The following is a 115,343-nucleotide window of genomic DNA, read 5'->3' as shown; positions in this document are numbered from 1 at the left end:
CAAACGCTTGAAGATAATTTGACAGGTCAAATCTTAATAGATTTAAAGCAAGCGTTAAATAACTTTGTAACAACTAGTAAAGCTTTAAAAGAATCTTCTGTAAAAGAATTTTCTGATTTACCAATTGAAGGTGTTGGAAATAGCTCGTGGAAATTGCTTTGGGAAAGTGCCCGTAAATTCTATAATAAAAGTACGGAAACGGAGAACTTTCCAGAAATAAATAAAGATAGTAATTGTCCTCTTTGTCTTCAAAGTTTAGATGAAGATGCAAAAAATAGATTTACTTCTTTTGAAGAATTTATAAAAAATGATATTCAAAAAACTTATGATGAAGCATATAATAAATTTGACTTAGCTTTTAAAGATTTGAATAAGCTAGATTTCTCTTTTGAAGAACAAAAACCAACAACAATAGAATTAAATGAATTGATTGATGATTATTCTAAAAATCAAGAACAATATTTAGATTTACTTTCTAAACAAAAAGAGAATTTGATAACTCTTTTTAATACTAAAAAAATTATTCACGATTTTAATGAAATTGAAATTGAGAACACACCAAAAACACAAATACAAGAACTCATTAAAACCTTAATGGAAACAAATGAGAAATTAAAAGTCCAATCAATAGAAGAGGATTTAAAACCACTTAATAAAGAATTAAATCAATTAAAAGGAGAAAAAAAGATTTACAATTATAAACCAAAATTAGCTCGTGAAATTTATAGACAAAAAAAAATAAAATTACTTCATCAATGTATTCGTAATTGTAATACTCGAACCATAACAACACATAGTAACGAGTTAACTACAAAATATATATGTCAAAACCTTAAACAGAATTTCAAAAAAGAACTAACCAAACTAGGTTTTAAAAATATCAAAATAGAAACCGAGACAAAAGGAAAAAGCGGAAAACAATATCACTATTTAAAGCTTGATGAACAAAACGCAAATAAAATTATTTTAAAAGATATTTTAAGTGAAGGAGAGCATAGATGTATTTCTCTAGCAACATTTTTATCTGAATTGTCTATTTCAGAACATAAAAGTGCAATAGTATTTGACGACCCAGTTTCATCATTAGATCATAAATGGAGAAATAAAATATCAAAAAGAATTACAGAGGAAGCGTTAGAACGTCAAGTTATAGTTTTCACACATGACATCACCTTTCTAATGATGATTCAAGAACAATCAAACAAACTAAATTGTAATTTAGATATAAAAAGTCTTACTAGAAAGGCAAAAGAAACAGGTATTATTGCAATTAATCCACCTTGGGATGCATTGAAAGTTAGCACTAGAATTGGAATTTTAAAAAATGCACATCAAGAATTGAGAAAAATTGAAAATACGGAAACTGAAGAAATATATAAGGAAAGAGCAAAAACCTTATATGGTAAACTTCGAGAAACATGGGAACGTTTTATTGAGGAAGTATTTTTGAATGGTGTTGTTCAAAGATTTGGAAGAGCAATTCAAACTAAGGCTTTATCAAAAATTGTAGATTTAACAGCTGAAGATTATAATATAGTCGATGTAAATATGAGTAAATGTTCCACTTGTTTTACTGGCCATGATGCTGCAGGAGCATTAATTGAAGAAACACCTGACTCCGATGAATTTCTTACTGACTTAATAATATTAGAAGACTTTATAAAAACAATCAGAAAGCGTAGAAAATAATCACCAAATTCATTCTTAAAAATAGAGAATTTCACAAGTTAAAAACCGAAATTTGTTATCAAGTTTCAACAGAAAAAAAACAATAAAAAATGAGTACAGTTATAGAAAATCCTTTGGTAAAATTAATTGGTGTTTGGAAAGGTGCAGAAGGTGTAGATCTTGCTCCGAAACCAGACGAAGATGAAAATAACCCGTATTACGAAGTTTTAACCATAGAACCTGTAGATTTAGAAATAGAGAATGCAGAAGAACAAGAATTGGTTTCGGTTAGATACCATCAAATTGTAAGAGAAAAAGCAAATAACAAAGTATCTCACAGTGAAACTGGTTATTGGATTTGGGATAAAAACGAACATACCATTATGAATTCTTTTTCTATTACAAGAGGTGTTTCTGTGCTTGCAGGAGGAGAAGCTACAGAAGTAAACAACGAGTTAAAATTAAGTGTTGCTGTCTTAGAAAATGATACCAAATGGGGAATTGTACAATCTCCTTTTATGCTAAAAAAAGCAAAAACTTTATCTTTTAAACGAGAGTTTACAGTTATAGATAACAAATTAAGCTACACACAAGAAACGCTTTTAGACATTTATGGTAAAACGTTTTCACATACAGATGTAAATACCTTATACCGAGTTTAATCGCTGGTCGATAGCCATGAGTATAATTCACAAAGACTAACCTAGAAATATAAAATATTTATTTCGGAAGCATACCTCCTATTATTGGTTCAAGATTTTTGATTCAAAAAAAATCTCCGAGATACATTCTCGGAGATTTTTTCAATCTGAATTTATTTCAGATTTTTACTTTAGTATCTTTTAGAAAACCACTTTTAGCTTCTAGAAAACTTTATTTCTTCAACAACTCCGGAAACTTCTTTTTAAACTTATTCAATCTTGGCACAGAAACTGCTTTTACGTACCCTTGATTTGGGTTTCTACGTTCAAAATCTTGGTGATACTCTTCGGCTTCATAAAACTTATTAAGTTTGGTAACTTCGGTTGCTATTTTACCATGATACACTTCTGTATTTAATTTTGCAATCATTTTTTCTATAATAGCCTTTTCTGCTGCAGTTTTATAAAAAGCAATAGATCTGTATTGTGTTCCGTAATCTGGATGTTGTCCATTTTTTGTTGTTGGATCTTGAGAACCAAAAAATACGGTTACTAGGGTTTCAAATGAAACTATTTTTGGATTGTAATACACAGCAACTGTTTCTGCATGCCCTGTTTTTCCGGTTCCAATACTTTTATAAGTTGGGTTTAAAGTATGTCCGCCAGCATATCCAGAAACCGCTTCTTCTACTCCACTTACACTTTCAAAAACAGCTTCTACACACCAAAAACAGCCACTTGCAAAATAAGCCACTTTGGTATTTTCATTGGCAACATAGGTTGCTTTTGTTTCCGATTGCGTTTGTTTTTTATCAGTAAAACCAAAACAAGAGATTAATAATAGAGAAAAACTTACAACGGTAATAGACTTTAATATATTCATTTTACATTAAGTATTAGGGTTAAAAAGAAAATTGCACTAAAACAGTTGGTCTATTTTAAGTACAATTTTCCGAACTTTTAATTAAAAAAATTCCAAGGGGTTATATCTTTAGGATTTCCTTGGAAACATTCAATCCCATTTGAGGGGAATCAAAATTATTTTTAAATTACTTAAGTAGTCGATTTAAAGGTACAAAATTTACACGTTGTTTACAACTTTAGCTTTTTATTAAGAAAATATCTTGTAAAAAATACCTGATACCCCTATTTTTGTTCAATAATTAGTCACAAATTAAACCCGTCTTGTTAAGTGAAGCAAAAAATTTGCTGCTTTTAATAAAATTCTATGTAGATTTTAGAAACACTTAAAAAGACTTTAACTTTATACAACCTAATATACATGGAGCATTTTATAGTTTCTGCGCGTAAATATCGTCCACAAGTTTTTGCGGATGTTGTTGGGCAACAAGCCATTACAAACACGTTAGAAAAGGCTATAAAAAATAACCATTTGGCCCAAGCCTTGTTGTTTACAGGTCCTCGTGGAGTTGGTAAAACTTCTTGTGCTAGAATATTGGCTAAAAACATCAATCAACAAGATGCGGAAGTTTCTGCAGACGAAGATTTTGCTTTCAATATTTTTGAATTAGATGCTGCTTCTAACAATTCTGTAGATGATATTAGAAGTTTAACAGACCAAGTTCGTATTCCGCCACAAACCGGAAAATACAAAGTATATATTATAGATGAGGTACACATGTTATCTCAGGCAGCTTTTAATGCTTTTTTAAAGACGTTAGAAGAACCGCCAGCACATGCTATCTTTATTTTAGCAACTACAGAAAAACATAAAATTATTCCGACGATTTTATCTCGTTGTCAAATTTTCGATTTCAAAAGAATTGGTGTTTTAGACGCTAAAAATTACCTAAAAGTAATTTGCGAAAAAGAAAATATTACCGCAGAAGATGATGCTTTGCATATTATCGCTCAAAAAGCGGATGGCGCAATGCGTGATGCTTTGTCTATTTTTGATAGAGTTGTTAGTTTTTCTGGAACCAATTTAACGCGTGAAGCGGTTACCGAAAACTTAAATGTATTAGACTACGAAACGTATTTTAATATGACAGATTTAATGCTAGCAAATAAAATACCGCAAGTATTAAATGCATTTAATGTAATCTTAGGTAAAGGTTTTGAAGGACATCATTTTATAAACGGATTGGCAAGTCATTTTAGAGATTTATTAGTTGCCAAAGACAAAGCTACTTTAGAATTGTTAGAAGTTGGTGATGCAGCAAAAAAGAAATATTTAGAGCAAGCCACCAAAGCAAGTATTCCGTTTTTAATGCAATCTATAGAGAAAGCAAATCAGTGTGATTTGAATTATAGAGCCAGTAAAAATCAGCGACTGCTGGTAGAATTAACCATTATGCAAATTGCCTCTATCACTTTTGATGGAGAAAAAAAAAAGTCAGCTAACTACATAATTCCTGCTACCTTTTTCCAGGCACTTTCGCCAGCTGTAAAAGAAATTGCAAAACCGGTTGAAAAAAAACCTGTTATTGCGCAACCCGTAAAAGTTGAAACACCAAAACCTAGGATAAAACCTATTTTAAAATCTGTTGGTAGGCGTGCTTCTTCTTTATCTTTAAAAAGTATTCATGAGAAAAAGGTTGTAAAAAAAGCGGCTGAAGAAGAAAACTTTGACAATCACCCGAAAGACTTTTTTACCCAAGAAGCATTGCAAAATCTTTGGAAAGAATATGTTGCCTTATTGATAAAAAAAGGAGAACGAAGCATGGCTTCTATTGTGGGTACAGACACTCCTCAATTAGGTAAAAACTATAAAATTTCTTTTTCTGTGCCTAATAAATTAATGGAAGATCAATTTAGAAAAGGAAGACCTAATTTATTAAACTTTTTAAGAGAAAGATTAAACAATTACGGAATTGATATTCTTGTGAATCTTAATGAAGCTGTAGAAAAAAAGTTTGCTTACACACCTCAAGAAAAGTATAAGAAAATGAGAGAAATAAACCCTCTTATAGATAAATTACGTCAAACTTTTGAGTTAGACATGTAACATTAGTGCAATAATAGCTACTTATAAATGTAATAATTTCTATAAACCATGAATTATTTTTTATGTATTGCTGTTATTTTTATTCTCTGGTTTCTAGTTAGCAACTTCAATAAAAAAAAGCGTTTAAAAAAACGGAGCGCATTACTTTATAAAAATTGGGGAAATCTAAAAAAGGACGAATACTTTAACTTTTTTGTCATTGGAAAATATTTTGAGAACAATGCTCATAAAGAAAAAGCATATCATATTTTATCAGAAAAAAGTAAAATAGATTTTGATATAGATGACATTTTTAAGTTTGTAGACCGAACTTCTTCTAAAATTGGTCAGCAATATTTATATTTTAAATTAAGAACCATTGGTACTCTTAAAGACCTATTAAAATTTGATGCATTAACTACTTTGTTTCAAAAAGACAAAGATTTAAGTGTTTCTTGTCAGTTAGAATTGTCTAAATTAAACAATAATGATTCTTATTATTTAGAAGAATTGATCAATGACAAACCCTTAGAAAAACCAAAATACTTATGGATTGTTAGAGGTTTAACAATTACTGCAATTTTATCAATTATACTCTTATTTTTCTATCCAATATTTAGTCTTTTATTGGTGCCAGTTTTTTCTGCAAACCTATTTTTTCATTATAAAAATAAGTACAGCGTTGCCTATTATTTAAATGGTGTAACACAATTATCTAGCGCATTAAAAGTGAGCAAGAAATTGGCAAAAAACCCTAAAATAGTGGCTCATTTTAAAGACATTTCTTTTATTGAAAGCATAAAATCTATTCAACTAAAAACCGAATTTATTGCTTTTGAAAAGAATGTTACAGATGAATATTTATTCTTTTTTTGGTTTTTAGCAGAAATGATAAAAATACTATTTAATGTAGAATACTTGATTTTTTATAGTTTCTTAGACGCTATTAGCAAGGAAAGAAAAAGCATAGAAAGCTTATTTATTTTTATCGGCGAAATTGATGCTGCTATTTCTACCGCTTCTTTAAAATCTGGAGGTTTAAAAATATGTACGCCTACTTTTAATAATGATAATGAATTAAAGGTTACCAACCTTAAACATCCTTTAATTGAAAATTGTATTCCCAATGATGTGTTTTTATCACAAAAAAGCATGCTTTTAACCGGTTCTAATATGTCTGGTAAAACTACTTTTATAAGAACTGTTACTGTGAATAGTATTTTAGCACAAACACTAAATATTTGTTTTGCGGATACCTACGCTGCTCCTTTTTACAAAATATATTCTTCTATTAGAATTACCGATGATTTGTTAGACAACACCAGTTATTATTTACAAGAAGTACTTACCGTTAAGGAATTAATAGACGCCTCTAACGACAGTAATCCTTGTTTATTTGTGCTGGATGAAATTTTTAAAGGAACCAATACCATCGAAAGAATTTCTGGTGGAAAAGCTATTTTATCTTATTTAAATAAAAAGCAACATACCGTTTTAGTTTCTACACACGATATTGAATTAACAGATTTATTAGTAAAAGAAAATTACGATTTATATCACTTTAGTGAACAAATTGAAGACAATAATTTGTTTTTTGACCATCAATTAAAACCCGGAAAACTAAAGACCAGAAATGCAATTAAAATTCTAGAGTTATATAAGTATCCTGCTGCTATTATTAAGAATGCGAAAGAAATTGAGTCTACTTATTTTGACTAAACTTTACTTATGCATGCCTGCATGATTTTAAGGTAAATATTCTCGATACAGTTTTTATTCCTTATTAATAAAACCACCTTTTTATAGGTGGTTTTATCAATTAAAATAGAGGTTAACAAAGTTTGCTCAAAATATAAAATTTTTGAATTTACTAAACTTAAAAACCATAATTGCTATTTTAAAAAGATTATTATTTAATTAATATCTCTTACTAATCTTACATAATTATAGTATCTTTCTGCATCTTCACCGGCTGGACCATCTACATCTTTGGTGTCAAAACGAACACCACCCGCACCGTGAAAATCTTCACCTTCATCATTTACAGCTCTACCAAATGCAACATACCAAGCATAGTAATAAGGTTGACCACTTGTAAAGTTTGCTGATGTTCCTGTCCAGTAATATCCGTAATCATCATACCCTGCTTCGCTTATCATTTCTGTACAATCAAATATAGGGTCAATTGCAGGTCCTACATTTGCAGCATCTGTTGCCGTAGGAGAATGTGAATAATCTACAATACCTTGTAATTCTTTTACGTTAGGTAAACGCCAATCTGTATAACCTGCTAATTCAGAATTTTCAGCATAAGCTAATGCATCAGCCCAATCTAATGTTACACCATCATCTCCTTGTGCCCACATTAAACCAGTATTACTATCTGAAACGGTGTCATCTCCATTGGCTGTAAAACTATTTGTACCATATACATCTCCTCTAACAGCTCGTACATATTTGGCTAAAGGATTTCCAGTTGGAGCTCCGTTTCCATCTCCTGGAGGAGGAGTGTTACCGTCTGGAGGAGTTCCTCCGTCGGTTCCTCCATCTTCAGGCATTGAAGCTGCATAAGCTTTAATATGACCAGTTACTATGTTTACTCCAAAAGCAGCGTTTGCCCCACCTTCAACAGTAACTCCAACATATAAATTACTAGACCAAAATTGTTCGTCTTTAGAAACTTCACCACTTGCCAAAGCAAAATAATTAGTATCTATGTATGGCCAACCTTTTCCAAAGTCTGCAACAGAATATAATTCTTTTAAGTTAGGCATTCTCCAATCGTCATAACCACCTAATTCTAGATTTTCGCAATATTCCTTGGCTTCTTCCCAAGTAAATTCGTCAGTTGTTGGAATTTGTTCCCACATTAAACCTGTGTTATTATCTGTTGTTATACCTTCATCATCTTCATTAAAAGACATTGTTACTCCTTTTAAATAATTGGCATCTTGCCCATAAAAAGTGTCACCTGAACTTAGACTATTAATTACCGCACCATCTTTGTCGTAAAGGGTAACTTGACCTGTGGCAATTTGTACATAATCGTTTATTGTTAATTCTGAACTACCTTCGTCTGTAGCAACATTATCATCATCACTACTACAAGCATTAAATGCGAAAAGTGCAATAATCATTATTACAATAAAGGATGTTTCTTTTTTTAATTTGACAATCTGTTTCATCTTTTTAAATTTTATTATTATATTCTATTTTTTAATTTCTACCTCCTTTACGTTCTGGTTTCGGTGCATTTTTAAATTCTTTTTCTGATATAAAACCGTCTTCATCAGTATCTACCTTAGAAAAATTATCTTTTAATAGACCTTTCAATTCATCTTTAGCCAACTTACCATCTTCATTAGCATCCATCTCTTTTAAAAGCTTAGCAAATGTTGGTGGTTTTTTTCTTTCTTTTCTGTCTTGAGATTGACCAAATGACACATTCGACATAAATAATGTTAGTCCAAAGACTAACACTACTGATTTTAAATTATTAAACTTCATGTTTACTTTTTTTTAAATTATACACATTTAGATGTACTTCTTGTTTTAAACTTGTGTGTTAAAGTGTTAAATAAAACAAAAAAAAAGACCTTCAATATATTGAAAGTCTTTTTTAATTTAGTTAATTTTTTTTGAGTAAAATATCTGTTTCGGTGGTCTATTTACATCATCTACTTACCCGTTTTGAATTATGAAATTAAAATACACAACAGCTTATACTTTTATAATTATACAGCAGAAATTTAAAAGAAGCTAAAAAAATTGAGTCTACTTATTTGGCTTAATAACTTCTACATTTTTTCCTAAATAGATTAATGTACAATTGTCTTTTGCCAACTGTTCTTTTTCAAATTCTGACATTAGGTATAATTTATCATCTTTCTTTACAAATAAAAGCACCGATTTTAATTCATTAAACAATTTGGTTGTCATTGTATTGTAATCTGCTTCTGTTTCTATTTCAACTTCATAAATTTTAGGATTGTCTCTAAACGCTTCACTTAAATTTATATAATCGTCTTTAGGAGTAAAGAAACCTCGTTGTTCATCTATGCTTATATTTTTTCTTAAAATCTCTTCTGAAGTTGCTAGCCTATACGCCCCTTTTTCTCCAAAATTTTCAGAAAAACTGTCTACTGCAAACTTATTAACGGCTTCACTTCCGGTCATTGCTATTAAATAACCTACGTCATTTAATTCAATATTATCGGTTAAGTCTTGGTTATAAATATCTATTTCAAAAGCTTCTAAACCTGCTTTTAACGATTTTTGAATAAAGTTTTTGTTAGAATCTATCAAAATAACTCTTTTTTCATTGTCGGTTAAATATTTAGCAATTAATCTAGCCGGACTCGAAGCACCCACTATTAAAATAGCATCAGAACTTTTTAGAAAAACACCTACCATTTTCGCAAATAATCTTGCCGTGGTTGCATTAAATAAAACGGTTCCTAAAACAATCATAAAAACCAAAGGCGTAATATACTCCGCTCCTTCTACTCCTTGTTTAATTAACTTGCTTCCAAATAATGAAGCTATACCTGCGGCAACAATTCCACGAGGTCCAACCCAACTTATAAATAGCTTTTCATTGAATTTTAATTTAGATTTTCTGGTACTTGTAAAAACAGCTAAAGGTCTAATCACAAAAACTACAATAGCAAAAAGCGTTGCTGTTTTCCAGGTATATAATAAGAGTAAATCTTCTATATTTATATTTGCAGATAATAAAATAAATAAGATTGAAATTAATAAAATACTTAAAGATTCTTTAAAATAAAGGAGTTCTTTTAAATTGGCCAACTTTCCATTTCCTAAAACCATTCCCATTACTACCACTGCTAATAAACCAGATTCATGAGCAAACAATTCTGATAAAACGAAGACCAACAAAACGGCCGATAAAGAAACTACGTTTAGTAAATAATGAGGAATCATTTTTTTATTAATAGAAAAAGCTAATGCGTGTGCAAACGTAAAACCAAAAGTGGTTCCAAAAAGTAATATTTTACCAAACTCCATTAAGGCCGTTTTTGTAAAACCACTTCCACCATCTACACTAATAAACTCGAAAACCAATACGGCAACCAACGCACCAATTGGGTCTATTAATATCCCTTCCCATTTTAAAACCGTAGAAATGTCTTTTTTTAGAGGTATGTTTCTTAAAATAGGCGTAATTACAGTAGGACCAGTAACGATGATTAAACCAGAAAATAGAAAAGAAAGTTCCCATCCTAAATTAAAAACATAATGTGCCACAATACCTGCTCCAAAAAAAGTAATTGCAGACCCCAACGTAATTAGTTTGGTAATAACAGGACCTACATTTTTTATTTCACTCCTTTTTAAAGTTAAACCACCTTCAAAAAGAATAATACTAATAGCTAAAGACACAAAGTAATACAAACTTTCTCCTGGGAAAAGTCCTTTTTCGCCGTTCCAAATTGGCTCTATCCATTTTGTACCGTCGCTACTTAAAAATTCAGCTGCAATTGGCCCTACTAGCAAACCAATTAAAATTAAAGGTAAAATTGCAGGGATTTTAAATTTCCATGCTACCCATTGTGATAATATTCCTAAAATAATTATACCTGCTAATTCTATCATTTATTAAAAATTCATTTAAATGTAAATTTAAGAATGTTTAGGCATGATAAAAATAAAAAATATAGTTTTTTTCTTTCTTTTAAAGTTTACTATATTGTGCCAAAAAGTTAACTTTTAAACCTATTTTTTGCAAAATATTCACAAAATCTTAATTGGTATTGCATTTTCTCCAAATTTAAAAGCAAATATATTTGAAGCCGTAAGACTGGCTAATCTATTTGATGCTGAATTAGTTGGCGTGCATGTTGGACCAAAATCTCGTCAAAAAAAAGTAGATCTAACCGCTCTTTTAGCAGCAGCCGATCCTTTAAAGAACTCGTTTAAAGCTATTTGGAAAGAAGGGAATCCTGTAGATGTAATTCTTGAAACTTGTGCTACAGAAAACATTAACTTACTTATTTTAGGAGCACTTCAAAAAGAAAATTTATTAAAATATTATGTAGGATCTATTGCCAGAAAAATTACTAGAAAGGCACCTTGTTCTGTTTTATTACTTATTAAACCTTCTTTAATTAGAGTTCCCTGCAAACATATTGTAGTAAATGGGCTAAAAGATGAAAGAACAGAAGAAACTATTAAAACCGCTTTTGTAGTTGCCAAGCGACTAAAATGTACTAAAATTACCATTGTAGAAGAAGTTAGTCAGAATGAATTACACGTAAAAGTGAGTGATGATAAAACTTTAAGAAAAGCAACGATAACTAAAGAACGATTAAAAACAAGAGAAGAACAACGCGTAAAAACCATTTTAAAAGATATAAATTGTACTGATATCAACATAAAAACTCAGAGTATTTTTGGAAAAAGAGGCTATTCCATTGGGCATTACGCTAAAGTAAAAAGAGCCGATTTGTTAATTATGAATGCACCCAATAAAGTTGGGTTTTTCGATAGAATATTCCCTCATGATCTTGAGTATATTTTATCTCAATTACCAACCGATGTTTTAATTGTTAAATAGATGCCGAAAAAAAATACTTTTAAAACGTTTATAAATGATGTACCTCAAAACCTTTTTTCTGGTTTTGTAGTTTCCTTAATTGCACTTCCATTAGGTTTAGGTTTAGCTTTAGCTTCTGGAGCGCCACCTATTTCCGGTGTTATTGCTGCCGTAATAGGTGGTATTGTTGTATCTATAATTGGAGGATCTAACGTAACCATTACAGGACCTGGAAATGGTTTAGTGGTTGTTATTTTGGGTGCAATTACCACTTTGGGTGAAGGAGACATGCACCAAGGTTTTTTATATACATTAGCCGCCGTAGTTCTCTCTGGAGTTATTATGATTATTCTTGGTTTTCTAAGAATGGGATCTTTAGGAGATTTCTTTCCTGCCTCTGCCATACAGGGTATGTTGGCTGCTATTGGTATCGGAATATTTGCAAAGCAAATTCATGTAATGTTTGGTAATTTAGACGCCAAAGGAAGCATTGTACAACTCTTATATCAAATTCCGGAAGGCCTCTTAAATTTAATAAAAACAGATAATTCTAGCATGTTTTATGCAGGAATGGTAGGAATAGGAAGTTTATTGATTATGATATTTTATGGAAAAATAAGAAATCGATATTTAAAATTGATTCCTGCACCTATGTGGATTGTAGTATTAAGTGTAGGTATGTATTATTATTATGATTTGGTTTCTGCGTCTGATTATCCCATTCATAAAAGCCTATTAATTGCATTGCCTAATGACATTTTATCAAATTTTGCTTTTCCCGATTTTGGTAAAATTTATCATGCCAACTTTATAAGTGCTGTAATAGCAATTACATTAATTGCAAGTATAGAAAGTTTACTAAGTATTAAAGCTGTTGATAAATTAGATCCTTTAAAAAGACGTTCTAATGTAAATAAAGACATTCGTGCTTTGGGATTAGCCACCGTTATTAGCGGTTTTTTAGGCGGATTAAATGTAGTAACTGTAATTGCAAGAAGTTCTGTAAACGTTAATAATAAAGGAACCAATAGATCTGCAAACTTTTTTCATGCGGCTTTTTTGGTTGCTTTTATTTTGTTATTTGCCACAGAATTGCGTAAAATTCCATTACCAGCTTTGGCTGCTATTTTAGTCTATACAGGATATAAATTAGCATCACCAGAAAACATTAAGAAAGTTTTTAGTATCGGTTCCGAACAATTAATTATTTTTCTAGTTACCTTATTTACAACTATTTTAACCAGTTTAATTACAGGTATTATTGTAGGTATTTTAATTACATTTATCATTCATGTTGTTATAAATAAAAATATCTTATTATTTATAAAAAACGTTTTAAAACCAAATGTTTTAATGTTTGAAGAAGAGGATAAATACTATGTAAGTGTTAAGAATTTTTCTAGTTTTTTAAACTATACAAAGCTAAAAACCAAGTTAGACCAAATACCAGAAACCGAAGAAGCCATTATAGATTTTTCTTTATGTGAGTTTGTAGATCATTCTGTAATGGAAAACATGAGTAATTATGCTGCGTCTTTTCATAGAAAAGGTGGGCATTTTGAGGTAATAGGTTTAGACGATTCTAAATCTGGAAGTGAACATCCATTTGCATTACGTAAATCTTTACCTACAAAAGCACTTCCTAAAAAACGTGTTTTAACTAAAAGACAAAAATCGATTCAGAATATTAGTGAAGAAATGCATTGGAAATATTATGCAAATTCTGCCCTAGAAATGGAAGAACTACCCACTTTTGGCTATTTTAAGACTCGTAATATAGATAAAGTCTCTAACGTACTTTCTAATGAAGATTGTACTATTTTTGACGTCCATTTTACCGAAGGAGCTATGTTTGCAAAGCAAATGATAAAAGCAACCATGTTACATATTCATCCATTACATCCGGTTCCTCATTTTACACTAGATAAAGAAGGTATTTTTGAATATCTCTTAGAATTTGCAGGTTACAAAGATATTGATGTAAAAAATCATCCAGATTTTAGCAAACGTTTTTATTTAGCAGGAAAAAATGAAGAAAAAATTAGAGCATTTTTTACAGATGAATTAATTTTGTTTTTTGAAAGCAATAAACAATATCATATTTCTGCTACCGAAAACGGAATTTTAATATTTGGAAACGAACGTTTGGCAAGTGTTAAAGAAATTAAAGCTTTGGCTTATTTTGGTATGGGATTACAAAAAACAATATAAATAATTATGTTAGGATTACAATTCGAAACCGAAACTTCTTGGGCAGAAATTGCTAAAGATAATTTACAACAAATACTTACAGATCATGCCTTTTTAGAGCAAAAAGCGGCTTCTAACGCTGTATCTATTATCATTAATTATTCTGAAGAAACAGAGTTGGTAAAAGAAATGAGCAATATTGCTATTGAAGAAATGCAGCACTTTAAAATGGTGCATTTGTTAATGGTAAAACGCGGAATGGTTTTAGGGCGTGAGCAAAAGAATGATTATGCGATCCGATTACAAAAATTCTTTAAAAAGACAGGAGACAGAACAGATGCTTTAATTCAGCGTTTGTTAGTTGCTGCCTTAATTGAAGCAAGAAGTTGCGAGCGTTTTAAAGTGTTTTCTGAAAATATGGAAGATGAAGAATTGTCTAAGTTCTACAATAATTTAATGATTTCTGAAGCAGGACATTATACTACTTTTTTACAATTTGCACGTCAGTACCAAGACAAAGAGATTGTTAATGAAAAATGGAATGCCTTATTAGCTTTTGAAGCCGAATTGATGAAAGAACGCGGTAATACCGCCAAAATACACGGATAAACTCTAAAAATGGATATAGATAATATTTCTAAAATTGAACACTTTTCTACTTTTGTAGATTTAAGTTTAAAAGAATTTTGTGAGCAATTAAGTTCGGTTTTATCATTACCTCAAATGACATTTATTACTGAGGATGAAAGAGCATCTGCAGAACTAAATTTTAACGGAATTGATTACAATGTTAGTAAGCCATTTAAAATAGGCACCTTAAATGAATGGGATGACAGCGTACCAAAAGACCATAATTTTGGTTTAGTTTTAAGTATTGATAAAACTAATACTGATTTTAACAATACTAAATTAGAAGAAATAGGCAATCTACTTTCTACCAATTTTAATACAGATCTTTTACATTATAGAACCTGGTTTTCTACTGGTTTTAGCACAGAAAAGGTTCACATATTTACACCGAATAAAAAATAACGAATGTTCTCTAAAGAAGAAGCAGCGCTTTTACGAAAAGATTTTTGGACTAGTTTTGGGAAATCTTTTCCTAGAAAATGGTTATTGTACAATACTAAAATTAAGGGTTTCTCTTTTAAATTTGTTGCCGAAAGAAAACAAGCAATGGTTTGTATAGATATTGAAAACCCAGATGAGTTGGTAAATTTACTCTATTACGACCAAATGTTGTCTTTAAAAACATTGCTAGAAACTGAGTTACCTGAAGTAATTTTTAATGATGCATATGAACTAGAAAGTGGTAAAATAATTCATAGAATCTATGTTCCTTTCGAAGGTAAATTTAGTGTATATAATAAAAATTCTTGGAGAGATTGTTTTGAATTTTACATGGAAACCATGCCTAAATTTGAACTCTTCTTTTACGAATATGAAGACATTATAAAGAACATATAATCTTCTCATATTATAAAAATTTAAATAAAACAGGAGCTTCTTTTTTGGTGATTAAATCCTTATTTAGATGGGTTTAATTGTACTTAAAAATGAAATTAACATTTTAAAACACTACAATTAACCTAAAAAAATAAATTAAACTAAAGGTTTATATAAAATACATAACTAATTGAATTACAAATCAATAAAAATAAAAACGCTTCTCTAAAAATAAACTATCAATTTTTCTTATAGTCTATATTTTTATGCGTTAAGGATTGCAACGACATCCTTTTTGTTTTTCTCAAAAAGATATAGTGGAAAGCCTGACCTTTTTAGGGAACGCCCAACTTACTTACACTTATATTACAAAAAAAAATCGCCCTAAAAAAAGACGATTTTAACACACTACTTTCTTCTTTTTCTATTTTATAAAAATGATACTAAACGGGTAATTAATTGGTTCGTTATTACTTGCTTTTATGGCGTTTATAATTGGGAAAATTAAATAGAAAATTCCGATTACAATGAACCCTAAAATTCCTAATCCAAAAAGAAAAATTAAAGGGATACAAATTAAAATATAGATAAACATAGAAATTCTAAAATTTAGAATTGCTTTTCCGTGTGCGTCCATTCCAAAAATTTCATCCTTTTTTGTCAACCATAAAATTAACGGAACGACAAAGCCGCCTATGACGGTTACAAAATCTAATAATTGACTTAAATGTGTTAGAACTAATAATTGTTTGTCTTCTTTCATTTTTATAATTAAAGTTTTAGTTGGTATTTATTAGACGATAATTAACCAATTATGTTACCGCTTTTTAATTATTAATTTTTTGTTAAATAAGTATTTGAGTTAAGATATACTCCATTTGAGCAAAGACTAATTGAGCATTGCTTGTAGTTTTGTATGGAACTTAAAAACATATAAAATTATGAATTACTTAAATATTGACAAAGACCGAGTATTACCAGTTGTAACAGAATTAAATGTGCTTTTGGCAGATTACCAAGTGTATTATCAGAAATTAAGAAATTTTCATTGGAATGTTTTAGGTAAAAACTTTTTCGAATTACACAATCAGTTTGAAGACATGTATAATGATACCAAAATTAAAATTGATGATATTGCAGAAAGAATTGTAACCTTAAAATACCACCCAATTAGTAAATTATCTGATTATATAGAGGTTTCTAACATTAAAGAATCGAGTCCGTTATTAACAGACATAGAAATGGTAGACATTTTAAAAAACGACCAGGATATTATTTTAAATCAGCTTTCTAGAGTTATAGAAAAAGCAAATATAGCTGAAGACGAAGGTACTGTAGATTTAATAGGAGCTTATATTAGAGAGTTAGAAAAATCTTCTTGGATGTTAAATGCATGGTCTAAAAACACCAGCGATGTGTTAGATAGTAGTTTTGTGAAATAGTGATTATTTTTAATAAACAGATAAAATAATCAATATTAAACTTTAAAACAAAACATGGATAAAATAACAAACAAACTAGAAATCTGGAAAGACATTTTTATAAAAAACATACCCAATATTGCCATTGCTTTGGTGGTAATATTTATAGCTTATTTTACATCGAGAGCTATCAATACTTTTATTACTAAGAATTTAGGTAAAAAAATTAAACAAGAATCGGTAAGAAACTTAGTTTCTAGAGTTGCCTCTGCCTTTATATTCTTAACCGGTTTATATTTGGCAATGACAATTTTAAAGTTTGATGATACTTTAAAGGCTATTATTTCTGCAGCTGGTGTATCTGGTATTGTAATTGGTTTGGCCTTGCAAGGTACTTTGTCTAACACCATTTCTGGAGTTGTTTTATCTTTTAGAGAAAACCTAAATATTGGTAATTGGATAGAAACTAACGGTTTTTCTGGCCAAGTAATAGATATTAATTTAAATTACTTTGTAATTAGAGAGGCTGATAATAATATGGTGGTCATACCCAATAAAACCATTTTAGAAAACCCTTTTAAAAATTATTCTTTAACTACTAAAATGAGAATATCTATTACATGTGGTGTAGAATATGGTGCCGATTTAGAAAAGGTAGAATCTTTAACAAAAGAGGTTATTTCTACTAATTTTAATCAAAATGAATTAAATAAAAATGTGGAGTTCTATTATACCGAGTTTGGAGACAGTTCTATTAATTTTTTATGCAGATTTTGGGTAGATTCTAAAAATGCACTAGAAAAATTAAAAGCTAAGAGTGATGCTATTATAAAAATTAAACAAGCGTTTGATAAAGAAAACATTAGTATACCATTCCCTATGAGAACTTTGGAGATTTTACCAAACCAAAGCTTAGATATTCATAAAGTTGCGGACAAAGAAGTATCTTAAGAACTGTTTATATACTCCTTCCCTATTGCTTAAAAAGCTGAATACATTTTGTGTTCAGCTTTTATTTTTCTGTAAAAATCTTTACGTATTTTTGCAACATGATTAATAACGATACTATTATTGCTTTGGCAACTCCTGCTGGTGTTGGCGCTATTTCTGTAATTAGACTTTCTGGTGAAAATGCTATAACTATAGTTGATGCTTTTTTTAAATCGATTAAAAAAGGAAAAACTTTAAAAAATCAGAAAACGCACACCATTCATTTAGGGCATATTGTACAAAATGATATCCTTATTGATGAAGTTTTAGTATCTATTTTTAAGAATCCGAATTCGTATACTGGAGAAAATGTAGTTGAAATTTCTTGTCATGGTTCTAGCTTTATTCAGCAAGAAATTATTCAGTTATTTTTACAAAATGGTTGCAGAATGGCTGATAATGGTGAGTTTACCATGCGTGCTTTTTTAAATGGCAAGATGGATTTAAGTCAAGCCGAAGCTGTTGCCGATGTTATTGCTTCTAATTCTGCGGCAAGTCACCAAATGGCGATTCAGCAAATGCGTGGTGGAATTACCAATGAATTGAAAGATTTACGTGTGCAATTACTAGATTTTGCTGCTTTAATTGAGTTAGAACTCGATTTTTCTGGTGAAGACGTAGAGTTTGCAGACAGAACGAAGTTTAAAGAACTGGTTGCAAAAATTACTTTTGTTCTAAAGCGTTTAATTGATAGCTTTTCTTTTGGAAATGCGATGAAAAACGGAATTCCGGTTGCTATTATCGGAGAACCAAATGTGGGGAAATCTACTTTATTAAACACACTTTTAAACGAAGAAAAAGCCATTGTTTCTGATATTGCTGGTACAACTCGTGATGCTATTGAAGACGAAATGATTATTGATGGTGTTGCTTTCCGTTTTATTGATACTGCCGGAATTAGAGAAACGGAAGACATTGTAGAGAGTATCGGGATTAAAAAAGCGTACGAAAAAGCAGAGAATGCTCAGTTGATCATTTTCTTAATCGATTCTAATAAGTACTCCTACTCTAGTGAAGAATTTTTAGATGAAATAGAAACTATAAAAACTCGCTTCCCTAACAAGCGCTTATTAGTGATTGCCAACAAAGTTGATACCTTATCTTGTTCTGATTCGTCTATTTTACAATCTGAAATCGAGAATTTAATTCTACTTTCTGCTAAAAACAAAACCGGAATTGAAGAACTCAAAAACGAATTGACTTCTTTGGTTAATATTGGTGCTTTGAGTAACAACGAAACGATTGTAACCAATTCGCGTCATTTTGAAGCGCTAAACAACGCTTTAATCGCTATTTCTTCTGTACAGGAAGGTATTGATCTAGAAATTGGAACTGATTTGTTTTCTATCGATATTAGAGAGTGTTTGCGTCATTTAGGTAATATTACTGGTGAGTATGATGTAGACAAGGATATTCTTGGGCATATATTTGGGAATTTTTGTATTGGAAAGTAAGTAAGTCAAACAAAGGAAAGTAAACGAAAACAAAGTTCTTAAAATCAGTATTTTACAAAAATTATCTTTGTTTTTATTTTCTTTTAATTTACTTTTACAGGAGATTAATGGACTCATTAATCCACCTCAAAATAGAATTTTTATTAGAGGTGTAATTAAATCCACCTTCTATGAAAATTACTTTAAAAAAGAAAAAACTAAACACAGGCAAGTACAGCCTTTTTATAGAGTACTATAAAGGTACAATTATAGACAAAAATGGAAAGTCTAAACACAACCGAGAGTTTGAGTATTTAAAAAAATATTTAATCATTGATCCTAAATCAAAAAATGAAAAAGTCAGCAACAAAGAAACTCTGGAGTTAGCTAAAAAAATACTTTCAATAAGGCAAGCAGATTATTACCAAGGGAAGTTCAAAATTCAGAATGGTAATAAAAGCAAACATAGTTTTCTTCAATTTTATGATTTAAAAAAAGAAGAACGTTATCAGTCTGAAAAAAACTATGATAATTGGACAGCTGCACAAAAACATATTGAAAGATTTTGTTCCCCAACAACTACCTTTAATGATATAAATATTGATTTTGTAAAAGACTTTCAAAAATATCTACACACAGAAGCAAAAGCAAAATCGGGCGCTCTACTTGCTCAAAATACCAAGCACACTTATTACAATAAATTTAAAGCCTGTTTAAATGCAGCCTTTGAAGAAGGTTATATTAATGAAAATATTGTAAGTAAAGTAAAAAGTATTCCTATGGGAGAAACTCATAGAGAATATCTTTCTATTGATGAACTTCAGGCGCTATCAAAAACTGAATGTAAAATTCCTGTACTAAAAACTGCCTTTATTTTCAGCTGCTTATCAGGAATTCGATGGTCAGATATCAATAAAATGAAATGGAGTGAAATACGAGACGAAGGGAAAGATGAAGATGGAAATGACATTCATAAATTAGTTTTTTCTCAAAAGAAAACAAACGGCGTTGAATATTTATATCTATCCAAACAAGCTAGAGAATTATTAGGAGAAAGAAAGGATGAAAACGACAGAGTTTTCGTCAATTTGCATTACAGCGCACAAATGAATTTGATTCTTTTACGTTGGTGCATGTTTGCAGGAATTACAAAGCACATAACTTTTCACAGCGCCAGACATACGAATGCGGTACTTTTACTCGAAAATGGGGCTGATATTTATACGGTTTCTAAACGTTTAGGACACAAAGAGATTCGTACAACAGAGATATACGCAAAGATCATTGATAAAAAAATGAAAGAAGCAGCAACCTTAATACCTGAATTAAAAATTTTATAAACATGTTTTGCCTTAATTTATTTAATTTATCATTAGTAATAATTGGATTTATATATTTCTCATTTCCAATACTTAAAAAGTATCTGGTTATCCTTTTTCAAGATGTATTGGGTATAAAATATCAGTGGAATAAAAGTGTTGACAAACCTAGAATATTCTTTCTAATAATGTTAACCCCAATATTTTATTTTAGCGGAATAAGTTTAAATAAAATTTCATTCCCTACAGACTTTTTTAATTTAAAAGATTCATTAGGATATCTACAACTATTCACTTACATACTTTATTTAGGAACATTTATTGTTATCCTTTTTCTATCAAATTATATCTGGTCAGAAAAATTTGAAAATAGTTTTTTGCCTTTAATTAAAAAAAAGGTTATAAATATTTCTATAAATAAACATGAAATACATATAGATGACACAAAACTAAAAAAAATTTACACTGAACTTAAACAGTATGATTTTATAAACTCAGATATTTTATTTGAAAATTTTAAATCAGCCATTAACTTTATAGAAAATAAAGATATAAAAGTAGTCTTCAATATGAGTGGTCCTGATTTCAGATGTCTTTTTGAACTCTTTAAAAAACATAATACAAATAAAAAACTTGAGTTTAAATCGTTTCTATTAAATAATAAAATGATTGTCAAATCTGATGAAAAACCTTACAATTATTCCACACTAAAAGATTCTAAATATAATACTTCAAAGAATAATCAAACTCTCAAAAAAATCTTCACATTTAAAAGTACTGATTACTAATTTTTTTTACTGCCTAGTCAGTAACACATCAATAAAACCCATATAAATTAACGATTTTTGTTTCGAATTCATAGTAAAAGAAAACAAAGGCCTTTGTTCATTATTAATTTTTAAAAGAATAAAAATGAACATTATTGAACTAAATCAACGATTTGATAAATTAGAAAGACTTCTATTATCAAATAAAATAGCACTTACATTTGAAGAGGGTTGTGAATACACTTCCTTAAAACCTAGTTACATGTATAAGTTAACTAGCTCTAAATCTATACCACATAGTAAACCTAATGGTAAAGTAATTTTCTTTGACAGAGAAAAACTAGAATCTTGGATGCTTCAAAACGAAGTAAAAACTAAACAAGATATAGAATCTGAAGCACTCTCCTATACTCTTAAAAATAAAAAAGCATAGTAGCTCCAACTACTATGCAATCAAATATTTTTTTCTACAAAACACATTATTAACTAACGTGCAGTCAAAGGTACGTTATAAAATTTATTCTCAAAAATGGGAGAACCAAAAATATACTCGTTAGATAACATTGATCTAGAAAATGATTTTTTTCAATTAACAAACAAATACAGCAATCTTTTTCCTATTAGCGTTTATCCAAAAATAATTCAAGAAGTTGCATATGAAGCTTACAATAAATTTAAATTCCCTTTAGACTATTTAGGAGCTGGAATTTTAGCAGCTATCTCTTCAGCAATTGGAAATTCTTTAAAAGTTGAAGTGAAAAATGGTTGGAATGAAAAAGGAAATCTGTTTATAGTAATTGTGGGTAGACCTGGAGATTCAAAATCACATGCCTTAAATTTTTGCTTTAAACCAATTCATATTAAAGAAAATTTATTGTTTTCTGAATATTCAAAATTACTAATTGAATATGAAGACGAATTAAAAACAGATGTTAAAACTAAATTAAAAAAACCTTTATTAAGTAAATACTTAATAAGCGATTTTACACCTGAGGCTTTGATTTTACATCACTCAAACAATAAGCGTGGACTTTATATTTATGTAGATGAGCTAAATGGATGGATTAAGAATTTCAATCGATATAACAGCTCTGGAGAAGCAGAAACTTATTTAAGTTTATGGAGTGGAACTACAATTTCAATAGACAGAGCTTCGGGAAAAAGTTTAAGAATAGAAGATCCTTTTATTGGAGTTATTGGAAGTACTCAAATATCAGTACTAAAATCATTTGCCAAAGACGGAAGAAGCTCTAATGGCTTTATGGATCGTTTACTTTTTGTTTATCCTGATACACAAAAAACCCTAAAATGGAACATTAATAAAGTTGATGAGAGAATACTTGAAAATTATTTCTCTATTATCTCAAACTTAATTGAAACATCAATAAAACAAGAAGAACCTCTTTTAGTTCCAATTGAAGAAAGCGCTAAAAAGTACTTGTTTGACTGGCAGAATAATAGACCAGAAGACTATCTATTTGAATATGAAAGAAGCATCGAAATTAAATTGCAACAGTATGTAATTCGATTTGCATTGATCTTACAGTCAATTCATGATACAGCTAACGAAAGCCCTATTAATAAGATCGAAATGTTTGCAATTAAGGGAGCTATTAAGCTTTTCCAATATTTCTATAGTAACGCCATAAAAGTTAGACAAGAGACTATTAAAAAAGCCTACTTTGACACATTAACTGTTTTACAGAAAACTATTCTTAAAGATTTACCAAAGACTTTTAAAACATCAGAAGGTTTAAAAATTGCCTGTAAAAAAGTAAATGATAAACCAAGAATTAGTCAAAGGCAGTTTAAAACTTATTTAACAGACAGAAAACTCTTTAAAAAAATAGCTCATGGGGAGTATGAGAAATTAAATCTATAGAAAAAACTGCACTTTCTTCACTTTGACACACCAAACACTATTAATCAACATGTTAAGCGTTAAAATTAGTGCAAAATTAGTGCAATGGCTGTGCACTTTGTGCACAGTCAAAATATCTAAAGTGCAATCAAAATGAAGTAAAATGCACCGAAAATGAAGTCAAAAAAGCCTTAAAAGTCAACTATAGGTTGAAAGTGCAGAAAATGAAGTAAAACCATACACTATGTATAAATATTCACTACATAAAAAATCAATAAAACATAAATGTCCTCAATGTAAAAAGAACAGGTTCGTTCTTTATGTTGATAATGAAACTGGTGATTATTTATCTCCAGAGGTTGGCAGATGCGATAGAGAAATTAATTGTGGTTATCACCTAACACCAAAAACATATTTTAAAAATGAAAACAAACCTTTTAACCCTTACACTAATTACAATACACAAGAAAAATCGAGAGTAACAAATTACCATTCAGAAAGTGAACTTAATAGTTCTCTAAACAATTATGATAAAAATAATTTTGTTCAATTCTTATATTCAAAATTTGATTCAATTAAAGTAACTAATCTATTAAATGAATATAAAATTGGAACTTCTGAATCATGGTATGATGGAACCATATTCTGGCAAATTGATACCCAACAAAAAATTAGATCAGGAAAAATTATTCTATATGATAAAATTGGAAAGAGAACCAAATATATAAACTGGATACACTCACTAAACATCAAAAGCAATCGTATTGATTCTTTTAACTTAAATCAATGCCTTTTTGGAGAACATTTGATCCCTAAATATGACAAACCGATTGCTATTGTAGAATCTGAAAAAACAGCTTGTATTATGAATATAATGTTTGAAAAATATTTATGGTTAGCTACAGGCTCTCTTCAAGGCTTGAATACTAAAAAAATAAAAGTATTGAAAAATAGGACAATAATACTTTATCCTGATTTAGGTATTGAAGGTAAAAATGGTTCTCCGTTTACAAAATGGAAAACTATTTCAGAAGAACTTAGGTCAAATGGATATGATATTAAAACTTCTGATTTACTAGAAAAAAAGGGAACTAAAAATGAACGTGAAAAAGGATTTGATATTGCTGATTATTTTATAAAAAATCTTACTAAAAAACCTTCTAAAATTATTTCAACTACTAATCAAAAAATTCTAAAAATGTACATGAAAAACAAAAATATTAAAACTTTAATTGAGGTTTTTGACTTAACAAACTTAAATGGTAAAGCTATTATTTTTTAAGGACAGAGTGGTGCGTGCTAACATGTGTTCTTATAAAGAAGCAAGTTGAACAGGGGCTTTGTTGCACTTCTCCCCTATTTTCAACTTGCCCTACGGGGTTTAAAGCATTGATTTTATTGACTTTAAGTCAATAACCAAGAATATAATATTTTATAACAAGATTATAAACAAACAACCAACTCATTGATTATCAATAACAAAAACTATAAACATGGCAAAAAAAAGCATTTTAATTAAAGAATTCCATCATAAAGAATTGGTTAAAATATCTAAAACTTTTGGTTCTCAGTATGGAGATTTAATAGAGTCTATGATTATTTATTTTAAGAAAACAGGCATCAATCCAATAGAGGCAATCAACGAAAACCCTGCTGCAATGGTCAAAGTTTTAGACAAGAGAATTATATCTTTTTTAAAAGTACAAGAACGAGATATTTTAAAGCCGCTAAGAAGCGAAGTATATCAACAATCTAAAGAACAAAAAGAAGAATTTTCTACTTTATCAAAATGGGTAAAAGATGCTATCTTAAGGATAAATCAATTTGATAGCACTAGGACAAAAGATCTAACTAAAGAACTTGATAAAATTAATGGTGAACTAGATAAACTCAAAAATAAAATACATAAACAACAAGATGCTTTTATCGAAATAGCTGAATTAATTGATGCTAAAAATAAATCCGGAATTAAAGGAACTCTTAAATCAATTTTTGAATAATATGCCTATAAGTAAACCTCATAGCACACTAGGTGCTACAAATACTTCTAGCTGTATTGATTTGGCAATGTATCTAGAAAAAGAAAATAATGAGCTAGATAAACTTTTAAAAAAAACAAAATCTATTGATGAAGCTAGACAAATTGAAAATAGGAAACAATTCTTTTTCTCCCATTCTAAAAACAACATTAGCACCAATGAAGTAATCTCTAGTATTGATAAGAATATTAAGAAATTAGGAAAAAAAGATGCTAAATATTTTGCTCCAACAATCAATTTTAGCAAACAAGAACTAAATCACATTATACAATCTGTTACTGATAAAAAAGAAGTTAAAAGTGTATGGGAACTAAATATTAAAGAATATGAATTGTTCAATGATAAAATTAAAGAATACACAAAATTAATAATGAATAATTATGCGAAGAATTTTAATAGAGAAAACAAAGGACTAAAGTCTGGTGATGATTTGGTTTATTTTGCCAAGATAGAACATTTCAGAAAATTTAAAGGAACAGATGATGAAGTTAAAAATGGGATTTATAAAGCAGGAGATTTAAAGCCAGGAATAAATTCTCATGTGCATTTGATCGTCAGCAGGAAAGACAAAACCCAAAGGTTAAAATTAACACCAACAACCAAAGAACGCTCTACAACCAGAACCATTGGAGGAAACACCTATCATGTTGGTTTTGACAGGATGAAATGGATAAGCATGAATGAAAAAAGTTTTGATGATTTTTTTCAATACAAACGAAGAGAACGAGAGAAGTTTATCAACCAATATATACTGAAAAATGGTTCTCCTAAAGAAAAGGAAGCACTACTAAAAAGGATAGAAACTAAAGAACAAACAATTGAAAACACTATAAATTATGACAAAAATCGTACTCGTAACACATCAAAAGGGAGGAGTTGGTAAGTCAACCCTAACTTTTAATCTTGCTCAAAATATTTCTAAAAATGCCAATGTTGCTGTTTTAGATTTTGATTTACAAGGAAGTTTATCACAGTTAAAAGAATTGGTAACAGATTTTGAGATTATCCCTTTTAGAGATGAAATAGATGATATTTTAAAACTAGACTATGATTTTATCTTTATTGACACACCTCCTTACCTATCCAATCACTTACCTAAATTGATTGCAATAGCAGATTTAGTAATTGTACCCACTAAAGCAGGAATATTAGATCTATTAGCCATCAAAGGCACTTTAGAACTGATAGAAGATTCAAATAAAACATCAGAGACATTGGTTGTGTTTAATATGATAAAGGTCAATACTACATTAACTATAGATATACTTATTGGTTTAGAAGAATACAATGTGAAAATAGCCAATACACATATAAGTGATTTAGTTGCTTTTACGAGATCTGTTTTAGTAAAAGGAGTCAAAAATGATAAAAATGCTCAAAAACAACTAGACAATCTGACTAAAGAAGTATTAACAAAATTGATATAAATAAAGATTTCTATAAATCTATAAATCTATAAAAATACAAATCTATCATTATGGAAAAACAGAACATGAACGAGCTTATTAATAAAGCTAAATCTAGCAATCAGAATAAAACAATTCAAAAGATTGTTCCGATAACAACAAAAGAAACAGAAGAAATTCAGTTTTCATTTTATATCGAAAAATCACTTTTAAAAAAATTAAAACTAAAAGCAATACAAGAAGATACTAGTATGAAACAGTTAGTAAATAATGCTATTAAAAACGCTCTAAAATAAATTTAAATAAGCTTTTTTGAATCATTTTAAACATAAGTAATCTGCTTTTTAAAAAGTTTGCTTAAATTTGAAATAAATACAATTATATAAGAAAAAATACAATTATAAAATATACATATAAAGCGTTTAGCTTTTGATTTGGTTTTAGAAACTCGCCAGTTAATAATCCACCACTTTCAAAAGATAAGACGCCCAACGTTTTGCGTTGGGCTGTTCTTATTATGGTGGATTGGGTTTCTGGCGAGACCTCTAAAACTAATAAGATTCAGTCCCAACGTTTTTTTTGTGCCTAAAAAACACCTAATATTAATTAACAATAAGCTTATGAAAATCAAAACATCAACCCTAATAATCATATTTTTAATATTACTAACATCTTGTAGTTCAGACAAACTAACTACCAGCAAAGCTGAATCGTTATTTATTGCTTGTCAAGCAGGAGAAAACCTTATAAAAACTAATACATCTTCTTTTGGTATTTTAGAAAGGTCTGATAGTTTTAAAAAAAAGAATGGAAACTTTATAGCATCATATAAAAAGTTAGAAAAAGAAGGACTTTACACCGTAGGAGAATTACAACGTATAAAAAGAAATTATACAATGAGAGATAGGTATAAAGTAGACTTAACCCCAAAAGCTAAAGAGTTCTTAATTAGTGCTAGAGAAAAATATAATGGTGAGATTTTAGGAAAGTTTAGAATCTGTGAATACACTTTTGGCAGTATAGAAGAAATCCATGAAATACCAGAAAAAAATATTGCAGATGTAAGAGTAAAATTAATCCGAATTAAAGAAACTCCTTTTTTTAGAGAAGCACATGAAAAGTTGAATCCTAAAGAAATATTCAAACAAGTTAAATATAAAAAAACTAATGATGGATGGAAACTATGTAATTAATAATCAATCAAAAAAAAGCGTAAAATATGTATTTAAAAGATAGTAATATTATTGTTGGACTACTAAAACAAATGATTAGAAAAAACACTCCTTATCCTTCAGAGGAACTTAAGGAATTTGATAATTTTTTCTTTGAAGTAGAATTAGATGTTTCAGGGGTTAAAGAAGATTTAATTGAAAAAGAAATTGAAGATTTATGCTCTAATTCTAAATGGCATACAATTAATGAAGCAGTTGTTTACTCCGCAGATATTACAGCCGTAAGCCTTAATTGTACAGATGAAAAATTAAAATTTCATATACTAAAGCAAAAGTTAATAGAATTTAGAGACTTAGTCTTGGGTGAAAAATAATTTTATCTTTTATATTTTTACACACTTATACCTTTATATAAAAAGACAAACTGTACGAGAGCCTGCCGCTCGGGCTCATTTTAAAAATCAGTTAATAATTTCTAGTTAAATGATAAAAAATAATCAACTGATTTTGAAAACGGAAAAACTACATGGGTCTATTTTCCCCTTAAAACACAAACGAAGGTAAATATTATAATAATTTACCTTCGTTTTTTTTTAATAAATATAAATGTACACTTATATAAAAATACCTTTATACAAATGTGTTTTTTATACAATTGTCCTTTTGTAAAAAAGTATATTTATACTTTTATATAATTATATCAAATTAAAGACTTCTTCAAAGCCTCTAACTCCACTCCTAACCCATTAAACATCTGAATAACACTAAAATTCGTTTTGGTTTTTGCTCTATGAATGTTATTCAGTCTAAAAAAATGAGTATTGCAGGTGACCCGAGGTCGTAACAATATAACAATCAATTAGTAAAACATAATAAACATTAAAAATAAAAATCATTTATTTTTTTTTTACTACATTTAATAGATGAAAAAGATACTCCACAATAACAGTAAAAAAAATATTTTTTTTTATTGTTGTCTTTTATGTTTCATTAATATTTCACAAAGTCAAAATAATCTTGATTATGGAGTTGCAATAAAAGGCACAATAGATATTAATAGTTTTATAGATAATTTTAGATATTCTAATTATAATATTTCTTTAGTGGGTGGGGTAGGTATACATCCGTTTGACTTAAAAGAAATATATCCAACAATTCACGCTGGTATTTTACTATACAACAGAGGTGATTTAATAAGTTCTTATAATAAATCATTCTTATTACCTAATCTAGATTTTCATCTTGATTTTAGTTTAACGGCAGGTGTTTATAAAAGCTCTGCAAATACATTAAACCGATTCGTTCCATTATATCATTTTGCAGATTTCACAACAAATCCATTAGAAAATCCTTATTCAGATTTTTCATTTACAATAGGAACTAACATTATATGGCTTACAGGTACATATAAGAAAAAAGAAGAACTACCTCAAAGAATTGGTTTTACAGGAATAATGATTGCTAGAAGATTTCAATTGAGTACGTATAATGATGGCTCAATTTGGGCTAAAACAAAACTTGGTGATGGATTAGATCGATTCTATACAGGTGGTGGTTTGATAGCTTATCATTTAAATTCTAATAACGACATCAATAACATAGAACTTAGCTTCCATAAGTTTACAGGACACGAAAAATATGCATTTGATGCTGCAAATCAATTACAATTAGATTTTATACCTTTTAAAAAAGAGGAAACGTATTATTATAATAAAAGTAGGTGGAGATTAGCCGCTACCAGTAGTAAAAATAATTTTGGCATTCATATAACTCTTCATAATCCAGATAATGACCCACAAGATTGGATTCACTTCATAGGCCAAGACACGTATCATCCAGACATTTTCCTAAATAAAGCTAGTTCATCAAATGAATGGAGAAGGATGGGAATTGGCGGTTTTTGGTTTAATCAAAAACAAAAAATTTAAGAAAATGAAAAAATTAACCTATTTACTAACACTATTTTTAGTTTTAAGCTCTTGTAGTTCAACTAAAATAAATGATGCTGTAATTCGTAATTCGGAAATAAAATATTTAAGTGATTATTATACTTATGTTTTTCTACTAAGAAGCACTAATAAAACGACTGAAGAAACCCCTGTGCCACTTAATTTTTCCAATGGAGTTGATACCGAAAAAGGTTTAATTTATGAAATGCTTTATTTATTGAGGAATAAAACAACTAATGAAGTACTATATCTTACTACAAAATCTCATAAATTTATCTTTGAAGGAGGGATTTTTAATGATAAGTTAAACCTTTATAATAGATTTAATATCCTTAACGATATTGATAATATATCTATAGGGAAAGAGATCGACAATAAATTCATTTTCTTAGACCTCAATGGCAGAAAAAACAGCAAAAGAGTTGTATTCAATTTTACTGAAAAAGGAGACATTATAAAATTTGATAGCATAACTAATAATTATCCGAAAGAACAGGGTAACATAAAAAAATCACTTATTATTTTAGATAGTGTTTTTGCTACTTCTATAAAATTTAAGAAAAACCTTAAACGTTGGGTTTTTGCATGGGAAGATCAAAAATATAATCGAGGAGGTGAAAGTTTTGATAACAAGGAAGCTTATGAATACGCAAACGAAATTTTTATAAATTATCCGTTTTTTTTTATTCGTACTACCAATAAACAAGGCCATTTTGACTATAAATTTTCTAAACTATATTACCATTCAAAGAATAGAAAAATAAGAAAAGTCAATTTTTAATCCTTAACAACTAAAACTAAACACTATGAAAAATTTACTAATTATCTTTATTACATTATTTCTTTTTTATTCATGTAAAATTTATCAAAAAGTAAATTTACCTGCTCAAGAAGGTATATCTGGGTATACAGGGTATTTTGATAGTACAACGAAAGAAATTGCTCAATTAAACAAAAGTAAATTAATAGTGTATGATGGAGAAACTCAGTTTTATCCTCGTTCTAAAGAATTAAAATGGGGGTTAGCAATGTCTGGTGGAGGGATACGATCTGCAGCTGTTAATATAGGGGCTATCAAAGCTCTCTATGATTTAAAAATCCTTGATTCTATTCAAATTATGTCAAGTGTTTCAGGAGGAGGTTATGCCCTAGGTTGGTTTTTTTCAAATGAGTTTCAAAATAAAAATAATCGTTTAGGATCCACTTTTTTAGATGATGAAATATTTATAAATGAACTTTGTCAATTAAGAGAAAAAGGAAATATGATGAAAGTACCTACAATGCTTAGAGTTTTCTTTAACAGCCCAAATCGAGCTTTTCAAAGTTACCAGAATGGTATACAGCGAACTTTTATAAATAAAAAATCATGGAACCTAAAGTTGAATGATTATAAATCGACAACAGGAATAAAAAAACCATATTTTATAATCAATTCGACTATTCAAAGTAAAAAAAATAATGATTGGCTATCTAGTTTATACGAAAGCACACCATATCATCAAGGAAACCCTGAAATTGGATTTTTAATAAATGACAATAATACCCCAGTAACATTAGAAAAAGCAATTACTAGCTCTGGTGCTGCTTTAAAGTTTAAATTGGTGCAAAACTATCCCAATCATTCAGATTCAATAAAATCAAATTACATTCCTTTAAGTGATGGAGGTCATTCAGAAAATTTAGGTGCAATAGCTTTAATTAGAAGAGGGGTTAAAAACATTATAATTATAGATGCTGAACATAACAAAAAATTAAGTTTTGATGGGTATAAAATTTTAAAAGAACAATTAAAAAAAGAGCTATCATTAAATTTTTCAATTCCTGAAATCGATAATTTTATAGCCAACAATAAAACTCAGTTAGAGAAATCTATATATAAAGGAACTGTTAAATCGATTTTCCTTGAACCTGATTATTTAAAGGAACCTCTAATCATTAATATTTTTTATATGAAAATGTCATTACCAGAATCGATTGAAGCAGTTTTTAGTAATAATACAGTTATAAATAGAGGTAATATTCTAAAAGAAAGTGTACACTGTAATATTGAAAATAACCTTGAAAGAGATTCAGATTTTTATGCGCTTTCTGCAGCTTGGACTAAGAGTTATTCTAACTGGCTAAATAATAAGTCTAAATGGCGTTTTGTGAACTATAAGTTTCCACATACTACTACTGCTGATCAAAGTTTTTATACTGACCAATTTTCAGCATTTGTTGGTCTTGGATATATTCAAACAACAGAGTTAAAGGATTTTATTAAATAATAATAAACACGTTGCATTTATCTAATCTTTTTATTAAATTATCTAAATAATCAGGTAGGTTTGAAAGAACTGGGCATAAAGTAAGATCGGTATTTTATACAAATACTATTTTTTAGATACGATAATGGATTGTGAATTGCATAAAAAATAATTTATTACAAATAAAATGATGTTTTTACCCAATATTATAACAAATCAATACTTTTTATAAAGAAGTTGTAATACGTTTCAGTTGTGTTTTAAAAGCTCATAATATATGTACCTGTTTTGCCCCCTATAAAACAAGATTAGAAATTTATGTTTTGTTCTTTGAATACTATTCAGTCTAAAAAAATGAGTATTGTAGGTGATCCTAGAAATTCTTAAACTTTAGTATTCTATATTCCGTATCGGAATATGGAATAAATAGTTTTCTGCTTAAAATAATATATCCATAGAATACCAGTTTGTATTTCAGACTCTTATATATTTCTATAATTCTAGTTTTATAGAATTATGGAAATCCGTAATTATATATCAGTTCGTTTTATTACTTTAGAGCTTCAAAAAATATTTTATTAAAAACCTCTTAAACCCCTTTATATTAAAGAATTGAATACAATAAAAAGTCTTAAATAAAAGAGTGAAAAATCAATAGAAAAATAAAATACAATAAATTTGCAATTCGAAGTATACTAACCTTCGAATTATTGGAAGAATAGCAATTAATGACGAGTTTAATGATGATGAATAAATATGATGCAAATTTTACAGCAGGTGGAATCTTCTTTAATGAATTTTCTAACTTGAAGGATTATTTGTTAGATGAAAATTTTGAAGAAATTGTAAGAAATGATATTGAAGAAAATAAGATACTTGCCATTAAAACTTTATCAGCAAGAAAGCGAATAGTTTCAGAAATTACAAGAAGACACAAAGTAATGTCTCCAAATTTTTGGGACTTTTTTCAAGGGTTGAATGAAGCAGAATCAAAATTAGCATTATTATATGTTTGTTTAAAAACCTACCCAATTATCTTTGACCTACATTTTCAAGTTACAGTCCAAAAACAGAAGTTAGGATTAGAATTAACTGAATACGATATCCAGATGCGTTTAGATGAATTATCTTCTACTTCTGAAGATGTAGAAAGTTGGTCTGAAACAACTGTTAAGAAGATAAATACACAATATAGAAAAGCATTAAAAGACGCTAATCTGTATAACGGAAAAGTATTACAAAAACCTCGAAATACAAATCAACTTTTTTGGAATTATTTTAAAGAAAATGACGATAAATGGTTTGTAGAAGCTTGTTTTATATAAAAAATAGTAAATGACGATAGCAGAATTATATACGCATTTAGCAAATGATGACTTTAAAGATTATGAAACAGGAAATTTGTTTTTCCCTGCATATATGTACATGTATGAAGCGGAAAAAGAATATGAAATAAATGCGGAAATTTTAGATATTAAAAATCGTTTGCATCGTCCTACAAATTATCTCGATGTTATTGTTTTAGATATTTATGAGGAATTTATCACCTATTTAAAACAAGAAAAAATGGCAAAAACCACCAAATTCGAGTTTTATATGGAGCGAGAAGAAAGTAAGCAGGAAGCCGTTGAAAAATCCTTATTTAGAGATGCTTATGATACTCGTTTTTTAGAATTTCTAAATCAAAAAATACAAACACATTTAAAGATAGAAGATTCTTTTCAAAGATCTTATGTGTTTCTTAAAGGATTTGGTAGCGCTTTTCCATACATACGTGCAAGTCGCTTTTTTAACAATTTCGAAAAGTATGTAAAACATTATAAACTAATTATGTTTTATCCTGGAGAAGCCAAAGAGTATTACTCACTTTTTGGATTGTTAAAAGATGAAAATTTATACAGAGCTATTAAATTAATAAATGAATAAGAAAAAGATGTTATTAAAAGAAATTTACGCTAGAAAAATTGATAGAGATATCAATCCTGCAGTAGTTGTTAGCAACAAAAATGAAGACACCATTGATGCTGAGATTAAAGAATACGTTTTTACAAAAGAGCTAATTGAAAAATTATACTTAATTGTAGATACGATCTTAAATAAAAAGTCAGGAAAATCTGGTATTTGGATCAATGGTTATTACGGTTCTGGAAAATCGCATTTTATTAAATACGTTCATTATTTATTAGACGTACAAACTTCTGAACTTGCTTTTGAAGCTTTTGAAAAAGCAATAAAAGATGAAAAATATGATGCCATGAGTGCTGGTAATAATCCAGAGATTACTGTGAGTAATTTAAGATTGTTAAAGAAAAAAGTACAGAGTTCTAATTGCGATAACATCATGTTTAACGTAGAAGACGAAACTGATGATGGAAGTCAAGAACGTCTAACTCGTATTTTCTTAAACATGCTAAATAAGTTTAGAGGTTATAATTCTAATGATATTCCTTTAGCTGTTTTATTAGAAAAACAATTAGATAAAAAAGGTGTTTTTGAAGCTTTTAAAGTTAAAGTAGAAGAAGAAACTGGTTTTAATTGGGAAACTGATGCTGCAGATGCAGCAGCATTTCAATTAGAGGATGTTTTAGAAATTGCAAAACAATTTATTCCTGAATTAGATAAGGTTTCTTTGCATGCAAAAATAGCAGATCCAGAGAATTATAAAGTGGGCATAAAAGCGACTTTGATTCCTGAATTGCAAGAATTTTTAAAAGGAAAAGATAAAAATTATCGATTATTATTTTTAGTAGATGAAGTTTCTCAATATGTAGGAACAAATAAAGAAATTCTATTAAATTTTCAAAATATTATAGAAAGAGTTAGTAACGATTGTAACAACCAAGTTTGGATTGCTTGTACCGCACAGCAAACCTTAGATGAAGTTTCTGGAGGTGCAGATGGTGTTGCAGATGTACAAGATGAATTCGGTAAAATTTTAGGTCGTTTTGATACGCGTATTTCTTTACAAAGTAACGATGCTTCTTACATTACACAGCGTAGGGTTTTAGATAAAAATAGTAATGGTATAGCTTATTTAACAGACTTGTATGATGACAATAAAGATTATATAGACAATCAGTTTAAAATAAACCACGATTTATACAAAGGTTACAAATCTATAGGCGAGTTTATTATTGGGTATCCATTCGTACCGTATCAATTCAAATTAATAGCCCATGTTTTCGAGGCATTTCAGCAATTACAGTTTGTAATTAAGCAAGTAAAAGACAACGAGCGTTCTATTTTAGGTATTACGCATTATACAGCCAAAGAACATGCAGATGATGAAGTGGGTGGATTTATGCCTTTTGATGCTTTCTACAATAAATCATTAGAAACTAATTTAACACAAAGAGGTTACAAAGCCATTCAAAATGCTTTAGAGCTTCCGTATGTACAAAACAATCCGTTTGCCCAACGTGTGGTAAAAGTATTGTTTATGATTTCTAATTTGTTAGAAAATCAACGACAAACATTTCCTTCTAATGTAGAAAATTTAGGCGTTTTGTTAATGGACGCTTTAGATCAGAATAAAAAAGAACTTCAAAAGGAAATTGCTAAAGTACTAACCCGTTTGTCTGAAGAAAGTATTATTAGAGAAGAAAAAGGAAGTTACTTCTTCTTTAATGAAGATGAAATGGATGTGCAAAAACTTATAAGTGGTCGCGTTATTGGTATGGATATTCGCTACACTACTTTTGACAGTCTAATAAGGCCAATAATAAATGTTACACCAAAATTTTCTTTTGGTCAAAACGATTTTAAAGTGGGCTATGGAATAGAAGGTAAAGAGATTTTTAGAAATGGAGATTTTAATATTACAGTATTACTTAGAGACAATACACCTTTAGAACAGAAAGCATTAGATATCAATAAAAAAGAAATTGTTGTTGCTGTAAACGAGTGGTTTACTGCAGACGAAACACTTAAAAAGGAATTTGATTGGTATTGTAAAACCAATGATTATTTTTTAAATACGCCTTCAGGAGGGGCGGGTAGCAGATCTAGAACTAATGAAAATTTCAGAGTTCGTAATAACCAATTAAAAGATAAATTAGTAAATACGCTTAAATCTAATTTTACATATACACGTTTTGTGTCTCAAAATAACATTTTAGAACCAAGTGATGTAAATGGAACCACACCAGCAGATCGTTTTAAAAATGTTATAGAAGCCCATTTAAAAGGCATTTATAAATATCATGACTTATCTAATAATTACGCTCGCAACCAACAAGAGTTGAAAAAATCTGTTATGGACAATCAAGTTTTAATGGAAACATTAGAACCTGCAGAGCAAATGGTGAATGATTTTATTTCACTAAATAACAACCAAATTACGGTATATGACTTAATTAAACATTTTGAAAAAGAACCTTTTGGTTGGCGTTTCGAAGCAGTTTTAGATATTGTAGTCCGTTTAGAAAAGAAGAAAAAAAGAGAGTTTAAGTATAAAAATATAGAACGTTATAACCGAGTAGATTTCATTAATAAAGCAGTATCTACAGCAGAAAGAACTTCTTGCGAGGTAGTTGCTAGTGAAGAAATAGACCAAGATACGTTAGACAATGTATTGGCCGCTTATAAAAATATTTTTAATGAAGTATTGACTGGAGAGCACATTCAAACAGATCAAAATAAATTATTTGATGCTTTAAAAGATAGCTTATCTAAAAAAGAACGTTCGTTTTCAGAACTAGAATCTCATTATAAAAAGGAGGCTTTTGGCAACTGTTTTTCAGATGCTAAAAAAGCCATGAACCAGATCGTATTAATTGCAGATCTAAAAAAACAATTTCGTGCTATTACAGAAGATCAAGAGCAATTAAAAGAGTTGTTAGATACCGTAAAAGCAATTGAAGATTTTGCTGCAAGTTCTTTGTCTAAATACACAGAAATTAAATCTTTTGTAAGTATTAATAACGATAACTTTAAACTGTTAGCAAAAGACGATTTAGAAAAAGTTAAAAAGGTAAATCACTTTTTTACATTAGAAGATCCTCGAAAAGAATTCAGACATATTGTAAAAGCCTATGACGAATTAGAACAAGCAATTACTGCTAAAATTAAAGAGCTAAAAGACAAAGCGATAAAAGCGTATGATGCTGTTTTTACAGAATTAGAAGCAGAGGCAACAAAACGTAAAGTAGCAAAAAGTGTTTTTAGCGATAAAGAATATACCTTAAATGGCATTAAAAACTTAACATCACTTTCTGGTTTAAAAAGCAAGATTTTAGAAGTTTCAAATTTTAAAGCCAAAGAATTAGAAAAAATAATAAAGGCAACACCAGTGGCTGCAGGAAGTAAAGCAGCAGAATCTTCTATTTACTATGTAGCCAAAGGTGTCTCTACCATTACTACAGAAAAAGAATTAGAAGAATACTTGTTAAAGTTGCGTAGAGAAATGTTACAATTGCTAAAAGACAAAAAAAACATCATCATAAAATAAGCTATGAATACAAAAACATTTGCACAAGAGTCTCGTAAAATACTAATGCAAGGCGTTGCTAAGAAATTATTGTATTGGGGTTTTGATGAAAAAGGAGCAATTTTAGAACAACCAGAAAAAGTATCTGGTGGTTATAGTTTTAGAGGAGACGTTTTTGATGATCCTTCTGTACCTAATTTATGGCACTCTTTACAGGTTGCTATTAAAAATAAAGGTGTAGAAGTAGTTATAGAAGAAGCTGCTTATACGTGGTTTAATAGAATTATGGCGTTGCGTATTTTAGTGAAAAACGGCTACGAAGAACCACAATTAGAAGACACAACAGGTTTAGAACATACACCAGTAATTTTACAAAAAGCAAGACAAGGTAAAAGTGATTTTTTAAATGCAGATGAAAAGAAACGATTACAAAACATATTAACCGATTACAGCAAAGACCAAGAAGCTTTCGCAATATTAATAAAAGGCTATTGCCATAGTCACAAAACCTTACAGCGTGTTTTTGGTAAAATAGACGATTATACAGAATTGCTATTGCCAGACAATATGTTGCAAACCGATGGTTTTCTACATTTATTAAATACCACAGATGCTATTTCTGATGAAGATTACCAAAAAGTAGAATTGATTGGTTGGTTATACCAATTTTATATTTCTGAAAAGAAAGACGAAGTATTTGCGTCTTTTAAAAAGAAGAAAAAAGCAGAAGCCAAAGACATACCTGCAGCAACCCAAATTTTTACGCCCAATTGGATTGTAAAATACATGGTAGAAAACACCGCAGGTAAAACATGGTTAGACAAACACCCAAACTCTGCTTTAAAATCTTCAATGAAGTATTTGGTAACGAATGACAATAATGAAGACGAATGTCTCCCTGAGCTTGTCGAAGGGCATATCAAAGAAGCTCTCATTAACAACGTAGAAGACCTAACCCTAATAGACCCTGCAGCAGGATCTGGACACATTTTAGTAGAAGGTTTCGACCTGATTTACAAAATGTATTTAGAAGAATACTACACACCAGAAGAAGCGGTAGAATCTATTCTAAAAAATAACTTATTTGGTTTAGATATAGATGATAGAGCAGCACAATTAGCCACATTTGCTATTTTATTAAAAGCAGCAAAAGTGTATCCTTCAATTTGGAAAAAAGATTGGTTGCCGAATGTATATGCCATGCCAGAAGACCAATTGCAAAATTGGTTTACAACAAAAGATTATGATTTTTCTGGAGATTGGTTAGATCTGCAAGGCATGCAATTAGCAGCACCAATAACTGTTGAATGGAGTGAAATCAAAAAAAATAAAGATGTAAAGAAAAAAGTAACCTTTAAAGAAGGTAATGTTTTAAATGAAAAAGTAGTTGATATATTAAGAGATCATAACAAATTACCTATTACTGTAGATTTTTCTAAAGAATTAGAATTGTTTTGGGGAGATTTCGAAAAACCCTACAATTATGCCGATTTTTTCTATGCAATGCAATTATTACGACAAGGAAAAAATTTAGGTTCTGTAATTAAATGCAATATTAATATAGGTACTAGAACCCATATTGAAACAACCTATAACAATTGGTTAGAAAGAGAAAAAGTTGCAGCATTGGATATTGAAGAAATAGCCATTTTAAATACACTTAAAAATTACATACCCGTTTTAATACTACTCACTAAAAAATATACTTCTGTAGTGGCAAACCCACCATATATGGGACAGAAGAATATGAATGCAGCATTAAAAAATTATGTGAATGCAAATTATCCATTGTCTAAATCTGATTTATTTGCTGTGTTTATGGAATCTACATTAGCAATGAATGTACCTAATGGTTTTATGGGAATGATTAATCAGCATTCTTGGATGTTTAAAACAACATATAAGAAATTAAGAAGTCATATTCTTAATAACTATCAAATATTAAACATGTTACATTTGGGGCCGAGAACTTTTGAAGAATTAAGTGGTGAAGTTGTACAATCTACTGCATTCGTTTTAAAAAACGAAAAATATTTAGAAAAAGCAACTTATTATAGGTTGGTAGATTATAAAAATATTAATCTAAAAGAGGAACAGTTTTTTAATAAGGAAAATAAATATTCAAATATACCACAATCAAATTTCTTTAATATTCCTAGTAATCCGATAGCATATTGGGCTACCGAGAATGTTTTGAATATTTATAATTCATATGAAAGTCTCACATCTATTTGTGACGTAAAAACAGGTATGCAAACTGGTAATAATGATCAATTTTTAAGGTGTTGGTATGAAATAGATAGTTTGAAATCATCATTAAAAGATGGGGATAAATGGTTTCCATATAATAAAGGTGGAGGGTCAAGAAGATGGTATGGTCAGAATGAGCTTTTGGTAAATTGGGAAAATGATGGTAAATTAATAAGAAAACATAAAAGTAGTGTAATTAGAAATAGTCAATACTATTTTAAGGATGGTTTAACTTGGTCGACATTATCATCAAGTGATATCGCTTTTAGAAGTTTTGGTGAAGGTTATTTATTTGATACAAAGGGGTCTTGTATTTTTTTAATTGAAGATTATAATATATTACCTTACTTAAACTCAAAAGTATTTAACTTTTTTCTATCTATTCAAAGTCCAACTTTAGATTTCAGCGTAGGAGATGTTGCAAATGTTCCGTTTAAACAGGAAGATGTAAATATATTTAATGATGATTTTTTGCAACCTTCAAAAAAAGATTGGGATTCCAGAGAAACCTCATGGGATTTTGAACAATCGCCATTATTAAATAAAGCAAATACTTTAGAAAGTGCGTATGCAACTTGGGAAGAAGATGTACGTAAAAGTTTCTTTCAATTACATAAAAACGAAGAAGAACTCAACCGTATTTTTATTGATATTTATGGTTTACAAGACGAGTTAACACCAGAAGTAACTTTAAAAGATATTACCATATTACAAGAAGAACTGGCTAAAAAAGATTTAGAAAAGCTAGAAGTAGACTTTAGAGAAAATGGCAATGAAGCAATTGCTTTACCAATTAACCAAGCAGAAGTAATTAGTCAGTTTATCAGTTACGCTATTGGTTTGTTTATGGGGCGTTACCGATTAGATAAAAAAGGTTTAAACATTGCACACCCAAACCCAACCGCAGAAGAGTTACAAAGTTACACATACAACAATGGCAACATTACCATAGATGAAGATGCTATTTTACCAATCATGGGAACTGCCTGTAATTTCCCAGATGATGCCTTACAGCAAATATATAGTTTACTAGATGCTATTTGGGGAGCAGGAACACGTACAGAGAATATTAACTTTATACAAGAATGTTTAAATAAAGAGTTAGAGAAATTCCTAGTTGCAGATTTTTACAAATACCATTGTAAAAAAGGGATGTACAATAAGAAACCAATTTACTGGTTGTTTTCTTCTAAAAAAGGAGCTTTTCAAGTATTGGTCTATATGCATCGAATGAATGCCTTTACTGTAGAAAAAATACGTGATAATTATTTATTAGAACATATAAAAAACATCGTTTCAGAAATTACTTTATTAGAAAATAATGAAGCAAATTTAAATACACAAGAAGCCAAAAAGTTAGAGCAATTGCGTAAAAACAGAGACGAGTGTTATGAGTATGAAGCAGAATTAAAAACAGTAGCAGACAACCAAATCACATTTGATTTAGATGATGGTGTTACTGTAAATTACAAAAAGTTTGAAACTGTTTTAGCAAAGATTAAGTAAATATGATAGTAAATAAAACCAAACAATACTTTGCTAATTTTCCTGCGTTAAAAATCTTGTTTCTATTTGATGAAGCACAAGAATTTTTAGAAGAAGTGCAGCAAATAGAATCACAAGAATTTAAGGTAGTGTATTGGGAGAACAATCCTTTTGTGTTAAAATATCAATTAACTCAAGAGCTACAAGATGAAAAGGTATTGTTGTACCTACCACTGCCCCAACCTACTTCTCAGGAAATGTATCAAAACTTTCCGTTAATGGGGTTGTTGTTGGCAAATAAAGAATTACAGTTAGACAATGTAGGTGCTTTTATGGAAGAGTTTGGTTTGCAGCGTCATCAAAAAAGTATGGTTTCTAAATACATGAGCGAATTAAAATATGCGAGTGTAAAAGAAGTGGTTACTCCTATTTTAACATCAGGTAATTTTGAAGAAACTACCTTGCAACAAGGTTTATTATCGGCTTTTTTAAAATTTAAGAATGTAGAAAATTGGGTGGTTATCATTACCAAGTTGTGCATTTTATCACAAGAAAAAAATGAAGCAGCTTTTAAAAGAGTTCAGCAAAAAATAAAAACCACGTATTTACAAGAGATTATTACAGATAAAGTAAAACAACATATTGGTTATACGTTAAAAGAAATAACTACCGAAGAATTTTTACAAGCTGCAAGAAGTGTTTTGTATAATTATACTATGCAAAATACACGTTTGGTAAAAAATGATGCGTATGCAACATTAAAAATTACAGATACGAGTCAGATTACGGCAATCAATCAATTTTGGCAAGTAGTAGAAAGCCATCCATTAGTAAACAATGGATTTCAAGAATTGTTGGGTTCCATTCAAAAAGACATTCAAGGAAAACAATTAGTCGCTACTTATGGTTTAGAAGCTGATTATGCTTTTTATCCTAATAACTTAACGTGGGCAATTTTAGAACAATTGCAAAACAAGATCATTACAAATGATGAAATTGGTTTAAAAATACTAGAAAAATTAGCCTTACAGCAAGAATTACAAGGTGCTGCTAAAGAAACAGTTCGTTTTTTAATTCAGGTATTAAAAACAACCTTGGCAATTAATAAAATAACTACCTACAATTTAAATACGCCAGAAGAATACATTGCTAATTATACCAACAAAGATTATAAAATAGATACCAATTACAGAAGAGCTATTTTATATTTAAATGAAATTGATAGTGTAGAAGTTCCTGAAATCATCAATTTAGAAGTGCTTAAAAACCATTTGAATGATACCTATAATAAACATGTAGATCAATTAAACAGACAATGGTTGCAATGTTTGTCTAGCATAGATTTTAACTACAAAAACATTCAAACTCCAAAACAATACGATTTCTATAACACAGAAGTTGCAGATGTAAATCAAAAATTAGTAGTCATAATTTCTGATGCTTTGCGTTATGAAGTAGGTGCAGAATTGTTGTCTAAAATGCATGGAGACACAAAAAACACCGCAGAAATAAGACATGTATTGGCTTCTATTCCTTCTAAAACAAATGTAGGAATGGCACAATTATTACCAGGAGAAAAAGAATTTAATGAAGGTGCTATTTTAAGTGATGGAATTTCTACAGAGAGCACTAATAGAACAAAGTTATTGCAAAACTATAAAGAAAATGCAGAAGCAGTAAAATTTGAAACCGTAAAAAATGCGAAGCAAGCAGAGAATAGAGCCTTGTTTAAAAATGACTTGGTGTATATTTATCATGACGTAATAGATGCTCTTGGAGATAAACGAGTTTCTGAACAAAGAACTTTTGAAGCTGTAAGAACTGCGGTTGCAGAATTAGCACGTTTTATAAAATTATTACACAGTTCTTATAACGTTACAAATGTATTGGTAACAGCAGATCATGGTTTTTTATATACCGATAAAAAAATTGAAGATAAAGAGTTAGAATCTTTACCAAAAGACACCTTAATTTCTCACAATCGTTTTTTTATCACCAAAGAACAACACGAAAATGAATTGGGTTACAGCTTTCCTTTAAAACAAACTACCGCTTTTAAAGACGATGTGTTTGTAAACATTCCTTTTTCTGTAAATAGATACCGTAAATCTGGCGTAGGACATCAATTTGTACATTGTGGAGGAAGTTTACAAGAATTAATAACACCCTTAATTATAAGTTCTAGAAAACGAGAAGAATTTGCTAAAAAAGTAAATCCACTATTATTAAACAATAAAAAATTACGTGTTACGTCTAACATTTTAAAATTTAATATTTTACAAGAAAATGAAGTCTCTCGATTAGAAAAAGAAAGAACAATTAGTGTTGCATTGTATAAAGAAACGAAGTTGGTAAGTAATGCTGTTGAAATTGTTTTAAACAGTACTTCAGAAGCACCAAGTGATCGTTTAACAAATATAGAATTGGTATTAATGGCAGAATTTTCTACCGAAAGTATTTTCAAATTAAAAGTGTTTGATACAGAAGATTTATTAAACCCATTAATTGAAGAGTTAGTAACCAACAATACCTTATTAGGACAAGATTTTTAGCTATGAGTTTAAAAGAAAAAATATTAGAAAATTTTGAAGGAAAAGTAGTTCGTAAAGATTTGGCTACATTGGTAAAAGGAAGTAATCCTGTACCTGTTTACGTGCTAGAATATTTATTAGGACAATATTGTGCCATTGATGATGAAGAGCTGATAAAAGCAGGTGTAGAAAAGGTGAAAAACGTAATTAAAGATAATTATGTGCACAGATCTGATGCTGAAATTGTAAAACATAAAATAAGAGAATTAGGAAGTTTTAAAATTATAGATAAAATAAGTGTTTCCTTAAATGATAGAGCAAATATCTATCAAGCAGAATTTGCTAATTTAGGATTAAAAGGAGTGCCAATTCCAGATGCTATGGTGAGCGAAAACAGCAAACTATTAAGTGGTGGTGGTGTTTGGTGTATTTTAACAATGGGCTATTCCCATGCAGAAGATGTGGATGTACGTTGGTTAATTATAGATTTAAAGCCAATACAAGTTGCAAACGTAGATTTGCAAGAATACGTAGAACTAAGAAAAGCATTTACCACAGAGGAATGGTTAGATTTATTAATGCACAGTATTGGGTTAAAGCCAGAATATTTTAGCAGACGAGATAAATTTATTCAGCTTTCAAGGTTAATTCCACATGCGGAGAATAATTTTAATTTTATAGAATTAGGCCCTAAAGGAACAGGAAAATCTCATGTTTTTTCAGAATTGTCACCTCATGGAGTTTTAGTTTCTGGAGGAGATGTTTCTAAAGCACGTTTATTTGTAAACAATACAGGAAACAAAATTGGTTTAGTTGGTTATTGGGATGTAGTTGCTTTAGATGAATTTGAGCAAGAAAAAGGCGGAAAACGTACCGATGGAGATTTGGTAAAGATCATGCAGAATTACATGGCAAACCAAAGTTTTAATCGTGGTAAAGAAACCTACCAAGCAACGGCATCAATGGCTTTTGTTGGTAACACAAAACACAACGTACCCTACATGTTAAAAAACACTCATTTATTTGAGTCGATTCCTGAAGGGTATATAAAAGGTGCTTTTTTAGACAGAATGCACATGTACATTCCTGGTTGGGAAGTTCGTATTTTAAAAAGTGCCGTTTTTTCTGATGAATATGGTTTTATTGTAGATTATATAGCAGAGTTGTTGAGAGAATTAAGAAAGTCTGACTACTCTTCTTTATTAGACGATACCATTAAATTAGATGGTTCTTTAACTACTAGAGACAAGACTGCAATTCGTAAATCTTTTTCTGGTTTAACAAAATTACTATATCCGCATAAAGAGGCAACCGAAGAAGAAATTTTAGAGATTTTAGATTTTGCTGTTGAAGGCAGAAAACGTGTGAAAGATCAATTATACATTATTGATGAAACCTTCAGTAAAGAACCTGTTGATTTTATTTATACTGTTTTATCTACAGGAAAAGAAGTTGCACCAGAAACGTTAGAAAATTTAAACTACAAAGCTGCAATTAAAGTAAAACAGCAAGAAGAAATTGAAGAAGACACATCTGTAGTAAAAAAAGAAAAAATTGTCTTAAAAACGAAACAAGAGATTTTAAAAGACAATCAAACAGGAGTTTCTTATAAAAATTTATTTGGAGCCTATTTAAAAGGCGGAAATAATATTACAATTCAAGATCCTTATATACGATTGCCATATCAATTTAAAAATTTACTAGAGTTTTGTTTAATGCTTTCTCAAATAAAAGATCCAGAAGAAGAAATTAATTTGGAAGTGGTTACTTGGAATAATGAAGATTTCATAAGTGATTCCATTGCTAACTTTGAAGAAATGCAAGAAAATGTTGCTACCATAGGCATCAACTTAACCTATCGTATAGAAGAACACCATGATCGTTTTATTGCTGCCGATAATGGTTGGAAAATTACCTTAGGAAGAGGCTTGGATATTTTTGAAAAGATAGAAGGTAGATTTAATGTAGCAGACATAGATCAGACCAAAAGAAAATGTAAGTCTTGCGAGTTGACTTATTTGAAAATGTAGAATTATTAGAACGGATTAGGCTTCTTTAACTATAAAGAGGAATATTTTATTAAAATACGAGTATGAGATTAGTTGCTATTTATATTCCAAAACTTGCCTTAACACATCTATTTGGAGAAAATCACGACGGAATTACTATTAATTTAGGAGGTAATTATACCTATAAGTTTAGTGAATTAGGGAACTCTATTAAACTAATAGAAAAATTAGAAAATAAACATTTTATAAAATCATTTTGGAGTAAAGATATTTCCTTAATATCTACTATAGTTGGAGCAAATGGAACAGGTAAAACCTCTATTCTAAGAACATTAATTCAAGAATTAAATTCTAATCCACCGTTGAGAAATTGTGTTTTAATTTATGAAAAAGAAGATACTATACAAATACTTAATGAAACCACTTTAGTTTTAGAACAAAGTGAGATTGAATATGAGTCAATTAAGAAATCAGAAATAAATGAATCCATCTTATATTATTCTCCGAATTTAGATTATGATTTACAAGAAATAAACTCATCAATAAATCTTGCAAATTATCATAGAGATGATTTTCAAAATTATTATTTGGGAAATATCAGGAGACATCTATTCTTTCTTAAAAATGAAGGTTTAACAAAGGTTTTGAAAAAAAACTATCCAGACTTTCCTAGTTATGATAAAATCAGGATTAAAGCCAAATCTTTATATAAAAGTGATTTTGAAAAAATTTATATTCAATCTACTTTAGGAAATAAACTCTATAAAATAAGGAACTTACTTTTGGATAAAACTAAAAATAATCTAGAAAAATCAATAACATTAAATGAAGATAAAATAGAAGAAATATTTAGTAAAAATGGAACTATTCAAGATGAGTTAAAAGCTTTATGGGATAGCTATGTATTTAAAGACGATAAGAAAAGTCAATATCTACATGATGATAAAGATTTTTTTAAAAATATTGAGATAAATATTTTAACATATTTGATATTAAAAGATTCATTTGCTTTAGATGGTGATTATGGATATTATCCTTTAGATAAAATACTAAATGATAATTCCTTTAAAGAAAAATTAACGCATTTTCTTCATAAATTCATAATTCAAACAAGTGAATTAGCATATAATTATTTGAAAAGAAAAGATATAAAAATAGATCTTGATAATTTAATATCTATAAAGCTCGAGCTTAAAAATTTTTCTAATATAAATATGTCTTTTGGTGGTATTAGTAATGAAAAAAAAGCACATAATGTTCTTAAACAAATTGAATTAATACAATCCGCATATAATTTTTACTATTCATTAACAATCCTTGCTAAGAATAAGTATTGTTCAATAATAGATGGCGGTTTTGAATTTGATATAAAAAATGGAGATTATAAATTATTTAATAAGCTATTAGATCATTATGAAGAATTGATTTCAAATGTTAAAATAGATCGTTTAAATAGTATACTGGAAATAAAACCTAATAAAAAACTTTCAACAGGAGAGAAATCTCTTATTGATTTGTATTCTTCAATTTATGATTATCTAATACGCTATAATAAAACTCCATATTTATATTCAGAAAATTGTATTTTACTTTTAGACGAGCCAGAACAAGGTTATCATCCTCTTTGGAAAAAAAAATTTACGAATGCTATAATAAGCACCTTACCCGAAGTGTTTAAGGTAAATTCGATTATTACAGGGATTCAAATTATTTTTACAACACATGACCCTTTAACATTGTCTGATATTCCTAAAGAAAATATTGTGTATTTAAATAAAGATGTCAATAATCAAACGGTAATCTCAGATAGTAGTATTAAAAAATCATTTGGGGCAAATATTACAGATTTATTGGCTGATTCATTTTTTGTAGAAGATGGCTTAATTGGTGAGTTTTCGAAAATGAAAATTGAAAATACCATAAAATGGCTGAATGAGAATAAAGATCCAGTCAAAAGGAGTATTGATTTTTCTAAAGAAATTGAATTCCATAAAAAAGTTATTGCTATAATTGATGAACCAATTATGAGGATAAAGTTGTCTGAAATGCTTGACGAATTAGTAGACGTCAAAGAATTTCAAAAAGCAATGTTGCAAAAAGAAATAAATTTTTTAATTGAAAGAAAAAAAACACTTTGATTTATCTAGATCCAAATAAAAAGAATATTAAAGAGGCCTGTGATGAACACCTTAAGAACCTTTTTTCAAAGGTTAAAAGAAAAGCAAACAATAGTACCAATATTATAATAAGGAATTTTTTAACGGATGTTAATCTTCAATCTATACTAATAGGTTTACCCAAAGAACTGGAAAAAATTAATATCAAATTTTATAATTCAATTCCTAAACATACATTTATAGGCTACATTAATTATAAAAATAATTGCGCCCTAAAATCTAATGGAAAAACGCTAACTACGAGTCAAAAAACGAATATAAAAAAATATGGACTACTTATAAAATCACTTGATTTAGAGTTAAATAGAATATTCAATTACACTAATTCTTTTTCTAAAAAAGATACAAAATATTCTACATATGATTTAGCAAACAAGCTTAATATTAACACATGTGTTTATTGTAATCGAACTTATACAAAAACGGTAATCAAACCAAATAAAATAACACGTCCTGAATTTGACCATTGGTTTCCAAAGAGTAAATTTCCTTTATTGGCACTTTCCTTTTATAACCTTATCCCAAGTTGTCATATTTGTAATAGTGCTGTAAAAGGAACTGAAGAATTTAATTTAAGAGATCATTTACACCCTTATGTTGATAAGATTATTGATTTCCAGTTTAGCTATGATCATAAAGACTATAATAATTTCACATTTAAAATTTTAAGTACTCCAGAGAGTAAAGAAGAAAAAACTACGGAAGCTTTTAAATTAAAGGAAATATATGAAACTCATGAAGATGAGATTGAAGATTTAAGAAAAATTAGGGATGTATATTCGGATAGATATTTACAAAATCTTACCACACAATTTAAGGGGTTAACAATTTCTGAGGATGAAGTGTATCGTTTAGCATTTGGCGTTCATAAGGACGAAACACTCTTTGAAAGAAGACCTTTAAGTAAAATGAAAAAAGATATTTTAATTGAATTAGGTATTATAAAAAAGTCATAATAGATTAATAAATATGGAAAGTCAGAACTTAAAAAACAATTTATTAACGTTAAGAAGTAAAGTACTATCTAATTATAAAGACCCACAATTAATGTTTAGTGCTTTTAAAACTGAAAGTGACACAAACAAAGGGTATAATGGAAGACAAATACTTGAGTTATTTCAAAATTGTGATGATGAAAATTCACCTGAAGTTTTAATTAAAATAGATAAAGAACGTAAAGTTTTTAGTATATCTAACATAGGTACACCTTTTTCAGAAAAAGGATATAATTCATTATTTTATGCTAGTTTGTCTTCTAAGGTTTCAGGTAAATTCATTGGAAATAAAGGCCTTGGGTTTCGTTCCATAATAAACTGGGCTAATGAAATTAATATATATAGTAATGGTATTTGTTTAAAATATGCACCTCATTTTATTGAAAATGCCTTTAAAAGCTTATACCCTTCTAAAGAAGAACGGATGGCTTTACTAAAAGAAAGAGGTTTAGTAGAAAACGTAACGCCATTACCTTTACTTTCTTATCCTGATATAACCGAAAAAGAAATAAGGAATGGTTATACTACTACTATAGAGATATTTTATAAAGAAGGTTTTTATAAAAATATTGTAGAGCAAGTAGAAAGCATTACAGAAGAAACTTTACTGTTTTTAAACAAGGTAAAAAAAATAAAATTTGAAGGTTTTGATAATCAAGAGGATATTATAATTACTAAGAAAGAAATATTAAGTATTTCTCCAAATGTAATAGCTCCAACATCTGTTATTACCATAAATAATAAAACTTGGAATATAGTAGAAGTAATAAAACAGTTAGATGAAAAATATCAAGATAAGAAATCTACAAATAAAGAATTCTATCAGCTTAAGTTAGCTTTTCAAAATGATTTTTCTGATAACGTTAATAGGTTATATTCTTATTTCTTAACAGAAGAGCCTTTGTCATTTCCCTTTTTAATACATGGAACTTTTGAATTAGACCAGAATAGAAAAAGAATTTCAAATGATAAAAATGAGAATGGAATAAGTAAAAATGAATTTATTCTAAAAAGATTAGCAACATTAATTATCAATACTGCTAAGTTTTTTTCTAAAGAAACAGTTAAGGCAAGTTGGAAACCTTTGTTATTTTTAAAACATAATAAAACCAATACTTCTTTAAATAGTTTTTTTGAAACTTTAGAAGAGCAAATTTTAAAAGAAAAACTATTTCCTTGTGTAGATAATAACTATTATAAAAAAAGTGATGTTGTATATATTAGTTATTCATTTAGTAAAATGATCCAAAAACTTTTTTTAGAAAGTTCCTTTCCTAATCACCTAATTCCCATTGAAGAAGAAGATCTCAATTTATTAAACTATCAAATTAAAAGTTCTGTAGACGACATAGTTTCAATTGTTAATAAAATTTCAAAAACAGAATTAAGTATAGATTATAGAGCTCTTTTTATTTATGAAATTGTAAAAGCTTTTCCATTAAAACAATTCGATTTTTTAGTAGATGAAAATGAAGTTACTATTAAAGCTGATGAATACATTTTTACACCCAAAACAACAGACAAAAATTTAATAAGACCTATTGGAACTAAAATTCATTTCTTAAATGAAGTTTTATATGATAAACTCTCAAAATTATTTGATTTTAATAAAGAAGAAAAAATAGGGAGAAGTCGTTTTGTAATGCAAAAGTTAAGTAATAATTGTAATATCCATGAATATGAACCTAATCGCCTAGCTCTTAAAATCATATCTGAAACCAACCGTAAATTAAAGCTTACAGAGATAGATAAAGAGTCAATAATTCAAGAAATGAATAGATGTTTGTATAACAATTTTTTGATAACAGATGAAGTTTATAATTTCAGTAAGGAAACTTCAGTTCCTACAATAAATAAAAATGGAGAGGTCTCAATTTGTAAAGACTTGTATTTATCTACATATTATCCAAAAGGGAAATTAACCGAAGAGATTTTTGACGAAATCTATGTTCAAAGCGAATATATTGCTTCACCAAAAATGTTAGGATTTGATATTCTAGCCGATAATTTTGATATAAAAAAGATTGAAGAATATTTAGTTTGGTTGCAAACTAATATCTATGTTAAATATAATACACAGCTTTCAAAATCAGCTGGTTTAGATAATTATGTACAATATGTAAAAAATTATAATATTTCTCAAGTAGATTATAGGTCTTACACGGTTACCTATAAGGAAATTGCTGATTTTGATACAATTTTAAATAAAATTACAATTGAGAAGTTATTACTTTGGTTAAGTTTTGATAAAGAATTAGAAAAGCAGCTTTCAGATGAAGAAAATGAAGATATTTATAAAGTTAGAGAAATTAAACATCACTATTTCTATCCACTAGCAAATAAACCCCCGTCATACATTAAATTTAAAATACTTTCGAATAGAAAGTTTCAATTTCATAACCATTTAATTGAAGATAAAACAAGTTGGTTGAACAGTATAAAAATCAAGTATGATAATCGGTTGTTTTTAGTTAATGATATTAGTAGAACTAAAATAAATAATAGTTTGCTATTGTTAAACGCTAAAGAAGATTTTAATGATTTATCTATTAGCTATATTTCAAGTTTGTTTGAGAAACTAAATAATCACGCAAAAGAAATAGAGGGTAAAGGAAGTCAGGATTTTTATAAAAAAGTATATAAGCATTATAGAAAAAAGAAACTTGAACTAACAATTCCTGTTAGCTTATTTGCCAAAAGTAATGGTAAATATAGTTTGTTTAAACAAGAGGAAATATATTTTAGCGACAATATTAAGTTGCCTGAAAATCTTACTGATAAATATCCGATTTTAAATTACCCATCTAGATCTGGTGGTGCTACCGCAATAAAGTTATTTAAAGTAAATGATATTAAAGATTTAAACTCCAAACTCGAAAACTCGTTAAAAAATGAAAAGCTAAGTACTGCCTTTAATGATATTTTTAAAAAACTAAAACCGTTTATACTTTCGTTTAGGTTAGAAAATTTAACCACTCAAAAAAGTAAAGAAAACGATGCGTCTAAATTAAAAAATATTATTATTGAACTTTGTGATAAAATAGAGTGCTCAATAGAAAACAACTTATTTATAATTGATGATTTTGAGTATTATTATAAAGGCAATAATCACTATTTAATAGCAATAACCAATACAAGTATTGAAGATGTTTTACTAGAGCCTAAATTTGCTGATATATTTGCTGAAATTTTAGCAAATACCTTTGATACTAATAATGAAAAAGATGATTTTAGATATTTAGTAAGAAATACAGAAAGTTATAATTCACATTTAATTGAACAAAAATTTGGTTCAGGTGTAATTGATGAAGCTAATATTTTATTAGGGAAGGCTAATGAAAAGGTTAGTTTTTGGAAAAGTATTTATAATATAAGGGGATGGAACTCTTTAGAATTATTGGAGGAAGATTATTCTAAGATTTTAGAATTTTTAGACTATGAATCTTTACCAAATATTGGTTATTCAAATATAAATACTACGGAGAATCAAAAGATAATTAAAAACCTATTCAACAAACTAGACATAGATGTATTAACCTTTAATAAGAATGCATTTTACAAAATAGATTTGTATAACTTAAACTATAAAATTATTGAGCAAGCAATTGAAAAAAAATCTAGTATAATTAAATCTTCTTTGTGGAAATCTTTAGAAATTTCTAGTTTTGATCAACAGTCTGAATATTTAAACTTAATTGGTAAGTATAAAAACAAAAATGAATTCACTTCAAAAAAAGCTAATCAATTGAAATTTCAATTTGATTTTAATTTAGATAAAATTGTTAAGGACTACATTGAAGAAAAGTATACAGGTTTAAAATTAGTTGAAATTATAAATTTAGACCAAAAAATAATTTCAAATTTAAAGCATTTTAATTCTGAAGAAGTTCATTTAATTGAAACTAATTTAAAGCTAAGGAGTTTAATCTTTTTTGAATCAGCGATTGAAAGTATCAAAGTCGAACTAAAAGACAACTCACCAACTCAGAATAGTAAAAAAAATAAAATGCCTGAATCAAATTCTTTAGAAGAAAAAAATCAACCAACAATTCTAAATAGTGATTCTTTAAAATCAAGAAAGGTTTCGGTGTCCAAAAATAAAGGTAATAGAGGTGTTTACATGCCTTCTTTTGATGATGATAAAAAGAAAAAAAAGAAAGGTGACATGGCAGAAAAGGTTGTGTTAGACTATTTATACTATAATAATTACAAGGATGTTGACCCTGTAGCTCTATTTGATCCATTTTTTCATTATGATATTCAGTATACAAATGAAGATGGAGCTGTAAAGTATGTTGAAGTAAAATCCTTTGAATCAGGTAGTTTTTATTTATCAAAATCAGAATACGATTTTGGCTTAAGAAAAAAAGAAAATTATGAAATATGGTTATTCATACAAGATAAAAACAAAATAATAATTATTAAGGACTTCTTTTCAAATCCAAAATATAAAACTACCATAAACGAATATTTAGTTCATTTAGAAATTGTTTAAATATTCTATTCATAAAAACAGTTTGTATTATTATATCTATGTGTAAGTAAATTAAACATTTTATTAATTTACTTACACATAATAAACTCAATATATGGTAAAGCAGAAAAAAAACTATCTTCCTTGTTATTACTCTCTCAAAACAAGTTTAACTTTTTATAAAATAGAAGTGTTTTAAACTTACTATAAAATAAGGTTTATTAATTTTAAAAGAGATTTATTAAAACTTACCTTATTCAACTGCGCAAAATTCTCACTAAGTCGCTGTATTTCCTTATCTCAAATCTTTGCTTGTTTCATTTCGTTAAGTTGGTAAAAAACAAACATAAATAGTGCACTAAAAGACACTTTAACCAATAAATAGAGTACAAAAATATTAAAAACTCAAGATAAGTGCCATATATGACACCTATCACATTATTTGATATCTGTAATCAACTCATATTTTTAAAACATATTGAACCCATTAATTAATTTAAACGGCTCAAAAAATTCTTTAATAATTTTATTATTTATAAAGTTATTACGGATGAATTACTTCTCATCAAATCAATTTTAAAAAGGGAGTAAACAATAAGACCTATTATCTTACCTCATTATCTTCTATTCTTTCTTCTCTAATAGGCATTAATGTATGACCAAACATACTTAAAACTTGATTTACTTTATCTAGGTTTAGATTGGTTTTCCCCTGCTCTATTTTACGTACAACAGTTAGCGCTACTCCTGCTATATCTGCAAATTCCACTTGGGTTAAATTAGCCACTTTTCTGCGCTCTTTAACAAATTCAGATAAACTCTTCATTATATATAATTAAATATAAATTTAATCAAAAATAAACTTTTATATCTTAATGCATATAAAAAGACGTATTTAACTTAAATTATATGTAAAAAGATATAAAATTAAAACTTCACGAATTATTGGTATTCTCAATTCAAAAAACTCAAAAATAATTTATAGAGAATAAAAATTATTAAATTGGGAATAATTAATTTAAAAATTAATGCTAAACCCTATGGAAAACAAAACATTAACAAGAATAGAGTTATATAATTTAGTTTGGACAAAACCAGTTACTCATATTGCAAAAGAATATGGCTTTTCGGACACAGCTATTCGAAAAATTTGTATAAAACATAAAATACCATTGCCTGAATTAGGCTATTGGTCCAAACTAAAATTTAATAAAAAAGTAAAGAAAACAAAACTTCCTACACAAAACGAAAACCCTACGATATCATTAGTTAAAAAGAGCTATACTCCTTCTACCGAATTAACACTCATAAAAGAGAAAATTCAAAATAGTTTTGGAAATAAACTTGAAGTACCTAAAAAATTAAATAAGCCTCACAAATACATAACTGCTACAAAAGTTTATCACGATAAGCTTAGAATAAGAAATAAAAAAAATAATTGGAGTATGAAAATAGATACTTTAGATGTAATAAGTATTGATGTAACTGATAAACTTTTTGCTAGAGCCTTAAAATTCATGAATACTTTAATCTTTCTACTTGAAAAAAATGATTATCAGATTACAGCAAATCTTGAAACAAAAATTACAATTAGAGAACAACATTACAATATTAGGCTAATTGAAAAACATAAACGAGTAAAAAAAGAAACAACATATAGTTGGGATTCATTTGACCTAGAGCCTACAGGTAATTTATGCCTTAAATTAGATCATTCATATCCGATTAAAGAATGGTCTGATAGTAAAACAAAACCAATTGAGGAAAAACTAATCGATATTATTTCTTGGTTAGAATTAAAAGTTAAAAATGATGAACAACAAGCTATTGAAAGAGCTGTTTGGAATAAACAACAAGAAGAAAAACGCAAGAAAGAAGAAGAATTACAAAGGTTAAAAGATGAAGAACTATCTAAATTTGAATCTCTTTTCCTTACAGCAACTAGATGGCATAAATCTCAATATATTAGGAATTATATTCAAGAATTTGAAGATTTTACTATCAAATCAAACAATTTAAATATTAAGGAAAAAGAATGGATAGATTGGGCTAAAGAAAAAGCTGATTGGTACGATCCTTTTATTGAAAAAGAAATAGGTCTTTTAGAAGATATTAATAGAGATACTTTAAAAGAAAAAAGTCGCTATAGATACTAAATCACAGCTAAAAATTATATTAATTTTTCTGACTTGTATTTTAATACCTAATAATTCAAAATAAAATTTGGGCGATAAAAACTAAAAATATAGCCCAAATTTTCATTATATTTGAGCTATAAAAATCATATTTATAGCTCATGGTATATAAAAATTGGAATTGGCTACACAAAGAATGGCCTAATTTTACTTATAACAAAGAGACTCTTGAACAATTAGAAATGCAATTTTCTAAAAACTCAGGACTTGTATTAGGCGCCATAAAACATATAGAAGGGGTTTCTAAAGATGACTTATTAGTAGAAATACTTAGTGAAGAAGCTATAAAAACTTCAGAAATTGAAGGAGAAATTTTGAATAGAGAAAGTGTGCAATCTTCCATTAAAAAAAATCTCGGTTTTGCTACGGACAAAAGAAAAATAGCACCTGCAGAACTTGGCATTTCTGAAATGATGGTTGATTTGTATCATCACTTCAATCAACCATTAAGTCATAATCTACTGTTTGATTGGCACAAAATGTTAACCAATGGAAGAAGAGATTTAACAAATATTGGAAGCTATAGAACACATACAGATCCAATGCAAGTTGTTTCTGGAAGGCTTGATAGACCCAATGTTCATTTTGAAGCCCCTCCATCGGACAAAGTACCTATTGAAATGGAACAATTTATTTTATGGTTCAATAAAGTGCATCATCCAAATAATACAAATATATTACCACTTGCAAAAGCTAGTATTACGCATTTATATTTTGTATGTATTCACCCTTTTGAAGATGGAAATGGAAGAATTGCAAGAGCATTAGCTGAAAAATCTATTGCCATCAGTTCTAAACAGCCAACATTAAGTTCATTATCACACACCATAGAAGGTAATAGAAAAATGTATTACACATCACTTGAAACCAACAATACAACTTTAGAAATTACCAACTGGTTAGAATACTTTAGCGAAACTATTTTAAATGCTCAACAAAACACTTTAAAACGTGTAGATTTTATTGTAGAAAAAGCAAAGTTTTTTGAACGATATAAAAATCAATTAAACGAACGACAATATAAAGTATCGTTAAGAATCTTTGAAGCTGGACATACTGGTTTTATAGGTGGATTAAGTGCCGAAAAATATACTAAAATTGCTAAAACATCTGCTTCCACCGCTACGAGAGATTTAAAAGATATGGTGGATAAAGGTGTTTTAACAAAAACAGGAACTTTAAAAAGCAGTCGTTATGAATTGAATATAAAAACCATTTAATTTTATATTTGTCTTCTTTTACTTGACTAAATCAATCAAAAGAAGACAAAACACTACACCACTACTCTACCTTAAACACCTAAAAACCCTTTAAACAAAAGGAATATTACATATTGTATTATGAAAGCAAAAGCAGGTTTCTACATAGCACAGAATACACATAATATAAATCTAATTTAATCATATAAATTCATACCAACAAAAGTAGCCCCTTAAATTCTTTTAAATAAAAAGGACAATATATTATGTTTTCTTACTTTAGATCCTTAAAAGAAATAGAAGGTTGTTTTTAATACAGAACAAAAGAAAATGCAAATATTTAAAGTTAACTTATTAAGAATATAAATTAATTTTTTAAGAGAACAATCCCTCTATAATGATAAAAAAAATACTGTGAAAAAAGCAATTTACCTACCAACAAATAAAAACACTGTAATAATTAATGAATTAGATGAATACGTTGAAATATTAATAGATGGTGAATATAAAACGGTCGCTAAATCAGATATAAAAGAAGTAACGCAAGAAATTCAATTATCTTCATTAGAAACATTTAAAGAAAATATTTATTTGAACTGTATCAATAACCCTTTGAATGATATTTTTTATTCATACAATTCAAATAGATTAATACCAGAACCTCACCAATACAAACCATTAATTAAATTTTTGAATTCTGATAATAATCGTGTATTAATTGCAGATGAAGTTGGTTTAGGTAAAACAATCGAAGCAGGAATGATTTTTAAAGAAATTGATAGTAGGGAAGAATTAAAAATCTCTTTAATTGTCGTTCCATCATCTTTAACTCTTAAATGGCAAGAAGAATTCAACATTAGATTTGAGGAATACTTTGAAATTAAAAAAACCAACCAGTTTATAAAACTAATAGATGATTTTGAAAACTTCAATACTTCAAAATCATTCAGTGAAAAAATAATTATTTCATACCATACCTTAAGAGATGAACGTGTGTTAAAAAAACTTAAGAATAGTTTATTTGAAGTTGATTTTTTAATTATGGATGAAGCTCATACAATGAGAAACAATGATACTTCTACGTTTGAAAGTGGCGAGGTAATAACTTCGATTGCTGAGCATATAATCTTTTTAACAGCGACTCCTGTTCAAAATAGTCTTCGAGATTTGTTTAACATATTATATCTTTTGGATGATGATTATTTTAGAGATTATGAATATTTCCAGAAAATGGTTTTTCCTAATGCTGTAATTCATAAAACAATTGCTTTATTAAGAAATAGCAACTCTTTAGAAAGTATAAAACAATACATCTCAGCGAATAGTAATGAAAATTACCCCAAACTTCTAATAGATACATTTAAAATAATAGCTGAACTAGATGAGCTTAAAAGTAAAAATAGAGTTGAATTAATTGATAAATTAACAAAGTCTGATCATTTAAGTTTTATAATTAATAGATCTAAAAAGAAAGATGTTGGAAGATTAATACCTAGAAATGCTATTTCTGCAATTGTGGAAATTTCTACGGAAGAGCAAAATTATTATGATGCTGTAATCAATTTCGTAAAATTCTTAAACCCTAGTACACCACAAGGATTTATAACAATTATGCCTGAAAGAATGGCAAGTTCATCAATGATAGCCTCACTAGAAAACTTTAAAGAAGTTCGAAAAAGTGGAAAGTTATTCCTAAAAAACAACGATGACTTCGATGATATTCAAGAAGATATTGATATGAAATTGGAAGCATTAAATTATCTAGATGATGTTATTTCTAAAGGTAATTTAATTGGAGATAAAGATGCTAAATTTATAAAATTCTTAGAAATTATTGAAGAATTACATACAGGAGGTCTAAAACAAATAATTGTATTCTCATTCTTTAAATTCACATTGAATTATTTGGAGAAAAAAATGATAAACTTAGGATATCAAGTGGGGAAAATACATGGTGATTTTAGTGTTGAAGAACGTTTTTCAAAAATAAAAGATTTTAAAAATGGCCATTTTGATATTTTATTATCCAGTGAAGTTGGTAGTGAAGGGTTAGATATGCAATTTGCGAATGTAATTGTAAACTATGATTTACCTTGGAATCCTATGCGAGTTGAACAACGAATAGGAAGAATAGATAGGATCGGTCAGAAATTTGACAAACTACATATTTTCAATCTTTGTATTGCAGGTTCAATTGAGGATAGAATTTACCTTAAGTTATATCAAAAACTAAATATTTTTGAAGACTCAATCGGTGAATTAGAACCAATTCTAGGAGATTTAGAAAAGCAATTAAACATCACTAAATTAATTGCGCTTTCTCAAGAAGAAATCGATGAAGTTATAAACCTAAAGGAGTTATCTTTAAAAAGACAAGAAGTTGAAATTAAGTCTCAAAATATTGAAGTTGAAAGATTAATTAATGACGATTATCAATCTAAAGAAAAGCAAGAAATCCTTTTAAATTCTAATAAAATTGAACTTTTGCAAAGCCAAACTAAAAGTATTTTTAGTAGATATCTTGTAGATAATAATATAGGGTTTCTAGAACTAAAAGACGAAACACTTAAACTATCAAATGAAAATAGAAAAAAATTAATAACGGAATTAAAAAGAAATCTAAGTGATAAAAGAACCAACCCTATAAAATACAAAGAAGAAAGGTTTTTATTACAAAAGGTACATAAGTATAAAGAGTTAAGAGTAAGTTTTTCTACAAATAACAACGATGATTATCAGACATTATATCTATTCTTGAACAATCCTATAATTCATATGATTACAAGTTCTAAAAATTATAGCACTACCTACTCAAAAGCTTTCAATCCAAATTACACAAATAAGATAGCCGTTATTTATAGAGTTAATATTAAACTGCAAAAACCAAAATCTACCCTAAAAACGCTTATTCTTAATAAAGATTTATCTTTTACAGAAGAACTAGATTATTTCAATTTTATTTCCAATTGCAGTAAAGTTGAACTAAAAAGTAGCATTGATTTCGAAAGATTAAAAACGGATGTTACACCTCAAATTGTAGACCAACTAGAATCCTATAAAATTACTGAATTAGAAGATCAAACAAGAATTATTAATATTAAAATACAATCAGTAAATAGTTATTTTGAGAAACAAATAAACCGAGCAAAAAGAATGGAACAAAAAGTTGCTCATGAAGATGTGAAACGGATGAAAATTGGTGAAATCGACAATTTAAAAACCCAAAGAGAGCACAAAATAAAAGATCTAGAAAATCAAAAAAATAGTACCAGTAGTTTTGAAATATTAGGAATAATTGAATTGCAATAAGAAATGGAGAATATACAATTAAAAGAACTGCATAACAAAAGAAATGCTTGGGTTCAAAGTACCAGAGAAAATAATTTTGATGGTGGTATTTATAAATTACTTACAGAATTATATCCTGATAATGCACATTTTATTTACGAGCTTTTACAAAATGCAGAAGATACTAATGCTACTGAAGTAGCTTTTGAACTTTCAACAGAAGAATTGAAATTTATTCATAATGGTAGACCTTTTGATTGGAAAGATATTGAGGGAATTACAAGTATTGGTAAAGGAACTAAAGCAGATGATGTAAATCAAATAGGTAAATTTGGTGTAGGTTTTAAAGCGGTATTCTCATATACATCATCTCCAAAAATACTTTCTGGGGATTATAAATTTGAAATTAATGATTTAGTAGTTCCATTGGAAATCAAATCTAAAGAAAATTTAAAGGAAAAAACATGGATGATATTTCCATTTAACAATTCCGACAAACAAAAAGAAAAAGCATATAATGAGATAAAATTGGGTTTATCAAAATTGCATGACAATACTCTTCTTTTCTTAAATTCAATAAAAAAAATTAAATATAATTATGACAATGTATCAAACATTATTGAAAGAGAAAATACTGATAATGTAAGAGTTATCATCTCTAATAAAAATGAGAAAAGCATAGAAAGTTGGTTAAGGTTTAAAAAGTATTTACCAAACAGTGAAAAGCTTTTTGTATCTATTGCTTACAAATTAACTAAAGACATCAAAACAAAACAAGAAGTTATTTCACCTATAAATGGTGCAGTATCTATTTTTTTTCCTGCAGAAAAAGAAATAAGTAATTTAAAATTTCACATACACGCTCCTTTCGCTTCTACCGTAGCTAGGGATAGTATTAAAAATTTAACAGAAAACAATCAACTTAGAGATTTAATAGCAGACCTTTCGAGTGAATCTCTTCAATATATTAAAAATAAAAAATTATTAAACTTCAATTTTTTAAAATGCTTACCTATTCCTGAAGACAATATTCCTGATTTTTACAAACCTATTCAAAATTGTTTAGTTAATGCCTTTAATAATCAAAATTATATAGTATCAGAGGAAGGACTCTTTGTTCCTGCAAATAAATGCTATAGAAGTTCAAAAAACATAAAAAAAGTAATCGACACAGAAGTATTGAAAGTACTTGAAGATCTCCCTAAGGATTCAACGATCTATTATATAAAAAATCCATCTCAAAGAAATAATAGAGAAGATAAATTTTTACAAAATTTAAACATAAAACTACTTAGTCCTGATAATCTTGTTAATGGGTTTTCAGAACTTAGAGATTCTATCTTTTATTCATACGGCTCATATACTAAAAATAATTATTCTGAAATAGAACTTAAACTTATATTGAACAATAAAAGTAATGAATGGGTTAAAGAGTTATACGAACTTCTTTTTGATCTTTACAATAAAAATGATGTTGACATTTCAGAGTTGGACTATTTAATAAAACTTGAATACGACATATTTAATTATAATTCAAACAAATGCTATTTTTCAAATGAGACAGATGATGTAAATAGTAATACTAATTATGTACACAATGAAGTGTATGAGAATGATCCAAAAGCAAAGAATCAAAAATCAAAACTGTTTTTAATTGAATTAGGAGTTAAAGAAATAGACCTTAAGGAAAGAGTTGAATTAATCTTAGAGGAATTCTATGCGACTACCAAACAAATTTCTAAAACAAAACATTTAAAACATTGGAGTTTATTTTTACGGTATTTTAAAGAAACAAGAGATCATAGCTTATTTGGAAGTAAAAAGATTCTTTACAATAATAAGGAAGAACGTGTTTCACCTAATAAAATTCTTTTAGATTTCCCGTTTTTAGATACAAACCTGCATTTAATAGATGGTGTGATTGAAGGGTATCACTTGTTAAGTGATTTATATAATAAGATAAATTATAAAGATGATTTTACTTCAATTTTACAAAGTTTAAATGTAAATATAAGAATTCCAATATCTAAAAAAGAAGCTACTCATCATCGAAATTTCTCCAAACGTCTATATGATAGAGGAACTACATCATATTATACAATAAGCGAAGATTACGAAATAATTGATCTAGATCAGCTTTTAATTGAGGATTCACTTCCCATAAACCAATTAATTTGGAGTACTATGGTTAAAGCTAATTCCCGAGTGTTAACAGCTCGTTATAGAAGAATTAAAACTTCGAAAACCAATATTGATTCCTCTACATTAGTATATGATTTAATTGAGAATGCTTGGATTCCTGATAAGAATGGTAAGTTTTATAAACCCTGTGATATTTCAAAGGAAATGTTACCTGATAACTTTAAATATGATAATGAAAATGGCTGGCTTACAGAAATTAAATTTGGAGAGGCAATAACCAAGAATAATGCTGAATACAAGGAAAAAGAAAAAGCTGCAAAAGAGCTTTCGGGCCTGCCTCCTGAGACGTTAATGAATATGAAACAATGTGGAATTACTACTGATGATATTCAAAAATTAATAGATGAAAAAGTAAATGATCAATATAAAAAATTAGCAAAACCTAATTTAATAGTTGCCATATCGAAACACTCACGTAAAATAGACAAGACAGAAGCTCATATAGATCCTGATGTTATAACTAATGAAAAAAAATACAAAGAAAAATCTCAAGAACAATTAGAAAGGAACATTAAAAAATCTTCTAAATATAACAAAAGATATGATTCATCATACAAAGTAAAAATAGGTAAAAACGAAACAAGAGAATTTTTAAAAACCCAATACAAAGGTCATTGTCAAATTTGTGGTTTTACCTTTGATTTAAAAGATAACAAAGGTAAATATTTTGAAATGTTTGATTGGATTAGTGAAAAAGTAACCAAACAGGAAACAAATTTAATTGAAGCAGGAAGTTCCTTATGCCTTTGTCCAACTTGTCACTCTATGGTAAAGTATGGTGATTTTTCTCCTTATTTCATAGACGAATTACAGGAAATAGGAGACTTGTCCTGTTTATCCTTTGAAGATTTTACAGATTTAGTACAATCTAAAACAAGTGTAGAAGAGGCTCCAGAAGCCTTCGATTTTATTGAAATAGATATGCATAAAGCATCCATTAGACTTCTAAATATCAACCAAAATATTTTTTATACAGAAGAGCATTTTTTTCAGTTTTTCAATATGATGACAATGAAAAATGATTAAATTTATTTAATAGAAATCAATTTTTAGAAAATGTAATTAACCTATAAAGTTTAGATTTATTTTCTTTTACTTGATTATATCAATAAAAAGAAGATAAAAACCTACACCTTAACTCCACCCCAACACACTAAAACCCCTTTAAATAAAGGGATTATTACATATTGTATTTGGAAATAAATTATATTTATAAAAATACTTTATGAAATTTAAATTCATCCATTTAATGTTATCTGTGTTTTGTTTAATTACATCTTGCTCATCAGATGATGAATATGATTTTAATACAGATTTTTATTCAAATGCCAACAAATCTATAACTACTCCTGATGTAATAGGAACTTGGGCAATATTTAATTTAGAATTTGAAAGGCAAACCTTTCAAGTACCAATTAAATACCAGGAGTGTGGAAGGGATTTTATTGTTTTTAAAGAAAATGGTGTTTATGAAGAAACTGTATACACAGATTATAACTGTAAAAAAACAGTAAATACTTTAAACTGGAGTTTAGTTGATGGTATAATTACGATATCAAATAATTTTAATCAAACAGAAGAAATTGTTGTTACCAAATTAACCAAAACAGCCTTTAACTTTAAAACTAAATTAGATGTTGATGAAGATGGAGAATTAGATATTGTTACTGCTTCTCTAAAACCTTATGTACCAAAAGAAATAGACAATATTTCTGATACTTTTTTAAGAAACACCTCAGCTACTGCGAACAATTATATAAGCTATACTTGGAATGCTTACACAGGTTCAGAGCCATTTGTTGCTTATGAAATTTATAGAAGTGCTAGTTCTGGAGATTTTTGTTCTAAAAATAATGCTGTTTTAGTTGAAACTTTTACAGATGCAAACACAACTATTTTTAGAGATATCTCTCCACCAAATGAAGAACATTTGTGTTATTTTCTAAGAGTAAAAACACAATCTGATGTGTTAGGTGAAAGTGATGTACAAACTTTAAATACTTATAATCTTATTGCAACACCTGTTAATTTAGAAGAACCAATAGTACTAAATAATACGATAAGTTTACATTGGCAAAAAAGTGAAATGCCTTATTTTTCTCATTATGAAATTTCTTATTCAAACTATGCACCTAATAGCAGTGGTTTTGGAGAACAAAATATAATAGTTGCTAAAATTACAGATATAAATAAGACTAGTTTTGTTGATGAAAATCCACCTTATTTAGAAAACCCATATTATTCAATTCACGTGTATGATATTTTTGGAAACAAAACAGATGACACAACTGATGGCTATAAAACATCTTGGGAAGTTGATTTTAAAAGAGATGAAATTTTAGATTTAACGCATATATTTTCTTACGAAATAAACCCAAAGACACCCAATATCTATTTTTACGGCTACAATTCTAACACAACAGAACCTTCTAAAATTTATAACTATAACTATGAAACAAACCAACTTGATGCAGTTTCTAGCAGAAAAATAAATTACTCAAATTACGTACCAATAAAGTTTTTTGCTACTACTTAATTTTCTATTGACGATTATGTATATACAACTTCTGGATTTTTAGTTTTTGTAGAAGATAAAAACATTTTTAGCTATGCAAGAAATAATGATGTTTTAACTTTGGTTGATAAAAAAACACATTTCACTGATTATAAAGGTGATTATGACTATAAAATTTTAGAAATTAAAAACAATCAAGTAATCGTTGGGCATCAAAACGAAGTAAATAGTATTATTTTTTCTATTGACAATAATGGACTTTTAACAAATGAAAAAACGGTTGCTGTAAACATAAAACAAAATATAAAAAGAAATACAAATTATAATTTTTCTGATAATTATATCATCAACTTTAAGGAGAAACAATTATATACTGGCACTGATTTTTCTACAATTAGTTATTTTAATCAGCCAAATTTCGCTTCAACGGTCAGCTTAAATGGAAAACTTATTTATGGTACAAATAATGATCCTAGCTGGCCTTATGATGCCGATAGCAAACATCAAAAAATGGCAACTATTTATAATAGAGATTCACAATCTTCAAATAACATTTTTACAAAAGGCTATCCACTAATTATATTTGAAAACTACAAAAATGAAATAATTTCTATTTCCAGTGGAATGAAAAAAGAAGGTTTATACTCTAATATAAATGACAAAAGAGATTTTTTTATAGAAATTATAAAATAAATAACAACTGTTTGGTTTTTTATTTAAACACATCCATTATTAGATTACGTAACATGGAAAGAAACGGTAAATAATACCATTGATTTTTATTGTTTTTTTTTATACTACAAAACAAGCCTTATTTTTATACGATTATATAGAAGACACCTTAGCAAAAATTATACCAGAAGAAATTAGTTATCTGCAAAAGTATGATGAATTAAAAAAATACTTAGATAATCATTTTGAAATACCTGATAAAACAGTTTTACTCGTTAGATTTTTAGAACAGCATCAAGGTATTCTATAAAAACGCGCACTGAAAAAAGAGTTTTCAGTATTAAAAGAGATTGAAATTAATAATATATAAATTACAATACTATTTTTTTTATAAAACGGAACAACTCTAAATAAAAAAGTCATCATATTTTACTTAACTAAATCAACAAAAAAAAACCCACCTACAACATAAATCTTGCTAAAAACCCTTTTAAAAAAAAGGTGTTCCATATATTGTATCAGTAATAATAAAAACATGAAATGTCCTTGTAATCCTTCTAAATTATATGCAGACTGTTGCAAAAAAGCACATCAAAATATAACCATTGAGTATCTAAAAATGAACTATAAATACACAACTATTGTACATATCAACAATACATATATTGTATAAAAATCATATTTATAGCTCATAGCATATAAAAACAAGATCTTTAAAAAGTAGTCTTTATATACTGGATATAAAAAAGAACTAATTTTAGCTTTTCCTTCTATTACTTAACTTTTATATCAGAAAATAACTTATTCCAACCTGTAGAACTATTCCATATAGATTTTGAGTTTAATTTACCCGCCAAACGAATTGCATATTCTGGTCGGTTATAAATTGTAGGTTCAGGATCTGGTAAGTTTATATATAAATTATAATTTCCTTTAGGCAACGTTTCTTCCCATTTAAAATTAAGATTTAAAGTCTGCATTTCACCAGTAAACCAATAACGTGGATCAGTTTCTATTTTCTTTTTATATATTTTTTGTGTTACAGTGTTTTGTAAAACGAATTCAACCAACCTTTTATTATATGTTGATGCATACCCCTCATTAAAAATATCTAACTGAATATTAATTTTTTTACCATTTACTATTTCTGTTGGAAATAAACCTCGTTTTAAAGCAAATCGGTAACCTAAATTTCGCTTAATTTCATCTATACATTTATTTGCCCAATCTCCATTTACAGCTCCAGACCAAGATGTATTTAAAAAAGAAGCATGAAAACGTTTTAAATAGGTCTGTGCTCCTCCACCTTCAGAATTACAATCGTTATACGGACTATAAACATCTTCTCCGTTATCCCCTCCAGGACAAGTTTCCCCTCCAAAAACAAGGTACTTTGTTTCTGATGCAATGTATTTTTTTAAATTTAAAGTATCACTAACCGCAGGAAATTTATGAAAAGAATTATAGGTCCAATAATCATCATAATTTGCCAAAATACAATCATTATGATGTGCTAATCTTGCAATTGGCGTTCCATTAAAAGCATTCTCCTCTGTTAATGGTTTTGCATTTTCTGGAAGTGCGTCTTTACCATCAAGATATCTTAATTTGTAGTAAGGTGCGCGCACTTGTACCATTCTAGATTCTGGTACAACTTCTAATAACATATCAATAACTTCTGATCTATCCAACCAATGTTGATTGGTAACCGGACCGTGCTCTAAATCTCCAAAATAATCTGAATAATATTGCTCTCCCCAAGGCCCAATTAACCCCATTTGAACAACCGCAATTACATCTACATTTTTTTCTAAAATAGGTTTTAGTTGATTTAAATGTTTTAATATAATCGCTTTTGGAGCATCATTAAAAGGAGCATCGCAACAGCTATTGCTATAAGAAAACCTAAGAACTATTTTATTACCCACCTTACGTATAATATCCATATCTCCTTGAATAGCATTTAATACCTCTTCAGATATTGCTTTATCTTTAAAAATATCTAATTGATAAGATCTATAAGTAAGCGAACTAGCAACATTAAAGCCACCTGCAGCAAGATTTGGGTTTCGTAAATTTAGTAATGTTTTAGCATTTAAAGGAACAAAATCACTTACCATTGTACCAAATGGCCTATAAAAACCACGTTCTGGGTTTATAAATTCATCTAGATCTGTTTCATAAAATACTTCAGCAGATTGCTGTTTGTAATCTGAACAAGACATAAATATTAAAAGGAAAGTGTAAAGATATAAAAGATTTTTTTTCATGATTACTACTTAATTTATGTGTTTTTTATAAATGTTATTGTTTATTATTTTAATATATACGCACTATTTTATCAACTAAAACAACTAGTATTATTTTATAGGTTTCTTAAATCTTTATGTATGTTTTATTCTTATTCATATACCATAGTATAAGATAAATAATTGCAAAACCACCAACAGTAGCAAATGAATTATAATAAACACCTAGGTATTGTTCTGTACCAAACAAAATATATTTAGCAACCTCTGGGAAGTCTATAACATGAGAAAGAACATAAGCTGTAATTGCATTAATTCCGATAACTTTTAAAGGAAAAGACCATTTGGTTTTTCCTTTAACATCAATAATCCAGTAAAACAAGGCCATTAATAAAGTACAAACCCCTGATGACAATAAAACAAAGGTAGAATTCCATATTTTTTTTACACTTGGATGCCAAATATTTAAAATTAAACCTACAATTAGTAAACCTACTCCAACTAAAATAAGATTGATTGCTATTTTATTTCGAGGAATTTTAGAACGCAAAATTTCTCCTACAAAGACACCCGAAAGTGTTGTAGCTATAAACCCTAAACCAGATAACAACCATGTGTATTGATAACCATCATCAAAACGGCCAAAAACATAATGATCTATATATAAGGCAATATTTTTATCAGGCAATAATTCACTTTTCCCAATTCCAGGAATATTTGCAAATTCTAATAGCAAACCATAAACCAGCAAACAAAGCGCAAATAAGATATATCTAGATTTTTTATTTAGATGAATAAATGCTAAACAAGAAAAGAAATAACCAACTGCAATTGCTTGTAAAGTATTACTGAAAATTTGAAATTTATTAATATCTAACGAAAGTAAATTTCCTTGAACAATCCACCCTAATATAAATAAAACACAAAAACGCTTAATAATGTGCGGGTATAATTTTAATTTATTATCTATTTCTGTAACACGTCTTTCCATTGAAAATGGAATTACAACTCCAACTAAAAATAGAAATAGAGGCATAATAATATCATAAAAATGAAACCCAAACCAATCTGGATGTTCAAATTGAATAGCAAAAAAATGTGTAACTTCTGTCTGAGAAGCTTGATGAAGATGTGCAAAAAAGCGATCAGCAAAAATAATCATCAACATATCAAAACCTCTTATTACATCGATAGATAATAACCTGTTATTATTTATTGTATTACTCATATTTTTAATGTGTTGAATTATAATTCAAATCACTACTATTTATAATAAAAGATAGAAATGCCTTCTACTTATTTCTTAAAAACTACTTTTCTTTTAAAGTACTATTATCATGTAGATTTTTATAGAATTATAATCGATTTATTTATGATAAAAAGACATTCAACTAAAGTGTTTTTAGTTGAATGTGACTTTAAAATTATTGACAAACCCCTAGTGCTTCTATTGGAAATGTATAAGAAACAAAACTACCTGTTGCAGATACTTTAGGAAAATCTCCTATTGCAGCCCAACCACTTGTTTTTTCAGAAAAAGCAAAACTAATTGTTTCACCCAATGTACCTAACTGTGTTTTAGGAATACTAAATTCTATAGCATTTGTTGATTCACCGATACTAACAGCACCAGAAGAAAGTAAATTTACACCTGAACCAGCTAATGCTGCCCAAGCCCAACCACCATTTGGATCGGTCTGTTGATAAAATGATCCCCAAGAGGCACTTAATAAAGGTCCTTCAAATAAGTAATCTGCACCTGAGCCCTCTGGCCATTGCCAGCTTACAAAACCTGTAGATGAATCTCCATCAGAATCGATAAACATATCTACAAGATCCATTTTCATTAACTCGTTTCCTTCTAAGTAAACATTTACATTATCTCCTTTACCATATATTTTTATTTTCTGAACAGATATTCCATCAGCTTCCTCATATAAAAAATCGATATCTTGCCATTCATCAAAATTTCCATCAATTTTAATATCAACATCAATTACTTTTGGTGCTTGAATGGTTTTTGTAATACTAGCTTCTTGTCCAGATCCATTAATCGCAGTAAGTGTTACATCAATATCTCCCCCAACAGTTACATATCTGTATGTTGGATTTTCTTTTTCACAATAGAAACTTAAATCTCCCAAATCCCATCTGTAAGTTGTAGCTCCTTGAGATAAATTTGTAAACTCAAAAAAGTTATCATCACTTGTAAATGAAAAATCTGCTATTAAGTTTTCGTCTAAACTCGTTTCTTCAGAATTTGACGACCCGCAACTAATTATCAATAAAGCGGTTATGATAAAATAAAAAATGTTTAATTTTTTCATGATTTATATATTTATTTTTTTTAATTGATTGATAGTAAATGTGATAAACTATTTAACCCAGTACTAGAGTCCCAAGTATTTGTATTTGCTAATTGTATTGAATATTCTACTCTACCTGCTAAATCTTCAGACTGATCTTCAATTTTTAGAAATAACTCGTAATTACCAACAGGAATCCCTTCTAAACTAACTATTTCATCTAGTTCATAATTATTATTAGGAATTACTTTTCGAATATCTAAACTTAAACTTTTCTTATATAATACTCCTGTACTAACAGATTTCAATACTAAAAAGGTGTTTTTAATTTTATAAACAGGTGCAAAACCATCATTTCTTAGAATGGTATTTAATTGAAAGCTACCATCAACTATAGCTTCTTCTTTTAACGCTGCAGATTTTAATAACAATCTATATCCTAATTTTTTTTGAAAATCGGTAAAGCAAGAATTATTTCTCCAGACATTTAATACTGGTCCATAATAATCTAAATTTAAATAGGTCCATTTTAATAAAGCCATTTCTGTTTCAGCAGTATTACAACTAGCTGTTGGTACGCCACTCGGAGGACAAGTTTCTCCACCAGTTGGAACAAAAAAAGCTTCATTACTTATATAAGATTTTTCAATTGTTACATTTTGATAAGTACCATAATCATCTGTACTCGCTAAAAAACAATCGTTATGAAAACCTACACGTGCAATATCTGTAGTTCCATACCCTACACTAGAATTGATAGCTGTAGAATAATCAAAAATTTCTTGCTTATAAAGTGGAGTTCTTAATTGAATCTTTATCTCTTTTGGTAAAACCTCTAATAATTTGGTAACAACTGCTTTTTTATTAGCCAATGTTGTTAGGTTATTGGTTGTATAATACCATTCTCCCCAAGAGCCAATAAATCCTGCTTGCACAAATGCAATAACATCTGCATTGTCTGTGAAAATTGGTTTTAATTGATCTAAATGCCCATTAATAATACTTAAAGGAGCATCAGAATCATTCTGATTTTCATTATAAGCAAAACGCAATACACATTTTAGACCTGCAGCTCTAAGTCTTTCAAAGTCAGTTTTAATTAAATCTAATTGTGCAGTACTTAAATCTGAATTTTTAAAAGACGCTAAATTATACAACCGTAATATTAAGGTTACATTTTCACTTTTTAAGCTTTCTAACGTTACAGAATTTAAAGGAGCACCTTCTGATGAAACACTCCAAGAATGCATAAAACCACGTTCTGGATTAGAGATTACTTCAGAAGAAGCCGTATATGAAATTTTATTTATTTTTTCATCAACAACCTCTTCTTCTGGATTTGTTGTTGATGAGCTACAACTGCTATAGACTAAACATGTTAGGGTTAATAAAAGTATCCGAATATTTATATTCATAATTTTATATTTTAGGTTATTAATAGGTATTCTTAATCCAATTATAAGGTTTTCTTTTTACCCAATTACCTCTTGTAAAATCTGGAAAATCTTGAGGTTCTCCATTATTTTCAATTGATGCCTCCGATAATGGAGTTACAGCGCTCCAGGCTGCTGCATCATATGCATCCATTGGTGGAGCTACCTTTAATTTTGCAGATTCTACAAAAGCATGTATTACAAAAAAGTCCATACCTCCATGGCCAGCACCATTTGCTAATTCGCCATATTTTTGCCATAATGGATGATCATATTTTTTTAACCAATTATCTGCATCATCCCATTTATGTGGTTCTGTTTTACCATCAATATGAATTCTATTCCCATCTACTTCCCATAAACCATTTGCACCTTGAACTCTAAAACCTAAAGAATAAGGTCTTGGAGAGTTGGTATCATGCGTTACAATTATAGATTCTCCATTAGTAGTTTCTATAGTAGAAGTAATAATATCACCTAACTTAAATTTTACATTTGCATTTGGATGATTTTCACCCCCATTTTTAACAACGAACTTATGCAATCCAACGGCTTTAGTCGCTGTAGAGGTTAGCGACATAAATCTATTTCCTCTATTAATATCTAACATTGCTGCAACCGGACCTATACCATGCGTAGGATATATATCTGCATTTCTTAAAACAGAATGTTGAGTTCTCCATACAGATTCTGAAATTCCTTTTTCACCAAACTCGACACCTTTACCATAAGGCGTTATTCCGTCATTAAACTTTACGTGCCTAAGATCATGTTGATAACCACATCTAAAATGAAGTAGCTCTCCAAAAACATTTTGTTTTACCATATTTAACACAGCCATAATGTCTCTTCGATAATTAACATTCTCAAGAATCATTAAATGACTCCCAGTTTCTTCGTGTGTATTTACCAAATCCCAACATTCTTCCATTGTATTTGCTGCAGATACTTCTAAACCCGTATATTTCCCAGCCTTCATTGTATCTTTTGCCATACGTGTATGCCACAACCAAGGTGTAGAAATTATAACAGCATCTACATTATCTAAACCAAGCAGGTTTTTATAGTCTGTTTCATTCTTACCAAAAACCAATGGTTTTTTATATCCCTTTTCTGTAATTAACTCTACTGCTAACTTTGTTCTTTTAGGGTCTATATCACAAATTGCATTTATTTCTATATCTTTTCTTAACAAAAGATTATTAAGATGATTTGTACCTCTTAAACCAACACCTATTAATCCAATTTTTAATTTCTCTTTACTATTACTTTCGTTCATACCAAAAGTAAAACTTGGCATTAAAGACATACCAGCACCAATTATACCTGCTTTTTTTATAAAATTTCTTCTAGAATCCATTCTTTTAAATTTTTAATCTTGATTATAAAAGGTTTAATCTGATTTGTTCAATAAACAAATCATCCCCTTTAATCAATTAATTATATCCTGCATTTTGAATAAAAGCTCCTTTACCTTCTGCTATTCTTTCTAAAGAAAAAGGAAATAAAGCTTTATAAGGTTCACTTTCACTAGAAATACCATTTAATTCATTTGCATATTCGGTATATTTTCCATGTCTAATTAAATCAGAACGATATTGTCCGTTTTCACACCAATATTCATGAGAACGCTCTAATAAAATCATTTTATTAAAGGTGTCTATATCGGCAAAATCGGCAAGAAGTATTGGATTTAAATTGGCTCTTTCTCTAATAATATTTACTAAATCTATTGATTCTTGAGTAGGTACTCCTGTTTTATTTCCAAGTGCCTCTGCCTTAGATAAAATTACATCTGCATAACGATACACAATAATATCTACCGTTGTTAAACCTGTATTTCTATCTGCATCTTCAGCTATTTTTAAAGGCAATGGACCTAATTGCATGTATGTACCTGGGTTAGATCTATTATAAGTAACACCATCTGTACCTTCAAATTCTGCTATTAAATTTGTTTTTCTAACATCTGCAGCTTCAAAAGAATCATAAAATTTCCAAGAACTCTGTATAGTACCAAACCCACCACGATTAGGATAATTTGCTGGTAATACCATTAACTGCCATTGATTTTCACTAGTCCCTGCATAATCTGCGGGTACAGAAAAAATGATTTCTTTACTATCTACAGGCGCTATTTCATCCCACAAACCAACATAATCATCTTCTAAATCATAATAATTCATTGCCATAATTGCATTCGCTTGTGTTTCTACATCTGCCCATCTTTTTTCATGCAAATACAATCTAATTAATAACATTCTAGCAAGTCCTTTACTAAATCTCCCATAATCTGCATCTTCTGGAGTAGGTAAATATTCAATAGCATCTAACAAGTCTTTCTCTATGAAATTAACCATTTCATCATTACTAAGTCTTGCCAATGGTGCTTCTATTAAAGGGTTTTCTAAAACTTCTAATGGAGCAACTACTAATGGTCCATATAAATCAAATAATTCATAAGCTAAAAAACCTCTTGCACACTTAATTTCTGCAATACCTATTTCTTTATAGTTTTCATTTACTTCAGAGTTTTCTATCGCATCAATATTTAAAGTCATAGTACTAATTTCATTATAGAAATCATCATAAAATCTTGTAACACTAGCTGATGTTGAATTATAACTGTGCAATGTTTGTATTTGCTGAACCCCATAAGGACCTTGAAGTATTTCTGTAGTAGCATCTAACATAAACATTAAACCTCGTTCTGAAGTTGAATGAATACCATCAAACCAAGAACCTCTTAATGGATAATAAGCAGCTAATGTTAATGATTCTACATCTGCTTCTGATGCAGGAAATATCGATGGATTTACTTCATTAAAGTAAATAGATTCTAATTCTGGATTACACGATACAGCTAAAAACGTTAGCATACCTAATAAACAAATTTTTATATTTTTCATTTTATTTATTTTTAAAATTTTAAATCAATACCTAAGGTAAATGTTTTCACGTTTGGATATGCTGCAGAATATGAATCTGTTTCTGGATCTACACCATCGTATGGAGTAATCACAAAAAGATTTTGAGCATCTAATCTAAGCGTAGCATCTTTTACATATTTACCAATAATACCTTTAGGTAAACTATATGCAAGTGATACACTTTGAAGTCTAATAAACCAAGCATCTTGTAAGAAGAAGTCTCCAGGACCATACTCTGGATATCCGTAATATGAAGAAGGTCTAGTCGTAGAAGGATTATCTGGTGTCCATCTATCTAAAACATTACTTAACACATTTTGTCCGTTAGTTGCTACTGCTTCCGCACTTAAACCCAATGCTAAATCTGTAGGATCTACCATTTGTCTACCAAACATACCATTAAAATGGAAGTTTAAACTAAAATTCTTATATGTAATTGAATTACTTAAACCGGCAATAAAATCTGGATCTGATGAACCTAGTAATACTGTATCTGCAGCATCTATAATACCATCTGCTTCACCAGTTCTTAAAAAGATACCGTTTTCATCAGTTAAAGGATTTCCTAAATTATCTCTTTGAAAACCATTAACATCTTTTATTTTTATTTGACCAGGAATTAAATCTGGTTGTGCATCTACAACATCTCCTATTTGCATTATACCATCTGAAACATAAGAATATTGTGCACGTATAGGATCATCTACATTTTCATATACAGAAGGTTTCCAATCTGGAGCACGCTCTTTCCAACTATCATTATATTTAGAAAATGTAAATGTACTTCTCCATTTAAAATCTTCTTTATCTATGTTTAACGTATTTAAAGTTAACTCTACACCATTACTTTGTGTGCTTCCAACATTTGCAAAAACAGATGTTAAGGGATTGTATGAGTTTATAGGTTTTAATTGAATTAAATCATCTATTACTTTACTATAAACCTCCAAAGAACCAGATATTCTATTATCTAAAAAACCAAAATCTAAACCTAAATTGATTTCTCTAGTTGTTTCCCATTTTAAATCAGGATTTTCTAACCTTGTTTGAAATGCTCCTACTAATACAGATTCATCTGGACCTAAATACGCTGGAAAATACTCATAAGCTGCAAAAGAATTTTCATCAAAAGTAGAATTACCTGTTTCTCCATAACCTACTCTAAATTTTAATTGAGAAACACTTTCAATATTTTTCATAAATGACTCGCCTGCCATATCCCATCCAACAGCAATGGAAGGAAATACAGCAAATTGATTATTTTTAGCAAATTTACTAGAACCATCTCTACGTATAGAAGATGTTAAAATATACTTACCTTTATAAGTATAATTTAATCTACCAAAATAAGAAACCCAATTTTCTTCATTTTTAAAAGTTCCTATTAACCTTGTTCCTTCACCTGCTAATAAGTTATTCCATAAAAAAGCATCTGTTTTAAAACCACTATTTCCAGAAGAAGCTCCTTCGTTTCTAAATTTTTGTCTAGAATAACCAACTAAGAAATTAAAATTATGGTCTTCTTTATATATTTTAGAATAATTCATTGTAAAATCAAAAAGTTGATCATTCTTCTTTTGATTATATATAGATGCTTTACCCCCTTCTAATTCCCCCCATAAAGTTGTTGTTGGTAAATAGGTGTTTCTTGATGTGTTTCCTTGATCTATACCCGCTTGTAGTCTTACCACTAAACCATCTATTGGTTTAATTTCTGTAAAAAAATTTGTTAAAGTTCTATCTATTACTCCTTCATCTGTAATTGTTAATAATGAATACGGATTTGGTTCTAATGCATTGTTTGGGTTTATTGGATAATTACCCAATTCATCAATAGCTTCTATATGTGGTCCATATTTTAAAGATGACAATATTAAACCTGAGTTTTCAAATACACCATCACCTAACTGAGTATTCTCATTCTTAATTCTACTCATAGTCATATTCATACCAAAACTAACATAATCATTTATTTTTTGATCTAAATTTAATCGAAGTGAAGCTCTATCAAATGCTGAATTTTTTAAGATTCCTTTTTGCTCATATAAATTTCCAGATAAATAATATTTTGTATTTTCTGTACCTCCCTTTAAAGATAAATTATGCTGTTGTGTTCTACCATCTCTAGTAACTAAATCTACCCAATTGGTACCTTCACCCGCATTATTAATCTGATCATCAGAATAAAATCTTTTAAAAGCAACTCCATTTACGGGGTTTGCAATTGCATCACTAAGTGATACCCCTCCATAAGGTACTACTCCGTTTTGAAATTCCCAATTTTCTCTTGCTGCATCATTTCTTAATTGCATCCACTCTGGTAAACTTAAAACATCAAAACTATTACTATAAGGTTGGTAAGAAAAAGAAGTTGAATAATCTACTTGCACTTTTCCTGATTTACCTTTTTTAGTTGTAATTAAAATAACACCATTTGCTGCTCTTGCTCCATAAATAGAAGTTGCACTTGCATCTTTTAATATAGAAATAGACTCAATATCATTTGGGTTAAAAGAATTTAAAACACTCTGTGTACCTCCACTATATCGGTTTCCTGAATCTGAATCCGAAAAATCCGAAATTGGAAAACCATCAACAACAACCAAAGGATCGTTACTAGCATTGATAGAACCAGCACCACGAATTCTAATATCTAATCCTCCACCAGGTTGAGCACTATTTTGAGTAATCTGTAAACCAGACGCTTTACCTCTAAGCACTTCACCAATAGAAGGAGAGGCAGATAATACCAACTCTGCTGTTTTTATTGTAGAAATTGACCCTGCAACATCTTTTTTACGTTGTTGACCATAACCAACAATAACAATTTCATCTAAACTAGTATTATCTTCTAATAAAGTTACATTTATTGTAGACCTTCCTTTAATTACTATTTCTTGTGTAATAAAACCTAAATAGGAAAATATTAACACCTTAGAATCACTATTAATTTTAATAGTATATTCTCCATCAAAAGAAGTTTGAACACCATTTGATGTTCCTTTTAACTGCACAGAAGCCCCTGGCAAAGGCTCTCCTGAAGCATCCAAAATTTTTCCTTTAACAACCATTTGTTGTGTATTTCCTTTTTCTGAGTCTAAAGAGTTGGCGTTAATATCAATTTGTGTAAATGAAAATATCAACAACAATACTGTTATCTTCATTTTTAAATCAATTTTTAATTCACCACTCTCTAACCTGAGTAGTCTTTTGAATTTTTTCATCTTTTGTGTGATTTAGTTTTTTAAGTAATTAAATGATTTTGCTTTATTTAACCGAAAATGCTTTTACATTTATAGCTTCTTTGAGATTAGTTATACATAGAGTTATTTTTGTTTCATATTTTATATTTTGTTCATGGTTATACTTAAATATTATTAGTGTATTAAAAATATTATTTTTTAAAGAATCTTTTTTATTTCATTGATAAATCTTATGGCTAAATCATCTGCAGCTTGCTGTGACTTTGCTTCTGTATAAATTCTAATAATGGGCTCGGTATTCGATTTTCTTAAATGAATCCATTCTTCTGCAAAATCAATTTTTACACCATCTATTGTATTTACATCTTCGTTAGCATAAGTAGAAGCCATCGTTTCTAAAATCTTGTCAACGTCTATTTCTGGTGTTAACTGAATTTTATTTTTACTCATAAAATAACTTGGGTAAGAATCTCTTAATTCTTTACAAGACAATTTTATATTTGCTAAATGCGATAAAAATAACGCTACACCCACCAAAGAATCTCTACCATAATGAGAAGCAGGATAAATAATTCCTCCATTTCCTTCTCCACCAATTACCGTATTGGTTTCTTTCATTTTAATAACCACATTTACTTCTCCAACTGCAGAAGCTGTATACGTTCCACCATGCTTTTCTGTTACATCTCTTAATGCTCTAGAAGATGATAAATTAGAAACGGTATTTCCGCCACCTAATTTCCCTAAAACATAATCTGCACAAGCAACTAATGTATATTCCTCTCCGAACATAGAACCGTCTTCAGAAATTAAAGCCAAACGATCTACATCTGGATCTACTACAATCCCAAAATCTGCTTTCTTTTTAACTACAAGCTCAGAAATATCTGTCAAGTGTTCTTTTAGAGGCTCTGGATTATGTGGAAACTCACCATTTGGTGTACAATATAACTCAACACATTTTACACCTAATTCTTTTAACAAAGCCGGAATAAAGATTCCTCCAGTAGAATTAACACCATCTACCACTACTTTAAATTTTGCTTTTTTAATGGCTTTAACATCCACTAAATCTAGTTTTAAAACTTCTTTAATTTGCTTTTTTAAGTATTTTTTGTTCTTTTTATAAGAACCTAAATCATCTACTTCTGCAAAAGAGAAATCTTCACTTTCTGCTAAAGCTAAAATTTGTTCTCCTTCTGCTCCGTTTAAGAACTCTCCTTTTTCGTTTAATAATTTTAAAGCATTCCATTGTTTTGGATTATGAGATGCTGTTAAAATAATTCCTCCGTCTGCATTTTCTAAAGGCACAGCTACTTCAACTGTTGGTGTTGTAGATAAACCTAAATCTATCACATCAATACCTAAACCAATTAAAGTGTTAGCAACTAAACTAGAAATCATTTTACCAGAAATACGAGCATCTCTACCAATTACTACTTTAATTTTTTTCTTACCAACGTTTCTTGCTTTAATAAAAGCTCCGTAAGAAGCTGCAAATTTCACAGCATCTATAGGTGTTAAATTATCAGTGGTTTTTCCACCTATAGTTCCTCTAATTCCTGAAATTGATTTTATTAATGTCATTTATTATCTTCTAAAGGTTCTTAAAAATGCCATCTTACAAAAGCTTCCATTGCGGCGTAATGAGACAACCCTAATTGGTTATATAATTCTGCAGTTTCGCTATTCCTGTCTTCTGCCCGTTGCCAAAATTCTCTACTATCTGCTCCCAGAAAAACAACACCGTCTTTTTGAGATTGATGTTTAAAAATTGCTTTTCTCTTTTCTAGAACTTGATCTGGCCCCATTGGTACAGCCATTTCTATTTCATCAATTCCCCATTCTTGCCATGCACCTCTATACAACCAAACCCAACAATCTTTCATAAACTTTTTTGGTTTTAGCTCTTTTACAGCAGAAAAAATTGCATCTAAACAAACTTTATGAGTTCCATGTGGATCGGCTAAATCTCCTGCTGCAAAGATTTGATGGGGCTTAACTTTTTCTATTAAATCTGCTGTAATTTGTACATCTCCAACGCCAATAGGATTCTTTTTAATAGCACCAGTTTCATAAAAAGGCAATTCCATAAAATGGATATGAGTATCTGGCAATCCTATATAATGACTTGCAGCTCTTGCTTCTCCTTTTCTAATTAATCCTTTAATATATCTAACTTCTGGAATGTCTATTTCACTAGATTTTTTATTCTTTAAAAAATCTACGGCCTTCTTGTAAATAGCGTTGGCATCAGAATTATCCATTCCAAATTTGTCATTATAATCACATACAAAACGAGCAAAACGCAATGCTTCCTCATCTACAACCGCAATATTACCAGAGGTTTGATACCCAATATGTACTTCGTGCCCTTGCTCTTGTAATCTTTTAAAAGTACCTCCCATGCTAATCACATCATCATCTGGATGCGGGCTAAAAATTAACACACGTTTTTTTGCAGGTTCTGCTCTTTCTGGTCTTTTACTATCGTCTGAATTTGGTTTTCCTCCTGGCCAACCTGTAATAGTGTTTTGTAATTTGTTAAAAATTTTTATGTTGATGTCGTATGCTGGACCAGAATCTGCGAGCAAGTCACTCATTCCGTTTTCTATATAATCAGCATCTGTTAACATTAAGATTGGTTTCTTTAAATAAAGAGCCAAACTTAAAACAGCTTTACGAATAAGTTGATCTGTCCAGGTAATATTTTCTACCAACCAAGGTGTATTGATTCTTGTTAATTTAGAAGCTGCTGCTTGATCTAAAATAAAAGTAGCATTTCTATGTTCTTGTAAATAAGATGCAGGAACAGCGTTGGTAACTGATGCTTCAACAGATGCTTTTATAATATCAGATTTACTTTCTCCCCAAGCCATTAAAATAACTCTTTTAGCTTCCATTATTTTTTTAACACCTAAGGTAATTGCTGTTCTTGGTGTGTTTTCTAAACCAGAAAAATCTCCGCTTGCAGCAACTCTTGTAATATGGTCTAAAGCAACCAGTCTTGTTTTAGAATTTTGAAGTGAACCAGATTCGTTAAATCCAATATGACCATTACCACCAATTCCTAAAATTTGCAAATCGATACCTCCTAAAGCCTCTATTTTTGCTTCATATTGATCGCAATAATCTCTAATTTCTTTTTTAGATAAGGTCCCATCAGGCACATGGCAGTTTTCAGGTAAAATATCTATGTGATTAAACAATTGTTCTTGCATAAAACGAACGTAACTATTTATAGAATCTGGCTCCATTGGGTAGTATTCATCTAAATTAAAAGATACTACGTTCTTAAAACTTAAACCTTCTTCTTTATGTAATCTGACCAATTCTGCATACAAACCTTTTGGAGAAGAACCTGTTGCTAAACCCAATATACAAGGTTGTCTTTGCGATTGTTTTACATTAATAAGTTTTGCAATTTCTTGTGCAATTGATTTAGAGGCTGAAGTAGAGTCTTCATAAACGATGGTTCCAATGTTTTCGAATCTTTTTTCGAAACCTGTTGCTTTGTCTATAGTACTTTTTAACATAATATGTAGTTTGTTATTTAGGTAGTTTTATTTTTTAGTCCAGTTTTTAATTTTGTGTCCCCATACTGCAAAAAACAGTACCATGGCATAACAAGGTATTAAGATCCAATAACTATTTGTAGAAGCTGTTGCTATTGCTTCTGCCTCTTCTAATCCGCTTGTTATTAATTGGTGTTTTCCAGAGTCTACTAATTTCCCATACAATGGTAGAATAACGGCTCCACCAGCAATTGCCATAATTAATAAAGCAGATGCTGTTTTAGTAAATTTACCCAAACCATCTAAGGTTAATGGCCAAATTGCAGGCCAAACCAAAGCATTTGCAATACCTAGAGACGCAACAAAAAGTACAGAGGTAAAACCGGTAGTTGATAGGATGCAAATACTAAAAATAATACCAAGAATGGCACTTATTTTTAGAGCTGTGTCTTGTTTAAGGTATTTTGGTATAAGAAATACTCCTAATGCATACGTAACTACCATTGCAGATAGTGTAAATAATGTAAAGAATTTTGCATCTGCGGCTGGTATTCCTAAAGATAATCCATACGAGATAATAGAATCTCCGGCAATAACTTCTGCACCAACATATACAAATAAGGTAAGTACTCCTAACCAAAGATGCGGAAATTGAAAGATACTTGTTTTTGTAGTTTCATCATTTTTAACTTCACCTTTAGTTTCTTCGGTTGCTTCAACTTCTGGTAAGGGTGCTTTTCTTATCAAGATGGCAAAAATAAATAATACAATTGCCATTACAATATAAGGAGTAACCACACTATCTGCCATGGTAGCTAATAGTTGTTCTTTTTCTATGGCAGAAGCGGTTCCTATTTTTTCTTTAACTTCATCAATTCCAGATAATAACAGCGCACCAAACACTAAAGAACCTAAAGCACCTGCACTTTTGTTTGCAATACCCATTAACGCCATACGTTTTGCTCCACTCTCAATAGGTCCTATAATTGTAATATATGGATTAGCAGCTGTTTGGCACAAGGTCATTCCTGTTCCTTGAATAAATATTGCTGTTAAAAACAACCAATAAGTTTGTGCTTCAGCTGCAGGAATAAATACCAATGCACCAATAGCCATAATTGTTAAACCTAAAGACATCCCTTTTTTATAACCTATTTTTCCTATGATATAAGAGGATGGTAGTGCCATCACTACAAAAGAGATATAAGATGCGGAAGCTACCATGTAAGATTGTGCTTCAGTTAACTCATTTAAAGTTTTCATAAACGGAATTAAGGCACCGTTAATCCAAGTAACAAAACCAAAAATAGAAAATAATCCTGCTATTATTGCAATTGGAATTGTATAGTTTGTTTTTGATAAAGATTGTTGATTAGACATGTATAATAAGTTTTAATGGATAATTTGGTTAATTTAATTACTTAGATGCTTATTTTTTCAGAAAAACTCTCTATCAATTTAAATTGATTTTTTGCTCTGTCTAAATTGTGATCTTCATACTCGGTTTTATAATAAATATCATTATTTAAATAATCTGTTAAAAAACGCAATGCCATTATAAAAATCATTGTTTTTGCTGCTAAAGGCAAATATTTTAATTCTGTTAACGTCAATGAATCTTTCGTTTTTTCTAAAAACCCTTTTTCGTATGCTTTATAATATCTTAAGTTAAATGCTACTTTAGACAAGTCTATTTCATCTTCTGCAGCTGTATTACAAATGGTTCTAATGGCGTCGCCAAAATCATAATGAATAATTCCTGGCATTACCGTATCTGTATCAATCATACAAATACCTTTGTTATCTTTTGTAAAAAGAGAATTAGATATTTTAGTATCATTATGCGTAACTCTAATCGGAATTTTACCGGCATCTTTTAAATTTTGAAGAGTATGCATTTCCTCTTTTAAGTCGATAACTATTTGTATGTATTTCGCTGCTTTTATTAAGCGACTTTTAGAGGCACTTTGTATAGAAGATGCGTATTGTCTATAACGGAAATTCATGTTATGAAAATTAGGAATCACATCTATTAATAGACTGCTGTCAAAGTCTGATGTTAAGTTTAAAAAGTCTCCTAGAAGTTTTCCGCCTTCAAAGGCAATTTCTTCGTCTTTTACTATTTCGTGTGTTACACTGTTATCAATAAAAATCATCACATTCCAGAAGTTTCCATTTTCTTTATGATAATAGAAATCACTGTTTTTTGCTTTTACAAAACTTAAAACGGTTTTATTTAGTGCTTCGTCTAAGATCTCAGTGAATTTGCTTTTTATGTGATTGCTCGTTAATACTTTGTTGTTTACCAAGCCAGGAACATCTTTAAAAACAACCTGATTAATCCTTTGTAGTATGTAATTAGTATCTCCATCTGTTTTTACTAAAAAAGTATCATTAATATGCCCAGAGTTTAATTCTGAATGACTTTTATAATTAAATTGATGGTTGAATTCATTAAAAATAGAGATGATGGTTTCTGCTTTCATATTAGTTCCATAATTTTGTTGGATACACTTCGTTTTCTTTCAGTTTATTAATCTCTAATTGGGCTTTTTCTTTATCATCACTATAGGTAACACCAAACCATTTAGAGTTGGATTCCAATACTTTTACTGAGGTTTTTTTACTTTCTAACATTTTATTTACGATAGTTGGTAAATAGAACTCTGCTTTTAAGTTGGTTTTATTATTTTCCAAAAACTCTAAAAATAAAGCATCTCCAAACTCAAAACATTTAGGGGTAAAACCCCAAAAATTCATAGAAACAGTGGTGTTTTCATCAATAGGACACATGTTCCCGTTGTTATCTTCGCTTTTTAGAACACCATCTATTTTTTCTATTCGTACTCTTTCTGTAACATCAGTTAAAAAACCATTTTCATTAACTGTACATTCTCCTCTAGAGACATAGCCGTTTTCTGAAACCGTATTTTTTAAAGAATAAGCTACCATACTAAAATCATAGCTATTTTTATCTGTATTTCTTAGTTGCTCTGCAATAACATCAAAAGCTTGTCTGCTGTAAAAATCATCGGCATTTATAATGGCAAAATTTTCTTTTACCACCTCTTTGGCCATTAATAAAGCATGCCCTGTTCCCCAAGGTTTTACTCTTTCTGGGTTTCTGTATTTTTCTGGCACATTCTCTAATTCTTGAAACACATATTCTATGGCTATTTTACCAGCCAATTTTGTGTTGAAAATAGCTTTAAATTCTTTTTCAAAACTTTTACGAATAATAAAAACCACTTTACCAAAACCTGCCTGAATTGCATCAAAAAGAGAAAAATCTATAATGGTATCTCCTTCTTTAGTAAAACTATCCATTTGTTTTAAGCCTCCGTAACGACTTCCCATTCCTGCTGCTAAAATGACTAATGTAGGTTTGTTTGTTTTATTTGTATCCATATGATTTAAAGCGACTTTAATTACTATTTTAGAGTGTAAATTTGTATTTCAATGAAGCAAATATATATTTTATTATTAGTAGCAACAAGTAATTTGACTTAAAATGTGCTCGTACACATTTTTATTTCAAGAATTTATGGAACTATAAAATTACTTAAAGCCATACTAGTAAAGACTTTTTTAAAACAATAACTAAATAAAAAAAAATGCTTTTTTTTTATTTAAATGTGCTCGAACACACAATTATTAAACTTTAGTTTTATATTTGTAACAATGAAAACACCAACTATTAAAGATATTGCAGAATTAGCAGGAGTATCAAAAGGCACAGTAGACAGAGTAATTCATGAAAGAGGTAAAGTTTCTACTAAAGCATTGGAAAAAGTAAATAAGGTTTTAAAAGAGCTAAATTACAAACCTAATTTACTTGCTAGAAGCTTAAAAAAGACTAAAGATTATCATATTTGTGTTGTTATACCTGATTTCCATGAAGATTACTTTTGGTTTCCCTGTAATGAAGGAATCAATGAAGCCATTAATGAATTTACCAACTTTGGAGTAGTTATAGAACCCTTTTTTTTTAATCCAACAGACACTCAATCCTTTATTGATGTTAATAATAATGTTTTAGATGCGGCTCCTGATGCTGTATTATTAGCTCCTCTTTTTTATAAAGAAACAGTGAAGATTGTTAGAAACTATGTTAGCAAAAAAATTATTGTAAGTAAATTTAACAATCAATTAGAAATTGAAAACACAAAGAACTTTGTTGGGCAAGATTTATTTAAAAGTGGAAGAATTGCTGCTAGTTTATTAAGAATGTTGATAACTAAACCTTCTACTATTGCTATAATTCATATTGATGAAGATTATAACAATGCAATACATATGCAGGAGAAAGAGAAAGGATTTAGAAATTATTTTAAAGAATTTAAAAATACGGATTACAACATAGAAACATATTATTTTAAGCAAAGTGAAATCGCTAATAAATTAGAAACTCTTTTTAAGGAATCAACTAATCTTGTAGGCATATTTGTAACAACCTCTAAAATTCATAAAGTTTCTGAATATATTGAAGAACAAAAGATTAAAAACATCAAAATAATTGGATATGATTTATTAGATGAAAACATCTACTATCTAAAGAAAGATATCATTCAATTTTTGATTCATCAAAATCCTAGAAAACAAGTATATTTAGGTATAACCTACTTAGTAGAGTATTTTCTTTTTGAAAAACCAATACCTGCTAAAAGCTTATTACCTATAGATATAATTACTTCAGAGAATTTAGATACTTATATAGGAAAACAATAATTAAAAATTTGAAAACATACACGGTAAAACTTATAGAGGGTAAAACCAATAATTTAATTTGGCAAAAAGCAAACTCTTTAATTGATTTCTCATCTCCTTGGGATAGTGAATTTATAAAAAAAACTGAATTTAAAGCTGTTCATAATTCTGAATATATTTTTTTCCAATTTAAGGTAAATGATCATCAGACACATATTCATGTTTCAGAAGATAAAAACGATAGTATCAATAATTCTGACAGAGTAGAATTATTTTTTAGATGTGACGCTTCTCTAACCCCTTATTATTGCCTAGAAATAGATTCAAAATCTAGAATTATGGATTTTAAATCACTACCAAATAAAGATTTCAATTTTAATTGGAACTGGCCTTTAAAGGATATAGATGTAAAATCATCAGTAAAACAAAATCATTATATTATAGAAATTAAAATTTCTATTAAATCATTAAACAACTTAAATTTGATCAAAAAAGGTGTTATAGAAACAGGGATATATAGGGCAAAATATAAAAAACAGGAAGATAATACGTTTAAACCTACTTGGATTACTTGGGTAAACCCTGGAACAGATGAACCAAATTTTCATACACCAACCTCTTTTGGGATTTTAAAATTAGAATAAAAATGAAATATTCAAAATAAAATAACTCTATTTATATTTAGTATATAACTATTTTTGAAACCTATAATTTTATATTTTTCTTCTTTTACTTGACTAAATCAATCAAAAGAAGACAAAACACTACACCACTACTCCACCCCAACACACTTAACCCTCTTTAAACAAAAGGATTATTACATATTGTATTGGGAAGTAAATTTGTTTTCTTATTAAAAAAAACTAACTCCTAGATATCTAGAAGTTAGTTAAAATGAAAGTTAGTTTTATAAAATAACTTACTAATTGATAATTAATCGTTTCGTAATAGTGTTGTTTTCAATACTTTTTACTTTCATAATATAAATCCCTTTTTTTAGAGAAGAAATATCTAAACGATTATTAATTATACTTTTTTGAGATAAAACTCGTTTACCTAAAACATTAATTATATCAACAGAGGCAATTTTTTCTTTTTTTGAATCTATATTGATATAATTATTTGCTGGGTTAGGGTACACATTAAAATTAACCAACTCTTTTTGAGGTATATTTAAAGTACTTGAAGTCGTAACATCTGCCCAAGAAGTTCCTATTCTAATTTCATCAATAGCCATTGCAGGAGTTTTAGAATTAGAATTGGCATTTATTTTTAAAGCCGTAAAAGATGATTTATTAGATTCATTTTCTAAGGTTATAGAACTCGTATCCGAAGTAGCAGATGGTTCAGTAGTACCATTAATCGTTGGATTCACAAATAAATGAGCAACTGAATTTCCGTCCTTGTTAAATTCATATTTTATAACAACAAATATTTCATCTACATTTTCAGTAAAAGTAGCACCCGTATAAATTGTAGCTTCACCAGAAGTATTGCTCTCATTTATACCAAGATTAAAGGTAGTCGCATCAATTTGTGAAAAATAAAGTGCAGCACCATACCCTCCAGTACCAGACCCTGACAACGTAAAGAAATAATCTTTTGCCGTTCCTGATAAAGAAGTCATATCTGTAACTTTAATGATACAAGAAGCATATAAATTTACGCCATCATCTTCAGTTACTGGTTCAAAATATAATAAAGGATCATTAGTTCCTCCTTTAATTTGAATTGCATTTCCTGTAAATGCAGGTAAACCAGCATAACTAGTAAATGGTGAAGCAATTACAGAAGGATTCTTTGTACTTCCATAATCATTTTCAGTCCAAGCCCCTTGCCCAGTCTTTGCATCTGAATCTAATAAAGTAGTTCCCTCTGTGTAATCAAAACCCTCATATACAGGTAACTTAGACAAATCTTGCCCAAAAGATAGTAATGTGGTAAATAGTACTGTTAAAAATAATTTTATTCTCATAATTATGTGATTTAAGTATTAATAATTAATTTATATATATCCACTTTTTATAATATAAAAAGTGGATTTTATTATTTTCTAGTTCTTCACAATTGTAAAGTCGTCATAATAAGCTTGTTCTGAAGCCGTAAAATCGTTTGTCATAAAAAAGACAATTTCACTACTTGAACCTGTTTCAAATGTTATTTGTTGCTCTATCCATTCTGCAGTAGAACTTCCTGTAGCATCATCATACGTTTGTGATGCGATTATTTTCTCTGATACATCTATAAATTCTGGTGCATCAAAATGATCTTCATAAATATTGGCATACGTAGCACAACCTGCATCAGGTTTCTGTTTCATCCAAAAAGTTATTGTATAACTTGCATTTGGAGAAACGATAATGTCTTGATATAACCAACGTCTTGGCTTAGAAGATGAATTATTTGTTGTTAAATTTGCAGCATAACTTCCCCCAACTGTATGATTATTGCTACTAGTCGCTTTGGCATAATAGTCTGAGTCTCCAAAAACACCATCTGCTAATTTCTCCAAAGCGGTATTTCTCCAAGCTATTCTATTATCATTTTTCACAGGCTCATCATCCCAAGTACCATTGTTTATTTTAAGTTCTTTTGAAACAAATACACTATCTACTAATACGGAAGAACCTAATGGACCTGCAGCCGTAAATGTAACTTCGTACCTACCAGCGTCTGCATAACTATGAGTTGGACTAGCATCACTTGATTGATTACCATCACCAAAATCCCAAGTAAATGTATCTGCATCATTTAGGTTTGTTAAGTTTTCAAAGTTTGAACTTAGATTATCAGTAATTAGCTTATACTTTGGAACAGGAATTCCAGGAGGAATAATTTCTTCAACGGTAACATCCTGTACTATTTGATGCACACCACCTAATCCAACTGCACTCAAAGCAATTTTAAAAGTACCATCTGATGCGTATGTAAAAGTTGGACTTTCTTCTTCTGAAATAGCTGAACCTACTTCTCCAAAATTCCAATAATATTGCTCTGCATTTATTGATGTATTTGTAATAGTAACAACTCTGTCATCATCCGTTATAAAAGTAAAAGACGCTTCTGGTGCAGCTTCACTATCATCTTCACAAGAACTTACTAATAAGAGACTTATCATTAGAAAAAAGAACATCAAGTTTCTTGAAAAGAATAATCTTACTTTTTTTATTTTAATATAGTTTTTCATTATTTAATAATTTAGGTTTAATATTTCGCTAGTTTAATTTCGTTTTAATTTATAGGCTAATAAAGTATGTATACTAATACCTGGAAGCAATTCACTCCAATTTAATATTTGTGATTTATGTAATTTTTTTCTGAACATTTCGGATCCTTTCAATGAATAAAGAATGATTTCCCAAGAACCTTCTGGTGTTCTAAAACCATTATTCTCAGTAACTATTATCAACCCAGATTTTAAATTTTGATTATGATTTATACTAAAATCTTTAATAGATAATGGAAAATTATTTACATTTAAGTTTAAGCCTGCTACAGTACTAATAGCATCGCTAAACACATGCTCTCTCCCGTAGAAATATTGATTATCCGGGGTTTTCTCTTTTATTACTGAAGCTGAAACTGCAAAAAGAACATTACTACTAGGCTTTACTATTGTTTTTGTAAAACTTGTTTGCTCTCCTGCATTTAACATTAAATAACTTTCTTCTTCTAACTTAGAAAAACGCTGACTCCCAGAACCTTGATCCCCATGTATAGACCAGAAAAACTCTTTATCTGAAGTTGTTTTGTTTTTAAATTGAAAAGTGATAGAATAATTACTTGTACTTTCTTCAATAGTTACACCAACTTCATGATCATCAGTAGAATGAAAACGGTTGTTTGTTGAAACCTGATCAATTAGAATATCTTTATAGATATAGTATAAAAACTTCTTATCTCCGTAGAAATCATAATGCCCTCTTTGTTTTATGACACTACTTATTGCCAAATCCGTATCATTATCTTGTACCGTAAAAAGCATAAATCCTATGAGGTTTCCTAACTCTTTAGTTTTATGAAACATAATCTCTAAATTGGCTGCTCCTTCATGATTTTCATAGTTTGCTGCAGCTACACTACTTGAGTTTGCATCTCTATCATAAGACGCTCCTGTTTCTCCTACATACCAACCACGATTGCTATTTACACTAATGCCACGACGATGAACAATCCTTTTATAATAAGAATTCTTTTTTAAGATTGCATCTGTAGATATATAGAGATTGAATCCTAATAAATCAAAATTCTCAAATACATTACCATCTTCTGAATCTAAATTCTCAAGTTCCTGGTATAAATTTACAGATATTCCATTTCCAGAATCTTTAGCATCTCCTGTATGAGAAACAAGTTTACCTGGTGCATATGTATTATGAATTGCATCTGCGGCAGCATTCATAAAATCTTCTATTCCTTGAGCTCCTATTTCATTATACCAAGAGGCATATTTTGATGAAACATTTAATTCGTGATACATTAAATATCCCATTAAATACTTACTTCCATCTGTACCTGCAGCAGTATTAATTGTATTAATTAAACTTGCCACACTTCCTTTATGAGAAGTGTCACTTATAGCTCGTGCAAATGATGCGGCATCATTTGTTGGTAAGTCATCAGAAAGGTCTGATATATTATCTTCTGGATTGATTTGCACCATATAATGCATCGCTTTATTAGGATTCCCTCCATCTGGGTTTGCTACATTCCATTCTTCTATCCATTTTATTAAATTAGCATAATTTTCAAAATAAGAATTACCCCATTTACTGTCATCTGGACTTCCATAAATACGTAAGGTATTAACACCAATAGCACTTAATTCCGAAAGTTTTTCTTTTACTAAAGCTTCACTATTAGTTTGTTGACCATCAGTAAAAGGTGTAGCTTTTGCCCAAGATTGTCCGTTTAAAAAGAAAGGAGTACCATTTCTGTACATTCCATTTGCATCTACAGTCCAATTAAAGGATTGGGAAAACATATTCCCAAAGGATAGTAGTATTATAATTAAAACTAAATATTTCTTCATTCTATGTATTTATTTTTATAAGTTTAATTTTGGCTTTTTGATCTTTCTAAAAGAACATTAAAATACTCTTGTGCCCAACCAAATGACCCATCTGGACGAATTAACCAATTACCTGCTAACTCCTCATATTTAAGAACTCTATCTTGTTTTTTAGATCCTTTTTTTGTGTCATTTGAATATAACTCCCAATAAAATATATAAGGTATTTTTTGCGCCAAATAAACGCCCATTATCACATCTGTAAAATTCTGAACATATTCTTTAGTTCTATTATTTCTGTTTTCATGCTCATTTATTTCACCAATAAATACAAATTTTTCACCTTTCATATAAGCTGTAGGATTCATATAATGTCTTAAATAATCAACCCCTTTATACATTTTTATGCCATCTTCAGATTTTCCATCATAAGCAGACCATGCTACCATATCTACTTTTACATGAGGTAAAACACTAGTTGTAATTGAAGGCATACTATGAAGAATACCATCATAAACTTTATTTACCTCAACTGCATTGTAAACTTTACATTTTGAATCCTGAAAATTATTTCGAGCTCGACTAACTCCTTTTTGGCGTGCCTTAACCCAATCAATCATATTTTTTACTCTTACTGGTGCATTTGGTGAAACTGAATCTTTTCGCCATTTGCTTTTTGCACTTGTCCCCCCTCGTAGCATCCAATCACCTTCCCAATTTGAAAGTATAAATGAGACTTCTCTGTCTTTATATTTAGTAAGAAAATGAGTTGTTAAATCATAAAATTCTTTTTCTACACGATTTAAGTTTTCTGTTTGATCTTCTGTAGATGCTTTTCCGTATCCATCTTTAATATTTAGAGCAAAAACTTTAAAGGGCATCTTAAAAACTTCATCATAATATTTATGATTAGCCAATTCTTTTAAGGTCATAGTTTGGGTTAAATTCCAATCTGAGTTGTATTTATAACCATGTGCTTGACCATTTGCTTTATAAAACCATAACTTTAAAATACCATATCCTAACTCTTGTACTTTTTTAGCACCTTCAATAATAAAAGGTTCATCTGTTAAATGATATTGTCCGTTTACATGAGTTGCTCCTAATCTATATTTTAAATTGGATGGAATTTTACCTCCTTTAGATGGTCTGTGCTTTTCAATCAATCCTAATATTTGTTCATCGGATAAATTATTTGACACAAAATCTTGCGCATTTACAAAATGCGTTAGTGTTAATAAGAATGATATGAAAATTACTTTCTTCATTTTAACTTGGTGGATAACAGAGTAAAATTTTTGATGCTATTTTTGATTTATAGGTAACTTCATTTATTGCTGCTGATAGAAAAATCTCATCACCTTGCTTAAATTCATATTCTTCTCCATTGCATAAAATAGTTCCTTCTCCATAATAAATAACTGCTACATAAAAACTATCATTTCCTTTTAAAGTATACTCACCATCTAAATCAAGTTCTTTCAAACCAAAGCAATCTGTATGCGTTTCGTTAAAAATTGAATTTAAATTATGATTATCTGATTTATCAATAACTTTAGGTGTTACTTTCCAAAGCTTCATCGCTTCTTCATATGAATAAAAATCATAGTGAAAACATTCTAGCATCATTTCTTCTCCTACACCTTGATGAATTAATTCATCAGAAATAGTTAAACCTTTTGGAGTTATTTTTTCAACTCTCATTGTATAATCTGTAGGTTCTTGAACTTCCATCAAGAAACAACCACTTCCAATAGCATGTGGTACACCACCATAAATCATAAATGCATCACCAGGTTTTACTTCAATTTTATGAAGGCAATTTAGCATCCCTTCAATATTTTGATTTAAAAAGTGTTCCTTCCAAATTGCCTTTGTAACGCCTTCTTTAAAGCCCATATAAACAACACTCTTTTCACCATCTATTTCTCTGTTGTTTAATACATACCAAGATTCCGTTTTTCCGAAATTAGAATTCAACTTCGTTTTTGCGTATTCTTTATCTGGATGTACTTGAATCGTTAATCGTTCATTTGAATCTAACATTTTGATTAAAACACCCGTAGTTCCAAATTTATCAGCTAACTTTTTCCCTAAGTAAAGTTCTTTATTAGACTCCACTAATTCTTTCAATGATTTTAAACCATTTGGCGTATTTAATAATGAGAGTCCTTCCTCTTCTGGGCGCCCTTTTCCTCTTGCAGTAATAGTAGACATAATCCATTCTTCTGGCATACTACCATCTTTTTCAGGAGTATCTCTTTTCCATTTATCAATTAAAGCTCCACCACCATAGGTGCGCCAAACTCTATTATTGACTTGTTTTAAAGGTACGTGTGCGATTTTTTGTAAATCTTCCATAATCTTAACTAAAAATTTGAATAACTCCTGTAATTCCTATAAACGAAGTGTATAATGAAAACAATAATATTAGTCCTAAAAAAGCATTCTCTAATGGTTTGTTTTTGTGAACTCCCATTAAATCCGCCCTATTACTCAAGTACATAATTCCTAAAACTGTAACAGGTAAAATAACAGCGTTAAAAACTTGTGAAACAACCATTACAAATATGGGTTGTGCATTAAAAACGGGTACTACTAAACCTAATAATGAAATTAAAAGAACCATTATTCTGTACTTAGGTAAAGTCATGTTTCTATCTGAATTGTTATAGTCACAGATTAACCAAGGCAACATTAAAATGTTTGGAAATTGAGAAGAAACACCTGCAGAAATAATACCGATTGCAAACAAAGATGTAGCGAAAGTTCCTGCTAACGGCTCTAATATGCTAATCATTTGAGATGCAGTTGATAAACCAATACCTTCAATAAAAAGTGTACCTGCAGCAGCTGCCATAATAGAAGCACTAATAATAAACATTAATACTACAGACACAATAGCATCATTACTTTGCTTTTTTAAATCCGTTATTTTCCAACCAGCTTCTTTTACTAAAGTTGTTCTAATGATAAATAAACCAGAAAAAACAGTGGTTCCTACCAAAGAAGCTATTATTAAAAACGGACTTTTATCTGCATCTAAACTTTCAGGTATATTTGGAATTAATCCTCTAATAATATCCATTGGAGGTGGCATCATGATAAAAAAGTTAAGCAAGAAACTTGCTGACATAATTGCCACAATTACAGCTAATGCTCTTTCAAAAAATTGCGTTTTTCCATTCCAAAAAATAAAATACACCATCGCTATAAAAGCAGATGCAAAATAGATTGGAGAAATACCTCCTTCAACAGCACCTTTAGACCATTCGAAACAAATATCTGATACGATACCCATTACGCCCATTACACTTCCACAGACACCTATGGTTAAGGCAACTATAAAAAAGATACCAACACCTGGGTGAATGTGTTTTCTAAAAGCTTGCAAAGCTGTTTCTCCTGTTACTAATGTAAACTTACCGTATAAGTTTATCATAAAATAGGTTGTTAAACAAGAAGCAATGACTGTCCAAAGTAGTGACATTCCGTATTCAGCTCCTGCTTTTGCCATGGTAGTCACACTACCTGTTCCGATATTTAAACCAAGTAAAAAGATACCCGGAAGAAATAAAGCCAACCATTTTGCAAACTTGCTTTTATTGGTTTGTTTCATAATTTTTATTTATTTTGTAGGTGTTACCGCTACTTTTTATTGATATCTAATTTTAATCCTTTTGTATTCCATCCTTCCAAATGCATTTCTACATTTTTGTTCTTTAAATACTTTTTATCAACCTTAATATTGATTGTTTTTACTTCGTTAGGAAGTAGAGAAACATAGTCATCGTCAAAATGAACCGGAAGAATACTTTCTCCAGTAACTTTATCTTTCAATTTGATTTTATTCAATAATGAAATGTTACCAGAGCTATTTGTTAATTTAATTTTAGCTGTATAAAAGTTATTTTCAGAAGACTCAACTATATTTAATTTAATATCAGCTTTCGGTAAATCATTTAGATCTAAACAATTTTTATTCTTGTTCTCTAACCAATAAAAGTTATCGCTTAATACCTTTCCTTTTCTTGTTAACTCCAATTTTAAATACAGTACTTTATCAGCCGGAGTATGTACTAATGGAAATGATGTTTTCACGGAAGTAGAAGTTATACTAATTGGCTTTTCTTGGCTCCAAACCACGTTTCCTTGAGCATCAAAAATGGTTGCTTTTATCGTCGCTTTCTTAATATCTTCTCTCGTGTTATTTGCTACACGAATTTCATTTCTGTCAATATCCCAAAAAGCATGAATGTTTGAAGATCCTTTCTTAACTGCAAAATAAGAAGCTGTATATTCTAAATAATGATCATATAATTGACAAATTAAAGAAGGCCACGCAGATTGACTCATCCATAAAATCATTCCACTTCCTTGCTTTGATTGAAGCGTTTCAAACATTGCCTTACCCGTTTCATAATTTAACAACTGCGCTTTGTTACTATAATCTACTGCACTTGTAGCTTTTCCGTACCTTTCCTCTAAATCATCTGTATACTTGTGTGATCTAGAATCTTGATAATTATGAACAGACCACATATCGCTAATTGGCCATAAATCTTTTTTAGGCATCATTTTACGTAAACTCTCAATCTCAGGGATCGCAATAATTCCGATCTCACTATGTAATGTTGCTCCTCTTCTTTTAAAATACCACTCTGGCGTTTTTACTTCATAAGGACCATAACCACTTAAAGTTCCTGCTGCAGAATTTTGAACATAATGACGCGTACCATCTAATAATTCTGTTTGCTTTTTCATAGCTTGATCATATTCTAATAAAGGAATCCCTTCATTACGACCACAGTAAAAAGCTAATGATGGGTGTTTACGTACCCATTTAATTTTATCCTTAGCGTTTTCCATAAACAAGTCTAAATTATTTGGATTTGGACCATTTTTAGGATTTGCTAACCAAAAATCATCAAATATTAAAACGCCATATTTATCACAAGCTTGGTAAAATTCTTCGTGATTTGTCATACCAATCCAGTTACGAATCATATTAAAATTAGCATCTTTATGTAATTTAACACGTAAATCATACCCAGCGTAATCCATACGCATCATTGCTTCTGGTAATCCCCAGTTTCCACCTTTCAGTAAAATTCTCGTATTATTACAGTAGATAAATAAAACACCCTCTTGTATTTTATACTCTAATTCACGAATACCATACTTGATGTTTTTCTTATCAGAAATCTTACCATCAACAATAAATTCTAAATCAAGATCTTGAAGTATTTGTTCTCCATACCCATTTGGCCACCAAAGTTTTGGCTTTTTTATAGACAATTTAGAGAACTTAGATTTGTCTAGAGTAACTGTCTTTGTTTCATTAGCAGCAACCGTTACAGCTACTTCTAATCTTATTTTACCATTTAACCTTGCAATTAATTTTCCATTAATCGCTTTTGAAGAAGAATTTTTAAGCTCTGTACTTATTGTTAAATCTGCTTTCTTTAAATCTTTTGATTGAAACTTTGTAGAAACCCATGGATCTTTTATAGAAATACTACCACCTACTCTAAAGTTTACATTATTCCAAATACCATTATTTCTACCTTTTATAATTGGCAACCAATTCCAACCAGCAGAAGCCAATGAAGTTGGACCATCAAGACCTAACATATCCCCATTTGAAATTCTAGATCCTAATTTCTTTTTTAAGATTTTAAATGTACCAGAAACCCAATTATCATTATGATGCACTAAAACAGCAATTGTATTAGGTTTGTCTAAATTAACAAAATCCGACACTTCATATTCTCCTCTAAGGAACCCACCTTCAATGCGGCCTAATTGTTTACCATTGATATAAATATCTGATTTATAGTTAATACCAGAGAAGTTTAAATATATTTTTTTGTTTGCTAATTCTGATGAAAATTGTACTTCAGTACGATACCAAAAATCGTTACCAGAAAAGAATTCATCAGAAATTTGATGCATATTGTCTCCATATAATGGATCTGGTAATGCACCAAAATTGTAATAATCTCCTAATATAGTTCCTGGCACTTTTGCAGGAATCCATTTTGTATCGTTATATCCAGTATTAGAAATTTCGGCTACACTCTCATTCACCATAGCGGTAGATTGTACACGCCATTTAGAATTGTTTAATGATAAATTATTTGCTGAAATTTGATTAACTTCTGAAAGCTTAAATCTGTTGTTATTTTGCCCAAGAACCACAACCTCATTTATAGAACAACCACGTACAGTATCATTTACATCAGAAATATCAATTCTTACAAACTGAACTTCCTTTCCTTGAAGATCTAAAACCTGATTTCCACCTGTACCATTATCTGTACTAAAAACCTCTTCTGATTTATGATCAGAAATTATAGAAATCGTATATTCTGTTGCAAAATTCACACCCCATTCAATAGTAAGAGTATTCGCCTTTTGTTTCGAATTTAAATCAATTAAAAGAAATTGGTTTTTATCCTTATAATGTGCTTCCCAATAGGTTTTTGAATTACCATCTACAACAAGATGCCCAGTTTGATTTGCATCAATTGAAGAAGAATGTGTAACAATACGATATTGTGCTATATTATTTTCTTGACTATATCCTTGTCTAGAAAAAATCAATGTAACCACAATACATAAACACATTTTAATCAACCACTTATGTTTTATATTTTTAATCATTTTATGTTTTATTAATTTAATTTCGTTCTTGTGTTTAGCTATTTTTTGAGTTGAGTTCTCCTACTGAATTAAAAATTCAGAAAAATTTTAAAAAATATGTTGATTTAACCTACTTTAGAAGTAAGTTTTAATTCTAGTTATACCCTGGATTTTGAGGAAACTCACCTGTTAAATTTGCATCAATAACACTTTGAGGAATTGGTAATAATTTATCTCTTTCTTGAATATTTTCCCCTCCGTTAAAATTATGCAACTTTGTTCTTTCTAACCACTTACCTGTTCTTAATAGTGTGTACCTTCTATGCTCCTCAAGAACTAATTCGCGAGAACGCTCGTCTAAAATAAAATCTATAGTTACATCAGCTGCAGTAATAGGTGTTGCATTAGATCTTTCTCTAATTATATTTAAAGTATTTTTTGCTCCTTCAAAATCATCATTCATAAATTGAGCTTCAGCTTTTAGAAGATAAGTATCTGCTAATCTTAAATATACCTGATCATTATATTGATAACCCGCAGTAATATCTGATTCATTTCCAGATTCGTATTTTCTACTAAAAGGCCAATCCAATCTATTTCTTGTTGCATTAGTAATTGGATTACTCCAGTCTAAATATATGATGTCACCATAATTATATCCTGCTGGTAGTTTATCAGCTACAGCTGGTACATTTTGTGAAGCATCTTTTAAAGTAAATTGTTTTCTTATAACATAGTTCGTAAATCTATCGTCTCCAGCTTCATAAAGATCCATTGCAAACTTAGTCAAAGACATTCTAGCTCTTGGTCTACCTCCTCTTTCAACAGTAAGTTCTAAAGGTGTAACACCTCCAATTTTTATATCATTATATCTACTAGTGTGCCAACGTCTCATGTTACTTCCTTCACCGCCAATTGTAGCAAACTCCCATTGCCAAACCCATAATGCTTCCGTATTTCCTTGCTCCCTATTACTATTTCCATCATGAAACATATCCATAAAAGCAACTCCTGGCTCACCAGACTTAACTCCATACCTTTGATTAATAAGTGAATAACCCTGTGTATTAATAACTTTATCAGCAAATATAATTGCCTCATCAGGATTATTTAAAAGTATATACAGCTCTGAAATATAGTGTTGTACAGCACCTTTACTAATTCTACCTGCTACTGGAGAAACTGGCACATACTTTTCAGCAAAAAGTAAATCTTCTTCCATTTGTAATCTTATTTCTGATACAGGAGTTCTTACCCAATCTGTTTTAATTGCTGCCCCATTAGATTCTTCTAAAGTTAAAGGAACATCTCCCCAAGTATAAGTTAAATGCCTATAAGCCCAAGCTCTTATTGCTCTAGATTCGCCTATAACACGATTTTTATTATTGGTATCACTCCCCCAATTTACATCCCCATTTTCAGCTCTTCCAATAATTGTGTTTGAAGAATTAATAACACTATAAAGCCATTCAAAATTTCCTTTAATTTCTGCATTAAAGGCATTGTTTGTTTCACCCCAAGGTTCAGCAACTCTACCCCATCCATCACGATGATTTGTACACATATTGTCTGTACCACTTACAAACATTTCTGCACGCATTCTATCCGCACTTCTATCACTATCATTAGTTGCTCTTCCTTCTCTCTCCATTCTTACTCTAGCATACAAACCATTTAATGCAGCCTCAAACCCTGCAATATCTAAGAATAATGAATTAGCTGTTACTATAGAAGGTGTTTTTTCATTAAGAATATCTTCTGAACAACTTGTAGTTATTAATATTAATAATGCTATGAATGTTATTTTATAATTTAAAGTTTTCATTTTATTCAGTTGTTTTTATTATAATCCAATATTTAATCCTAAAACATATTCTTTAACTTGAGGTGTAGATCTTTGACTCCCAAGTTCAGGATCTGTACCTGTCCAATCTGTAATTGTTACTAAATTTCTTCCTGTAACGTACAATTTCAATTTACTTAACTTCAATTTTTTTAATATCTCGTCTGATAAATCATATGACAAAGTGATATCTCTAAGTCTAACGAAGCTGGCGTCTTCATAACGTGTTGCTTGAAAACCTCCTTGAGAGCTCGCTAACTCATCATTAGCAAAAATTGTGTTTGTAGGGTTCGTTGGTGTCCACCAATCACGATTCACTGTATTTCGTCTCACTCCTTGATATACATCTGTATTCCAAAGATCATTTGATTTCGTATTTCCACTTACCCCAGTAATAAAGAAGTTTAATCCTATGTTTTTATAATTTAATGTATTTGTTAAACCCCATACTACTTTAGGATCTCTTTGACCTTGTACAACTCTATCATCTCCATTAATAACAAAATCTCCATTTACATCTTTAATTTTCACATAACCTGGTTGAGTGCCATATACAGCAGCTAAATCAGCTTCATCAGTTTGCCAAACGCCATCATATTGAAAACCATAATTTGTTGAAATAGGCTTTCCTATAAACCAATTATTATCAAGATCATCGATTTCATTTCCGTTTTCATCAAGATTACCATATAACGATACAATTTTATTTTTAACAAAGGCTATATTCCCTCTAGTAGACCAGGTAAAATTATCAGTTCTAATGTTGGTTGAACTAACGGATACTTCTATACCGCTATTATTTGTTTCACCAATGTTTTGCGTAATTTCAAATAACCCATGAACAGGTGATATAGATCTGTTCAATAATAAATCTGATGTATTAGTATTATAATAATTTATATCTCCAGTAATTCCATTTTTTAGTAAACCAAAATCTAGACCGATATTAAAAGACTCACTTGTTTCCCAACTTAAATTAGGATTACCTAAAGTAGAAGGTATATAACCCGGAGCAGTTGTATTACCAACAACATTATCGAAAACTCTAAACTTTGCTATACTTTGATAAGCACCTACAGCTTGGTTTCCATTTCTCCCCCAAGAACCTCTTAACTTTAAATTATTGATAATATCACTTTTAAAGAAATCTTCATTGGTAATATTCCAACCTAGAGCTACTGATGGGAAAGTACCCCATTTTTTTCCTTCTCCAAATCCAGAAAAACCATCACGTCTTACTGTAAACGTAAATAAATACTTATCATTAAAAGCATAATTTGCTCTAAACATTTGAGAAATAAGGTTTGTTTTTCTATACTCATATGAAGGTTCTATTAAAGAAGCTTGAGATGAGCCATACCAACCTAATATATCATTTGGATAACCTTCTGCGCTTAAACTATTGGTACTTCTTTCATTTTCTTCTGTACTATATACAGCTGTTAAACCTATTCTATGTTTTCCTAAATCTTTGTTATAAGAAAGTATGTTTTCTATGGTTGAACTTTTAATATATTGACGACTAACATCTGAAGAACCTTGCTTCTCAAAACCTTCCGTTGTATTTCTTCCACGATATGTTCCTGAATCAGTTGTTCTATATCTATACCCTGTATTTAATCTAAATTGCAGACCTTCAATAGAAGGTATTTCTATATTTAAAAAGTTATTAGTAACAATTTGAGTGGAAGTATTTGTGTTTTCCATATAAACCCCTTCTAAAGGATTACTCCAAAATGTATCTTCTTCCCATGGATAAATATTCAAACTACCATCATCATTATATGGCTTTGTTAAAGGATTCATCCAAAAAACATCTGAAAAATTAGCAGAATTACCACTTTGATCTCCAAAAGTTAAAGTACTGCGTGTTCCCAAAGTTAACCAGCTGTTTATTTTAGTATCTAAGTTAACCCTAGTAGAAATTCTTTGATAATTATCATTCTTTGCTATTCCTTTTACATCTAATAAATTAAAAGCAGTATAAAATTTTGTATTCTTTGAACCCCCAGAAACAGATAAGTTATGATTTTGACTAAAACCAGTACGCAAAGCTATATCAGGCCAAGAAACCCAAGATTTATTATCGTATATCTCTTGCTCTGAAACCGTAATTGCATCAGGATCTCTATCTTTTTTAAAGTTATAAAACTCTTCACCATCCATTAAGTTAGGTAAATTTGACAATTGTTGAATAGAAGAATACCCGTCATATTTAATAACCGTTTTACCTTCTACACCTCCTTTTGTTGTAATTAAAATAACTCCATTAGCTCCACGAGATCCATAGATTGCTGCAGAAGATGCATCTTTAAGAATTTCTAAAGATTTTACGTCATTTGGATTTATATCTCTAAGTTGACCTTGATATGGCACACCATCAACAACAACCAATGGTCCATTACTTGCTAAAATAGAATTTTTACCCCTAATTACAATTGAAGTATCATCATTACTCGGAGCTGCACCAGATGATAGCGTTGTTATTGAAATACCAGGAATTGCACCTTGAATGGCTTGTGAAATATCTACGTTTGGAACCGACTCTAATCTTTCTTGATCTAAAGATGCTACTGTACCCGTAATGTCACTTTTCTTTTGCGTACCATAACCTACAATAACAATTTCATCAAGAGAATTAATATCCTCTTCCATTATAACATTTATAGATTTTTTAAGTGACACATCTACTTCTAAAGTTTTATAACCTATAAAACGAAAGACTAATGTTGATACTTCTGGTACAGAAATTGAATAATTCCCGTCAAAGTCAGAGGCAACTCCTACAGTTGTTCCCTTAACCACAACACTAACACCTGGCAACGGTTCTCCTGATCTTGCTTTTATGACTCCACTAACCGTTGGGTTTTGAGAACTACATACCAGCGAATAGAACAAGAACAATAAAAGGTAATTTGATTTTGATAAAATTGAATAGAGCTTCATTATTGTTTAGTTAATTTAGTTTTTATATAAAATTAATTTTTCTGTAATTCTTATTTTCGAATTAATAATATTTTGATATCAATTTTCAATAAGACTGTTTATCCCAACAAATGTAAATGGACTATACATACTTTTTTCCTCTATATGTTTCATATTCTTTCAATTATAGCTCATAATTACAGACATGTTTCATGATGAAACATTTGTAATACAATAATTATAAAATTTTAAAAAAAATGTATCTATTATTTTTATATTAGCAATATACACATGATTAAAATGAGGATACTTCTATTTATATATATACTTTTTCTTTTACCAACTTCTTTCTATTCTCAAAATGCTCCTATTATTTCTTTAACAGAAGTTAGTCCAGAAGGAGGTGTTTCTATTACTTCTGTAATGTGTATAAGCGAAGATCATTTAGGCTTTATTTGGTTTGGAACCAATAATGGTTTGTTTAAATATAATTCTAACGAAATAAAACGATACAGCTATTCTCAATCGAACCCCAAAACCTTATCTACAAATAGGATAAACCAAATTTTAAGCAACAAAGATGGAGATTTACTAATAGCTACGGAGAAAGGTATCTGTAAATATGATCCCGTTTTTGATTCTTTTTCTAGGTTGTCAATAAAGAATAGTCAGAATAAATTAATAGGAGATAATATTGATGCCATAATTGAAACTACAGATGGTGATTATTGGTTTTTGGATCAAAAAGGTATTGCTCAACTAAATGGGAATCTCGATACAGCTGAATACATAAACATTCATAACAATAAATCTCGCCCACGATTATTATATAAAGATGACTCAAATAATATCTGGGTTGTATTTCAAGACGGAAAAGTATATTTCAAAACTAAGAATGCTACTAAATTTCAATTTTTTACGCAAAGTATATCTGGTTATCCAAGAACATTTTATTCAGACGATGAACATATTTGGATAGGTTATGATAAAAAAGGTTTGATGTGTTTTGACATAAACGGAAGCCTTTTAAATCATTATAACAAGCAAACAAACTTTTTAAGTAATCGTGTAAGAAGCATCATTAAATCTAAGGATGGTAAATTATGGGTAGGAACCTATGATGGTGTCGCTATCATGAATGATCTTGATGTTATTAAAGTGATTAACTCAGAAAACCATCCTAATTTACCGCATCAATCAATTTGGTCTCTATACAAAGACTCCAACAATATTATTTGGATTGGCACCTGGTTGGGAGGTTTAAGTTATCACAGTGAGTTTAAGAATTCTGTTACTCATTTTACCCAATCAAATAAAAACAAGTCTAAAAGTAACAATATTATAACCTCCTTTTCACCAGACCCAGATAATGATCATACCTGGATTGGTACTGAATTTGGTAGTCTCTTTAAATATAATCAAAAAGAAAATAAAACAGAAGAACTTGACGTTTTATACGATAACAAAAAAGTGAAAAACATTAAATCAATCGTATTTGATATCTATAATAGATTATGGGTAGGAACCCGTGATGATGGTATTTTATATAGAGCAAAAAACGATGAAAAATTCACGAAATTAATAACTCCCTTTAAGGTAGGTCTTCAAACCCTTAGTATGTTACCTGTTGAGAAAGGTATATGGATTAGTGATTACCAACAAGGTGTTTTTTATTATTCTTTCGTGGATAAAACGTTTAAACAATACAAACACAACCCTTTAGTTAAAACTTCTATCTCTAATAATCATATTAGAAAAATGATAAAAGATAGAAAAGGAAATTTGTGGTTTGCTACTGAAAAAGGATTAAATTTATTAAAGAAAAATTCTGATGAATTTATAAGGTTCTTACACTCTGAAACTGATCCAAATAGTTTATCTACAGATTATATTTATTCGGTATTTGAAGATGTTAAGGGTAATATTTGGATAGGAACAAATGGTGGAGGTTTAGATAAGTTAACTTTAAAAAGCAAGAAGTTTGAACACTACTCCACAAAAAACAACTTACCCGGTAATGACATCTATACCATTTTAGAAGATATTAATTCTAATTTATGGTTAGCCACAGATAATGGTATTTGCAAGTATTATCCAGATGAAAACAAAGCAATAACATTTGGCCATATTGAAGGTATTCATAACAATAGATTCACGCCAAATGCAGGTCTAATCTCTAAAAACGGACTCATGTTTTTTGGAGGTTCAAATGGTTTTATTTATTTTAGACCCGATGATATATTAATTAGAAATACCATTAAACCTAAAGCCATTATTACTAATTTCTATGTTAGTAATAAAGAAGTGGTTCCTGGACAAGAAAATAAAATCTTAACATCAAATATTAACATTTCTAAATCAATTAAATTAGATCATAATCAGAATTCTTTTAGTTTTAGACTTACTGCAAATAATTATATAGATCCCGATAAAAATCACTTTAAATATCGTCTTTTAAACTTTGATGAAAATTGGGTAGAAACAGATATAAATGGTCCGGCAATATTCACAAATGTACCCTCTGGAAGTTATACTTTTGAAGTTTTAGCCTCAAACAATGATGATATCTGGAATGAAATTCCAACCACGGTACAAATAAAAATTGCACAACCTTTTTGGACACGTTGGTATGCTTTTATGGTGTATTTTTTATTCACACTGATTCTAATACTATTTGTACGAAAACAAGCCCAAAATCGTCAAAAACTAAAAAATCAGATTCAAATAGAGAAAATAAAAAACGAAAGTGAAGAAAGTTTACATCAAATAAAACTACAATTTTTCACAAATATAACACACGAGTTTAGAACACCGCTTACTTTAATATTAGGGCCTGTTAAAAGGTTACTAAATAATTTTGAAAAAACCGACCCTGTTTTTAGTCAATTGAATCTTATAAAAAACAATTCTGAAAGACTTTTAAGATTGATCAATCAAATTTTAGATTTCAGAAAAATTGAAGCAGGAAAATTAAAGTTAAGTCTGATTAACAGTGACATTGTTTCTTTTACAAAAAACATTTTTGATTGTTTTACAGAACACGCAAAACATAGAAGTTTTATCTATAACTTTAAATCTGACATACAATCACTTAGAATGGATTTTGATCCAGAAAAACTGGATAAAATCATTTTTAATATTCTTTCAAATGCATTTAAGTATTGTACAGATGATTCTACTGTAGAAATAAAAATAAAATACAATTCAAAAACCGATATAGAATTTATTAATTATAATGAATTTACAATTGGAGACCCTAATATTAAAAACTTTGTTGAAATATCTATATCGGATACCGGTGTTGGTATCTCTAAAGAGAATCTTTCAAATATATTTAAACGGTTTTATCATAAGGATAGCAAAGATAGCCAAGGCACAGGGATTGGTTTAGATTTAACGAAAGAGTACATTAACTTACATAATGCAAGTTTAAAAGTCGTTTCCGTTGAAAATAAAGGCACTATTTTTAGCATTATAATTCCTTGTGAACAATTAGATATTAATGAAACAAACACTAATTCAGAAACCTATATTAATGAAGTACCGAAAGCTGATTTAATAGAACTTGAAGAAAAGGTTGAAAAATCGGAAATTTACAATCAAGATTCATTAATTCTTATTGTTGAAGACAACATTGAATTACTAAATTATTTAAGTAATGTGTTGGGTAATTATTTTAAAATTTCAAAGGCAAAAAACGGAGTTGAAGCTTTAGAGCAAGTCCATTCTCTTTTTCCTGACATTATTGTTTCTGATATTATGATGCCGGAAATGGATGGAATAGAACTTTGTGAAACCATAAAAAAAGATATAAGAACAAGTCATATTCCAATAATCTTGTTAACTGCATTAGAAAGTGTAAAGAATAGAATTTCGGGATTAACCTCTGGAGCAGATGCTTATCTTTCTAAACCTTTCGACGATAACCTTTTAATTACCCAAATTATTAATTTATTAGAATCTAGAAAAAACCTGAGAGAATCATTTGTTAATATTAATGAAGTTTGGGAAGAGAAAGTAGATCAAATGGATATTGATAAGAAGCTTATTTTAAAGGCTGTTGAGGTTATTGAATCTAATATTTCTAATGCAAGTTTTACTGTTGAAACCTTAGCAAGTGAATTAGGATTGAGTAGAACTACTTTACATAGAAAACTAAAATCTTTAACAAATCAATCAGCTACTGAGTTTATTAGATATGAAAGATTAAAACATGCCGTTATACTCATGAAGAGCGGAAGTTATAGAATGAACGAAATTGGTTTTGCTGTTGGTTTTAATTCTCATAATTACTTTACAACTTCGTTTAAAAAACATTACGGAATGACGCCAAGTGAGTTTTTAAAAAGAAATACCTATAACAAATAGTTGTTATAGGTATTTCTTTTTCTATTTATTATCATTATTTTAATTATAATGAACGTCTAATTCCGATTTCTAATCCACGTAATTCTGCTAAACCACGTAAACGTCCAATTCCTGAATAACCAGGATTTGTTTTCTTTTTTAAATCGTCTAACATCTTATGACCATGATCTGGTCTAAAAGGCATTCTAAGATCTTTTCTTCCTGCAGCAATACGTTTTTGTTGTTCTAAAATCAACGCCTTCATAACAGCATACATATCTACATCTCCATCTAAATGATCTGCTTCGTGGAAATTCCCTTCTGCATCTCTTTTAGTTGCTCTTAAATGAATAAAGTGGATTCTATCACCCAAACGTTCTACCATTCCTGCTAAATCATTATCTGCTCTTACTCCAAAAGAACCAGTACAGAATGTTAATCCGTTATTATGAGAAGGAACAGCTTCATATAAATCTACAATATCTTGCTCTGTTGATACTACTCTTGGTAAACCTAAAATAGGAAAAGGAGGATCATCAGGGTGAATACACATTAAAACCCCTGCTTGTTCTGCTGCAGGAATAATTTCTGATAAAAACGAAAATAAATTTGCTTTCAATTCCTTTGGGCCAACATTGTTATAGGTTGCCAAAATAGCATTAAATTCTTCTAAAGAATATCCTTCTTCAGCTCCAGGTAAACCTGCAATAATGTTTCTGATTAAGGTTTTTTGTTCCGCTGCTGATGAATTCTTTAAAAATGCTGCAGCTTTTTGTTTTTGAGCATCCGAATATTCGTTTTCTGCTCCAGGTCTTTTTAACAAGTACAATTCAAAAGCGGCAAATGCTGCTGCTTCAAAACGTAATGCTGTAGATTGATCTGAAACTTCGTAATCTAAGTTTGTACGTGTCCAATCTAATACTGGCATAAAGTTGTAACAAACAATATCAATTGCACATTCACCTAAATTTAAAAGCGTTTGTTTGTAATTATCAATATACAATTGATAATCTCCAGATTTTGTTTTTATGTTTTCATGAATTGGTACAGATTCTACTACAGACCAAGTCAAACCAACACTTTCAATAATATCTTTTCTTTTTTGAATTTCTTCTACAGTCCAAACTTCTCCATTTGGAATGTGATGTAACGCAGAAACAACTCCTGTTGCACCTGATTGTTTTATATCTGATAAAGAAACGGGGTCATTTGGTCCGTACCAACGCCAAGTTTGTTCTAAATTTTGTCTCATTTTATTTTTTTTTAAACGCCACTATACGCTGCAAACCCACCATCAATAGGGATTACAATTCCTGTTACAAAAGAAGATGCATCATCACATAAATATAAAGTTGTGCTTATTAAATCTTCAGGTTTACCATAACGCTCCATTGGAGTTTGATCTATAATTTGCTGTCCTCTTTTAGTTAAACTTCCATCAGATTCTGTTAATAAACTTCTGTTTTGATCTGTTAAGAAAAAACCAGGAGCTAATGCATTAACACGGATTCCTACTTTAGAAAAATGTACAGCTAACCATTGTGTGAAATTAGAAACAGCCGCTTTTGCGCCACTATAAGCTGGTATTTTTGTTAGAGGTGTAAATGCGTTCATTGAAGAAATATTCAGTACAGAACAACCTTTTCTACCTACCATATCTGTTGCAAAAACTTGTGTAGGAATTAATGTTCCTAAGAAGTTAAGGTTGAATGTAAACTCTATTCCTTTTGGATCTAAATCGAAAAAAGTTTTAAAACCTTCTGTTTTGTTTGATAAGTCTTCTAGTACTAAAAACGGATTAGAAGTTGTTCCTAAAGGATGATTTCCTCCAGCTCCATTTACTAAAATATCAACTTTACCAAAAGTATCATTTACTATTTCTTTTGCTTTTTCTAAAGAATCTTTTTCCAATACATTTGCTGCAACACCAATTGCATTTCCTCCAGCAGTATTAATTTCATTAGCAACTTTATCTGCGGCATCTTTTCTTAAATCTAAAACAGCTACACTGTTCCCTTCCTTAGCAAGTGCTATAGCTAATGTGCTACATAAAACTCCTCCCGCTCCTGTTAATACTACTACTTTACTCATTATAATATTTTTATGTTTTTATTCCTAATTAGTGACTCTACTTAAAAATCGAATTATGTCACCCCTTTATTATTTCACAAAGGTATAACTCACGTTACTAATGATTTTCATGTATTGTTTCAATCTATACTAAAATTGTATCATGTTTGTTTTTATGTTTCACATTGAAACATGTTTGTTATAATTTTAATACTAAATTAGGAGATAAAACAGACACCTTATTTTATAATTGAATTCAATTATAAAAACTAGTTAGTTGACATTAGTGTTAAAATCAAACAAAAGAATAGCACAATACTTTCTTCTAAGAGGCTTTTATATTTAAAAGTTGAATTCTTTAGATAAAAAAGAACCTATTAACTCTTAATCCAAATTAATAAATCATAATTCTAAGGAATATTATAAATTTAACGAACCTAATAATTAATTTAATCGGCTCATGAATTATAATTGGCAACAAAAATATTGAACTCATTTCTCTTATAATATAGAAGAGTTAGAAGACAAATTATATGTTTTTGTTCAAAAAACAGGACTAGTTAAGTAATAATAAAAGGCTTATCAAAAAAATCACACACACAAACTACAATTAATATTTTGGCCTCTGAAGCTATTAAAACTTCAGAAATTGAAAGAGAATATTTAAGTAGAAAAGATGTAATGTCTTCCGTTAGAAACAACCTTAAAATAAGCACTTCATACGAGAACGTAAAAGATATTAAAGCCAAAGAAATTGGAGAGCTTGTTACCATGGTTCAGAACACATTCAAAGAAATGCTATTTGATTAGCATCGCAAACTATTACAGGACGTGAAGAATATTAAAGTTAGGGAATGGAGAACTCATCAAGAACCTATGCAAGTCATTTCTGGAGCAATGGGAAGGAAAAAAAATCATTTTGAAGTTCCTCCTTCAAAAGACCTACCTAAAGAAATGGAGCAATTTATAAATTGATTTAATGACTCTGCTCCTAATGAAAAAAACTATAAAACACTTAGCCATTAGAGCTGCTGTTACTCATTTATATTTTGAAAGCATTCATCCTTTTGAAGATGTTAATGGAAGAGTTGGAAGAGCTATTGCAGAAAAAGCACTTTTACAAACTATAAGTAGCCTTTATTAATTATTCTTTCTACAAGTATAGAAAAAGAAAAAAAGCAATATTATGGTTCTTTAGAAATAGTAAAAATAAACAATCAAATAACTAATTGACTTTATTGATTTAATACTTGATGCGCTAGATTTATCTGAATCTATTATTGATTCTACGCTGAAAAAACGAATCTTTTCGATACCTATAAATCGAAATTAAATGATAGACAATTAAAAGTAATTAAACGGATGTTAGCAGGAGTAATTGATGGATTTGAAGAAGGCATTACCAATAAAAAGTTTATTAGTATTACTAAAACTTCTAAAGCTACTGCTACCCGTGATTTACAAAATTTATTAGAAATGAATGTTTTAAAACTATTAGGCAAAGGACCTAATACTTCTTATCAAATCAATTTCGACAAAATATAATTAATGTATAAAATTTATATTTGTCGTACTTTTATCCACTAAACAACAGCTAAAAGAAAATAAAAGTGTACAGCTTTAGTACACCTAAACTGCTACAAACCCAATAGAATATAGGATTATTACATATTGTATTGGCAAATAGATTTGTTTTCCTTTAGTGGTATTTTGGTTTCTATTGTTAGTTATTTATCAATTCAATTTCTACTTCTTCTACAGAACTCCCTTTGGTTTCAGTTAATATTTTAAATATAAAAAAAAAGATTGGAATCGAAATTGAAAAACGTTTTTAATATCATTATTTAAATAAAAAAGGGATGCTAGAATAGCATCCCTTTTAAACTAAAAAAATATAAATTATTCTTTAATAAATTTTGCTGTTGCAAATACGTTATTTACAGAATACTTAATTAAGTAAATTCCAGAAGATAAATTAGAAACATCAATAGACTCGCTGTTTTTATTGATTTCTAAACTCATTATTTGTTTACCCAATAAATTATAGATCGCTGCATTTTTAATTGTGTTTTGAGCTGAAATATTTAATCTATTTTTAGTTGGATTAGGATACATAGAAACTTTTGACAATTCATTATCATTTACACCTGCTGTTGCAGAATTAAATAAAACAACATCATCAATATAAAAAGTAAAATTTGCAGAACCATCACCTTCTGTTCCATTATCAAAAATTATTACAAACTTATCATAAGTATTCGCTTTATTAATTGATGTATAATCAAAAGTTAAAGTTTCCCAAGTATTTTCCATTGTTGTTGCTACTTCTTTTTCGAAAAAAATTGTCCCATTTCCTGAATCTTCTACTTTTAATAAAACTTTTGCTCCTACTCTTGGAGAAAAAACTTTCATTGTAAACATGTCGTTATTTGCAAAATCCATTCCAGCACTCATATTAAGAGAACTTCCTCCCCAAGGTTGACCTGCACTTTTAACCATTTTACCAACATTTTCAGAACTATTATCTGCATTATTATGAGGGTTTGCTAATGTTGTTACAGCTCCTCCATCAAAATCACCCCATGTAGTTGCGCTTTCAAAATCTAGAGGTAAAGCTACTGTAGGAATTACAACACCCGAACTAGATAAAGCGATATCATCTAAATAGAAAGTAAAATTTGCCGAACCATCTCCTTCTGTTCCATTATCAAATATTAATACAAACTTATCATAAGTATTCGTTTTACTAATTGCAGCATAATCAAAAGTTAAAGTTTCCCAAGTATTTGTAACTGTAGTTTCTACTTCTTTTTCGAAAAAAGTTCCAGCATCTGAAGAGTTTTCTACTTTTAATAGCACTTTTGCTCCTGCTCTTGGCGAATATACTTTCATTGTAAACATATCGTTATTTGCAAAATCCATACCTGAACTTAAGGCAATAGAACTTCCTCCCCAAGGTTGACCTGCACTTTTAACCATTTTACCAACATTTGTAGAAGTATTATCTGCATTATTATGAGGATTCGTTTCTGTTGTTACAGCACCTCCATCAAAATCTACCCAAGTAGTTTCACTTTCAAAATCTATTGGTAATGTTGCTGTACCCGCAACAGGAATTTCTGGAGCATCTGTTAACTTTTCTGCATTAAATTTAATATTATCAATATAAATGGTGCTTCCTTCTGCTCTATCTGGCATATTTTGAGTCCAATCCGCAAAAATAACCATTTGACTTATGTTTGATAAATCTCCATTAGGATTTATACCAGAAAGGTCAAACGTTAAAGTTTGCCATTCATCAACAACTGTATTACCAACATTCTGATTAGAGATTTCAAAGGTAGTTCCTCCAGCATTTGTTCCCATTTTAATACCTACAGTACCTATATAGTTTTTATGTACGTCCATAGTAAGAGTTAAATTATTTGGTACACTCATATCTAATTTCCAAGTACCAAATTTTGAATCTTCCCATTTATTATTAACACCTGCATAGAAAGCATTTCCGGGTCCAACAACCACTTTCATTACTTTAGAAGCTGTTGCATTTACACCATCTAAATCTGGGTTATCTACAACCTCTGCAGGTGCAGGACTATTATCAAAAGTAAACCAATTTGCAGCTATTCCTGATTGAGTTCCTTCCTCAAAATCTAAATGATACTCTTGTTGTTGTGCGAATCCTAAAGAAGAAATCAAAAGGATCATTAGTAAGGTAATTTTTTTCATAATTGTTTGTGTTTTTAAAGTTATGCAACAATATTAACTTTAATATATTCTATTTTAACCTTTATTACCACGACAAAAAACATACAACTAGAGATATTTTATGTTTTAAGTTTAAGAACCAATGATAGCAATCCTTAACAACGTTTTTATTTTACTTTAATTTATTAGTTATTAAGCAGATATAGTTATTTGTATAGGTAATGTATAGCACGAAAAACATAAGTAGTGTTCCATTTTTGTTAGGTATTGTTTTAAACCAAAATAAAACGAACAATTTTGACAATACACAAAACAAATATTTTATATTTCGATAGCTTAATTACTTTTATAGGTGTTTAAAAAACCCTTTTATTCTCTTAATAATTCCTTCTTAAGTTAAGCGCTATTAAGTATTATGACTAACTATAGGAACTGCACTAAAAGTATAAGTGCATTAACCATAATTTTACATCAATAAACATTAAAACAATAGCTTAAATTCGTTTCTCTGTAACGAATACCTGTCAACTAAAAAACGCTACAAATAGTTAATATTTATAGCGTTTTAAAAAAAATATTTAAATTAAAAAGGGACTTAATTATTTCTTAATAGTTTAATTTTTCATTATTATTCTGTCTTCATAGAAACTTATACTGGTATTAATTTCTATGATTTAGTCTTCTTTACGTTTGTCTAATGCCACTCTAATTTCTAGTGAACGTTTTTCTGTTAAATCATAATTCCTCATAATATACATTGCTATAAGAGTGCCAAATACAGGAAACCCTGAAAAGAACAATCTTAAACCAATAAGGGTGCTTTCTGGTTGAATATTTACGGCAGAATCAAAACCAATAACAGATAAAATTGCTCCACTTAAACCACCTGCAATTCCAAATCCAAATTTAACCATCCACCAATAAATAGCTCCAAAAACACCTTCTCTACGTTTACCCGTATTTAATTCATCTAAATCTATTACATCTGCGGTCATAGACATCATTAATGTAAATAAACCTCCAATACCAAAAGAGAAGAAAGGCAAGGCAAAAAGAAACATATACGGCTTACCAGGTATAAATAAGAACCATAACATAATATACCCCAATACAGAAATTCCTTGAGACACCATAAATGCTTGTTTTTTACCTAATAATTTAGACATTTTAGCCACAATAGGAATTACTAAAAAAGTAGTTACCAAAGCCCCAATACTACCAAATAACGTTGGCCAAATTCCTGCGGCAGCAGCATCTCCTTTAAAAAGATAATAAACGATAATAAAAAAAGTAAAACTTGCTACCGTATTAAATGCATTAAAAACAAAAAATGTAGCAAAACATAATTTTTTAAAAGGTTTAGATCTAAACGCTTCTACAAAGTTATTTCCTATTTCTTTTAAACTTCCTCCAATATTTTTTAATGTTAAAGAAGCATAATTTTCATTAATGGTAGATTTGCTTTTGATGAAAATTGCTGGTACCATTGCACAAATTGCAAAAATAATTCCTACCCAAACAGCCAATTCTCTTACTGCAACATCCGCAGTTACATACCATTCTGGATCATACATAACAACCCAAAACCAAGGTGCAATAACCCAAGCCCATTGACCAATCCATTGTGCCACTGCCATGATGCTAGTTCTCTCATGAAAATCATCGCTCATTTCATAGCCCATAGCTACATAAGGCACACTAAAAATGGTTAAACCTAAATAAAAAGCAAATGACGTTAATAAGAAATACCAAAAGTTATAGTCAAGCGAGTTTTCTCTAAACAATTGCCACATAATGATAAAAGAAATCCCCATTATGATGGCTCCAATAAAAACATATTGTCTTCGTCTGCCCCATCGAGATTTTGTATTGTCTGAAATATAGCCCATAATAGGATCTGTAACAGCATCAAAAATTCTGGGAACTAAAGAAATAACACCCCACATCCAACCAGGAAAACCTAAATCTTTTACTAAAACGACTATAAATATACCAATTACAGCGGGAAACATTTGATTTGCAAGCATACCAACTCCAAAGGCTATTTTTTGACTCATTGGTACTTTAGAAGACGTTTTATAATTTGACATGGCGTTGATTTTATTTAGTTGCTATTATTACGGTCTGTAAAGCTTGAGCATCAATATTAATAAGTGTTTCTTTTTCTCCTAAAAGAATTTTAAAACTCTTCTTATTTTTTCCTTCATTAAAAACGACCACAGCAATAGAACCATCTGGGTTTTGTGCAGCAGTTACTTGTAATTCTTTATCTGTATTTTCTAAACCAATTACTTTTGCTTCTGGTCTTATATATTTACTAAAATGAGCCATTGTGTAATACAATGGTGTAAAATATACTTCATCTTTTTCTGGATCTACAATTACCGGAGCCACACACCAATTTTCAAACCAGTTAGGTCCTCCTTTTGTGTCTAAAACCATATTCCAGTCTACCCAACCATCTACCCAATTATTTAGGCAGCCAATAATATCTCTTGCATATCTGTTTACAGGCGCATATTTTGGGTGTAAATGTTTGTCTTTTTCTGGTGCCCAATCCCAACCCCAATCAGTTGCTTCTTTTTTCCAATACCAAGCGTCGTTATTCCATTCTGGAACCTGAGAATCTATACAACCTTCTGTTTCTATTAAGTATTTATTTGGAGCTTTGTTATGTGCATATTGTAACGCTTCCGGAAAAACTTCGTATGTACTTTCGTACCAGTGAATTGCGGTACCATCATAATATTTTGATGAACCTTCATCTTTAAACATTACATCTACCCATTCTTTTACGCCTCCTCTATTTTGGTCGTATCCTAAAATTTTAACATCTCCCTTTCCATCAGCTTCTAATTTTGGCCCTAAATGGTGTTGTACAAATTCCGTCATTTCTGTTGGAGTATAATGCATACTCTCCCAATTATTTCCATTTCCATGAGGCTCATTTTCTACCGTAAAACCCCAAATATCAATTCCT

The 115,343-nt window shown here is 29.3% G+C and carries 80 protein-coding genes (2 of these 80 only partly in view); 48 read left to right on the top strand and 32 right to left on the bottom strand.

Features of this window, described 5'->3' with window-relative positions; genetic code table 11:
- Both MPF19_RS04680 and MPF19_RS04675 read left to right on the top strand, forming a co-directional pair.
- Positions 1 to 1,689: the 3' portion of an AAA family ATPase gene (locus tag MPF19_RS04680; protein ID WP_249986997.1), read on the top strand. The gene continues 933 nt to the left of window position 1, outside the view; 1,689 of the gene's 2,622 nt are visible here — the last part of the coding sequence; its start codon lies off the left edge, out of view; the stop codon is at positions 1,687 to 1,689.
- Between the two features lie 89 nt (positions 1,690 to 1,778).
- Entirely contained in the window at positions 1,779 to 2,330 is a 552-nt protein-coding gene (locus MPF19_RS04675) for a heme-binding beta-barrel domain-containing protein (RefSeq protein ID WP_249986996.1), read from the top strand.
- A 211-nt stretch (positions 2,331 to 2,541) separates the two neighbouring features.
- Here MPF19_RS04675 and msrA read toward each other — a convergent pair whose 3' ends face one another.
- Entirely contained in the window at positions 2,542 to 3,192 is a 651-nt protein-coding gene (gene msrA / locus MPF19_RS04670; RefSeq protein WP_249986995.1) for a peptide-methionine (S)-S-oxide reductase MsrA, read from the bottom strand.
- A gap of 399 nt (positions 3,193 to 3,591) precedes the next feature.
- Here msrA and dnaX point away from each other — a divergent pair, with 399 nt between their 5' ends.
- The gene (gene dnaX / locus MPF19_RS04665; protein ID WP_249986994.1) at positions 3,592 to 5,277 is read left to right on the top strand and encodes a DNA polymerase III subunit gamma/tau; all 1,686 of its coding nucleotides are present in this window, start codon (positions 3,592 to 3,594) and stop codon (positions 5,275 to 5,277) included.
- A gap of 48 nt (positions 5,278 to 5,325) precedes the next feature.
- The gene (locus tag MPF19_RS04660; protein ID WP_249986993.1) at positions 5,326 to 6,975 is read left to right on the top strand and encodes a MutS-related protein; all 1,650 of its coding nucleotides are present in this window, start codon (positions 5,326 to 5,328) and stop codon (positions 6,973 to 6,975) included.
- A gap of 194 nt (positions 6,976 to 7,169) precedes the next feature.
- Here MPF19_RS04660 and MPF19_RS04655 read toward each other — a convergent pair whose 3' ends face one another.
- The 3 genes from MPF19_RS04655 to MPF19_RS04645 all read right to left on the bottom strand — a co-directional run bounded on the left by MPF19_RS04655 (position 7,170) and on the right by MPF19_RS04645 (position 10,872).
- Positions 7,170 to 8,441 carry an Lcl C-terminal domain-containing protein gene (locus MPF19_RS04655; protein ID WP_249986992.1) on the bottom strand — a complete coding sequence of 424 codons (1,272 nt, stop codon included), beginning with the start codon at positions 8,439 to 8,441 and terminating at the stop codon, positions 7,170 to 7,172.
- Positions 8,442 to 8,472: 31 nt separating this feature from the next.
- Complete coding sequence (locus MPF19_RS04650; RefSeq protein ID WP_249986991.1) at positions 8,473 to 8,763, bottom strand: EF-hand domain-containing protein; 291 nt, start codon at positions 8,761 to 8,763, stop codon at positions 8,473 to 8,475.
- 267 nt (positions 8,764 to 9,030) lie between these two features.
- Positions 9,031 to 10,872, bottom strand: coding sequence for a cation:proton antiporter (locus MPF19_RS04645; protein WP_249986990.1), 1,842 nt, complete (start codon positions 10,870 to 10,872; stop codon positions 9,031 to 9,033).
- Between the two features lie 127 nt (positions 10,873 to 10,999).
- On the opposite strand from MPF19_RS04645, the gene MPF19_RS04640 reads away from it, so the two are divergent.
- The 5 genes from MPF19_RS04640 to MPF19_RS04620 are packed head-to-tail and all read left to right on the top strand — an operon-like array spanning position 11,000 to position 15,469.
- Positions 11,000 to 11,833 carry a universal stress protein gene (locus MPF19_RS04640; RefSeq protein WP_203393024.1) on the top strand — a complete coding sequence of 278 codons (834 nt, stop codon included), beginning with the start codon at positions 11,000 to 11,002 and terminating at the stop codon, positions 11,831 to 11,833.
- On the top strand, positions 11,834 to 14,023 hold the full coding sequence (locus MPF19_RS04635) for a SulP family inorganic anion transporter (RefSeq protein WP_249986989.1): 2,190 nt from the start codon (positions 11,834 to 11,836) through the stop codon (positions 14,021 to 14,023).
- A gap of 6 nt (positions 14,024 to 14,029) precedes the next feature.
- Positions 14,030 to 14,611, top strand: a complete 582-nt coding sequence (locus MPF19_RS04630; RefSeq protein WP_165731051.1) for a MiaE family protein — start codon at positions 14,030 to 14,032, stop codon at positions 14,609 to 14,611.
- A 9-nt stretch (positions 14,612 to 14,620) separates the two neighbouring features.
- Positions 14,621 to 15,034, top strand: coding sequence for a hypothetical protein (locus MPF19_RS04625; protein ID WP_249986988.1), 414 nt, complete (start codon positions 14,621 to 14,623; stop codon positions 15,032 to 15,034).
- A gap of 3 nt (positions 15,035 to 15,037) precedes the next feature.
- On the top strand, positions 15,038 to 15,469 hold the full coding sequence (locus tag MPF19_RS04620; protein WP_203393027.1) for a DUF4268 domain-containing protein: 432 nt from the start codon (positions 15,038 to 15,040) through the stop codon (positions 15,467 to 15,469).
- 403 nt (positions 15,470 to 15,872) lie between these two features.
- On the opposite strand, the gene MPF19_RS04615 is transcribed toward MPF19_RS04620, so the two are convergent.
- Positions 15,873 to 16,211, bottom strand: a complete 339-nt coding sequence (locus MPF19_RS04615; RefSeq protein ID WP_249986987.1) for a DUF4870 domain-containing protein — start codon at positions 16,209 to 16,211, stop codon at positions 15,873 to 15,875.
- A gap of 178 nt (positions 16,212 to 16,389) precedes the next feature.
- Between MPF19_RS04615 and MPF19_RS04610 the strand changes: the two genes are divergently transcribed.
- The 26 genes from MPF19_RS04610 (at position 16,390) to MPF19_RS04485 (ending at position 53,421) form a co-directional block, all read left to right on the top strand.
- Positions 16,390 to 16,890, top strand: a complete 501-nt coding sequence (locus MPF19_RS04610; RefSeq protein ID WP_249986986.1) for a Dps family protein — start codon at positions 16,390 to 16,392, stop codon at positions 16,888 to 16,890.
- A 54-nt stretch (positions 16,891 to 16,944) separates the two neighbouring features.
- A complete protein-coding gene (locus MPF19_RS04605) occupies positions 16,945 to 17,820 on the top strand; it encodes a mechanosensitive ion channel family protein (RefSeq protein WP_249986985.1) in 876 nt (291 codons plus the stop codon).
- A gap of 98 nt (positions 17,821 to 17,918) precedes the next feature.
- Positions 17,919 to 19,313: a tRNA uridine-5-carboxymethylaminomethyl(34) synthesis GTPase MnmE gene (mnmE, locus tag MPF19_RS04600; RefSeq protein ID WP_249986984.1), complete on the top strand. Its 1,395-nt coding sequence runs from the start codon at positions 17,919 to 17,921 to the stop codon at positions 19,311 to 19,313.
- 170 nt (positions 19,314 to 19,483) lie between these two features.
- Entirely contained in the window at positions 19,484 to 20,632 is a 1,149-nt protein-coding gene (locus MPF19_RS04595; protein ID WP_249986983.1) for a tyrosine-type recombinase/integrase, read from the top strand.
- A gap of 167 nt (positions 20,633 to 20,799) precedes the next feature.
- The gene (locus MPF19_RS04590) at positions 20,800 to 21,399 is read left to right on the top strand and encodes a hypothetical protein (protein ID WP_249986982.1); all 600 of its coding nucleotides are present in this window, start codon (positions 20,800 to 20,802) and stop codon (positions 21,397 to 21,399) included.
- A 124-nt stretch (positions 21,400 to 21,523) separates the two neighbouring features.
- The gene (locus MPF19_RS04585; protein ID WP_249986981.1) at positions 21,524 to 21,811 is read left to right on the top strand and encodes a helix-turn-helix domain-containing protein; all 288 of its coding nucleotides are present in this window, start codon (positions 21,524 to 21,526) and stop codon (positions 21,809 to 21,811) included.
- A gap of 96 nt (positions 21,812 to 21,907) precedes the next feature.
- Positions 21,908 to 23,260, top strand: a complete 1,353-nt coding sequence (locus MPF19_RS04580; protein ID WP_249986980.1) for a DUF3987 domain-containing protein — start codon at positions 21,908 to 21,910, stop codon at positions 23,258 to 23,260.
- Positions 23,261 to 23,483: 223 nt separating this feature from the next.
- Positions 23,484 to 24,521 carry a DUF6371 domain-containing protein gene (locus MPF19_RS04575; protein ID WP_249986979.1) on the top strand — a complete coding sequence of 346 codons (1,038 nt, stop codon included), beginning with the start codon at positions 23,484 to 23,486 and terminating at the stop codon, positions 24,519 to 24,521.
- A gap of 211 nt (positions 24,522 to 24,732) precedes the next feature.
- Positions 24,733 to 25,239: a BfmA/BtgA family mobilization protein gene (locus MPF19_RS04570; RefSeq protein ID WP_249986978.1), complete on the top strand. Its 507-nt coding sequence runs from the start codon at positions 24,733 to 24,735 to the stop codon at positions 25,237 to 25,239.
- 1 nt (position 25,240) lies between these two features.
- Entirely contained in the window at positions 25,241 to 26,161 is a 921-nt protein-coding gene (locus tag MPF19_RS04565; protein ID WP_249986977.1) for a DUF5712 family protein, read from the top strand.
- A complete protein-coding gene (locus MPF19_RS04560; protein ID WP_249986976.1) occupies positions 26,115 to 26,705 on the top strand; it encodes an AAA family ATPase in 591 nt (196 codons plus the stop codon). The genes MPF19_RS04565 and MPF19_RS04560 overlap by 47 nt, the downstream gene beginning before the upstream one ends.
- Before the next feature lie 50 nt (positions 26,706 to 26,755).
- Entirely contained in the window at positions 26,756 to 26,980 is a 225-nt protein-coding gene (locus tag MPF19_RS04555) for a hypothetical protein (RefSeq protein WP_249986975.1), read from the top strand.
- A 324-nt stretch (positions 26,981 to 27,304) separates the two neighbouring features.
- Positions 27,305 to 27,877: a hypothetical protein gene (locus MPF19_RS04550; protein WP_249986974.1), complete on the top strand. Its 573-nt coding sequence runs from the start codon at positions 27,305 to 27,307 to the stop codon at positions 27,875 to 27,877.
- A gap of 26 nt (positions 27,878 to 27,903) precedes the next feature.
- A complete protein-coding gene (locus MPF19_RS04545; RefSeq protein ID WP_249986973.1) occupies positions 27,904 to 28,230 on the top strand; it encodes a hypothetical protein in 327 nt (108 codons plus the stop codon).
- 549 nt (positions 28,231 to 28,779) lie between these two features.
- On the top strand, positions 28,780 to 29,784 hold the full coding sequence (locus MPF19_RS04540; RefSeq protein ID WP_249986972.1) for a hypothetical protein: 1,005 nt from the start codon (positions 28,780 to 28,782) through the stop codon (positions 29,782 to 29,784).
- Positions 29,785 to 29,788: 4 nt separating this feature from the next.
- On the top strand, positions 29,789 to 30,586 hold the full coding sequence (locus MPF19_RS04535; RefSeq protein ID WP_249986971.1) for a hypothetical protein: 798 nt from the start codon (positions 29,789 to 29,791) through the stop codon (positions 30,584 to 30,586).
- A gap of 25 nt (positions 30,587 to 30,611) precedes the next feature.
- Positions 30,612 to 32,072: a patatin-like phospholipase domain-containing protein gene (locus MPF19_RS04530; RefSeq protein ID WP_249986970.1), complete on the top strand. Its 1,461-nt coding sequence runs from the start codon at positions 30,612 to 30,614 to the stop codon at positions 32,070 to 32,072.
- A 707-nt stretch (positions 32,073 to 32,779) separates the two neighbouring features.
- Positions 32,780 to 33,376, top strand: coding sequence for a BrxA family protein (locus MPF19_RS04525; protein WP_249986969.1), 597 nt, complete (start codon positions 32,780 to 32,782; stop codon positions 33,374 to 33,376).
- A gap of 10 nt (positions 33,377 to 33,386) precedes the next feature.
- Positions 33,387 to 33,977, top strand: coding sequence for a BREX protein BrxB domain-containing protein (locus MPF19_RS04520; RefSeq protein ID WP_249986968.1), 591 nt, complete (start codon positions 33,387 to 33,389; stop codon positions 33,975 to 33,977).
- Entirely contained in the window at positions 33,970 to 37,500 is a 3,531-nt protein-coding gene (gene brxC / locus MPF19_RS04515) for a BREX system P-loop protein BrxC (protein WP_249986967.1), read from the top strand. Before MPF19_RS04520 ends, brxC begins: the two co-directional genes overlap by 8 nt.
- Before the next feature lie 3 nt (positions 37,501 to 37,503).
- A complete protein-coding gene (gene pglX / locus MPF19_RS04510; protein WP_249986966.1) occupies positions 37,504 to 41,235 on the top strand; it encodes a BREX-1 system adenine-specific DNA-methyltransferase PglX in 3,732 nt (1,243 codons plus the stop codon).
- Between the two features lie 2 nt (positions 41,236 to 41,237).
- The gene (gene pglZ, locus MPF19_RS04505) at positions 41,238 to 43,766 is read left to right on the top strand and encodes a BREX-1 system phosphatase PglZ type A (protein ID WP_249986965.1); all 2,529 of its coding nucleotides are present in this window, start codon (positions 41,238 to 41,240) and stop codon (positions 43,764 to 43,766) included.
- 2 nt (positions 43,767 to 43,768) lie between these two features.
- A complete protein-coding gene (gene brxL / locus MPF19_RS04500; protein WP_249986964.1) occupies positions 43,769 to 45,775 on the top strand; it encodes a BREX system Lon protease-like protein BrxL in 2,007 nt (668 codons plus the stop codon).
- A 62-nt stretch (positions 45,776 to 45,837) separates the two neighbouring features.
- Complete coding sequence (locus tag MPF19_RS04495) at positions 45,838 to 47,892, top strand: AAA family ATPase (protein WP_249986963.1); 2,055 nt, start codon at positions 45,838 to 45,840, stop codon at positions 47,890 to 47,892.
- On the top strand, positions 47,889 to 48,887 hold the full coding sequence (locus tag MPF19_RS04490; protein ID WP_249986962.1) for an HNH endonuclease: 999 nt from the start codon (positions 47,889 to 47,891) through the stop codon (positions 48,885 to 48,887). Before MPF19_RS04495 ends, MPF19_RS04490 begins: the two co-directional genes overlap by 4 nt.
- A 13-nt stretch (positions 48,888 to 48,900) precedes the next feature.
- Positions 48,901 to 53,421, top strand: a complete 4,521-nt coding sequence (locus MPF19_RS04485) for a sacsin N-terminal ATP-binding-like domain-containing protein (RefSeq protein ID WP_249986961.1) — start codon at positions 48,901 to 48,903, stop codon at positions 53,419 to 53,421.
- 583 nt (positions 53,422 to 54,004) lie between these two features.
- Here MPF19_RS04485 and MPF19_RS04480 read toward each other — a convergent pair.
- Entirely contained in the window at positions 54,005 to 54,226 is a 222-nt protein-coding gene (locus MPF19_RS04480; RefSeq protein ID WP_249986960.1) for a type II toxin-antitoxin system Y4mF family antitoxin, read from the bottom strand.
- Positions 54,227 to 54,440: 214 nt separating this feature from the next.
- On the opposite strand from MPF19_RS04480, the gene MPF19_RS04475 reads away from it, so the two are divergent.
- The 7 genes from MPF19_RS04475 (at position 54,441) to MPF19_RS04445 (ending at position 65,781) form a co-directional block, all read left to right on the top strand.
- Entirely contained in the window at positions 54,441 to 55,556 is a 1,116-nt protein-coding gene (locus tag MPF19_RS04475; RefSeq protein WP_249986959.1) for a hypothetical protein, read from the top strand.
- Positions 55,557 to 55,696: 140 nt separating this feature from the next.
- A complete protein-coding gene (locus MPF19_RS04470; RefSeq protein WP_249986958.1) occupies positions 55,697 to 56,815 on the top strand; it encodes a Fic family protein in 1,119 nt (372 codons plus the stop codon).
- Between the two features lie 393 nt (positions 56,816 to 57,208).
- Positions 57,209 to 60,103 carry a DEAD/DEAH box helicase gene (locus tag MPF19_RS04465; protein WP_249986957.1) on the top strand — a complete coding sequence of 965 codons (2,895 nt, stop codon included), beginning with the start codon at positions 57,209 to 57,211 and terminating at the stop codon, positions 60,101 to 60,103.
- A 3-nt stretch (positions 60,104 to 60,106) separates the two neighbouring features.
- A complete protein-coding gene (locus MPF19_RS04460) occupies positions 60,107 to 63,310 on the top strand; it encodes a sacsin N-terminal ATP-binding-like domain-containing protein (protein WP_249986956.1) in 3,204 nt (1,067 codons plus the stop codon).
- 199 nt (positions 63,311 to 63,509) lie between these two features.
- On the top strand, positions 63,510 to 64,820 hold the full coding sequence (locus MPF19_RS04455; protein ID WP_249986955.1) for a hypothetical protein: 1,311 nt from the start codon (positions 63,510 to 63,512) through the stop codon (positions 64,818 to 64,820).
- Positions 64,821 to 64,919: 99 nt separating this feature from the next.
- A complete protein-coding gene (locus MPF19_RS04450; RefSeq protein WP_249986954.1) occupies positions 64,920 to 65,492 on the top strand; it encodes a hypothetical protein in 573 nt (190 codons plus the stop codon).
- A gap of 79 nt (positions 65,493 to 65,571) precedes the next feature.
- Positions 65,572 to 65,781, top strand: a complete 210-nt coding sequence (locus MPF19_RS04445; protein ID WP_249986953.1) for a hypothetical protein — start codon at positions 65,572 to 65,574, stop codon at positions 65,779 to 65,781.
- Between the two features lie 463 nt (positions 65,782 to 66,244).
- On the opposite strand, the gene MPF19_RS04440 is transcribed toward MPF19_RS04445, so the two are convergent.
- The 12 genes from MPF19_RS04440 to MPF19_RS04385 form a co-directional block, all read right to left on the bottom strand.
- Complete coding sequence (locus tag MPF19_RS04440) at positions 66,245 to 67,741, bottom strand: DUF4832 domain-containing protein (protein ID WP_249986952.1); 1,497 nt, start codon at positions 67,739 to 67,741, stop codon at positions 66,245 to 66,247.
- A 106-nt stretch (positions 67,742 to 67,847) separates the two neighbouring features.
- Positions 67,848 to 68,948, bottom strand: coding sequence for an acyltransferase family protein (locus MPF19_RS04435; RefSeq protein ID WP_249986951.1), 1,101 nt, complete (start codon positions 68,946 to 68,948; stop codon positions 67,848 to 67,850).
- Positions 68,949 to 69,144: 196 nt separating this feature from the next.
- The gene (locus MPF19_RS04430; RefSeq protein ID WP_249986950.1) at positions 69,145 to 70,047 is read right to left on the bottom strand and encodes a PKD domain-containing protein; all 903 of its coding nucleotides are present in this window, start codon (positions 70,045 to 70,047) and stop codon (positions 69,145 to 69,147) included.
- A gap of 20 nt (positions 70,048 to 70,067) precedes the next feature.
- Positions 70,068 to 71,441, bottom strand: a complete 1,374-nt coding sequence (locus tag MPF19_RS04425; RefSeq protein ID WP_249986949.1) for a DUF4832 domain-containing protein — start codon at positions 71,439 to 71,441, stop codon at positions 70,068 to 70,070.
- A 19-nt stretch (positions 71,442 to 71,460) separates the two neighbouring features.
- Entirely contained in the window at positions 71,461 to 72,819 is a 1,359-nt protein-coding gene (locus tag MPF19_RS04420; protein WP_249986948.1) for a Gfo/Idh/MocA family protein, read from the bottom strand.
- 76 nt (positions 72,820 to 72,895) lie between these two features.
- Positions 72,896 to 74,368 (bottom strand): RagB/SusD family nutrient uptake outer membrane protein, encoded by a 1,473-nt coding sequence (locus MPF19_RS04415; protein ID WP_249986947.1) that lies wholly within the window; start codon positions 74,366 to 74,368, stop codon positions 72,896 to 72,898.
- Positions 74,369 to 74,379: 11 nt separating this feature from the next.
- Positions 74,380 to 77,613 (bottom strand): SusC/RagA family TonB-linked outer membrane protein, encoded by a 3,234-nt coding sequence (locus tag MPF19_RS04410; RefSeq protein WP_249986946.1) that lies wholly within the window; start codon positions 77,611 to 77,613, stop codon positions 74,380 to 74,382.
- A gap of 177 nt (positions 77,614 to 77,790) precedes the next feature.
- Entirely contained in the window at positions 77,791 to 79,179 is a 1,389-nt protein-coding gene (gene glmM, locus MPF19_RS04405) for a phosphoglucosamine mutase (protein ID WP_249986945.1), read from the bottom strand.
- A gap of 20 nt (positions 79,180 to 79,199) precedes the next feature.
- On the bottom strand, positions 79,200 to 81,128 hold the full coding sequence (gene nagB, locus MPF19_RS04400; protein WP_249986944.1) for a glucosamine-6-phosphate deaminase: 1,929 nt from the start codon (positions 81,126 to 81,128) through the stop codon (positions 79,200 to 79,202).
- A 27-nt stretch (positions 81,129 to 81,155) separates the two neighbouring features.
- Positions 81,156 to 82,487 (bottom strand): sugar MFS transporter, encoded by a 1,332-nt coding sequence (locus MPF19_RS04395; RefSeq protein WP_249986943.1) that lies wholly within the window; start codon positions 82,485 to 82,487, stop codon positions 81,156 to 81,158.
- Positions 82,488 to 82,528: 41 nt separating this feature from the next.
- On the bottom strand, positions 82,529 to 83,593 hold the full coding sequence (locus MPF19_RS04390) for a phosphotransferase enzyme family protein (RefSeq protein ID WP_249986942.1): 1,065 nt from the start codon (positions 83,591 to 83,593) through the stop codon (positions 82,529 to 82,531).
- Position 83,594: 1 nt separating this feature from the next.
- On the bottom strand, positions 83,595 to 84,515 hold the full coding sequence (locus MPF19_RS04385) for a nucleotidyltransferase family protein (RefSeq protein WP_249986941.1): 921 nt from the start codon (positions 84,513 to 84,515) through the stop codon (positions 83,595 to 83,597).
- Between the two features lie 273 nt (positions 84,516 to 84,788).
- Here MPF19_RS04385 and MPF19_RS04380 point away from each other — a divergent pair, with 273 nt between their 5' ends.
- Positions 84,789 to 85,835, top strand: coding sequence for a LacI family DNA-binding transcriptional regulator (locus MPF19_RS04380; protein WP_249986940.1), 1,047 nt, complete (start codon positions 84,789 to 84,791; stop codon positions 85,833 to 85,835).
- Positions 85,836 to 85,843: 8 nt separating this feature from the next.
- The gene (locus MPF19_RS04375) at positions 85,844 to 86,458 is read left to right on the top strand and encodes a carbohydrate-binding family 9-like protein (RefSeq protein WP_249986939.1); all 615 of its coding nucleotides are present in this window, start codon (positions 85,844 to 85,846) and stop codon (positions 86,456 to 86,458) included.
- Between the two features lie 278 nt (positions 86,459 to 86,736).
- Here MPF19_RS04375 and MPF19_RS04370 read toward each other — a convergent pair whose 3' ends face one another.
- The 9 genes from MPF19_RS04370 to MPF19_RS04330 all read right to left on the bottom strand — a co-directional run bounded on the left by MPF19_RS04370 (position 86,737) and on the right by MPF19_RS04330 (position 102,259).
- Complete coding sequence (locus tag MPF19_RS04370) at positions 86,737 to 87,789, bottom strand: T9SS type A sorting domain-containing protein (RefSeq protein ID WP_208889475.1); 1,053 nt, start codon at positions 87,787 to 87,789, stop codon at positions 86,737 to 86,739.
- A gap of 78 nt (positions 87,790 to 87,867) precedes the next feature.
- Complete coding sequence (locus tag MPF19_RS04365) at positions 87,868 to 89,001, bottom strand: PKD domain-containing protein (RefSeq protein ID WP_208889476.1); 1,134 nt, start codon at positions 88,999 to 89,001, stop codon at positions 87,868 to 87,870.
- A 33-nt stretch (positions 89,002 to 89,034) separates the two neighbouring features.
- Positions 89,035 to 90,846, bottom strand: coding sequence for a hypothetical protein (locus tag MPF19_RS04360; protein WP_208889477.1), 1,812 nt, complete (start codon positions 90,844 to 90,846; stop codon positions 89,035 to 89,037).
- Positions 90,847 to 90,869: 23 nt separating this feature from the next.
- Positions 90,870 to 92,093 (bottom strand): hypothetical protein, encoded by a 1,224-nt coding sequence (locus MPF19_RS04355; RefSeq protein WP_208889478.1) that lies wholly within the window; start codon positions 92,091 to 92,093, stop codon positions 90,870 to 90,872.
- Between the two features lies 1 nt (position 92,094).
- Positions 92,095 to 93,186, bottom strand: a complete 1,092-nt coding sequence (locus MPF19_RS04350) for a type I phosphomannose isomerase catalytic subunit (protein ID WP_249986938.1) — start codon at positions 93,184 to 93,186, stop codon at positions 92,095 to 92,097.
- Between the two features lie 4 nt (positions 93,187 to 93,190).
- Positions 93,191 to 94,444 carry an Nramp family divalent metal transporter gene (locus MPF19_RS04345; protein WP_208889480.1) on the bottom strand — a complete coding sequence of 418 codons (1,254 nt, stop codon included), beginning with the start codon at positions 94,442 to 94,444 and terminating at the stop codon, positions 93,191 to 93,193.
- 29 nt (positions 94,445 to 94,473) lie between these two features.
- Entirely contained in the window at positions 94,474 to 97,491 is a 3,018-nt protein-coding gene (locus MPF19_RS04340; protein ID WP_249986937.1) for a glycosyl hydrolase 2 galactose-binding domain-containing protein, read from the bottom strand.
- A gap of 133 nt (positions 97,492 to 97,624) precedes the next feature.
- Entirely contained in the window at positions 97,625 to 99,295 is a 1,671-nt protein-coding gene (locus tag MPF19_RS04335) for a RagB/SusD family nutrient uptake outer membrane protein (protein ID WP_249986936.1), read from the bottom strand.
- A gap of 18 nt (positions 99,296 to 99,313) precedes the next feature.
- On the bottom strand, positions 99,314 to 102,259 hold the full coding sequence (locus MPF19_RS04330) for a SusC/RagA family TonB-linked outer membrane protein (protein WP_208889483.1): 2,946 nt from the start codon (positions 102,257 to 102,259) through the stop codon (positions 99,314 to 99,316).
- A gap of 279 nt (positions 102,260 to 102,538) precedes the next feature.
- On the opposite strand from MPF19_RS04330, the gene MPF19_RS04325 reads away from it, so the two are divergent.
- Positions 102,539 to 106,606, top strand: a complete 4,068-nt coding sequence (locus tag MPF19_RS04325; protein WP_249986935.1) for a hybrid sensor histidine kinase/response regulator transcription factor — start codon at positions 102,539 to 102,541, stop codon at positions 106,604 to 106,606.
- Positions 106,607 to 106,649: 43 nt separating this feature from the next.
- On the opposite strand, the gene uxuA is transcribed toward MPF19_RS04325, so the two are convergent.
- Together uxuA and MPF19_RS04315 are read right to left on the bottom strand one after the other, a co-directional pair.
- On the bottom strand, positions 106,650 to 107,837 hold the full coding sequence (gene uxuA / locus MPF19_RS04320; protein ID WP_249986934.1) for a mannonate dehydratase: 1,188 nt from the start codon (positions 107,835 to 107,837) through the stop codon (positions 106,650 to 106,652).
- Positions 107,838 to 107,848: 11 nt separating this feature from the next.
- Complete coding sequence (locus tag MPF19_RS04315) at positions 107,849 to 108,676, bottom strand: SDR family oxidoreductase (protein ID WP_208889486.1); 828 nt, start codon at positions 108,674 to 108,676, stop codon at positions 107,849 to 107,851.
- A gap of 546 nt (positions 108,677 to 109,222) precedes the next feature.
- On the opposite strand from MPF19_RS04315, the gene MPF19_RS04310 reads away from it, so the two are divergent.
- The 3 genes from MPF19_RS04310 to MPF19_RS04300 all read left to right on the top strand — a co-directional run bounded on the left by MPF19_RS04310 (position 109,223) and on the right by MPF19_RS04300 (position 110,200).
- A complete protein-coding gene (locus tag MPF19_RS04310) occupies positions 109,223 to 109,465 on the top strand; it encodes a DUF4172 domain-containing protein (protein WP_208891246.1) in 243 nt (80 codons plus the stop codon).
- A gap of 184 nt (positions 109,466 to 109,649) precedes the next feature.
- Positions 109,650 to 109,799 (top strand): Fic family protein, encoded by a 150-nt coding sequence (locus tag MPF19_RS04305; RefSeq protein WP_208889487.1) that lies wholly within the window; start codon positions 109,650 to 109,652, stop codon positions 109,797 to 109,799.
- A 218-nt stretch (positions 109,800 to 110,017) separates the two neighbouring features.
- On the top strand, positions 110,018 to 110,200 hold the full coding sequence (locus MPF19_RS04300; protein WP_208889488.1) for a hypothetical protein: 183 nt from the start codon (positions 110,018 to 110,020) through the stop codon (positions 110,198 to 110,200).
- Between the two features lie 354 nt (positions 110,201 to 110,554).
- Here MPF19_RS04300 and MPF19_RS04295 read toward each other — a convergent pair whose 3' ends face one another.
- The 3 genes from MPF19_RS04295 to MPF19_RS04285 all read right to left on the bottom strand — a co-directional run.
- A complete protein-coding gene (locus tag MPF19_RS04295) occupies positions 110,555 to 112,384 on the bottom strand; it encodes a T9SS type A sorting domain-containing protein (RefSeq protein ID WP_249986933.1) in 1,830 nt (609 codons plus the stop codon).
- 653 nt (positions 112,385 to 113,037) lie between these two features.
- Positions 113,038 to 114,453: an MFS transporter gene (locus MPF19_RS04290; RefSeq protein ID WP_249986932.1), complete on the bottom strand. Its 1,416-nt coding sequence runs from the start codon at positions 114,451 to 114,453 to the stop codon at positions 113,038 to 113,040.
- A 10-nt stretch (positions 114,454 to 114,463) separates the two neighbouring features.
- On the bottom strand, positions 114,464 to 115,343 hold the 3' portion of the coding sequence (locus MPF19_RS04285) for a glycoside hydrolase family 30 protein (protein ID WP_249986931.1). Its footprint extends 611 nt past the window's final position; only the last 880 of its 1,491 coding nucleotides appear in the window; its start codon lies beyond the right edge, outside the window; its stop codon occupies positions 114,464 to 114,466.

It is taken from the genome of Polaribacter sp. Z014, from assembly GCF_023555435.1.
Lineage (GTDB): Bacteria > Bacteroidota > Bacteroidia > Flavobacteriales > Flavobacteriaceae > Polaribacter.
Note: the sequence above shows the minus strand (reverse complement) of the source record. Positions and strands in the feature narration are given on the sequence as shown.

Coding starts and splice junctions, on each gene's coding strand:
- MPF19_RS04675 (WP_249986996.1), top strand. CDS start 1,779: ATGAGTACAGTTATAGAAAATCCTTTGGTAAAATTAATTGGTGTTTGG.
- msrA (WP_249986995.1), bottom strand. CDS start 3,192: ATGAATATATTAAAGTCTATTACCGTTGTAAGTTTTTCTCTATTATTA.
- dnaX (WP_249986994.1), top strand. CDS start 3,592: ATGGAGCATTTTATAGTTTCTGCGCGTAAATATCGTCCACAAGTTTTT.
- MPF19_RS04660 (WP_249986993.1), top strand. CDS start 5,326: ATGAATTATTTTTTATGTATTGCTGTTATTTTTATTCTCTGGTTTCTA.
- MPF19_RS04655 (WP_249986992.1), bottom strand. CDS start 8,441: ATGAAACAGATTGTCAAATTAAAAAAAGAAACATCCTTTATTGTAATA.
- MPF19_RS04650 (WP_249986991.1), bottom strand. CDS start 8,763: ATGAAGTTTAATAATTTAAAATCAGTAGTGTTAGTCTTTGGACTAACA.
- MPF19_RS04645 (WP_249986990.1), bottom strand. CDS start 10,872: ATGATAGAATTAGCAGGTATAATTATTTTAGGAATATTATCACAATGG.
- MPF19_RS04635 (WP_249986989.1), top strand. CDS start 11,834: ATGCCGAAAAAAAATACTTTTAAAACGTTTATAAATGATGTACCTCAA.
- MPF19_RS04630 (WP_165731051.1), top strand. CDS start 14,030: ATGTTAGGATTACAATTCGAAACCGAAACTTCTTGGGCAGAAATTGCT.
- MPF19_RS04625 (WP_249986988.1), top strand. CDS start 14,621: ATGGATATAGATAATATTTCTAAAATTGAACACTTTTCTACTTTTGTA.
- MPF19_RS04620 (WP_203393027.1), top strand. CDS start 15,038: ATGTTCTCTAAAGAAGAAGCAGCGCTTTTACGAAAAGATTTTTGGACT.
- MPF19_RS04615 (WP_249986987.1), bottom strand. CDS start 16,211: ATGAAAGAAGACAAACAATTATTAGTTCTAACACATTTAAGTCAATTA.
- MPF19_RS04610 (WP_249986986.1), top strand. CDS start 16,390: ATGAATTACTTAAATATTGACAAAGACCGAGTATTACCAGTTGTAACA.
- MPF19_RS04605 (WP_249986985.1), top strand. CDS start 16,945: ATGGATAAAATAACAAACAAACTAGAAATCTGGAAAGACATTTTTATA.
- mnmE (WP_249986984.1), top strand. CDS start 17,919: ATGATTAATAACGATACTATTATTGCTTTGGCAACTCCTGCTGGTGTT.
- MPF19_RS04595 (WP_249986983.1), top strand. CDS start 19,484: ATGAAAATTACTTTAAAAAAGAAAAAACTAAACACAGGCAAGTACAGC.
- MPF19_RS04590 (WP_249986982.1), top strand. CDS start 20,800: ATGTTAACCCCAATATTTTATTTTAGCGGAATAAGTTTAAATAAAATT.
- MPF19_RS04585 (WP_249986981.1), top strand. CDS start 21,524: ATGAACATTATTGAACTAAATCAACGATTTGATAAATTAGAAAGACTT.
- MPF19_RS04580 (WP_249986980.1), top strand. CDS start 21,908: ATGGGAGAACCAAAAATATACTCGTTAGATAACATTGATCTAGAAAAT.
- MPF19_RS04575 (WP_249986979.1), top strand. CDS start 23,484: ATGTATAAATATTCACTACATAAAAAATCAATAAAACATAAATGTCCT.
- MPF19_RS04570 (WP_249986978.1), top strand. CDS start 24,733: ATGGCAAAAAAAAGCATTTTAATTAAAGAATTCCATCATAAAGAATTG.
- MPF19_RS04565 (WP_249986977.1), top strand. CDS start 25,241: ATGCCTATAAGTAAACCTCATAGCACACTAGGTGCTACAAATACTTCT.
- MPF19_RS04560 (WP_249986976.1), top strand. CDS start 26,115: ATGACAAAAATCGTACTCGTAACACATCAAAAGGGAGGAGTTGGTAAG.
- MPF19_RS04555 (WP_249986975.1), top strand. CDS start 26,756: ATGGAAAAACAGAACATGAACGAGCTTATTAATAAAGCTAAATCTAGC.
- MPF19_RS04550 (WP_249986974.1), top strand. CDS start 27,305: ATGAAAATCAAAACATCAACCCTAATAATCATATTTTTAATATTACTA.
- MPF19_RS04545 (WP_249986973.1), top strand. CDS start 27,904: ATGTATTTAAAAGATAGTAATATTATTGTTGGACTACTAAAACAAATG.
- MPF19_RS04540 (WP_249986972.1), top strand. CDS start 28,780: ATGAAAAAGATACTCCACAATAACAGTAAAAAAAATATTTTTTTTTAT.
- MPF19_RS04535 (WP_249986971.1), top strand. CDS start 29,789: ATGAAAAAATTAACCTATTTACTAACACTATTTTTAGTTTTAAGCTCT.
- MPF19_RS04530 (WP_249986970.1), top strand. CDS start 30,612: ATGAAAAATTTACTAATTATCTTTATTACATTATTTCTTTTTTATTCA.
- MPF19_RS04525 (WP_249986969.1), top strand. CDS start 32,780: ATGACGAGTTTAATGATGATGAATAAATATGATGCAAATTTTACAGCA.
- MPF19_RS04520 (WP_249986968.1), top strand. CDS start 33,387: ATGACGATAGCAGAATTATATACGCATTTAGCAAATGATGACTTTAAA.
- brxC (WP_249986967.1), top strand. CDS start 33,970: ATGAATAAGAAAAAGATGTTATTAAAAGAAATTTACGCTAGAAAAATT.
- pglX (WP_249986966.1), top strand. CDS start 37,504: ATGAATACAAAAACATTTGCACAAGAGTCTCGTAAAATACTAATGCAA.
- pglZ (WP_249986965.1), top strand. CDS start 41,238: ATGATAGTAAATAAAACCAAACAATACTTTGCTAATTTTCCTGCGTTA.
- brxL (WP_249986964.1), top strand. CDS start 43,769: ATGAGTTTAAAAGAAAAAATATTAGAAAATTTTGAAGGAAAAGTAGTT.
- MPF19_RS04495 (WP_249986963.1), top strand. CDS start 45,838: ATGAGATTAGTTGCTATTTATATTCCAAAACTTGCCTTAACACATCTA.
- MPF19_RS04485 (WP_249986961.1), top strand. CDS start 48,901: ATGGAAAGTCAGAACTTAAAAAACAATTTATTAACGTTAAGAAGTAAA.
- MPF19_RS04480 (WP_249986960.1), bottom strand. CDS start 54,226: ATGAAGAGTTTATCTGAATTTGTTAAAGAGCGCAGAAAAGTGGCTAAT.
- MPF19_RS04475 (WP_249986959.1), top strand. CDS start 54,441: ATGGAAAACAAAACATTAACAAGAATAGAGTTATATAATTTAGTTTGG.
- MPF19_RS04470 (WP_249986958.1), top strand. CDS start 55,697: ATGGTATATAAAAATTGGAATTGGCTACACAAAGAATGGCCTAATTTT.
- MPF19_RS04460 (WP_249986956.1), top strand. CDS start 60,107: ATGGAGAATATACAATTAAAAGAACTGCATAACAAAAGAAATGCTTGG.
- MPF19_RS04455 (WP_249986955.1), top strand. CDS start 63,510: ATGAAATTTAAATTCATCCATTTAATGTTATCTGTGTTTTGTTTAATT.
- MPF19_RS04440 (WP_249986952.1), bottom strand. CDS start 67,741: ATGAAAAAAAATCTTTTATATCTTTACACTTTCCTTTTAATATTTATG.
- MPF19_RS04435 (WP_249986951.1), bottom strand. CDS start 68,948: ATGAGTAATACAATAAATAATAACAGGTTATTATCTATCGATGTAATA.
- MPF19_RS04430 (WP_249986950.1), bottom strand. CDS start 70,047: ATGAAAAAATTAAACATTTTTTATTTTATCATAACCGCTTTATTGATA.
- MPF19_RS04425 (WP_249986949.1), bottom strand. CDS start 71,441: ATGAATATAAATATTCGGATACTTTTATTAACCCTAACATGTTTAGTC.
- MPF19_RS04420 (WP_249986948.1), bottom strand. CDS start 72,819: ATGGATTCTAGAAGAAATTTTATAAAAAAAGCAGGTATAATTGGTGCT.
- MPF19_RS04415 (WP_249986947.1), bottom strand. CDS start 74,368: ATGAAAAATATAAAAATTTGTTTATTAGGTATGCTAACGTTTTTAGCT.
- MPF19_RS04410 (WP_249986946.1), bottom strand. CDS start 77,613: ATGAAAAAATTCAAAAGACTACTCAGGTTAGAGAGTGGTGAATTAAAA.
- glmM (WP_249986945.1), bottom strand. CDS start 79,179: ATGACATTAATAAAATCAATTTCAGGAATTAGAGGAACTATAGGTGGA.
- nagB (WP_249986944.1), bottom strand. CDS start 81,128: ATGTTAAAAAGTACTATAGACAAAGCAACAGGTTTCGAAAAAAGATTC.
- MPF19_RS04395 (WP_249986943.1), bottom strand. CDS start 82,487: ATGTCTAATCAACAATCTTTATCAAAAACAAACTATACAATTCCAATT.
- MPF19_RS04390 (WP_249986942.1), bottom strand. CDS start 83,593: ATGAAAGCAGAAACCATCATCTCTATTTTTAATGAATTCAACCATCAA.
- MPF19_RS04385 (WP_249986941.1), bottom strand. CDS start 84,515: ATGGATACAAATAAAACAAACAAACCTACATTAGTCATTTTAGCAGCA.
- MPF19_RS04380 (WP_249986940.1), top strand. CDS start 84,789: ATGAAAACACCAACTATTAAAGATATTGCAGAATTAGCAGGAGTATCA.
- MPF19_RS04370 (WP_208889475.1), bottom strand. CDS start 87,789: ATGAGAATAAAATTATTTTTAACAGTACTATTTACCACATTACTATCT.
- MPF19_RS04365 (WP_208889476.1), bottom strand. CDS start 89,001: ATGAAAAACTATATTAAAATAAAAAAAGTAAGATTATTCTTTTCAAGA.
- MPF19_RS04360 (WP_208889477.1), bottom strand. CDS start 90,846: ATGAAGAAATATTTAGTTTTAATTATAATACTACTATCCTTTGGGAAT.
- MPF19_RS04355 (WP_208889478.1), bottom strand. CDS start 92,093: ATGAAGAAAGTAATTTTCATATCATTCTTATTAACACTAACGCATTTT.
- MPF19_RS04350 (WP_249986938.1), bottom strand. CDS start 93,186: ATGGAAGATTTACAAAAAATCGCACACGTACCTTTAAAACAAGTCAAT.
- MPF19_RS04345 (WP_208889480.1), bottom strand. CDS start 94,444: ATGAAACAAACCAATAAAAGCAAGTTTGCAAAATGGTTGGCTTTATTT.
- MPF19_RS04340 (WP_249986937.1), bottom strand. CDS start 97,491: ATGATTAAAAATATAAAACATAAGTGGTTGATTAAAATGTGTTTATGT.
- MPF19_RS04335 (WP_249986936.1), bottom strand. CDS start 99,295: ATGAAAACTTTAAATTATAAAATAACATTCATAGCATTATTAATATTA.
- MPF19_RS04330 (WP_208889483.1), bottom strand. CDS start 102,259: ATGAAGCTCTATTCAATTTTATCAAAATCAAATTACCTTTTATTGTTC.
- MPF19_RS04325 (WP_249986935.1), top strand. CDS start 102,539: ATGAGGATACTTCTATTTATATATATACTTTTTCTTTTACCAACTTCT.
- uxuA (WP_249986934.1), bottom strand. CDS start 107,837: ATGAGACAAAATTTAGAACAAACTTGGCGTTGGTACGGACCAAATGAC.
- MPF19_RS04315 (WP_208889486.1), bottom strand. CDS start 108,676: ATGAGTAAAGTAGTAGTATTAACAGGAGCGGGAGGAGTTTTATGTAGC.
- MPF19_RS04305 (WP_208889487.1), top strand. CDS start 109,650: ATGAAAAAAACTATAAAACACTTAGCCATTAGAGCTGCTGTTACTCAT.
- MPF19_RS04300 (WP_208889488.1), top strand. CDS start 110,018: ATGTTAGCAGGAGTAATTGATGGATTTGAAGAAGGCATTACCAATAAA.
- MPF19_RS04295 (WP_249986933.1), bottom strand. CDS start 112,384: ATGAAAAAAATTACCTTACTAATGATCCTTTTGATTTCTTCTTTAGGA.
- MPF19_RS04290 (WP_249986932.1), bottom strand. CDS start 114,453: ATGTCAAATTATAAAACGTCTTCTAAAGTACCAATGAGTCAAAAAATA.